General features: G+C 59.1%; 84 protein-coding genes, 2 tRNA genes and 1 pseudogene. 52 read left to right on the forward strand and 35 right to left on the reverse strand.

Going from position 1 to position 92,913, the window contains the following annotated elements:
- From HY2_RS01965 to HY2_RS02005, 10 genes are all read left to right on the forward strand, one after another.
- A partial coding sequence (locus tag HY2_RS01965) for a DUF2274 domain-containing protein (RefSeq protein WP_034824183.1) occupies window positions 1-106 on the forward strand: 106 nt, incomplete at its 5' end.
- A 5-nt stretch (window positions 107-111) separates the two neighbouring features.
- The gene (locus tag HY2_RS01970; RefSeq protein ID WP_034824185.1) at window positions 112-426 is read left to right on the forward strand and encodes a DUF736 domain-containing protein; all 315 of its coding nucleotides are present in this window, start codon (window positions 112-114) and stop codon (window positions 424-426) included.
- 19 nt (window positions 427-445) lie between these two features.
- Window positions 446-649, forward strand: coding sequence for a hypothetical protein (locus HY2_RS01975; RefSeq protein ID WP_034824187.1), 204 nt, complete (start codon window positions 446-448; stop codon window positions 647-649).
- A gap of 37 nt (window positions 650-686) precedes the next feature.
- Window positions 687-1,070: an antitoxin Xre/MbcA/ParS toxin-binding domain-containing protein gene (locus HY2_RS01980; RefSeq protein WP_034824189.1), complete on the forward strand. Its 384-nt coding sequence runs from the start codon at window positions 687-689 to the stop codon at window positions 1,068-1,070.
- Window positions 1,030-1,791, forward strand: a complete 762-nt coding sequence (locus HY2_RS01985; protein ID WP_034824191.1) for an RES family NAD+ phosphorylase — start codon at window positions 1,030-1,032, stop codon at window positions 1,789-1,791. Before HY2_RS01980 ends, HY2_RS01985 begins: the two co-directional genes overlap by 41 nt.
- Window positions 1,792-2,026: 235 nt before the next feature.
- Window positions 2,027-2,389 carry a helix-turn-helix domain-containing protein gene (locus HY2_RS17085; protein WP_081814870.1) on the forward strand — a complete coding sequence of 121 codons (363 nt, stop codon included), beginning with the start codon at window positions 2,027-2,029 and terminating at the stop codon, window positions 2,387-2,389.
- Complete coding sequence (locus HY2_RS01990; RefSeq protein ID WP_034824193.1) at window positions 2,386-3,336, forward strand: PD-(D/E)XK nuclease family protein; 951 nt, start codon at window positions 2,386-2,388, stop codon at window positions 3,334-3,336. Before HY2_RS17085 ends, HY2_RS01990 begins: the two co-directional genes overlap by 4 nt.
- Complete coding sequence (locus tag HY2_RS01995) at window positions 3,329-5,692, forward strand: argonaute/piwi family protein (protein WP_034824194.1); 2,364 nt, start codon at window positions 3,329-3,331, stop codon at window positions 5,690-5,692. The genes HY2_RS01990 and HY2_RS01995 overlap by 8 nt, the downstream gene beginning before the upstream one ends.
- A complete protein-coding gene (locus HY2_RS02000) occupies window positions 5,689-6,036 on the forward strand; it encodes a hypothetical protein (protein ID WP_034824195.1) in 348 nt (115 codons plus the stop codon). Before HY2_RS01995 ends, HY2_RS02000 begins: the two co-directional genes overlap by 4 nt.
- Window positions 6,033-7,175, forward strand: a complete 1,143-nt coding sequence (locus tag HY2_RS02005) for a hypothetical protein (protein ID WP_034824196.1) — start codon at window positions 6,033-6,035, stop codon at window positions 7,173-7,175. Before HY2_RS02000 ends, HY2_RS02005 begins: the two co-directional genes overlap by 4 nt.
- Here the strand turns inward: HY2_RS02005 and HY2_RS02010 are convergent.
- The 4 genes from HY2_RS02010 to HY2_RS02025 form a co-directional block, all read right to left on the reverse strand.
- Window positions 7,172-8,122, reverse strand: a complete 951-nt coding sequence (locus tag HY2_RS02010; RefSeq protein WP_034824197.1) for a CBASS cGAMP-activated phospholipase — start codon at window positions 8,120-8,122, stop codon at window positions 7,172-7,174. The two genes, HY2_RS02005 and HY2_RS02010, sit on opposite strands and share 4 nt — an antisense overlap.
- Before the next feature lie 2 nt (window positions 8,123-8,124).
- Complete coding sequence (locus tag HY2_RS02015; protein WP_034824198.1) at window positions 8,125-8,643, reverse strand: hypothetical protein; 519 nt, start codon at window positions 8,641-8,643, stop codon at window positions 8,125-8,127.
- A gap of 7 nt (window positions 8,644-8,650) precedes the next feature.
- Window positions 8,651-9,076 carry a hypothetical protein gene (locus HY2_RS02020; RefSeq protein ID WP_112063319.1) on the reverse strand — a complete coding sequence of 142 codons (426 nt, stop codon included), beginning with the start codon at window positions 9,074-9,076 and terminating at the stop codon, window positions 8,651-8,653.
- A 210-nt stretch (window positions 9,077-9,286) separates the two neighbouring features.
- On the reverse strand, window positions 9,287-10,363 hold the full coding sequence (locus HY2_RS02025; RefSeq protein WP_034824202.1) for a PIN domain-containing protein: 1,077 nt from the start codon (window positions 10,361-10,363) through the stop codon (window positions 9,287-9,289).
- Between the two features lie 116 nt (window positions 10,364-10,479).
- On the opposite strand from HY2_RS02025, the pseudogene HY2_RS17830 reads away from it, so the two are divergent.
- Window positions 10,480-10,605 (forward strand): annotated as a pseudogene (locus HY2_RS17830) (IS6 family transposase); the annotation flags it as partial.
- A gap of 84 nt (window positions 10,606-10,689) precedes the next feature.
- Here the strand turns inward: HY2_RS17830 and HY2_RS02030 are convergent.
- Window positions 10,690-12,108, reverse strand: a complete 1,419-nt coding sequence (locus tag HY2_RS02030) for a DUF6538 domain-containing protein (RefSeq protein WP_064773857.1) — start codon at window positions 12,106-12,108, stop codon at window positions 10,690-10,692.
- Between the two features lie 134 nt (window positions 12,109-12,242).
- Window positions 12,243-12,319: transfer RNA gene (locus HY2_RS02035), tRNA-Asp, on the reverse strand.
- Window positions 12,320-12,480: 161 nt separating this feature from the next.
- Here HY2_RS02035 and HY2_RS02040 point away from each other — a divergent pair.
- The gene (locus HY2_RS02040; protein WP_034824204.1) at window positions 12,481-15,000 is read left to right on the forward strand and encodes an AsmA family protein; all 2,520 of its coding nucleotides are present in this window, start codon (window positions 12,481-12,483) and stop codon (window positions 14,998-15,000) included.
- A gap of 69 nt (window positions 15,001-15,069) precedes the next feature.
- Here the strand turns inward: HY2_RS02040 and HY2_RS02045 are convergent, their stop codons facing one another.
- The 3 genes from HY2_RS02045 to HY2_RS16565 all read right to left on the reverse strand — a co-directional run bounded on the left by HY2_RS02045 (window position 15,070) and on the right by HY2_RS16565 (window position 18,838).
- The gene (locus HY2_RS02045; protein WP_233346782.1) at window positions 15,070-17,397 is read right to left on the reverse strand and encodes a putative bifunctional diguanylate cyclase/phosphodiesterase; all 2,328 of its coding nucleotides are present in this window, start codon (window positions 17,395-17,397) and stop codon (window positions 15,070-15,072) included.
- Between the two features lie 245 nt (window positions 17,398-17,642).
- Window positions 17,643-18,311 carry a DUF6134 family protein gene (locus tag HY2_RS02050; RefSeq protein WP_051594625.1) on the reverse strand — a complete coding sequence of 223 codons (669 nt, stop codon included), beginning with the start codon at window positions 18,309-18,311 and terminating at the stop codon, window positions 17,643-17,645.
- Window positions 18,308-18,838, reverse strand: a complete 531-nt coding sequence (locus HY2_RS16565; RefSeq protein ID WP_051594626.1) for a cupin domain-containing protein — start codon at window positions 18,836-18,838, stop codon at window positions 18,308-18,310. Before HY2_RS16565 ends, HY2_RS02050 begins: the two co-directional genes overlap by 4 nt.
- Before the next feature lie 191 nt (window positions 18,839-19,029).
- Between HY2_RS16565 and HY2_RS02060 the strand changes: the two genes are divergently transcribed.
- The 4 genes from HY2_RS02060 to HY2_RS02075 are packed head-to-tail and all read left to right on the forward strand — an operon-like array spanning window position 19,030 to window position 23,480.
- Window positions 19,030-20,034, forward strand: a complete 1,005-nt coding sequence (locus HY2_RS02060; protein WP_034824307.1) for a cysteine synthase A — start codon at window positions 19,030-19,032, stop codon at window positions 20,032-20,034.
- A gap of 3 nt (window positions 20,035-20,037) precedes the next feature.
- Entirely contained in the window at window positions 20,038-20,883 is an 846-nt protein-coding gene (locus HY2_RS02065; RefSeq protein WP_034824207.1) for a sulfurtransferase, read from the forward strand.
- Complete coding sequence (gene metC / locus HY2_RS02070; RefSeq protein ID WP_034824209.1) at window positions 20,880-22,037, forward strand: cystathionine beta-lyase; 1,158 nt, start codon at window positions 20,880-20,882, stop codon at window positions 22,035-22,037. Before HY2_RS02065 ends, metC begins: the two co-directional genes overlap by 4 nt.
- Window positions 22,038-23,480: an SLC13 family permease gene (locus HY2_RS02075; RefSeq protein ID WP_034824211.1), complete on the forward strand. Its 1,443-nt coding sequence runs from the start codon at window positions 22,038-22,040 to the stop codon at window positions 23,478-23,480.
- 119 nt (window positions 23,481-23,599) lie between these two features.
- On the opposite strand, the gene HY2_RS02080 is transcribed toward HY2_RS02075, so the two are convergent.
- Window positions 23,600-24,616, reverse strand: a complete 1,017-nt coding sequence (locus tag HY2_RS02080) for an NADP-dependent oxidoreductase (protein WP_206740979.1) — start codon at window positions 24,614-24,616, stop codon at window positions 23,600-23,602.
- Window positions 24,617-24,874: 258 nt separating this feature from the next.
- Here HY2_RS02080 and polA point away from each other — a divergent pair, with 258 nt between their 5' ends.
- The 4 genes from polA to HY2_RS02105 all read left to right on the forward strand — a co-directional run bounded on the left by polA (window position 24,875) and on the right by HY2_RS02105 (window position 31,951).
- Window positions 24,875-27,664 (forward strand): DNA polymerase I, encoded by a 2,790-nt coding sequence (polA, locus tag HY2_RS02090; protein WP_034824217.1) that lies wholly within the window; start codon window positions 24,875-24,877, stop codon window positions 27,662-27,664.
- A 239-nt stretch (window positions 27,665-27,903) separates the two neighbouring features.
- Window positions 27,904-28,929: a pyridoxal-phosphate dependent enzyme gene (locus tag HY2_RS02095; protein WP_034824219.1), complete on the forward strand. Its 1,026-nt coding sequence runs from the start codon at window positions 27,904-27,906 to the stop codon at window positions 28,927-28,929.
- 171 nt (window positions 28,930-29,100) lie between these two features.
- Window positions 29,101-30,936 (forward strand): dihydroxy-acid dehydratase, encoded by a 1,836-nt coding sequence (gene ilvD / locus HY2_RS02100; RefSeq protein WP_267895820.1) that lies wholly within the window; start codon window positions 29,101-29,103, stop codon window positions 30,934-30,936.
- Between the two features lie 76 nt (window positions 30,937-31,012).
- Entirely contained in the window at window positions 31,013-31,951 is a 939-nt protein-coding gene (locus HY2_RS02105; RefSeq protein ID WP_146617189.1) for a hypothetical protein, read from the forward strand.
- A gap of 72 nt (window positions 31,952-32,023) precedes the next feature.
- Here the strand turns inward: HY2_RS02105 and HY2_RS02110 are convergent, their stop codons facing one another.
- Window positions 32,024-32,488, reverse strand: a complete 465-nt coding sequence (locus tag HY2_RS02110; protein WP_034824225.1) for a hypothetical protein — start codon at window positions 32,486-32,488, stop codon at window positions 32,024-32,026.
- A 428-nt stretch (window positions 32,489-32,916) separates the two neighbouring features.
- Between HY2_RS02110 and HY2_RS02115 the strand changes: the two genes are divergently transcribed.
- Entirely contained in the window at window positions 32,917-33,609 is a 693-nt protein-coding gene (locus HY2_RS02115; protein ID WP_034824227.1) for a response regulator transcription factor, read from the forward strand.
- Window positions 33,581-34,213, forward strand: coding sequence for a hypothetical protein (locus HY2_RS02120; protein WP_034824229.1), 633 nt, complete (start codon window positions 33,581-33,583; stop codon window positions 34,211-34,213). The genes HY2_RS02115 and HY2_RS02120 overlap by 29 nt, the downstream gene beginning before the upstream one ends.
- Here the strand turns inward: HY2_RS02120 and HY2_RS02125 are convergent.
- The gene (locus tag HY2_RS02125; RefSeq protein WP_034824232.1) at window positions 34,155-34,637 is read right to left on the reverse strand and encodes a DUF3995 domain-containing protein; all 483 of its coding nucleotides are present in this window, start codon (window positions 34,635-34,637) and stop codon (window positions 34,155-34,157) included. The genes HY2_RS02120 and HY2_RS02125 overlap by 59 nt on opposite strands.
- Before the next feature lie 110 nt (window positions 34,638-34,747).
- Between HY2_RS02125 and HY2_RS02130 the strand changes: the two genes are divergently transcribed.
- Entirely contained in the window at window positions 34,748-35,212 is a 465-nt protein-coding gene (locus tag HY2_RS02130) for a peptidylprolyl isomerase (protein ID WP_034824234.1), read from the forward strand.
- Window positions 35,213-35,236: 24 nt separating this feature from the next.
- Complete coding sequence (locus tag HY2_RS02135; protein ID WP_034824236.1) at window positions 35,237-36,841, forward strand: stimulus-sensing domain-containing protein; 1,605 nt, start codon at window positions 35,237-35,239, stop codon at window positions 36,839-36,841.
- A gap of 191 nt (window positions 36,842-37,032) precedes the next feature.
- Here the strand turns inward: HY2_RS02135 and acs are convergent, their stop codons facing one another.
- Together acs and HY2_RS02145 are read right to left on the reverse strand one after the other, a co-directional pair.
- Window positions 37,033-39,006, reverse strand: a complete 1,974-nt coding sequence (acs, locus tag HY2_RS02140; protein WP_233346743.1) for an acetate--CoA ligase — start codon at window positions 39,004-39,006, stop codon at window positions 37,033-37,035.
- 15 nt (window positions 39,007-39,021) lie between these two features.
- The gene (locus HY2_RS02145; RefSeq protein ID WP_034824238.1) at window positions 39,022-40,314 is read right to left on the reverse strand and encodes a DcaP family trimeric outer membrane transporter; all 1,293 of its coding nucleotides are present in this window, start codon (window positions 40,312-40,314) and stop codon (window positions 39,022-39,024) included.
- A gap of 185 nt (window positions 40,315-40,499) precedes the next feature.
- On the opposite strand from HY2_RS02145, the gene HY2_RS02150 reads away from it, so the two are divergent.
- Window positions 40,500-41,135, forward strand: a complete 636-nt coding sequence (locus HY2_RS02150) for a response regulator (RefSeq protein WP_034824241.1) — start codon at window positions 40,500-40,502, stop codon at window positions 41,133-41,135.
- On the opposite strand, the gene HY2_RS02155 is transcribed toward HY2_RS02150, so the two are convergent.
- The 4 genes from HY2_RS02155 to HY2_RS02170 all read right to left on the reverse strand — a co-directional run bounded on the left by HY2_RS02155 (window position 41,132) and on the right by HY2_RS02170 (window position 47,135).
- Entirely contained in the window at window positions 41,132-44,599 is a 3,468-nt protein-coding gene (locus tag HY2_RS02155) for a PAS domain-containing hybrid sensor histidine kinase/response regulator (RefSeq protein WP_051594628.1), read from the reverse strand. The two genes, HY2_RS02150 and HY2_RS02155, sit on opposite strands and share 4 nt — an antisense overlap.
- Window positions 44,600-44,748: 149 nt before the next feature.
- On the reverse strand, window positions 44,749-46,524 hold the full coding sequence (locus HY2_RS02160) for a sodium:solute symporter family protein (protein WP_034824243.1): 1,776 nt from the start codon (window positions 46,522-46,524) through the stop codon (window positions 44,749-44,751).
- Between the two features lie 4 nt (window positions 46,525-46,528).
- Window positions 46,529-46,813, reverse strand: coding sequence for a DUF4212 domain-containing protein (locus HY2_RS02165; RefSeq protein ID WP_051594629.1), 285 nt, complete (start codon window positions 46,811-46,813; stop codon window positions 46,529-46,531).
- A 103-nt stretch (window positions 46,814-46,916) separates the two neighbouring features.
- A complete protein-coding gene (locus HY2_RS02170; RefSeq protein ID WP_146617173.1) occupies window positions 46,917-47,135 on the reverse strand; it encodes a hypothetical protein in 219 nt (72 codons plus the stop codon).
- Window positions 47,136-47,545: 410 nt separating this feature from the next.
- Between HY2_RS02170 and HY2_RS02175 the strand changes: the two genes are divergently transcribed.
- The gene (locus HY2_RS02175) at window positions 47,546-48,211 is read left to right on the forward strand and encodes a 50S ribosomal protein L25/general stress protein Ctc (RefSeq protein ID WP_034824246.1); all 666 of its coding nucleotides are present in this window, start codon (window positions 47,546-47,548) and stop codon (window positions 48,209-48,211) included.
- Window positions 48,212-48,297: 86 nt separating this feature from the next.
- Window positions 48,298-48,918: an aminoacyl-tRNA hydrolase gene (gene pth / locus HY2_RS02180; protein WP_034824311.1), complete on the forward strand. Its 621-nt coding sequence runs from the start codon at window positions 48,298-48,300 to the stop codon at window positions 48,916-48,918.
- Window positions 48,919-48,921: 3 nt separating this feature from the next.
- On the opposite strand, the gene HY2_RS02185 is transcribed toward pth, so the two are convergent.
- A complete protein-coding gene (locus HY2_RS02185) occupies window positions 48,922-49,845 on the reverse strand; it encodes a Gfo/Idh/MocA family protein (protein ID WP_034824247.1) in 924 nt (307 codons plus the stop codon).
- Between the two features lie 170 nt (window positions 49,846-50,015).
- On the opposite strand from HY2_RS02185, the gene HY2_RS02190 reads away from it, so the two are divergent.
- The 3 genes from HY2_RS02190 to HY2_RS02200 all read left to right on the forward strand — a co-directional run bounded on the left by HY2_RS02190 (window position 50,016) and on the right by HY2_RS02200 (window position 52,318).
- Window positions 50,016-51,038 carry an NADP-dependent oxidoreductase gene (locus tag HY2_RS02190; protein WP_081814873.1) on the forward strand — a complete coding sequence of 341 codons (1,023 nt, stop codon included), beginning with the start codon at window positions 50,016-50,018 and terminating at the stop codon, window positions 51,036-51,038.
- 2 nt (window positions 51,039-51,040) lie between these two features.
- Window positions 51,041-51,952 (forward strand): hypothetical protein, encoded by a 912-nt coding sequence (locus HY2_RS02195; protein WP_034824249.1) that lies wholly within the window; start codon window positions 51,041-51,043, stop codon window positions 51,950-51,952.
- Window positions 51,953-52,051: 99 nt separating this feature from the next.
- On the forward strand, window positions 52,052-52,318 hold the full coding sequence (locus HY2_RS02200; RefSeq protein WP_034799123.1) for an HU family DNA-binding protein: 267 nt from the start codon (window positions 52,052-52,054) through the stop codon (window positions 52,316-52,318).
- A 49-nt stretch (window positions 52,319-52,367) separates the two neighbouring features.
- Here the strand turns inward: HY2_RS02200 and HY2_RS02205 are convergent, their stop codons facing one another.
- Both HY2_RS02205 and HY2_RS02210 read right to left on the reverse strand, forming a co-directional pair.
- Window positions 52,368-53,777, reverse strand: coding sequence for an MATE family efflux transporter (locus tag HY2_RS02205; protein ID WP_034824313.1), 1,410 nt, complete (start codon window positions 53,775-53,777; stop codon window positions 52,368-52,370).
- A gap of 13 nt (window positions 53,778-53,790) precedes the next feature.
- Window positions 53,791-55,170, reverse strand: coding sequence for a class II 3-deoxy-7-phosphoheptulonate synthase (locus HY2_RS02210; protein ID WP_034824250.1), 1,380 nt, complete (start codon window positions 55,168-55,170; stop codon window positions 53,791-53,793).
- Between the two features lie 152 nt (window positions 55,171-55,322).
- Between HY2_RS02210 and HY2_RS02215 the strand changes: the two genes are divergently transcribed.
- Window positions 55,323-56,621 carry an AAA family ATPase gene (locus HY2_RS02215; protein WP_034824251.1) on the forward strand — a complete coding sequence of 433 codons (1,299 nt, stop codon included), beginning with the start codon at window positions 55,323-55,325 and terminating at the stop codon, window positions 56,619-56,621.
- On the opposite strand, the gene gor is transcribed toward HY2_RS02215, so the two are convergent.
- Genes gor through glmU form a run of 3 tightly spaced genes read right to left on the reverse strand, consistent with a single transcriptional unit; the run spans window position 56,618 to window position 60,133 of the window.
- The gene (gene gor / locus HY2_RS02220) at window positions 56,618-58,015 is read right to left on the reverse strand and encodes a glutathione-disulfide reductase (RefSeq protein WP_034824252.1); all 1,398 of its coding nucleotides are present in this window, start codon (window positions 58,013-58,015) and stop codon (window positions 56,618-56,620) included. The two genes, HY2_RS02215 and gor, sit on opposite strands and share 4 nt — an antisense overlap.
- Window positions 58,016-58,064: 49 nt before the next feature.
- Entirely contained in the window at window positions 58,065-58,766 is a 702-nt protein-coding gene (gene rpiA / locus HY2_RS02225; RefSeq protein ID WP_034824320.1) for a ribose-5-phosphate isomerase RpiA, read from the reverse strand.
- Window positions 58,767-58,771: 5 nt separating this feature from the next.
- Window positions 58,772-60,133, reverse strand: coding sequence for a bifunctional UDP-N-acetylglucosamine diphosphorylase/glucosamine-1-phosphate N-acetyltransferase GlmU (glmU, locus tag HY2_RS02230; protein ID WP_034824253.1), 1,362 nt, complete (start codon window positions 60,131-60,133; stop codon window positions 58,772-58,774).
- 96 nt (window positions 60,134-60,229) lie between these two features.
- Here glmU and gph point away from each other — a divergent pair, with 96 nt between their 5' ends.
- Window positions 60,230-60,910 (forward strand): phosphoglycolate phosphatase, encoded by a 681-nt coding sequence (gene gph / locus HY2_RS02235; protein WP_034824255.1) that lies wholly within the window; start codon window positions 60,230-60,232, stop codon window positions 60,908-60,910.
- On the opposite strand, the gene HY2_RS02240 is transcribed toward gph, so the two are convergent.
- On the reverse strand, window positions 60,907-61,155 hold the full coding sequence (locus HY2_RS02240) for a hypothetical protein (protein WP_034824257.1): 249 nt from the start codon (window positions 61,153-61,155) through the stop codon (window positions 60,907-60,909). The genes gph and HY2_RS02240 overlap by 4 nt on opposite strands.
- A 480-nt stretch (window positions 61,156-61,635) precedes the next feature.
- Here HY2_RS02240 and HY2_RS02245 point away from each other — a divergent pair.
- The 5 genes from HY2_RS02245 to HY2_RS02265 all read left to right on the forward strand — a co-directional run bounded on the left by HY2_RS02245 (window position 61,636) and on the right by HY2_RS02265 (window position 65,879).
- Window positions 61,636-61,710: transfer RNA gene (locus HY2_RS02245), tRNA-Val, on the forward strand.
- Between the two features lie 224 nt (window positions 61,711-61,934).
- Window positions 61,935-62,669 (forward strand): lysophospholipid acyltransferase family protein, encoded by a 735-nt coding sequence (locus HY2_RS02250; RefSeq protein ID WP_034824259.1) that lies wholly within the window; start codon window positions 61,935-61,937, stop codon window positions 62,667-62,669.
- Window positions 62,669-63,931 (forward strand): 3-deoxy-D-manno-octulosonic acid transferase, encoded by a 1,263-nt coding sequence (locus HY2_RS02255; RefSeq protein WP_034824261.1) that lies wholly within the window; start codon window positions 62,669-62,671, stop codon window positions 63,929-63,931. Before HY2_RS02250 ends, HY2_RS02255 begins: the two co-directional genes overlap by 1 nt.
- Window positions 63,928-64,917 (forward strand): tetraacyldisaccharide 4'-kinase, encoded by a 990-nt coding sequence (lpxK, locus tag HY2_RS02260; RefSeq protein WP_051594630.1) that lies wholly within the window; start codon window positions 63,928-63,930, stop codon window positions 64,915-64,917. The genes HY2_RS02255 and lpxK overlap by 4 nt, the downstream gene beginning before the upstream one ends.
- 2 nt (window positions 64,918-64,919) lie before the next feature.
- Window positions 64,920-65,879: a lysophospholipid acyltransferase family protein gene (locus tag HY2_RS02265; RefSeq protein ID WP_051594631.1), complete on the forward strand. Its 960-nt coding sequence runs from the start codon at window positions 64,920-64,922 to the stop codon at window positions 65,877-65,879.
- A gap of 21 nt (window positions 65,880-65,900) precedes the next feature.
- Here HY2_RS02265 and HY2_RS02270 read toward each other — a convergent pair whose 3' ends face one another.
- Window positions 65,901-67,163, reverse strand: coding sequence for a SulP family inorganic anion transporter (locus tag HY2_RS02270; RefSeq protein WP_034824263.1), 1,263 nt, complete (start codon window positions 67,161-67,163; stop codon window positions 65,901-65,903).
- A 134-nt stretch (window positions 67,164-67,297) separates the two neighbouring features.
- Window positions 67,298-67,747, reverse strand: a complete 450-nt coding sequence (locus HY2_RS02275) for an IclR family transcriptional regulator domain-containing protein (RefSeq protein WP_476702779.1) — start codon at window positions 67,745-67,747, stop codon at window positions 67,298-67,300.
- A 182-nt stretch (window positions 67,748-67,929) separates the two neighbouring features.
- Between HY2_RS02275 and HY2_RS02280 the strand changes: the two genes are divergently transcribed.
- From HY2_RS02280 to HY2_RS02310, 7 genes are all read left to right on the forward strand, one after another.
- Window positions 67,930-69,156 carry a sensor domain-containing phosphodiesterase gene (locus HY2_RS02280; RefSeq protein WP_081814874.1) on the forward strand — a complete coding sequence of 409 codons (1,227 nt, stop codon included), beginning with the start codon at window positions 67,930-67,932 and terminating at the stop codon, window positions 69,154-69,156.
- Window positions 69,157-69,219: 63 nt separating this feature from the next.
- Window positions 69,220-69,648, forward strand: a complete 429-nt coding sequence (locus HY2_RS02285) for a hypothetical protein (RefSeq protein WP_034824265.1) — start codon at window positions 69,220-69,222, stop codon at window positions 69,646-69,648.
- 15 nt (window positions 69,649-69,663) lie between these two features.
- Window positions 69,664-70,626, forward strand: coding sequence for a pseudouridine synthase (locus HY2_RS02290; protein WP_034824267.1), 963 nt, complete (start codon window positions 69,664-69,666; stop codon window positions 70,624-70,626).
- A 23-nt stretch (window positions 70,627-70,649) separates the two neighbouring features.
- The gene (locus HY2_RS02295) at window positions 70,650-71,984 is read left to right on the forward strand and encodes a cytochrome P450 (RefSeq protein ID WP_051594636.1); all 1,335 of its coding nucleotides are present in this window, start codon (window positions 70,650-70,652) and stop codon (window positions 71,982-71,984) included.
- Window positions 71,985-71,997: 13 nt separating this feature from the next.
- Window positions 71,998-73,329 (forward strand): cytochrome P450, encoded by a 1,332-nt coding sequence (locus tag HY2_RS02300; protein ID WP_034824268.1) that lies wholly within the window; start codon window positions 71,998-72,000, stop codon window positions 73,327-73,329.
- A complete protein-coding gene (locus HY2_RS02305) occupies window positions 73,326-74,084 on the forward strand; it encodes an enoyl-CoA hydratase/isomerase family protein (RefSeq protein ID WP_034824271.1) in 759 nt (252 codons plus the stop codon). The genes HY2_RS02300 and HY2_RS02305 overlap by 4 nt, the downstream gene beginning before the upstream one ends.
- Window positions 74,081-75,151, forward strand: coding sequence for a DUF2855 family protein (locus HY2_RS02310; protein WP_034824273.1), 1,071 nt, complete (start codon window positions 74,081-74,083; stop codon window positions 75,149-75,151). Before HY2_RS02305 ends, HY2_RS02310 begins: the two co-directional genes overlap by 4 nt.
- A 65-nt stretch (window positions 75,152-75,216) precedes the next feature.
- Here HY2_RS02310 and HY2_RS16570 read toward each other — a convergent pair whose 3' ends face one another.
- The 6 genes from HY2_RS16570 to HY2_RS02340 all read right to left on the reverse strand — a co-directional run bounded on the left by HY2_RS16570 (window position 75,217) and on the right by HY2_RS02340 (window position 81,888).
- Entirely contained in the window at window positions 75,217-76,116 is a 900-nt protein-coding gene (locus HY2_RS16570) for an OmpA family protein (protein ID WP_051594633.1), read from the reverse strand.
- 117 nt (window positions 76,117-76,233) lie between these two features.
- Window positions 76,234-77,538 (reverse strand): metal-dependent hydrolase family protein, encoded by a 1,305-nt coding sequence (locus tag HY2_RS02320; RefSeq protein WP_034824276.1) that lies wholly within the window; start codon window positions 77,536-77,538, stop codon window positions 76,234-76,236.
- Between the two features lie 14 nt (window positions 77,539-77,552).
- Window positions 77,553-78,590, reverse strand: coding sequence for an alcohol dehydrogenase family protein (locus tag HY2_RS02325; RefSeq protein ID WP_034824278.1), 1,038 nt, complete (start codon window positions 78,588-78,590; stop codon window positions 77,553-77,555).
- Window positions 78,591-78,600: 10 nt separating this feature from the next.
- Window positions 78,601-79,512, reverse strand: coding sequence for a hotdog family protein (locus HY2_RS02330; protein ID WP_051594634.1), 912 nt, complete (start codon window positions 79,510-79,512; stop codon window positions 78,601-78,603).
- A 55-nt stretch (window positions 79,513-79,567) separates the two neighbouring features.
- Window positions 79,568-80,803 carry an MFS transporter gene (locus HY2_RS02335; protein ID WP_206740977.1) on the reverse strand — a complete coding sequence of 412 codons (1,236 nt, stop codon included), beginning with the start codon at window positions 80,801-80,803 and terminating at the stop codon, window positions 79,568-79,570.
- A complete protein-coding gene (locus tag HY2_RS02340) occupies window positions 80,800-81,888 on the reverse strand; it encodes a phosphotransferase family protein (protein WP_034824283.1) in 1,089 nt (362 codons plus the stop codon). The genes HY2_RS02335 and HY2_RS02340 overlap by 4 nt, the downstream gene beginning before the upstream one ends.
- A gap of 436 nt (window positions 81,889-82,324) precedes the next feature.
- On the opposite strand from HY2_RS02340, the gene HY2_RS02350 reads away from it, so the two are divergent.
- The 5 genes from HY2_RS02350 (at window position 82,325) to sigJ (ending at window position 87,743) form a co-directional block, all read left to right on the forward strand.
- Entirely contained in the window at window positions 82,325-82,597 is a 273-nt protein-coding gene (locus tag HY2_RS02350) for a hypothetical protein (protein WP_034824287.1), read from the forward strand.
- A 96-nt stretch (window positions 82,598-82,693) separates the two neighbouring features.
- Complete coding sequence (locus tag HY2_RS02355; RefSeq protein ID WP_081814875.1) at window positions 82,694-84,205, forward strand: M61 family metallopeptidase; 1,512 nt, start codon at window positions 82,694-82,696, stop codon at window positions 84,203-84,205.
- A gap of 58 nt (window positions 84,206-84,263) precedes the next feature.
- Window positions 84,264-86,129: an ABC-F family ATP-binding cassette domain-containing protein gene (locus HY2_RS02360; protein WP_034824289.1), complete on the forward strand. Its 1,866-nt coding sequence runs from the start codon at window positions 84,264-84,266 to the stop codon at window positions 86,127-86,129.
- A 211-nt stretch (window positions 86,130-86,340) separates the two neighbouring features.
- On the forward strand, window positions 86,341-86,877 hold the full coding sequence (locus HY2_RS02365) for a hypothetical protein (RefSeq protein WP_034824291.1): 537 nt from the start codon (window positions 86,341-86,343) through the stop codon (window positions 86,875-86,877).
- Window positions 86,874-87,743, forward strand: coding sequence for an RNA polymerase sigma factor SigJ (gene sigJ / locus HY2_RS02370; RefSeq protein ID WP_034824294.1), 870 nt, complete (start codon window positions 86,874-86,876; stop codon window positions 87,741-87,743). The genes HY2_RS02365 and sigJ overlap by 4 nt, the downstream gene beginning before the upstream one ends.
- A gap of 6 nt (window positions 87,744-87,749) precedes the next feature.
- Here sigJ and HY2_RS02375 read toward each other — a convergent pair whose 3' ends face one another.
- Window positions 87,750-88,394: a TetR/AcrR family transcriptional regulator gene (locus HY2_RS02375; protein ID WP_034824296.1), complete on the reverse strand. Its 645-nt coding sequence runs from the start codon at window positions 88,392-88,394 to the stop codon at window positions 87,750-87,752.
- A 169-nt stretch (window positions 88,395-88,563) separates the two neighbouring features.
- On the opposite strand from HY2_RS02375, the gene HY2_RS02380 reads away from it, so the two are divergent.
- The 3 genes from HY2_RS02380 to HY2_RS02390 are packed head-to-tail and all read left to right on the forward strand — an operon-like array spanning window position 88,564 to window position 90,983.
- Window positions 88,564-89,106: a cupin domain-containing protein gene (locus tag HY2_RS02380; RefSeq protein WP_034824297.1), complete on the forward strand. Its 543-nt coding sequence runs from the start codon at window positions 88,564-88,566 to the stop codon at window positions 89,104-89,106.
- Between the two features lie 20 nt (window positions 89,107-89,126).
- A complete protein-coding gene (budC, locus tag HY2_RS02385) occupies window positions 89,127-89,912 on the forward strand; it encodes a meso-2,3-butanediol dehydrogenase (RefSeq protein ID WP_034824298.1) in 786 nt (261 codons plus the stop codon).
- Between the two features lie 6 nt (window positions 89,913-89,918).
- Complete coding sequence (locus HY2_RS02390) at window positions 89,919-90,983, forward strand: zinc-binding dehydrogenase (protein WP_034824299.1); 1,065 nt, start codon at window positions 89,919-89,921, stop codon at window positions 90,981-90,983.
- Window positions 90,984-90,988: 5 nt separating this feature from the next.
- Here HY2_RS02390 and HY2_RS17420 read toward each other — a convergent pair.
- Window positions 90,989-92,913: hypothetical protein (locus HY2_RS17420; protein ID WP_158534000.1), on the reverse strand; the 1,925-nt coding region annotated here is incomplete at its 5' end.

Genomic DNA, 92,913 nt, shown 5'->3' on the forward strand with positions numbered 1-92,913 from the left:
GGAAAAGCCCGAAGCGCTGATCCCGGCCATGCTGGAAAACTTCCTAGGCTCTGACGCCGGATTCAAACGGGCCAGAAAAGCCCTTCACGCCAACAAGGAAAGGTAATTCTCATGGCACAAATCGGCACCTTCACTGCGAAAGACGGCAAATACACTGGCACGATCCGCACCATGACGATCAATGTCAAAGCCCAGCTTGTTCCGAACACCGACAAGGCAAGCGACGGCGCACCCGACTTCCGGCTCTATGCAGGCGGCGCAGAACTCGGCGCGGCCTGGCGGCAGGAAAGCAAGGATGGCGAGACGCCATACCTCGCCGTCAAGCTGGATGACCCAAGCTTCGCCAGCCCGATGCGCGCAGCGTTCTTCGAGAATGAAGCCGACGGCACCGGCGTCATGGTCTGGAACCGCGCCAAAGCGAACTGAACAGCCAGGCAGCGATCCGATGAGTCTCTCCATTCAGGACCTTGAAGAAGGCCGCCGGATCGCGGCGCTGGTCGTGCGCTATTGCGGCGAGAAGTATTTCCCGCTGTTCGACCGCTTTGACCGGGAGGTGCAGAAACGCCGCTCCGCAAAAGACCGGATTGAAGCGGCGCTGAGCCGTCCAACCCCCGAAACTCCCAGCGAAAGGCCTCCTCTTGATTTCTGAAGAAAGAAATGATACTTATTCTTTCACAGGAAAGGATATGACCATGTCTCAGACACTCACAGCAGGCGATCCGGAACGGGCGCGGGTCATGACCATGGCCGTCATGCGCGCAGCTGAAAAGCTGGGGCTTTCCGGCAAGGACCTCGCCACGATTCTCGGCGTTTCGGAACCCACGGTCTCGCGGATGCGCAAAAACGAGTTCCGTCTGGAAGAAGGCTCCAAGGCTTTTGAGCTCGGTGCCTTGTTCGTCCGTCTTTTCCGCTCGCTTGATGCGATCACGGGCGGCGACAGCAAGGTCGCTCATGCCTGGCTGCGCAATGAAAACCGGGCGCTTGGCGGTCGTCCTCTCGATCAGATCAAGACGATTACAGGACTGACCCATGGCCTTGCCTATCTGGATTCCAGACGCGCTCCGCTCTGAGCAGAAACCCGTCGAACAAACCTTCTGGCGATGCGTGGAGGCGCAGCATGGCGTCTCCACGCTGCAGCTTGTCGACACGCTGGACGAACAACGCCTTCTGGAAGACATACTCGAAGAGACCAAGCCCCCGGTCCCGCCGGAATGCGAGGGTCTGCATTATCTCTATATGACGCCGTTCCGCTACGGGCTTTATCCGAACGGTTCACGTTTCCGCAAAGCGGGGCCAACGCCCGGCGTCTATTATGTCTCCGAAGCGCCATCGACCGCAATCATCGAGACCGCTTTCCACCTTCTGCTGTTCTACGCCGACTCTCCCGGCACCCCGTTTCCCTCCCAGCCCAGTGAGCACACGGCGTTCGATGTCCCCATCAAAACTCAAAGCGCTATCGACCTGACGAGAAAACCATTCAGCGACACCAGCGAAATCTGGATGCATCCATCCAACTATGACCCGTGCCAGCAACTTGAAGAAGCCGCCCGCGCCGAAGAGATCGAACTCATCCGCTACGCATCGGTCCGCGACCCTGACCACAAGCCGAACGCCGCCATCCTGACCTGCACCGCCTTTGACGCTCAAGCCCCAACCGAACACCAGACCTGGCGACTTTGGTTCAACAAGGCTGGCGTTCATGCAATCTGCGAATTTAGGGGAGAGAGATTCAGTGTTGCACCGGAGGAATGGAGCAATGACGAAAGGCTTCATCCTCTTACTTGGATTTAGACTGCAAGATCCCAAAAGCAGCCGAAACGAACTCGGCTCGAAATCCCTAAAAGGCAGACATCCCAAACCCGTTTTCACACAGCCACTCCCAGAAGCGGACATTAGAAACGCGTGCTCGCCGGGGCTGGGAGTCGCCAGCTCGGGCCGGATTATCTCGGAGGCCTTTCGCCGAAGATATGGCGCGCCAAACATCAATTGCTTGACATACTTAGCGCGCTTGATACAATTAGCAACAATGACTGATTCTTCGAACAAGCTAGGAAAATATCTGGCGCGAACGCGAACGGACGCAAAGCTCAGCTTGCGGGCTGTTGAAGCGGAGACTGGCGTTTCCAACGCCTATCTCAGTCAACTGGAAACCGGGAAAATCAAAACCCCGTCCCCGAGTGTTTTGCACACACTGGCTGAACGATATCAGATCTCATACGCCCACCTGATGGAACTCGCTGGATACCCGATTCCTGAAACTGGTCAGCCGCGTCTGAACACGCCATCAAGTCAATTTGCGGCCCGGCTTGGTGTAGTCACCCCAGACGAAGAAGACGCCCTTGTTGACTTTCTTGAGCTCATCCGCAAACGCGACAGAGGGCGCCAATGAGATGGTCGTATTCTTCTGCGCGCCTCTTTCGTCAATGCCAACGCAAATGGTATTTCGCGAAAATCATGGCCGGCCCCGGTAAGCTCACAGATGACGCCCGCTTGAGAGCTCGCCGGCTCAGCCATCTCTCAACCCTTTCTGCGTGGCGCGGTGATATCGTCGACACGGTCATTTCTGAGCGCATCATCCCAGCTCTGCAAATGGGGGATCGGATCAAATCTGGGGAAGTGAGAACGTATGCCAGGAAACTATTCGACCAACAGCGCGCTTTCGCGGAGAAAAACCGCAAAGAAGATCTAACGCTCGTAAAATCGCACCACCCGAGCGAGTTCGCGCTCTTTCATGAACACGTCTATGGACCAGAGCCGACGGAAGATGACTTCGACGCGGCATGGCATGACATCGTTACAGCATTCTCAACGCTTTACGCGCTTGATGATTTTCGTGCGCAATTGGTTGCGGGTATGAGTTACTATGCCCAACCGCCATTGCATTTCGATATTGTCGCGGACCTGAAAGGTAAAGCCGTACCCGATCTAATCGTCTATACCGACGATGCGCCCATTCAGATCATCGACTGGAAAGTACACACAGACGGCACAAATGACGCCCGCGGACAATTGGCGAGCTATGCGATCGCACTCAGCCGCATGATAAAACCCAATCGCAATTTTCCATTAGAAGGCTGGCAAGCCCCTGCAAAAGACATCGTTCTGAAGGAAGTCCAACTGCTCTTGGGCGACGTGCGCACCCATGAATTGACAGATGACGATATTGAGGACGCAGAAGCTTTTATGATGCACACGGCATTTAGCATGGAGCAGCTTCAAGACGGCAAGAAATTCGCTAATTGCGATATCGAAGAGTTCGAAGCCACCAGCGATCCAGAGCTTTGCGCGAGCTGCGCTTTTCAATCCATATGCTGGGAGACTGCAGGCCATGCGTGAAACAAACATCTATGAATTGTCCGGCCTTGAGACCGTCAGCACCTCATACCGCTTGTTCGAACTTCAGGGTGCTCCAGAATTTAGTCCGGAATACTACGCTGGTGTCTCTCGCCTCGTTCGCACACTGAGCCGTCGTCACCAGGCGCCCTTTACCTCAATCCAACGCGGCGAGACCATGCTCCTCGCGGCCCCTGAAGCGCTCTCCGGTGATCTCGCAGAACATCACAATTTGGCGCGCTGGGTAGCCACCTTAAAATCCCTCGGCGATTCCATTGAGATCGACTGCTCGGTCAGCGGCGACGAACTGGACCCCATTCGCCTGCGCTTCTTGAATTTCATGATCCAGTCGCCCCTGTTTAATCATGGCGAGCTTTGGCAGCCGCGCGCAGGCGATGCGTTTTACTATCGCAAGCCCGCCGATACATTTGACGGCATTGAACTGTTTGAAGGCATTGCCGTGAGGGCCGTGCCCTATCCTGGCGGCGGCTTTGGCGTCATGCTGGATGCGCGAACAAAACTGATTTCGCAGCGCGCGGTGGGGGCTTATGCCGACCCAAACTTTATCAGGCGCCTGAAAAACACGTCTTGTCTCTATCGCATGGGCGACATCTGGTACGAAATTAAGATTAGCGGCGCCAATCAGACCGTCAGCCACCCCATCCTGTTTAAGGACAATCAGCCTGTCTCTCTGAAAGCCTACCTGCATGAACAAGCGCGCCAGCCCATACCAAAAAGCCTGATAGACTTAAAAGGCGACGGCGTCGTGCTAACCTATCGCGGTTCGGACTCCGCTGAGGTTAAGGCCGCGCCCGCAGAGCTTTGTTTCCCAATTGTCGATACACACTCAAAGCGCGGCGCGCGCCATCAACGCCGCTCCATCCAAGCGCCGCATATCAGACGCAGCAAAGCCTATCGCTTCAAACAGCGTTTCTTACGGGACATCAAAATCGGAAATGCTGTGCTGAGCGTCGCTGATCAGCCCGCAGCGTTGAAAACGCGGCCGATCGATCTGCCGGAGCTACAGTTCGGTTCAAACCGCATCCTCTACGGGACCGACCGCGGCGGTGACCGGATCGATCTTCGCCAATACGCCAAAAATCGCCGCACGCTTCTGGAACGCGCCGATGTCGGCTTTTTTGAAACCTCGCCCTTAGAACCCCAATGCCTCGTGCTGCCGAAAAGCGTCATGAATGCCTGGGGCAATGAGTTCGTGCGCGATCTCACCGCGGAAGTGAAACGCCTCCATCCAACCGGAAACTATAAGCCAACCGTCATCGCCTTTGATGATGTCAGCGCAACCGTGGACGCGCGCTCTCAAGCCGAAGCCATTTTTAAACTCGCAGAAGATGGCGATCTTCCACCGGGAGACTGTGCGATCATGATCCATCGCACAAAAGGCAAAGCCCGTGCCCAAGAAGAACTCCCCGCTTTGCTGATCAATAAATTGCGCAAGTCCTACGGCGTGAACGCCGCCATTTTTCACGCCACGGTCCCCGGCAATGCCTATCGCCGAGAAAGCGCTTCAGACGGCGCCCGCTATGTGCGCAAGCGCGACGAAAAGGGACGCTTTTCCGGTTATCTCACAGGTGCGGCGCTGAACAAGATCCTCCTGCCAAACGCCAAATGGCCATTTGTCCTCAAAGACGAGCTTGTCGCCGATATTGTTGTCGGCATTGATGTCAAACATCACACTGCTGCGCTTGTGCTGATCGCAGAAGGCGGACGGATTATCCGCCACACGCTGAGGCTCTCGACCAAGAATGAAAAACTCCCCGCAGGGATCGTCGAGACCAAGCTGGTTGAACTGATTAGCAATGAAGCGCCACATCTGAGCCGCCTGACCAAAACCATCGCCATTCATCGCGACGGTCGCATTTGGCCGAGCGAACTCAAAGGCCTTCGCGCGGCCTGCCGGAAGCTGGCGGATGATGGTCACATCGATCCGGCTTTTGACCTGAACGTCTTCGAAGTCTCCAAATCGGCCCCGGCCCGTTTGCGTCTGTTTTCCGTTGACCGATCCGCTGGTCGCAAGCCCCGAATTGAAAACCCTGAACTCGGAGATTGGATGATGCTGACGGAGACTGACGGGTATGTCTGCACGACAGGCGCGCCGCTCTTGCGCGGCGGCGCCGCCCGCCCCCTGCATGTCAAACAAGTGGCTGGCGACATGTCCTTGCAAGACGCCCTCAGCGATGTCTTTCGCCTCTCCTGCCTGACCTGGACACGGCCCGAAAGCTGCTCGCGCCTGCCAATCTCGCTAAAGCTTTGCGACATGCTGCTCATGGATGAAGGCACCGCGCATGACGAGGATGAAATCCTCCACGCCAATGATGATACCCCGGCGGTCTCGGCATGAGCCAGTTATCGCTGATTAGCAATGCGGAATCGATAGCAATCAAGTTCCAATTACTGATCGACGAAGTCCTGCTCTTCGATCGAAATGCAGACAAATACACGGAACTCGCACGCCTCTTGCGCGCCGCGGCCGCCGGCGCTGACACTGACGCCAGTCATGAAGGATTATTGCTCGATAGCCTATTGCGTAGCGTAAATGGCAGTTCGCGCACCGATCTGGTTGATCTTGCCGAAGCGCTCGACGAGTCTGAACTTTCGACTGGTGTCCGCGCGGCGCTCAGCGACATCGCCGCGCAAATAGGCTCGGAGCGCGCTGCGCTCTCAAGCAGGCTCAGCCCTCGGTGATTTCGGCGACCTATCTGCGCGGGGCGATCGCCCACACCATTGCCCGCGCCCGCGCGCTGGTTGAAATCGCGCAGCAAAGCCCGGCACTGGAATTACGGGACTTGCAAAGGACCTGCACAACGCAATTGAATGAAGCGGTTTTCAACCTCGCAGAAGCGGCAAGACTGCTGGACGAAAAGCCCGAAGCGGCAGCATCGGTAGGTCGGATCTATCAAACGGTTACCGAAAGTATAGATCGAACTGAAACCCTCGGCGTCTTCGCCCTCAAAAACCAATCAGACGAAGACATTGACCTCAACCGGCTCCTGAACAGCATCTGCCAAGAGATCAGTTTTCCGCTAATCCCGCCCACCGTCAGTCACACATCACAATCCTATTTTGAGATCTCGCCCGCATTCAATTTGCTGCGCGTACCACTGATCGAAGGCAGGTTTCTGCTACAGCTCGCTGATCTTTATCATGAGCTCTGCCATCCGCTCTTATCGCCCATCGGGATCACTAACCCTAAGCTCGATCCGTTGGCGCAAGCCTTCTTGAGTTTGAAAACCGCGCGCGGTCGTGAACTCGATCAAGCTCGCCTTCGCGGCGATCGAAGACGCGCCGGTCCTGACCACACACACCGATATGCACTCTGGCGCCGCTGCTGGATCGAAACCTGGATGGAAGAATTCATCTGTGACGCTTTCGGGGCCTTTTGCGCAGGCCCCGCCTATGGTTGGACGCACCTCCATCTCTGTTACCGAAAAAGCAAACCGCGCTTCACCGTACCAATCGCCACGCTGCCATCCCATCCAGATGATGAGGCGCGTATGTCTGTGATATTGTATGTCTTGAAACGGCGTGGATTTGATCCGGAAGCCGACGCTATTGCCCGGGCCTGGACCACGTTCGGGTCAGCGCCCACCGCCCAACAACGCGCGGCCTTCGAGCTTTGCTATCCTCCAGACAGACTAGATGCGATCGCCGAGGCGGCCATAGACGCCTTTGGCGCGTGCGGGATTTCTGGCCTGCCCGAACAGGATCAGCCCTTAGTCGGCGCAGCGATACAAGACGCCTGGTCAATGTTCTGGAACCGCCCACATGAATACGATGTCTGGGAAACCAAGGCACGCGCAGAGCTTCAATCAAATCTGTCTTAACGCTTAAAGAAATCCCGCAGCGCCCGTGAGGATTTGTGCGCCTGCCAGGCTTGGCCCGCCAGCAATTGCAAAGTCGCGGTCGCTTTGTCAGACACGCGGTCCAGCGCTTTGATCGCCTTCACCTGATTTTGTGCAGGTTCAGCATCAATCCTCAAAAACCGTGCCTGTAACAGATCCCCGACCTGTTCGAGCGCGAGGTGTTCTTGAGCCGCCATAATCGTCTGCACCAATCCGCGCCGCGCCACCCAGGACACCGCGCCCGGCGCGCGGGCTTTGTCATGCACCGCAGCGCCCTGCCGACGCCCCGCTGTGCCGATTGACAGCTGATAGACATCGTCAAAACGGGCATTGCAGAACCGACGCGCATCCAAGAGTGCGATCATATCTGGCGCGTTCGCGACGAGGCCCCCATCGATAAACTCCGCCACTCCGATTTTGCGTGTCGGAAAGAAGGTTGGCGCCGCAGCGCTCGCCAATATCGCGTCTTCAAGCGCGATATTGCTGGCGGCTTTTCCAGCGAGGCCCTTCGAGCGCAAGACGGCGGTTTCTCCGGTCGAGTAGTTGACCGTCGTGATCGCGAGTGCGGGTTCAAAGGCGCTGAGCGGCGTTCGCGCGAGCGTCTCGCCAAGCACATCGCGAACCGCAACCTGTATCGGCTCAGCCGCATACGGCGCTGCCAGGAAGAATTGTTTCGCGCCGGTCAGCACATTGCGTTTGAAGATGTCTGGGCCATGCGCACGCATAGCATCGGCAAGGTCTTTTGCCGGAACCGATGCCGCGAGCCCCGCCGCCAGGAGCGCACCAATCGACGTGCCGGCAATCAAATTAAATCGTTCCGCGCACGCCGCTTCGAACTCGGCTTCACAGGAGGCCAGGAACTCGGCGCCGAAGAGGCCGCGATAGCCGCCGCCGCTCAGGGCGAGAATCTGAAACCGGTTGCTCGCCATCCCTATTTCGTCACGATGTCTTCTGGGTTTTCAACCGCGAGATTTGGAATGCTGGCATGGCCATCCTGATGATAGTCGACATAAACCAGCGGGAAATCGCCGCGCCCGATCAGCGCGGTTGCGATCTCAACTTTGGTGGCGCTTGGAACGTCATAGTCGCGCCCGTCCTGGTCTTGAAACGTGATCTTCATATCGAGCAAATCGCCCCATTTACTGGCGATCTTGTGATCCATCGGAATGATGCGGTCATGCCGAGCGAACTCTTCGAAAAACCGATTGGCCTGGTCGATGAATTCCTTGATCACCGGAACGGGATATTCTGTCGTCTCTGGATGCGCCCGCGCATAGGCCAGCGCCTGCTCCAATTGCCATTGAATGGTCATCGGCGTGACAGCGCTAATGCAAATATCATCGGCATAAAGGCCGCGCGCATCGGCAGCCTCAAGCCATAGCTCCGCATCCAGGTTGCGCCGCTTGATGATATCGAACACGCATTGAGAGCTGAGCAAGTAGCGAGACATGGCAGCTTTAGAACACCCGGCCCCGACCGCCCACAGTCTCTTCCTCAGAACGCGGCGACAGCCTCATATTTACTAGGCTTGGATCCATGGGCTTTAGCTGCGCGAGCAAGGCGCTGGCCGGTCGTCGCCGCGCAGCCGTGCGTTCAGTGTTTTCTCGAATGGACCCGATCAAGGCCAGGATCGTGTCAGACGACAAGACGAACGCCGCCTGTTCTAGACGATCCACCTTGCCCGCCCGCGCGATGACAAACGCATGGCCGGTCTTTAACGCCCCTTCACGCACCGATTTCATAGACTTATTGGCACGCTCTTCGGTTACAACTTCGACTTCAATCTCCGGGCATAATTTCAACGCCGTCTCAAACTCCCGTTTCCGACGGCCGTCAGGCATGTGATCGATGAACCCTTGTAAGGTTTTTGCAAATTCTGACACCGAAGCCTCCATGGCAGTGTTCGATTTATGGATGACATATAGCGCATTTTTCGGTCGATTTCAATGATTTTCGGCCGATTTTGGCGCTTTGGGTGCGGGTTCGCTCGATTTTAAACCATTTCGATCGATGGCAAACACCTGATCTTGCGACAGAAACCAGGTCTTCTTCGTTCGCACCATTCCCGCTTACAAAGCGCCGATATTCCGCTGCTAATAGTCTGCGTAAGCATCGATTTCCTGCGGCAAACTCAGATTATAGCCCGCCACAGCGCTATCTTCCTTCGAATAGACAATGGAGAGCACAAAAGCCGTTTCGACTGTCGTCCCGACCAGCATGACATGGTCATTCCAGTCGCCATCGATCACATTGACACTGAGCCCCTCTTCATCATCGAGATAAAAAGCGTGCTTCTCTACGAACCCAGTCACCTCGATCTCGACCGTACCTGAAACTTCTATGATCACATCATCCTCAAATTCAGAGAGCTGAGTGTCTTCAATCTGATGACCGCCATAGTGAACAATCGAAACCTCATTGCTAAAGGGCACGCCCTCAATCCCGTAAGCTGTACGCTGCGGCAACTCTTCGCCCAAATAGGCTGAAGTCAGTTCATCCAGTGTCTCCGCATTGAGATCAGGAATATCCGCCAGCGCTACGCCTTCGAGATTTGGCAGAAGTTCCGCGTCATAGAACGCCTTGAGCGATGTGTAGACTTTTGGTTTTAGCGCGTCGTCCGCGATCTGACTGGAGAGATCGTCATGCAAGATCACATTATCATTGTCGTCAGTATCGCAAAAATCGCGGGTATTGTTCGTTAGGAAAATATGAGGCGCCTGCGCATCGCCGTCCTCAATGTGATCTTTGATCGAACGCCAGACAATATAGTCTTTGTGCCCAATCCCTTTCTCATCGAATGGCTTTTTGCACTCATAAGCTTTTTCTACCAGCTCCTTTGCCCCGACATCCGGATAGGCAATGACCGTGACTTCATGCTTCTCCAGAAGCGCGTTTAACCCAGCCTCATACGCGTCAAACACACCCTCCTTTGAAAAAGCTGGCGCCTCCAGATCAGCGATCTTCGCAAGGTCTTTTCGCGCGGCTTCATATGCTCTTGCTTTAACGTTGAGCTTTTTGGGGTAGTTCCCCAAAGTCTCGTCAATAACAATGTCTGGAATCGCCACAGCGATGTTCAAAAGAGAACAAGCTTTCAGGATCGCTTGCGCATAAGCGGACCGTAAGAAACTTTCATTCATGATGATGCTGGTATCGAAATAGACGGTCGTCATGATGAAAACCCTTCCATGTACGGGAGAAATTGCTCCTCTCGTATAGCGCCAACGCGTCATAAACGTAACCGGAAACACTCAAGCTGGGATTGTCAGCGCAAACCATCCTGCACCGCCGGTTTGGTCCGACTTTCATCGACAAAATCCGATCAAAGTGCACTTCACTCATGCGCTAGTATACTCAATGGCAATGGCGCCTAGACGAAGTTTTCGTGAAGATTAACGGTATTCACTATAATCTCTGACACGCAGTCGATTACGAAGGTGAACTGTTGTGGAGGAGGTTATGCGGACGAGCCAATGTCTGCTCTTGCGCCCTTCTCAGCCTAAGCGCACCAACCCTGATTCTCCTGCTCGAATAACTTCATCACCCGCCGATCAAACGGATGGGCAATCTTCAACAGCTCGTCGCGCCGATACTCCAGCGATCCACCATCCCCATACACCGGCCTCGTCGTCTTATGCCCCATCAACAGGCAGCGCAGGCCGTAGTCGATGTTGGCTTCCTGCATTCGTTTCTCGAAGGCGTGGCGAAGTGAGTAGACCTTGTGCTCCGGTGTCTCCAACAGGCCCCGATTGCGGAGATTCTTCATCATGTTCGCAGAGACAAGCTCGTTCCGGTCGTAATAATGAGCGAACGCCCTTGGCGCCGCGCGTTTTGCTGCTTCGAGCGAGATACCGACGAGCGGGATGTCGCGTTCGGATGTATCGGTTTTGACTTCGCGGTCCGTACGCGCACGTATAGCTATGTATGGAACGGGCTCATCCATATGAAAGTCCTCGACTCTCAGGTTGATGATCTCGCTCGGTCGGCAACCGGTCTCGATCAACATCAGCAGGATCAGCTGCAATTCCGGGTTCCATCTGCGCGTTGCACCGGGCGCAAGGATCTTTGTGCGCACCCAATCTGTAGAGAATGGCGGGACTTCCTTTCTGGACTTCGCCTTGAAGTGCATGTTGCGGAACGGGTTTGGCCGCTCTTCTTCACCGATATGCTTGAAGTAATCTGTGTAAAGTGAACGGATGTTGCCGATATGGCGGTTCGCTGTGTTCGGCGCCATTGGCTTTGTCTTGGCGTCCTTCGGCTTAACCTGCTTCGCCCAGTGCTTCTGGTATTTGAGGGCCAGTTCCCGCGTGATCTCCTCCAAGGCAATATCGCCTGCAAAGTCGATAAAATACTGGATAGACGTCCGCTTGGTCTTCTCCCAGGACGCACGCTGGTTGGGCGATTTGTAGAGCTGCGCATTGTAAGCGATCTCTGAGAGGTAAATCTCGAATGATTCGGAGACGGTGACCGTCGGCTTCGTCGCGCCGCCGAGCAAAGCTTCGGCATCGCGTTCTTTCGGAATTTCGGCGGGTCCAGCCTGGTTTTGCACGGCCAGCAATCGGGCAAGCGCTTCTTCCAGCGGCGCTTCGGTCGCGAGATGATCGATGGGTTGATAGACGAAACCGCTCGCCAGAGCTTTCACGGTGGCCATCTTGTATCTGCGACAGACAGCTTCGGACACTTCGCGGTTTGTCGATGGTCCTGTTTCGTCCGCGATCCTGAGCGATGCCCAGTAATGATCGTCAGCTTCGGCCAGCAAGTCGCGTTTGTAACGCGCCTGCTCAAGCGAAGTCGTGCCGAGCGATTCCTTGATCCGTTTGCGGGTATCGAGGTGTGCGAACTTTCTCGGAACCCGGCGATTGTACCACCAGACCCGGCCTCTTTGTTCGAGGTAAGAATTGTCTACGACGCGCTTCATGACGCCGCCCATTGGTCCACAATTTGGTCCCAATTTGGTCCACAAATTCCGGCCAATTCAGACAAAGAAATCCAAACAGAACCGAAAATTCCGTTTGATTTCAAGAAGTTGCGCGATTGCCATTTCGAGAGAAATGGCGCGAGTGACGGGGCTCGAACCCGCGACCTCCGGCGTGACAGGCCGGCACTCTAACCGACTGAGCTACACCCGCGCATTTCTGGCACCGCTTGGCGGCGAGCGGTCTCTCTAATCAAGGCGGGATGCCCGGTCAAGCACGGAAGTTCACGCAAAATGTATTATACTGCATTTTCAGTCATTCCCTCGACACATTGTCGGCCATTATACCGTTGAAAAGCCTGAAAGACCCGATTCATGAAACGCATTCTTCTTATCTGTGGCGCTGTGCTGGTGATTGCTGCGCTGACAGTGCCGTTCTTTATCCCGAAATCGGCCTACAAGGCGCGAATTGAAAGCGCCGCGACCAGTGCCCTGAACCGGGATGTGGAACTGACAGGTGATGTCTCGATTTCGGTTTTCCCGCGTATTTCGGCCAGCATTGATGGTGTGACTGTTGCGAATCCAGAGGGATTTGCCCGCGACAGCATGATCATGGCAGGTGAATTGCGCGGATCTGTCAAATGGCTGCCCCTGCTGTCAGGCAAAGTGGATGTGCAGGAGATCACCTTTGTTGACGCGGATGTCTTCCTTCAGAAGCGTGCAGATGGCGAAACCAACTGGCAGTTTGGAGCTGGCAAGTCCCAGGAAGACACCCCCGATTCTGAAGGCAGCGGCAGTGTGAAGGCCAGTATCGGCAAGGCTCGTCTGCAGAACGCCTCCCTGACCTATCAGGACGATTCGACCGGCATGACCTATGAGCTAAAGGACTTCAATCTTGAGGCCAGCCTGCGCGACATGGACCAGCCCCTCTCCGCAGAAGCTGACGGCAAGTTCCAGAACCACGCCTTTGACCTCAGCCTCGAACTTGATTCGCCTGACTCGCTGCTGACGAACGCTCCAACGGAAGCCCTGCTAATGTTCGAGATGGCAGATATGGGAAATATCTCCTTCCAGGGCGCGCTGCAGCTGGGCGACGAGGGCAATATCGATGGGGGTCTGCGATTCTCTTCCGACAACTTGCCAGGGCTCATCGCCTTCACGGGAATCACGCCGCCTGTGAATGTCGAAGCGCTGGGCACGGCGAATATCGTGGCGAAAGTCTCCGGCCCGCTCTCCGCGCTGGTCATCGACTTTGAGCAGATGGGCGTCAAAAGTGATGTACTAATGGCCAACTACACTGGGAAAGTGACACTCGGTGACCCAATGAGCCTGGACGGCCAGCTTTCCGTGGACAGTCCGCAAGCCGGTGAACTGACGCGCCAGCTGGGCCTCGACATTCCCGCCAGCGCAGCACTGGAAAAAGTTAAAGTCACCAGCAAGGTCAAAGGCCCCATGGATGCGCTGGTCCTGTCAAACATCAGCGCCGACCATAGCGGGGAGCTGCTGAACGCCACTTATTATGGTGACGTCTCGCTGGCCGGAAATGGCCGTATTGATGGCAGCATTGATGCCAAGAGCAACAAGCTGCGCGACCTATTCAAAGCAGCTGAGATGGAGCTGCCGCCCGGCGAGACGCTGCAGCGTTTCAGCACCAAGGGCGATATCTCCGGCACGTTTCAGGCGCTGACCGTCAACAAGCTGAACTTCACGCTGGACGACATCACAGCAACTGGCACAGCGGGCGTAGACCTGTCCGGTGAGAAACCTCGCCTGACAGGCAATCTCGACATGGGTACGCTGGACCTGACGCCATTCCTTGGCAGTGAAGATACTGCCACAAAGGACAAGCCAGCCACCACGGGATGGAGCAAGGAGCCGCTGGACCTGGTCGGCCTGCAAAGCGTCAACGCGGATCTGAACATCCACGCAGACACGCTGACCATTGGCGATGTAAAACTGACCGATGCTGTCCTCGTCGCAAAGCTGCTGGATGGACAGCTCACCGCAGACCTGTCCAAATTCGGCGCCTTCGGTGGCAACTGGGCCGGTAAAATGACGCTTGATGCCCGCAAGGCCAAGCCAAGTGTCGCCTTCAACATGACCGGCAACAGCGTGCTGGTATCGGAAATGCTGGGCACACTGGCCAGCTTTGACCGGCTGACCGGCAAAGGGGAACTCTCTCTCGATGCCAGCGCGTCCGGCGCCTCAATCGACGAGATCATGAAAGCCCTCGACGGCAGGGTCTCGGCAAACCTTGAAGACGGCGCCCTAAAGGGAATCAATGTGGCCCAGTTGGTGCGCAGCACATCGTCTCTGAAAAGTGCGCTATCCAGCGGCGGCCTCGCCGGACTGGATCTCAGCTCCGCTGTCTCCTCCAGTGCCGAAACGGACTTCACCAATTTCGATACCATTCTGACCATCAACAAGGGTGTGGCCAATGTGGATGTCATGAAACTTCTGAACCCGGTTCTGGGCGTAGACGGGACGGGCACCATCAATCTTGGAGGGCAGGCCCTCGACCTGCGTCTGGCGACCAGCATCGACAAGAGCGGCAAGGGGGACGGCAGCGTGGTGCAGCTGAACGGCATTCCTGTCCCGATCCGCGTGTCCGGCAGCTGGACCAATGTGAAGATCTCTCCTGATTTGAGTGGTGTACAATCCGCGCTGGAAGCAGAGCTTGGCAATCGCCTGCGTGACGAACTGACAAAGCGCCTCGGAGGAGGAGATGAGTCTTCAGATCCATCTTCCAACACCACGGAAGATGTCCTCAGCGGCCTGCTCGGCATCCAGAACAAAGACAAGACCGACACGGAAGAGGCTGACCAGAAGAGCGACGAAGATAAGGCCATTGAGGCCATAGGCAGTCTGTTCGGGCGGAAGTCCAAGGAAGACTAGCTTTAGCCAGACACAAAAAAACAGGGGGGGCAGAATGGCCCCCTCTCCCACCTTCAAAGCCGATACGGATCAGCTAGCTTTTTCGGTCCTGTGCATTTCAGAGGCCCGACGTGACATGAAGTCCCTCTGGTCCTGGATCAGGGTGACTTTCTCCTGAACTTTCTTCAATTCGATCATGTGCTGCAGCTTCTCAAGAGGCTGTGCCCGGCTGATGAAAAAGCCTTGGAGTTCATCGCAACCGCAATCGCGCAGGAAGTCTGCCTGGTATCGCGTTTCCACACCCTCAGCCGTACAGCGCATACCAAGGGACTTGGCCAGTGACAGCGTCGCAACCGCAATGGACCGGCTGTCAGAGCGCGTTTCGATATCCCGCACAAAGCTCTTATCAATCTTGATGCGATCAAACGGAAAGCGGCGCAGATATGACAGCGATGAATAGCCTGTCCCGAAATCGTCGAGAGCGATGCGAATTCCAATTTCCTTCAACTGGTGAAGGCGCTGTAGCGTGAACTCGGTATCCGACATAAGCACATTCTCGGTGACCTCAAGTTCGAGACGGCTCGGGTCAATATTGTTGGCCGCGATGGCGTGTACGATGGTCGGGATCAAATTCGCCGAATGGATCTGGACCGGAGAGATATTCACAGAGATGCGAATATGTTCTGGTAGTTTGCGAGCTTCCGACAGGGCAGCCCGCAGAACCCAATCTCCGATCCGCGTGATAAGGCCATTGTCTTCGGCATGCTCGATGAACTCACCCGGATAGACTAGGCCGCGCGTCGGGTGCTGCCAGCGCACCAGTGTCTCGCATCCGACAATTTGATGCGTATGCGCATTAACTTGCGGCTGGAAGTAAACCTTGAACTCATTTTCGTTTACGGCGTGATGCAAGTCGGACTCGACCTGAAGCCGCGCCCGGGCACGGTCGTCCAGCTCCTGCGTGAACATGCACCAATTGGCCTTACCTACTTTCTTGGCCTGATAAAGCGCTAAGTCAGCATGCTTCAGAATGACCCTGGAATCCGTCATCTCACTATCGAACAAACGCACGCCGACAGAGGCCGAACAATTCGCCGTTGAGCCCCACAAGTCATAGGGCTCGCTCAAATAGTCTGTCAGTCTGTCTAGAAAGGTTTCCAACTGACCATCTGACGGGCGTTCCACAATCAGAGCAAACTCGTCGCCGCTAATGCGGGCCACAACGTCACGCTCATCGCAGACTTCCTGAAGGCGGGCCCCAACATGTTGCAGCAACTCGTCGCCTGCCGGGTGACCAAGCGTGTCATTCACCCATTTGAAATTGTCGAGGTCCAGCCAGACAAGCGCGCGACTCATCTGCGGGATCAAGGGCTTGCGCATGGCCTTTTCAAGCTGCTCTTGCATGCTCACCCTGTTGGGCAGCCCCGTCAGGCCATCATAGTGGGCCATATAGGCAATACGGTCCTCGATCTCCTTGGACTGCGTGACATCCTTGGCCACGCCGCGGAAGCCTTTGAAAACACCATCCTCATAGATGGGCTTTCCAGTGAGAGACCACCAGCGGTCATCTCCCACATTCTGCACCTTCATAACCAGATCCCTGAAACTCTCTTTGCGCATCAGGCTGGTCTCCAGAACCCAGGAAGACTCATCACGCTGAAATAGCGAGACCAGCGTGTTGCCGATCATGACATTGTCATTCTCGTGCTCGACACCTTCCACGGCCAGCGGAATTTCCATAAGGACTCCGTCCGTATCGGTTTGCCAGAGCCAGTCGGACGTACTTTCCTCAAAATCCCGAAGCAGCAGGGAAATGACTTGTGACTGCTCCTTCACGGCGGCGGCGTTCAATTGCTGCTCGATGAATTGCTCATGCGACCAGCGCACAGCCAGAAGCAGCACAGCCAGATAAACAAGGGACAGAACCGCAACAAACTGATCTTGCGGATTTCCGGTAAAAATCATCGATCCCGCTACGCCCAGGCTGATCGGAAACATGAAGGCGTAAGCGGCAAGAGGGATACGTGATTGCAGGAATGACCCTGCAAACATGATCCCTGCCAGCTGTATGCCCAAAATCATATGGCCCTGATTGTCTGCCGTGTGCATGACGAGGAAAGGCACGGCCCCCCAGATCAGGCCATGGGACAACGCCAATCTGACATAGAAATTCAGCGCCCTCTCAACCGACACTTTAGAACGGTCGAGATGATACTTCCGGGCTACGCTGACAATGTTGAGAACCACCACTGCAGCGGTCCAGATCAGCAAACTATTAAAAACAAGCGTATCGCGAAAACAGAAGAGGACAACCACAACGTTCAGGATGCTTGTCAGCACCATGATCGTGGTCAGTTGGCGCACGAAAGAGAGCTGCTTGAGTTTCAGCTCGTGCGCATGCTTGTCTGACATTTTCATATCACCCACCAAGTCTCTCATAGACCTGCGATGGGCGCTTCCCCAGCCCACAAATTTCATGATCCACCCTGCTCCGTCACATTAAGTCACGATTGCGAATGGACAGCAGCTATCAGCAGGTCATGAACATGAGAGTAGCCAAAGCCTTGGAATTGATCAGACCGAATTAATCACATCCCTCCCGAGAGAAACAAAAATCCCAAAAAAGTTTCATATTTACAATATACTATATCAATCCGAGATGCTTAATAAGAATTCGTCAGAACATACTCGATATTCTGCCCGCGTGCAGTAAAGGCCAGTTTCATCCAGCGCCCTGCATCATCGTACCAGAGCGTGACATCAATATCTGAATCCATCAGATACCTGGTTGTCTGAACAGGCTGTCCTGCTGCTTCAATGGTCTCGGTGCCCTGATCGGAAACGGAGACTTTCAGGATTTCGCCATCCTCGGTCGAGAGCAATTCGCTCGCCTGAGTCTGGGCAAAATTCCAGTGGCTGGAGGGCAGGATTTTGCCGTCGACCTCGCCCTGAAACTCAGTGCCGTTGACCTCCAGCAGAGCCCCTTCGCGCTCGGCTTCGACCTGACCCTTTTCACCATCATCATCCACGCGTCCGTCCAGGGAGACAAGCTCACCATCCTGCCAGACTTCCGTCGCATCCAGATTGTAGCGAAACACCGTAATCGGCCCGAGCCCTGCTTTCAGTTCGACCTGAGAGCGCGCAATCAGCCGCCCCTCAGCATCGCGGTCAAAGCTCACCGTGTGAGTGCCAAAGGGCTTGCCCTTCCTCAGAACATCAAACTGGATCACATCTCCAGCCTGCGGACTCCATCTCGGGGTTTCTGTCTTGGCCTTCGCCGTGCTGGCCAGCATGGCCACACTCAGCAAACCTGCTCCGATGCGAGTAATCATATAAAATTCCTCCAGAAACCGCCCGGTTTTTGAGCGACAAGGCAGACACAGGCCTCATCACCTACCGCCTGTGGCTTGTGACGCATGCCCGGCTCTCCCAGAACCAGATCACCACGTTTGTAAGTGCCGTGCCCGTCAGAGAAACGCCCCTGGATGACAACGGTTGCTTCCAGATCGGCATGGCCGTGCTTGGGCACACTCTGGCCGGGCTCCAGCTTCATCAGCCGCGCCCCTGTCGTTCCGGTCGCCGCATAGCGCACGCCGGTAAGTCCACGGCGCCAACGCGGTCCCTTGTCTATTTGGCGGATCAGCCCATCAACGCTCGCCTGCGGCTTGTGCCGCACCTCAGCCGCGCTAAGCGTGGAGACCTTGTGCACCGGTGCCGCAAGGGGGCCTTCTTCCAGCAAGGCCCCGCCAATCGCCGCCCACCAAGCGGCCGCTTCGGTGCCTTCGGAACTCAACATCACGTGCAGATCCCCAGCCAGTTCAAAGGCGGCAGAATGATTTCCCGCGACATGATCCATCATGAAGGCTGTATAAGTATCCGGACTGGTCAAGACTAAGACCTCTTTGCATTCGTAATCAGCTATCTTTTATTACGCAGCGCAGGCTCAGCTGGATCACATCAAGTGCATGCGCTCCTGTGGCGGTTGTACTCTGCCGTCAGGCGCTCTAGCTTTTGCGGGAACAGAATGATCAGAATCGGACCGGAAAACAGATGAAGCTTCATCGCTCAGTCATTGACCTCATCGGCAATACGCCCCTGCTCAGGCTCAACAAGGTTTCTGAGGAGACTGGCTGCGAGATCCTCGGCAAGTGCGAGTTCCTGAATCCCGGCCAGTCTGTGAAAGACCGTCCGGCTCTCGGCATCGTTCGGGATGCCGAGGCCTCCGGCGCGCTGAAGCCCGGCGGCACGATCGTTGAGGGCACCGCCGGGAATACCGGCATTGGCCTCGCGCTTGTGGGCGCAGCGCTTGGCTATCGCGTCGTGATCGTCATGCCGCGGACGCAGAGCCAGGAGAAGAAAGACGCCATCCGCCTGCTCGGCGCAGAGCTGATTGAGGTGGACGCGGTCCCCTATGCCAATCCGAACAATTACCAGCACTTCTCCCGCCGCCTGGCGGAAGATATGGCGAAGTCAGAACCGAATGGCGCGATCTGGGCCAACCAGTTCGACAATACCGCCAACCGCAAATCTCATTACGAAACCACCGGTCAGGAAATCTGGACACAGACAGACGGCAAGCTGGATGCCTTCATCTGCGCCGTTGGATCGGGTGGCACGCTGGGCGGTGTCTCCATGGCCCTGAAGGAAAAGAGCAAGGCCGTTCAGATCGGCATCGCAGATCCCGGCGGCGCAGCCCTCTATGAATATTACAAAAATGGGGAACTAAAGTCCGAAGGCACCTCCATCACGGAAGGCATCGGTCAGGGCCGCATCACGGCAAATTTGGAAGGCATCGAAGTGGACCGCGCCTATCGCTGTACCGATGCCGAAGCACTCAATATCCTGTTTGACTTGGTGGAGCATGAAGGCCTGTGCCTTGGCGGCTCAGCGGGCGTCAACATTGCCGGCGCTGTGCAGATGGCGAGGGACCTCGGCCCCGGCCACACCATCGTGACCGTGCTGTGTGACTATGGGAACCGCTACCAGACCAAGCTTTACAATCCGGACTTCCTGAAATCAAAAGACCTGCCCGTACCAGCCTGGATGGAGACATAAGACATGGAATCCGGTGACCCGCTCGTAACCGCCCAATGGCTGAAGGAAAACATCTCGGCCCCGGATGTCCGGGTGGTGGATGCCACATGGATTCCACCTTTCCTGAACCGGGATGAAACCGGACGGCAACTCTGGTCAAACTGCCATATTCCAGGCGCGGTGCATTTCGACATTGATGCCATCAAAGCTGGCGGCACAGACCTGCCCCATATGCTGCCGGACCCTGTCATGTTCTCCTCCCGCGTGCGTAAGCTTGGCATTGGCGATGGCAACCGCATTGTTGTCTATGACCAGTTCAATATGTTCGGCGCTGCCAGGGTGTGGTGGATGCTGCGCGTCATGGGCCATCAGGATGTGAAAGTTCTGGATGGCGGCCTGCAAGCCTGGATCGATGTGGGCGGTGAGACCGAAGACATGCCCCCTGTTCCCATGGAGCGCCATTTCACAGCCCGTGTTCGCTCGGACTTGGTCAAGGATGTCACCCAGATGGTGGCGGCCTCCGAAGGCAAGACACACACGATCATTGATGCCCGCTCCAAGGATCGCTTTACCGGCGAGGCACCCGAGCCACGCGAAGGCCTGCCGTCCGGACATATCCCCGGCAGCATATCTGTCCCATCCAGCATGCTGAGCGATGAAAGCGGAAAGATGAAATCGGCTGACGCACTGAAACCCCTGTTCCCGGACACTAGCAGGCCTCTCATCACCACCTGCGGGTCCGGCGTCTCTGCCGCAGTCACCGCGCTTGCCCTGGCCCGCCTAGGCAATTGGGATGTTGCCGTCTATGATGGTTCGTGGACAGAATGGGCCTCGGATTCAAGCCGCCCGATTGCGACGGGCGAAGCATGAGCAAGCAATTAGAAACACGCATCATCCACACCCGCAAAGACAGACTGCCAAGCAAGACAGTCAATCCGCCGGTGGAACGTGCATCGACCCTTCTGTTCGATACAGCAGACCGCCTATATGGCGCAAAGCCCGGCTATGGACGGATGGGACTGACGGTGCACCGCGAACTGGAAGCAGCCTTGTGCGAACTGGAAAATGCCCGGCACGTACGCCTCACCTCCAATGGCCTGCAAGCCTGCACGCTGGCCATCGCCAGTCAGGTGAAAGCGGGCGATCATGTCCTGTATTCGGACTCCACCTATGGCCCGACATCACGGTTCTGCGAACGGCGTCTTGAGCGCATGGGCGTCGAGTCGAGCCGGTTTGATCCTCGCATTGGTGAAGGCATTCAAGCCCTGGTTCGCCCGAACACAAAACTGATCTATCTCGAAGCCCCCGGGTCACTGACATTCGAGATCAGCGATACGCCCGCCATCGTAGAGATCGCAAGGAAACACGGCATCCGCACCGCGCTGGACAATACCTGGGGCGCGGGCCTGTATCACAAGCCGCTGGATTTGGGTGTCGACATCTCCATTCAGGCACTGACAAAATATGTCGTTGGCCATTCTGATGTCTTCGCCGGCGCTGTGATGACCCGTGACACGCGCATCGCTCAGGAGGTGGCCGACACGTCCGAGGATTGGGGCATCAGTCTCTCCCCGGATGATGCCTATACATCGCTGCGTGGCCTGCGCTCTCTGGCAACACGTCTCAAGGCACATGAGGCGGCTGGTCTGGAAGTGGCAAACTGGCTGACCCACCGTCCGGAAGTGGCACAGGTTATCCACCCGGCCCTGCCGACACACCCTGACCATGCTATATGGAAGCGTGACTTTACGGGCGCATGCGGGCTGTTCTCCTTCATTCTGAAAGACACCCCGCCAGAAGCCGTGGACAAGTTCATTGGTGCTCTCAGCCTGTTCAGCATGGGCTTCTCCTGGGGCGGCTTTGAAAGCTTGATCATCCCGTGCGACCAGCAACTGACTCGTATGCAAGACAGCTGGACGCAAACCCGCGCAGGCCCGTTGATGCGCATTCACATTGGCCTTGAAGCGACTTCGGATCTGCTTGCGGATCTTGAGGCCGGTTTCGTCGCCATGGCAGACGTCTAGGTGCAGTGGACAGCGCGCAGAATTGGCCTGGTCCTTGGCCCAGCCCTGGCAGGGCTGATGTGGCTGGTTGGAGCCCCCGCAGGCCTGAATGACGCGGCATGGGGCACGGCCTGCCTGATGGCGCTGATGGCGGTCTGGTGGGCAACTGAGGCCATTCCCATTCCCGCCACATCCCTGTTGCCTCTGTTTGTGCTTCCGCTGATCGGGGCTGGCAGACCCAAAGTCGTTGGCGCAGACTATGCCAGCCATATTGTGTTGCTCCTGCTCGGCGGCTTCATCATCGCGATGGGCATTGAGCGCTGGAATCTGCACAAGCGCATCGCCCTGAACGTGGTCAGCCGCGTTGGTGCACACCCCTATGCGCTAATCTTCGGCTTCATGCTGGCGACAGCGCTGCTGTCCATGTGGATTTCGAATACGGCCTCAACACTGATGATGGTGCCTATCGCGCTGTCTGCCGCAACAGTTCTTGGCGCATGTTCCAAGAAGTTCACCGTCGCGTTATTGCTGGGCATTTGTTACGCGGCCTCGATTGGAGGCGTTGCAACACCGATTGGCACGCCGACAAATTTGATCGCGATCAACTGGCTGCAAAACGAGGTCGACGCCAATATCGGCTTTCCACAATGGATGGCCTTTGGCATCCCGACAGTCGCGCTTCTTTTGCCTTGCGCCTGGTGGAGCGTGACGCGTGGTGTGCCTCATATGGACGATGGGGATGAAATCATCGCAAATGTTCGCCGGCAACGCCGCGAAATGGGGAAGATCACACCGCAGGAATCCCGCGCAGCAATTGTGTTTGGTCTGACCGCCGCCCTATGGGTGCTGCGTCTGCCTATCGAGATTGCCCTGCGCGCGGTGGACATCTCCCTGCTCGAAGGCTTTGGCGGGGCGGAAATCGACATGATGATCGCCATGTTCGGCGCCGTGCTGATGTTCCTGATACCGGCGGGCGGCGGCGAAGATCGCGCTATTCTGAACTGGGAAGAGGCAGAGCGCCTGCCCTGGGGTGTGCTGGTGCTGTTTGGTGGTGGTATAGCCCTCGGCAATGCGGTCTCCCGCACAGGCCTCTCGGCCTGGATCGGGGAAAATCTCGAAGTTCTGAACAGCCTGCCTCCGCTCTTTTTCATTGTCAGTGTTGTGGCGCTGGTGATCTTTCTGACTGAGCTGACCTCCAATGTCGCGACCATGACGACGTTGGCTCCGATCCTGGGCGCACTCGGCATTGCGGTGGGTGTGGCCCCGGCCACCTTGCTGGCCCCGGCGGCCGTAGCTGCGTCATGTGCGTTTATGCTGCCCGTTGCGACCGCGCCGAACGCCATTGTCTACGCAACGAACGAAGTGCCCATGCAGCAGATGATCCGCCGAGGGCTCTACGTCAATCTGCTCGGAATTGTGATCATCGCCGCTGTCGGCTACTGGATCGCGCCGCTCGTGCTCTAGGGGAACTCAGCGCATCAGCGCGAAACTCCCCCAGAAACACTCAGCGCAGTCCCCGACCCAGACTTTGCTGCGTCTCTTATCAAGGGGACAAGCTGAACGCGGCCTGAACCTGTGCTGTCTTAATTGGCAGGCGGCTCGCTGACCTCGACGATCAGCTTGCCGAGGTTCTTACCCTCGAACAGACGGGAAAGACTGACCGGAGCATTCTCCAGCCCTTTCACAATATCTGTTTCGAATTTGAGCTTGCCCTCCATCAGCCAGCCAGCCATTTGCTGCATGCCTTCCGGGAATCGCGGGAAATAGTCGATCACGATGAAGCCCTTTACTAGGGTTCGCCGCATCAGCAAGTTTGAGAAATTGTAAGGTCCGGGCACCGGCTCGGTAGCGTTGTAGGTGCTGATCAGGCCGCAGAGCGGCATTCGGGAGAAATCATTCAGCCGGGCGATCACCTGGTCCATGATCTTGCCGCCGACATTCTCGAAATTCACGTCGATGCCATTCGGGCAGTGCTTGTCCAGCGCCGCGCCGACATCTTCAGACTTGTAATTAATCGCCGCATCGAAGCCGGCCGTCTCGGTCAACCATTTGCACTTCTCATCACTGCCTGCGATGCCGACAACCCGGCAACCCTGAATCTTCGCAATCTGGCCGACCATCGAGCCCACAGCTCCCGCCGCCGCTGAGACGACGACCGTCTCGCCTGCCTTCGGCTTGCCGATATCCATCAGGCCGAAATAGGCCGTCATGCCCGTCGCCCCGAGCGGCCCCATAAAGGCGGTCAGCGGTACGCCAGGCAGTTTTGGCAGCGCGGTCAGCGTTTGCCCCGAATGTGTGGAATATAGAGACCAGGAGCCGAGCCCCGTATTCACAATGTCGCCCGGCGACAGCCCGTCAAACTGGCTTTCGGTCACGACCGCCAGACCGCCCCCGCGCATCGGATCGCCAATCCCGACCGGCGGTAGATAGGCGTCCACATCGCTCATCCAAATACGATTGGTCGGGTCCAGCGATAGATAGATAAGGCGCGTGCGCACTTCGCCTTCTTTCAGGGGCTCCAGCGGGCTTTCAACCAGTTCGAGATCGCCTTCCTTTACCTCGCCCTCAGGCCGCTTGCGCAAAATCCAGGTCTTGTTCATCTCGGTCATGATTGATCCTCCCTATGTCTGGCAGAGAGGCTAGACCGAAACCGCTTCAGCGCAAGACACCTCGCCGCGTCAGCCAGAGTGAATACACGAACAGCAGGATCGCAATCAGCATGATGGCGGCCGTGAAGGCCGGGCTATGAACAATCTTGTGCAGGGCTTCTCTCGGACTGGCTGAGGTCCGGGGCCGAGGGTGGGTGACGCCGCACGCAACAGCGGCTACACCTGCCAGCAACAGAGGATTCTTGACCCATGGCCACTGCCCCCGTCGACAAGGACAGTCATCTCTATCTAGTGGATGCCAGCGCGTATATTTTCCGCGCCTTCCATGCCCTGCCACCCCTGACGCGGCAGAGTGACGGCCTGCCGATTGGTGCGGTCAGCGGCTTCTGCAACATGTTGTTCAAGCTGCTGGAAGATTTGAAAGGCGATGACCGCCCGACGCATTTTGCTTGCATCTTCGACAAATCCTCCATCACCTTCCGCAATGAATTGTACGACCAGTACAAGGCCAACCGCCCCGAGCCGCCGGAGGAGCTGCGCCCGCAATTCCCGCTGGTGCGCCGCGCTGCCGAGGCCTTTGCCGCCCATGCCATCGAGATGGAAGGCTTCGAAGCCGACGATTTGATCGCGACCTATGCCCGCCAGGCCGAGGCGAAGGGCGCGCGCGTGACCATCGTGTCTTCGGACAAGGATCTGATGCAGCTCGTCTCTGACAAGGTGGTGATGCTGGACACGATGAAGAACCGCACGCTGGGCCGTGAGGAAGTGTTCGAGAAGTTTGGCGTCGGCCCGGAAAAGGTGGTCGACATCCAGTCTCTGGCTGGCGACAGCGTGGACAATGTGCCCGGCGCCCCCGGCATTGGCGTGAAGACCGCCGCGCAATTGCTGGATGAGTATGGCGATCTCGAAACGCTGCTGGAACGCGCCGGGGAGATCAAACAGCCAAAGCGTCGCCAGACGCTGATCGAGAATGAGGACCTGATCCGCATCTCCAAACAGCTCGTCACCCTGAAGGATGACGTGCCGCTGGAACTGCCGCTGGAAGACCTGGCCGTTCAGGATCCTGACCCGGACACACTGATCAGCTTCCTGGAGGAAATGGAATTCCGCACTATCACCCGCCGCGTGCGCGAAATGATGGAACTGGAAGGTGCGATCGAAAGCGCTCAGCCTGCGGAAGACCCGATCGACCGCAGCAAATATGTCTGCGTGCGCGAGTTTGAGGTTCTGGAAGACTGGGTCGCCCGCGCCACAAAGCAGGGCTATGTGGCTGTCGATACTGAGACGGACAGCCTCGACTCGATTGCGGCAAATCTTGTCGGCGTCTCCCTGGCGCTATCCCCAAACGAAGCGTGCTACATACCGCTCGCTCATGTCGATCCGGACGGGGCGGGTGATGGCGACATGTTCGGTGCAGACCCTCCGCGCCAGATCCGCATGAAGGATGCCCTGCGCGCCTTGAAGCCGATGCTGGAAGATCCGTCTGTCCTGAAGATTGGCCAGAACATCAAATATGATCTCTCCATCTTTTCGACACACAAGATTGATGTCGCACCCATAGATGACACGATGCTGCTGTCCTATGTTCTGAATGCGGGCAAGCACAATCACGGCATGGACACGCTGTCTGAACGCTACCTTCAGCACAATACCATTCCGTTCAAGGAGATTGCGGGCACCGGAAAATCTCAAGTCACATTCGATAAGATCGCGCTGGACAAGGCGACGGAATACGCCGCCGAAGATGCCGACGTCACGCTGCGCCTGTGGCACATTTTCAAGCCTCAACTGCGCCCGGAAAAGGTCACGACAGTCTACGAGACGCTGGAACGTCCGCTGGTGCCTGTGCTAGCAAGGATGGAGCAGGAAGGTATCAAGGTGGACCGCGACCGCCTCTCTCGCCTGTCGTCTGACTTTTCCCAGCGCATGGCCGCGCTGGAGGCCGAAGCCTATGAGCAGGCAGGCCGAGAGTTCAACATTGGCAGCCCTAAACAGCTGGGCGAAATTCTGTTCGACGAGATGGGCCTGGAAGGCGGCAAGCGGACGAAATCCGGCGCATGGCAAACCGATGCCGATGTGCTGGAAGGTCTGGCCGCGGCGGGCCATGGTCTGCCGCGCACGATTGTGGACTGGCGCACCCTGTCCAAGCTGCGCTCCACTTATACTGAGGCCCTGCAAGCCGCGATCAACAAGAACACGGGCCGTGTTCACACCAGCTTCTCCATGGCGGTTGCGCAGACAGGGCGGCTTTCCTCAACCGATCCGAACCTGCAGAACATCCCGGTGCGGACGGAAGAAGGCCGCAAGATCCGAGAGGCCTTCATCGCCGAGAAGGGCAATGTGCTCGTCAGCGCCGACTATAGCCAGATCGAGCTGCGCATATTGGCCCATATTGCCGACATTGATGCGCTGAAAAGCGCCTTCAAGGAAGGCCTCGACATTCACGCCATGACCGCCAGCGAGATGTTCGGTGTGCCGATTGAGGGCATGGACCCAATGGTGCGCCGTCAGGCCAAGGCCATCAATTTCGGCATCATCTACGGCATTTCCGGCTTCGGCCTCGCCCGCCAGCTGGGCATTCCACAGTCTGAGGCCAGCGACTACATCAAGACCTATTTCAAACGCTTTCCTGGCATCCGCGCTTATATGGACGAGACCAAGGCCTTCGCCAAAGAGCATGGCTATGTCACGACCGCGTTTGGACGGAAGATCAATCTGTCCGGCATCCAGTCCAAAGGCCCGCAAAAGGCTTTTGCGGAGCGTCAGGCCATCAACGCGCCAATCCAGGGCTCAGCCGCAGACATCATCAAACGCGCCATGATCCGTATGCCGGACGCGCTAGCCGATGCGGGGCTAAAGGCAAGGATGCTGTTGCAGGTGCATGACGAACTCGTCTTCGAATGCCCCGAGAAAGAAGCCGACAAGCTGATCGAGGTGGCGCAGGCAACCATGCAGGGCGCCGCTGGACCGGCCTTGCAGCTGTCCGTGCCGCTGGAAGTAGAGGCGCGCGCCGCCAAGAACTGGGCCGAAGCGCACTAGGCGGGACAGGAGAGGGCCTTCCTGCCCTAGCCCCCCGCCTGACACCTTCCGTGCCTCGTCATATGACTGCAAATTGGGAAATCTTCCCAATTCCAGCTCACCTATGCCGCGAAGATCACTTGCCTGTGCAGCAAGTGATCGTATCTTTCAGGAAATTTTCTGAATCGCAGTTGTCACATGTTCGTAAGGCGCTCAGGCTGCTAGCTATGCAGAGTCGCAATAGAGACCGAGGCAGACTCATGCCATTTAATTCCGCTCCGAATGAGTGTCCCTTCAAAATTGGCCACACGCCCCTCACCCGGTTCAGCATCCAGATTGGCGATCATCAGCATGAATTGCTGATCAAGGAAGAGCGCCTCAATGAATTCGGATCAATCAAGGACCGTGTGGCCTGGTATATCCTGTCGCGCACGATAGAAGCGCAAGGCCCCGTCACGGCGGTCGTGGACGCCTCATCCGGCAATTATGGCAACGCCCTCGCCTGCATCTGCGAGCGCCAGGGCATTGAAGCGACAATTGTCTCCTCCCCCTCGATCAGCGCCTATAATGCCGAGGGCATCCGCAAGGCGGGTGCCCGGCTGGTGATCGCTGAGGCGCAGCCCGGCGAATCCTCCAATGCCGCCCGGATGCGCGTGGCTGGTGAGATCGCCAAGGCCGAGGGCATGGTGTTTCTGGACCAGTACGCCAACTTCCTGAACCCGGCCTCCCACCAGAACTGGACCGCGCCGGAAGTGTTCGCGCAAGGCCCGTTTGATGCCTGTTTCGCCACGTCTTCTTCTGGCGGCACAGCGCGCGGCTTCACAGATTATTTGCGGGCGCATCAGGACAAGACGCCGCTCTTCCTGGTCGAGCCGCAAGGCTCCTGCGCCTTTGTCGCGCCGGATGATAGCGATGGCGAAAAGCTGAAGATCCCCGGCTATGGCAGCCAGCGCCGGTCCACCTTCGCTGAGATTACCCCGCCGCCAGCCATGCTGCGCGTGCAGGAACCCGCCGTTCTGGCCGCGTTCGCGCTGTTGCATGAGCACAAGCTGGCCGAGGTCGGCCTGTCCAGTGTGGGCGTGATGCTGGGTGCCATGCAATGGTTGTCCGAACAGGATGGCCCGCGCAGCGCCGTATGCATCTGCGCCGATGGTGATGAGCGTTACGTGGATGAGTTCGAGGGCCGCTATCTGCCGTCCGTCGATCGCGCGGACTATGATGCCGCCTATGCGGAATTGAGTCCGATTATCGCCTCCATGAAGCAGGTGATGCGGGCCAACGCCTAGCAAATACTGACCTTCGCAAACCCAAGGCCTGCGCCTGCCCCTACCGCGCAGGCAAGCGCGCTGCGCGACAATCACCGTTGATAAACCCCGGACTGGGGTCTATTTGCACCGCAAGGGCATTTGACCGATCAAATGCCGACACGTCGAGTAAAGAGGCACAAAGTGGCAGTTCTGTATCGTTCCCGCACATCGACCCATGGACGCAACATGGCAGGCGCACGCGGCCTGTGGCGCGCCACTGGCATGAAGGATGGTGATTTCGGGAAGCCGATTATTGCGGTCGTGAACTCTTTCACCCAGTTCGTGCCGGGCCATGTTCACCTGAAAGACCTTGGCCAGCTGGTCGCTCGTGAGATCGAGGCGGCAGGCGGTGTGGCCAAGGAATTCAACACGATTGCCGTCGATGACGGCATCGCGATGGGTCATGACGGCATGCTGTACTCGCTGCCGAGCCGCGAAGTGATCGCCGACAGCGTCGAGTATATGGTCAATGCCCACTGCGCCGATGCGATGGTGTGCATCTCCAATTGCGACAAGATCACGCCCGGCATGATGATGGCGGCGCTGCGCCTGGATATTCCGGTCGTGTTCGTCTCCGGCGGGCCGATGGAGGCTGGCAAGGTCGATATTGATGGCGAGCTGCGCTCGGTCGACCTGATCGACGCGATGATCGAAGCGGCCAATCCGGACCGGACCGATGCCGAGGTTGAAGCCTTCGAGCAGGGTGCCTGCCCGACCTGCGGCTCCTGCTCCGGCATGTTCACGGCGAACTCCATGAACTGCCTTGCTGAGGCGCTGGGCCTCGCCCTGCCCGGCAATGGCTCGACGCTTGCGACCCATGCTGACCGGGAAAAACTGTTCCGCCGCGCGGGCCGCCGCATCGTGGAGCTGACCAAGGATTATTACGACAATGGGAACACGGCCGTGTCGTCCCGCGGCATTGCCACCAAGGCCGCATTCGAGAACGCCATGACGCTGGACATCGCCATGGGCGGCTCGACCAATACGATCCTGCACCTGCTGGCCATTGCCCGCGAAGGCGAGGTGGACTTCACGCTGGACGATATCGACCGCCTGAGCCGTCAGACGCCTTGCCTGTGCAAGGTCGCGCCCGCGGTTGCCAATGTGCACATGGAAGACGTGCACCGCGCTGGCGGCATCTTCGGCATTTTGGGAGAGCTGAACCGCGCGGGCAAGCTGGACACGTCCGTTGCGACGATCCATTCCGCGACGCTGGAAGAAGCGATCCAGACCTGGGACATCACCACCTCCAATGATCCGGACGTGCAGGAACTGTTCCTGGCCGCGCCGGGCGGCGTGCGCACGACGCAGGCCTTCAGCCAGTCGCGCCGCTACAAGGAACTGGACCAGGACCGCGCAGGCGGCGTCATCCGCTCCGCCGATCATGCCTTCTCTCAGGATGGCGGCCTGGCCGTTCTGTTCGGCAACATCGCCGAGCAAGGCTGTGTCGTGAAAACGGCGGGCGTCGATGATTCCATCCTGAAATTCTCCGGCCCGGCGATTGTCTGCGAAAGCCAGGAAGAGGCCTGCAAGCGCATCCTGAGCAAGGAAGTCAAAGCCGGCGATGTGGTCATCATCCGCTATGAAGGCCCGCGCGGCGGACCGGGCATGCAGGAAATGCTGTACCCGACTTCATACCTGAAATCGATGAAGCTGGGCAAAGCCTGCGCGCTGATCACCGATGGCCGCTTCTCCGGCGGCACGTCCGGTCTTTCGATTGGCCATGTCAGCCCGGAAGCGGCGGAAGGCGGCCTGATCGGCCTTGTCGAAGAAGGCGACATCATCGAGATCGACATCCCGAACCGCACCATCCATGCGAAGATCGACGATGCTGAAATCGCGCGCCGCCGTGCCGCGATGGAAGCCAAAGGCGACAAGGCTTGGAAACCGGTCGAAGAGCGCCCCCGCAAAGTGAGCCGTGCCCTGAAGGTCTACGCGGCTCATGTGGGCAATGCCTCGCAGGGCGCTGTGCGGCTGGATCCGTAAGCAGCCTGAACAGCACTGCGCAAAGCCAAAAAGTCGCACAATCGAAAGTTGACAAACATGCCCCTGGCCAGCTGGAGTGGTTGGCTATTTGGAGGGGTATTTCTTGCTCAAGAAAACGATGATTTTCGCCTTGCTGGCGAATGTGACCGCCTGCGCCACAACCTACACAGTACCCAGTGAAGAGGCGCCACCAGAATGGCGCGAGGATGGAAAGCCGATGGGCTTTGGACCTGTCGAAGGATCGGCCAAATCCTTTCCGGGAACCCTGAAAGAAAATGACGCCATGATGGAGTTCCTAGTCGAGAACGAACGGACCGCCATCATCACCGATGCATTGGAATGGACTGACCCGTATGGCGGAACGAACATCATTCCGGCAGGGTCCCCCGCTTACGCCCGCCAGTTCAGCTTGCAGATATCATCGACATACAGCTTCAGAAAAAACTTGAACGAACACAACAATCCGATTGAGTGGTGTGTGCCAAGGTTCGACAAAAAGGATGCTGTATGCATCTTCTGGGAAGGTTCCGAACAGGCTCGTTACATCGAGACATCCGGAGGTACGCCACAAAACGCAAAACCTCTGTCACCATCGGGTATGGTTGGCCCGATGCCACATATCGAGGAACAGGCCGTCGATTTCGAGCATCCGATGAAAATCCAGGTTGTTGTCGACATGTTCCGGTCTGACTGGATAACCGTCGCTACCCGAGTCTCTGAAGGTGATGACTGGTCTTCTCTTGGAAGAAGCAAAGTGAAGTTTGATGAGGACGGCACCGCCACAATCTCGCGCTTTCAGGGCGAATTCAAACTGACCGCTGATCGCCGCAAAAATGGAAAAATTACAGGTGTAAAGGTCGAGGTCTTCAAGGAGCCCAAGGCGGTTCGGATGGCCACATTCGAAGATGTCGTAAAAATGCTTATGCTTCTAAAAGCCGCTGAAGCGGAGACCAACAAGGCCCCAGAAGAAGGCAGCGCCAACGTTGATTCCGAGACTACCCCGGTCGAAGAATGATGCAAGCGAAGCACCTGCGACGCCTGTGAGGGCGCTTGGGGGGTGGTTTGTTTTCCGGGCTGAGGTTCGCGGTCAGGTTTCCGGCAGGGGCAAGTCCCTTCTTCCAAGGGAGAAGGGGTTGGGGATGAGGGGGCGTAGAGCCGCCGAAAGTGCACCAAGTATGGCACATGCGTTGCCCCTCACCCCTGCCCTTGCTCGGGCGGACGCAGTGCGTCCGCCTTTCCTCACAAGCCCGAGGGAGAGGGAGTTCAGGTCCGTATACGCCGGGATAAAGGCGCGGCCGTCGCAGGCGGCGGCGAGGCGGTCACTGGCCGGGCGCGCGTGTGGCAGATCGTGCTGCGCTGTCTTCTGCCCCGGAATATAGTCAATTGATGACAGGTAGACGCGGCCGTTCGGCGTGACGCTCCAGTGATACTGAACACCCCTCCCATAGGTCATGCGGATCGCTGCGCGCAGCAGAACAAGCTGCGCCCAGATCAGCGGCCACATGATCTCCAGATGTGGCGGAAAGCCCTTGGGAGGATGAAAGAACGACATGGGCCCAGTATACATCCGGATACGGAGGTGTCGGAAAACTATATTTTCGCGCCAATGTTTGCAGCAGGATGGGGCAGCTCAGGGGGTGGATAAGGGGATGATCCGGGGGCTTGTCCCTCTGTGGCTTCATCCTTCGACTTCGCTCAGGATGAGTCCGGAAGGGGGGCAGGATGACTCTGTACTAGAGAAGCGCTCATGCTGAGCGAAGTCAAAGCGCGAGTGCGGGCAACCGCAGCAGAACAAGGCAAATGCGCCCCATTCTTCCTTAAATTGCCGTAATGTGAGCAAGCGCTCGCCCTAGTCGGCTGTTTTCATTGGAAATGCAGTTAAGGAGGGCTTTTGCCGTGGCGCGAACCGTGTTTGAACACCATATGGCCAAACGGCCCCACCCTGCCTATGGGTATAGTCTGGCTGAGAGGGATCGAGCGATGACAACTTTGGCACTCGTGGATGATGACGAAAACATCGTTGCGTCCTTGAAGATGTTCTTTGAAGCGGAAGGCTATAATGTCCGCACCTATCATGATGGTGAGGCTGCCCTGCCTGCGCTGACAGAGACGCCACCGGACATTGCGATCCTGGACGTGAAGATGCCCAAGATGGACGGCATGGAATTGCTGCGCCGTCTGCGCCAGACTTCTGAACTGCCGGTCATCTTCCTGACCTCCAAGGATGAGGAAATCGACGAAGTGATCGGCTTCAATATCGGCGCCGATGATTTTGTTCGCAAACCCTGCTCCAACCGTCTGCTGGCCGAACGCGTCAAAGCCGTTCTGCGCCGGGCGCGTGGTGCGGGCGCTGCGCCGGAAGAAGGCGACCAGAAGCCGATCGTTCGCGGCAAGCTGACGCTGGACCCGAACCGCCATGCCTGCACCTGGGACGGCCACCCGGTACGTCTGACGGTGACGGAATTCCTGATCCTTCAAGCGCTGGCCCAGCGCCCTGGCTATGTCAAAAGCCGCGACCAGCTGATGGACGCCGCCTATGACGACCAGATTTATGTCGACGACCGCACCATCGACAGCCATATCAAGCGCCTTCGCAAGAAGTTCCGCGAAGTGACCGACGAGTTCGACGCGATCGAGACGCTCTATGGCGTGGGCTACCGCTATACAGAATAGCGCCGTCACGGAAATCTATATTGGCGGGGCGGCCGACACACGGACACGCCTCGTCGCTGCCTTTGCCGAGGCACGAGCCGCAAAGCTGGCGCACTCTCACCGCGAGGCGCATTATTTCCCGCATTATGCTCCGCGCCGGGCGCGTCATCTGGCGCAGCGGCATATTGAGTCTGGACGTGAAATTGTGCTGATCGGGCATAGCTGGGGCGGAGATACGGCGCTGCGCGTGCTGAAAGGCCTGTCTCCCGAGACGATCCCGCTGCTGGTCTGTGTTGATCCTGTGCCAAAGTCCCGCCTGAACCCGCCGCCCCGGCCGCTGAATGCGGAGCACATCCTGTTCATTGATGCGCGACCTACACGCCCCAACCAGTCAGACAAGGTGAAGGATTTCGGCCAGCTGTTCTGCGGCACGCTGCACCGGCGGCTGGAGTGCGCGCACACCGCCATCACGGCTGACCTGAACCATTTCGCGTTTTCGCAGATGATGCTGACGCGTGCCGAAGACGGGCTGTCAGCATTGGACCGCATCAATCAGGTCGGCCAGATCAGCCAGCGAAGCCCAACCGCCAGCCCCAGTTCGGCAGCACAAGGACCAAGAGGATGAAGCCGACACCGACCAGAAAGCTGAGCGGGGAATATATCCGCCGATTGAGCTTCAGGAAGGGCAATTCCGGCAGGGCCCGCTCAAAGGCTGGCAAAATACCGATAATGCCGCGCCCCATGAACACCATACCGGCTGCGAACCCACCCAAGGCGAGCAGCCACTTTGCCAGTCGCTCATGCACAGGCAGGCTCACATACCCGCCCAGTGCCGCTGCCCAGAAGGCCGCAGCAAACAGCCACAAGGCCACGAACACGCATGAGGCCGCAGACGGCATGCGCGTAATGCCCCGCCGCCCGACGACAGCGCGCGCCAGCGCCTGCTCATTCGCGCAAGGAAAATGGCTGCCCATGGCCCACAACAGGTGCAGCAGGGCAAGACCGGTCAAAACCAGGACCAATACAGGTGATACGATCTGTGGCACCATTCGCTATTCCTCACAGGCCCGGCAGATTGCACAAAATGCGCAGCACACTTGCCGTGCGCACAATCATTCAATAGCCAGACACAAGATTAACACAAGCAACAGGATTTCTCATGGCCGACCCTGAAAACACACTTCTCCTCGAAACCTCCAAGGGTTCCGTCACCATCGAGCTCCGCCCGGACCTTGCCCCCGGCCATGTCGAGCGCATCAAGGAACTGGCCCGCGAAGGCTTTTATGACGGCATCATCTTCCACCGCGTTATTGACGGATTCATGGCGCAAGTCGGTTGCCCGAAAGGCACTGGCACGGGCGGCTCAGACAAGCCGGACCTGAAAGCCGAGTTCAATAATGAGCCACATGTGCGCGGCACCTGCTCCATGGCGCGCACCTCTGCGCCGCATTCTGCCAACAGCCAGTTCTTCATCTGCTTTGATGATGCCCGCTTCCTGGACAAGCAATACACAGTCTGGGGCCAGGTAACGGACGGCATGGACGTGATCGACCAGTTGGCCAAGGGCGAGCCGCCACGCAACCCTGACCGCATTGTCAGCATGAAAGTGGCTGCGGACGCCTGATCCCAGCCCCACGGACACGAAGAGATGGCGCGCGGCAAAATCAAACGCAGGGCATTGGCCCGGCACGGGTCCAAATATTTTGGATCACGTATCGCTCGTCTGATCTTCGCGTCCAATCTGGCGGGGCTGGCCATCCTCATCATCGGCGCCATGGTGCTGAACGAGATGCGGGCCGGCTTCGTCGTCTCCAAGAAACAGGATCTGGTCGCCCAAGCGCAGATCTTTACCAGCCTGCTGGGCGATGATGCCACGACGCCTGCCCCGTCTCTGGACGTTGAGGCCGCGCGGCAGACCATCGTCCGTCTGAACCTGCCGGAGCGTGTCCGCGCGCGGATCTATACGCCGGATGGCGAACTGATCGGTGACAGTTTCTATCTGTCCGAACGCGTGGATGTCGACGCGCTTCGCCCGCTGCAGGAGCCGAGCAGCTTCGCCAAGATGGGCGCGGAACTGTCTGAATGGGCGGGCAAGACCTTTGGCCCGATCATGCCGCGCCGCAGCTCCGAAGCGCTGCGCGCACAGAGCTTCGAGCAGGAATTCGAAATAGCGGTCAAGGGCAAGGAGGCCGCCAGCCAGCGCTTCTCTGACCGGGGCCAGCGGGTGATTTCCGTCTCCATGCCCATTCAGCGCGTGTCAGCCGTTGTTGGCGTGCTGACCCTTGAATCAAATGACATTGACGAGATCATCCGCGCCGAGCGCGCCGCGCTGGTCCCATTCATCGGTGTCGCGGTGCTGGTGGCGTTTATTACGTCCTTCCTCCTGACACTGGGCATTGCGCGGCCTTTGCGGCGGCTGTCGCTGGCGGCAGACCGCATCCGCGCAGGCTCATCTGATGGGATCGATATCCCCTCTCTCACTACGCGCAAGGACGAGATCGGCAACCTCGCTGCTTCCATGCAGAGCATGACCGAGGCGCTGCTTGAGCGTATCGAGGCCAATGAGCAATTTGCCGCCGATGTGGCGCATGAGTTGAAAAACCCGCTGACCTCCATCCGCTCCGCTATCGAGACGCTGGAAAGCGTGAAAGAGAACCCAGAGCTGACCGAGAAGCTGCGCGGCGTGATTGCGCTGGACGTCAAACGCCTCGACCGCCTGATCACGGATATTTCCAACGCTTCACGACTGGAAGCGGAAATGACCCGCGTGCCGAATGAGCAGATGGACATTGCTGGTTTCGTGCAGGATGTCGTGCGCACCTATGACGCCTTTGCGGATGAGGAAGACGCAGTCACCGTGCAATTCCGCGATGACACGATGGGCGCGCGCCTACTGGTGCGCGGACGCGAAGGCCCGCTGGGACAGGTCGTCCGCAATCTGATAGATAATGCGCGGTCCTTCTCCCCCGATGGCGGTGTGGTAATGGTGCGCTTGGACCAGTCCAATGACGGGCCGCAGACCATTGCCCGCATTTGCGTGGAAGACAATGGCCCCGGCATTCCGGAAGACAAGCTGGAAACCATTTTCAGCCGTTTCTATACGGATCGCCCAAAGGGTACGGCGTTCGGCAACAATTCGGGCCTTGGCCTGTCCATTGTGAAGCAGATCATCGCCACGCACCGCGGCAAAGTATGGGCCGAAAACCGCGCCGAAGGCGGTGCCCGATTTATCGTGGATTTGCCTGCGATCTGATATTTACACCCCGCGCTTCATCCTTCGACTTCGCTCAGGATGAGCGCTCCACAACGGCCCCTGGAGCCCACTCATCCTGAGCGAAGTCGAGACTGGCTTGGCCCCAGATGCGTAACTTCAGGCCCGTACTGGGCCCCGGATATCTGCGATACAAATTCCGGAGTGACACCAAGAGGGGGAAATTCCCCCTGCTAGCTTTTCTTGTTTTGGCGGTTGTTGATCAGATCGTTGACGACTTCCGGCTCAGCCAGGGTGGAGGTGTCGCCGAGGTTGGAATATTCGTCCTCGGCGATCTTGCGCAGGATGCGGCGCATGATCTTGCCCGAGCGGGTCTTGGGCAAGCCCGGCGCGATCTGGATCAGGTCGGGTGATGCAATCGGGCCAATCTCTGCCCTCACATGCTGGACGAGGTTTTTCAGGAGCGCATCATCCGGCTCAACGCCTGCGACGAGCGTGACATAGGCATAGATGCCCTGCCCCTTCACATCGTGCGGATAGCCGACCACGGCGGCCTCAGCGACAGCGTCATGGCTGACCAGTGCGCTTTCGACTTCTGCCGTGCCCATTCGGTGGCCGGAGACGTTGATCACGTCATCCACGCGGCCTGTAATCCAATAGAAGCCATCCTCATCGCGGCGGCAGCCGTCACCAGTGAAATAATTGCCCGGATAGGCCATGAAATAAGTATCGACGAAGCGCTGATGGTCGCCATAGACCGTGCGCATCTGGCCCGGCCAGCTATCAGTGATCAGCAAATTTCCTTCCGTCGCGCCTTCCAGCGTGTTGCCCTCGGCATCCACCAGCGCCGGCTGAACGCCAAAGAAGGGATGACTGCCCGCGCCGGGCTTCATGTCTGTCGCGCCCGGCAACGGCACAATCATCGCACCGCCTGTTTCGGTCTGCCACCAAGTGTCAACGATGGGGCAGCGCTCCTCGCCCACGACATGGAAATACCATTCCCAGGCTTCGGGGTTGATCGGCTCGCCCACCGTGCCCAGCAAGCGCAGCGAGCTGCGGGAGGTTGAGCGCACAGGCTCCTCGCCTTCGCGCATCAGGGCTCGGATCGCGGTCGGCGCCGTATAGAACAGGCTGACCTTATGATCGTCGCAGACTTTCCAAAACCGGCTGGCATCCGGATAGGTCGGCACGCCTTCAAACATCAGGCTGGTCGCGCCATTCGCGAGCGGGCCGTAAACAATATAGGTATGCCCGGTGACCCAGCCCACATCGGCCGTGCACCAGTACACATCGTCTTCCTTAAGGTCGAAGACATAATCATGCGTCATCGACGCCCAGACCAGATAACCGCCAGTTGTGTGCAGCACGCCTTTCGGTTTGCCGGTGGAGCCGGATGTGTAGAGTATGAAAAGCGGGTCTTCGGCGTTCATCGGCTCTGGCGGGCAATCGGCTGAAATGCCTTCGGCGGCCTCGTGGAGCCAATGGTCCCGGCCCTCCTGCATGGCCACATCACCGCCCGTGCGCTTCACGACCAGGATGTTCTTGACCATGCCACCCGCAATGTCAGCGGCCTTGTCGGCATTCACCTTGAGCGGCACCTTGCGGCCGCCGCGCACGCCTTCATCGGCGGTAATCAGAAAGCTGGATTCACAATCGGTGATACGGCCGGCCAGCGCTTCCGGGCTGAAGCCGCCGAACACGACCGAGTGCACCGCGCCTATGCGGGCACAAGCCAGCATCGCATAGGCCGCTTCCAGGATCATCGGCATGTAGATGGTGACGCGGTCGCCCTTCTTGACGCCCAGCTTCTTCAGAACATTGGCAAACTTGCAGACGGCCGCGTGCACCTGTCGATAAGTCAGCGTGTGGGTTTCGCCAGGCTCATCGCCTTCCCAGATCAGGGCGGGCTTGTCTCCACGGGTTTCCAAATGGCGGTCCAGACAATTGGCAGACACGTTGAGCACACCGTCGGAATACCATTTCACGTGAAGGTCTCCGGTCTCCCAGGAAACATCCTTCACAGTGGTATAGGGTTTGATCCAGTCAATGCGCTTGCCATGCTCGCCCCAAAACGCTTCCGGGTTCTCAATGGATGCAGCATACATCTCGCGATACTTTTCCGGGGTCAGGTTCGCCTGCGCGGCGAATGCTTCCGGTACCGGGTAGATTTTCGCTGTCTCGGTCATAACTGCCTCTCCGTCTGCCATGTTTCCATCCTCTTATCAGAATGCATACTTTGTTGAGAAGGTGAACCGTGTGATCGATCCATCTGCACCGCTTTCCTCTTCGCGCAGGCCGTACATCAGCTCTGTGCCCAGGGTGACGTTCGGGGCGACATCCCACAGGATTGCGCCAAAGACAGACTGCACAGAGGAGGTAACGGTCGCGGGCAAGTAAGACGGATTGTCGATGAACAGGCCGGAATACCCGCCGCTGAAACGCGCCGTCTTGCCAAACGGGTGGCGCCAGGCGATCAGCCCGCCATAGCTGGGGATGGCTTCCAGATCGCCATTCGGGTCCAGCGCAGTCGAGCGGCTGGCGGCCAAGCCGACATAGCGGCCAATGCCTTCCCCGCCGACCAGATTAAACCGGATGTCATCCTTCTCGCCGACCATCATCTTGCCGGACACGCTGAGGCTATAGCCAAAGACTTCCTCCTCGCTGGTGCCGAAATCGGCGCGCAGCTGACGGGCAATACCGGCGAAGGAAATATTACCGAAATCGCCGCTCAGATTGTAGCGGGCGACGACATCCGGGATCAGGTTTTCATCGCGCGCCCCGGCATTCAGCGTGGTCGTGTTGGGGTTCTCCACCGCGAACATCCAGTTTCCGCTTGTGTAGCGGATCTGGGGCTGGCGCACGAAGATCATGCCGTCAGGCAGGATCAGGAAGCTCGCGCTTTCCGGAATGGCGGAAGTGTTCTGGAAGGTGGACCATTCCTGGCCGACCAACCAGTTGCCATATGTCATGAAGGCCCGGCGCAGGCGCGGGGAATAGGAATTGGAGACCAGTTCATTGCCCTGCCCTGAGCCGAGGAAATCCATCTCAATATGCGCGCTGAGCGTCTTGTCGCCCACGGGGCGGCTGGCGGCCAGGAAGAAACGGGACGGCTCGGCGGTAAAGTCCGTAAACGTTGTTTCACTTCCACCAATAGGGGTTGAGCCCGGAATGTAGAAATCCCGCGCGATGGAGCTACCCGTGATTGCACCATCGCTGAGGGAGGTCACGTGTACATCCGCGTCGATGAAGCCGCCGAATTTCAACGTTGTGTCGCCGACGAGGAAACCGTCCACCTTGGGGCTGGGAGCCTCAACCTGTTCAGCATTGGCTGTACGTTCAATGCGGACGACATCATCCTTACGGGCACGCTCTTCTGCCAATTCGGTTTTCAGCTCGGAGACCATGGCCTCCAGTGCAGCTATGCGGTCCTCCAGAGAGGCCTCTTCCGCCTGCGCGCCGAAGGCCAATCCGGCAGCAATTGAAGATAGCAGAATACCCTTGAAAGTATGTGACATGAGTTCCTCCCTTACTTTATTTTTATGAGCGGAGTATCCGGGCGAAGGCCCCTGTGCGCCATTAGCCATTGGTGCTAAGACAAAAGTCTAAGGGCGCAGAACGGCAATTCGTGCTTGGATTGCCGGAATGCGATCATTCATCGTAGAGACTGCTTAAGCAGCAAGAATAACAGGGGGAAGACACCGTGGCAGAGGCACCGCGCGTCCTGATCGTGGACGATCACCCATTGTTTCGCGACGCGCTGGAGACAGCGCTGGAATGCGCCTATCCTGCAGGCGCAGAAGCAGCGCACGCAAGTAGTCTGTCCGGGGCGCTCGACAGTCTGAAGACCCGATTGGTGGATCTTATCCTGCTGGACCTGAATCTTGGCGATACGGTGGATTTTGAAGGCCTGACCAGTTTGCTGGCGGCCTCACCGGACTGCCCCATTGTCGTTGTCTCGGCCACGGAAACACCGCAGGCCTTTGAGCGCGCCAGGGCACTGGGCGCGGCAGGCTATCTGCCGAAGAGCATGTCTCTGGATGATCTCTCCGCCGCGCTGGCGACCACCCTGGATGGCGGCAACTGGTTTCCCGAAAACATGGAAGAAAACCTTCCCCCGAACCAGGCGGCAGAGCGCATTGCCAGTCTGACACCTGCCCAGAGACGTGTGCTGGCAGGCCTGTCAGCCGGGCTTCTCAACAAGCAGATTGCCTATGAGATGGATATCTCGGTCGCCACCGTGAAAGCGCACATGACGGCCATCTTCCGCAAGCTGGGCGCGAACAATCGCACACAGGCCCTGCTGATTTATCAGGAAGCGACTTCGCTCAGTGACTAGTCAGCCGCCTGATGAAGGTGTGATACCTGACAGGTCTTCAGGAACTGGCGGATGTCTGCCGGATCGCTTGGCTTGTGCAGCACGGCGATCCCTGCACCCTTTGCCGCGGCCAGTTCCGGTGCATTGGTAGATGCCGTCAGCAAGAGTACATTTGCCGGGCTGCGCAGCCGCGCCCTGTGGCGCTGGATAAGGTCCAGTCCATTGCTCTCATCACTGAGATCAAGGTCTGCGATCAAAGCGTCAAAGCATGTATCCTTCATATGCAGCGCGGCCTCGACCTCCGTTCGCACACAGACGGCCTGACAGCCCCAGCTTTCCAGCAGGCGCTGCATGCTGTCCACAATCGCAGGCTCGTCATCCACGAACAGCACACTCATACCATCCAGATCTTCCTCATCCTGCCTGACCGGCAAGGCGGGTTTTGCACGCCGCATGCCCGGCATGTCTGCCAACGGAACCGTGACGGAGAACACGCTACCCCTGCCCGGCACGGAGCGCACATAAATCGGCGCATCCATGAGGCTGGCCAGACGGCGCACAACGGAGAGGCCAAGGCCCGCCCCACGAATGCCGGCATTGTCAGCATCCTCATAACGGCGGAACTCTTCGAAAATCAGCTCCATCCGGTCGGCCGGAATACCGGGGCCGGTGTCGTAGACCTCAATCCGCACATACTTTCCGCGCCGCCGCGCACCGACCAGCACGCCGCCAGAACTCGTATAGCGCCGGGCATTTGAGATAAAATTGCGCAGAATGCTCTTCAGATAGTCAGGGTCTGCGAACACGGCGAGCCGGGTGGGCGCGACGCGGATTTCGAGACCCGCCTTCTCCGCCATGGGTGAGGCTTCATCTGCCAGATCTTCCAGTAGTGGCCCGAGCGGCAATTTTACCGGCACGGCCTTGACCTGACTGTGATCCAGGCGGGAGATGTCCAACAGCCCTTTCAGCAATTCATCTGCAGACTGAATGGCCTTGTCTGCCCGCGCTGCCAGATCGGCATGTGCGCCGCTTGACATCATGGAGCCCAGATAGAGACGCGCCGCGTTGAGGGGTTGCAAGAGGTCATGGCTCGCCGCCGCCAGAAAGCGCGTCTTTGAGGCGTTCGCCCCTTCCGCCTCCTGCCGGGCAAGGTTCAAATCTTCGGTCAGCTGTTCCAGTTCGCGTGTGCGTTCCTTGACGCGGCTTTCCAGCATTTCGTTTGCTTCGACCAAAGCCTGCTCGCGCTGCTTGTCATCCGTAATATCGGAGAATGTGGTGACATAACCGCCACCTGGCATGGGATTGCCGCTGATTCGCAGATAGCGCCCATCCGGATTGCAGCGCTCATAGCTGTGCGCGCTGCCAGAGCGCATATGCTCCACCCGGCGGCGGGCCTCCTCGACCGGGTCTCCATCAATCCAGCCTGTGCGGATATTATGCTCGATCAGCTCTGCCACCGGAACGCCTACTGAAATCTTCTCCGGAGGATAATCGAACAATTCCACATAGGCGGTATTCCACGCAACGAGGCGTTGGTCGGAATCCACCACGCTGATACCCTGCTGGATATTCTCCAGCATGGATTGCAGCATGTGCCGTTCGAACCGGGCGGCTTGCGTCTTCTGGTCCAGCATGGACAGGACATCCGGCAAGGCTACGTCGCTGCCGCCAATCGCGGAGGACAGCACCACGCGCGCAGAGGAGGCGCCGAGTGCGCTGGCAAGCAGTTTTTCCGTACGCTGCACAAGCCTCCAGTCCGCCGGGACATCGCCGCTGGACGGGATACCTGTTTCCTCTTCCAGCTTTCGGAAGGCGTGATCCACCGCTTCCGGCGTCAGAAAGCGTGAAGCCAGTGTCTTCAACCCATTAGGCGAAACCTGCGTGGCATGTGCCTGCATCGCCCCTTCCGCAATCGCCGCAATCTCGTCCCCGCCAACAAAGGCTGCCGCCTGCACACGGTCGCGCAATCTCTCGCGCGAGCGCAAGGAGATGATGATGAAAAGCGCAAGATTGACGCCGAGACTGACCACAACGCCGTGGGTCAAGCTGTCTTCGATGCGCATGCCGAACATCGCGTAGGGATGAAGGAAGCTCGGCACATATGCCGCAATCGCATCCGGCTCCAGAATGGCTGGCAGGAAAAGTGTGTAGGCCCACAGCGTCATGCCGACGATCAAGCCGGCGAGCACGCCGGAGCGCCGTCCGCCGCGCCATGTCACTGCGCCGATCAGACCGGGCGCGAACTGCGCTGCCGCAGCAAAGGACAAAAGCCCAATCTGCGCAAGCGCCTCACCTGTGCCAGCCTCCCGATAATAGGCATAGGCGAGCAACAACAGCACAACGATGACAATACGCCGTGCCGTGACAATGCGGGAGCCAGCATCGCCACTCAGACTGGCGAAGCGGCCTGACTGCATGATCGCCGGAACAACCAGATCATTTGTAACCATGGTAGACAGCGCGACCGTGGAAATGATCACCATGCCGGTGGCCGCCGAAAAGCCGCCCAGAAATACGATCGTCGCGAGCAGGCCGCGCCCCTGCTCCAGCGGCAGATCAAGCACAAACAGGTCCGGCTGCGCACCCGGCCCTAACACGGAGAGACCTGCCAGCGTGATCGGCACGACCACAAGACAGGTAAGGAAAATATATAGTGGGAAAACCCAGCGGGCCATTTTCAGATCATTCATGCTCTGACGCTCGATCATGGCAACATGGAATTGACGGGGCAGACAGATGATCGCGGCCATGGACAGCAGGGTCATCGTCACGAAGCGCTCGGAAAAGCTGAAGGTCTTGAAAGGCTGCATGGCGGCGCTGCCCTCCGTAATGCCGCCTTTCATCAGCAGCATGACAGACAGGATCGCCACCGCGACCAGCGCTGTAAGCTTCAATATGGCCTCCAGCGCCAGCACACGCATCAGACCGGAATTGTGCCGCGTCGCGTCTGACTGTCGCGTGCCAAAGAGGATGGCAAAGATGGCGAGCGCGACAGCGGTAAGCAGTACAGTCTCGCTGGCGGGGGTGTTGGTGTCGCCACTTGCCCCATAGGCCAGCGCCTGAAAGCTCATACCGACGGATTTCAGCTGCAGCGCAATGTAAGGCAGACTGCCCGCGACGGCGGCAAGGGTCGCAGCGGCGGCGATCGCGCGGCTCTTGCCATACCGGGCCGATAGAAAATCTGACAGCGAGGAGATACCCTCGCGCTGTGTGACATCGCCGATCCGCTGGATGATGCCGGAAAAGGCCAGGAACATCAGCGTCGGGCCAAGATAGATCGCCAGATAGTCCCAGCCGCTCGCCGCCGCCGTGCCGACCGCGCCGAAATAGGTCCAGGAGGTGCAATACACTGCCAGCGCCAGAGAATAGACGAGTGGATGCTGGGTAAAGCCCGGCCGCATGGCCAGCCTGTCCCCACGCCACGCGATCAGGAACAGGCCAAGCATATACAGCGTCGTTGCGCCAAGGATCAGCCAGACGGGCATCTGCACCTCACATTACGGCTCATCGCCGAAGATACACACCCTACCGCACAGGCAAATCCGCCCTTTGTCCATAGCCTGCCCGGTAGAACGCAAAAACGGACGGCCCGGAGAGGGAGGGCCGCCCGAAAGTTAAAGCCTGGGAGGGCTGGTTATTCTGCTGGCATGGGCGCCATCCCTTCGTCCGCAATGCCATGCGAGGTCCGCGTTCCGGGGACACGGATGTCCTCAACCAGATCCTGCACATCCTGCGGTGGCGGAGCGGTGACGAGGGCCACAATCACACCCACAGCCAGAGACAGGAACATGAACAGGAAGCCAATGCCTTCAGGCGACACGCCAAACCACCAGTTTGCCGGGTCGGTATCCACGAATTTGAAGTAGTAGATATAGCTGAAGGTAGAGACGAGACCAGTCAGCATGGAGGCAATCGCCCCTTCCCGGTTCATCCGTTTCCAGAAGATGCCGAGCACGATGACCGGGAACAGGGACGCTGCGGCGAGGCCAAAGGCAAAGGCAACCACTTGGGCCACGAAGCCGAGCTTGGCCGTATTCATCCCCATGATACCTGCCAGGATCACCGCGCCTGCGGCAGAGGCCCGGGCAACTCGCAATTCATCCTTGTCCGACATATCCTTGAAGAAGGTCCGCCGGCACAGATCATGCGAGATGGACGACGAGATCACCATCAGCAGGCCTGCCGCCGTGGACAGAGCCGCCGCAAGGCCGCCTGCCACCACAAGGCCGATGACCCAGGCAGGCAGTTTGGCAATGGAGGGGTTCGCCATCACGAAGATGTCGCGGTCCAGCTTGGTGACTTCATTTTCAGCCCCGGCGCGATACTGGATGACGCCGTCGCCATTCTTGTCCTCAACGCCGAGAAGGCCGGTCTTCTCCCAATCCTTGAACCATTTCGGGGTGGGCTTGCCACCAGCGGCCATAATCGCGGCGGCCTCGGTGTCATAGTCTGCATCATCGGCGATGTAGGTGGACTCGTTCACCGTATCGATGAAATTCAGTCGGGCGAAGGACGCAACTGCTGGCGCCGTCGTGTACAGCAAGGCGATGAAAACCAGCGCCCAGCCTGCGGAAACCCGCGCAGCCCCGGCGCTCGACACCGTGAAGAAGCGGATGATGACGTGCGGCAGGCCCGCCGTGCCGAACATCAACGCGCCGGTAATGGCGAATACGTCCAGCATGGTCTTGTCGGTCTTGGTGTATTCCAGGAAGCCGAGATCGCTGACCACCGTGTTCAGCTTCTCCAGCATGGAGATGTCCTCGCCCTTCACATTGGAGATGAAGCCGAGCTGCGGAATCGGATTGCCGGTAATGATCAGTGAAATGAAGATCGCCGGAACGGTGTAGGCAAAGATCAGCACGCAATACTGCGCCACCTGGGTATAGGTGATGCCCTTCATGCCACCGAGCACCGCATAGACGAACACGATGCCCATGCCGACAATTATGCCGGTGTTGAACTCCACTCCCAGGAAGCCGGAGAACGCGACACCGACGCCCTTCATCTGCCCGGCAATATAGGTGAAGGAGACAAACAATGCGCAGACCACGGCGATCAGACGCGCGGCGGTCGAGTAATACCTGTCGCCAACAAAGTCCGGCACGGTGAACTTGCCGAATTCGCGCAGGAAAGGCGCCAGCAGCAGGGCCAGCAGCACATAGCCACCCGTCCAGCCCATCAGGTAGACAGAGCCGCCATAGCCCAGGAAGGCGATCAGGCCCGCCATGGACAGGAATGAGGCCGCAGACATCCAGTCCGCCGCCGTCGCCATGCCGTTCACCATCGGGTGAACATCATGCCCCGCCACATAGAAATCATCGGTAGAAGAGGCCCGCGCCCACAAGGCAATCGCGATGTAGGTGCCGAAGGTGCCAACGACCCAGAAATAGGTCCAGAAATCCTGTCCCATCGTCTCAGGCCTCCACGCCGTATTTCTTTTCGAGGCGGTTCATGGCGCGGCAATAGTAGAAGATCAGACCCACAAAGACGTAGATCGATCCGTTCTGGGCAAACCAGAAGCCGAGCGGCGCGCCGCCAATCGAGACATTATCCAGCCAGTCCCGGAACAGAATGCCTGCCCCATAAGACACCGCGAACCAGATGACGAGCAGGACAAGGGTCAGCCTGACGACTTCGCGCCAATACCCTTTCCCATCAATTTCCTTGCTTGGTTCCGACACGTTTTCCTCCCATGACATTTTTGTCTTTTTGCGGGTGTTCCGCAGCTTGCAGGCTGCCGGAAGGGGCCAGGATGGGAAAGGTGTACTTTGGTCTAAGAAAGGGTCTGAAGCGGCCCGCGGATCAGTCTTTCGCGGCAGGCGCATCGGATTTGGCGAGACTGCGCGCATGACGCCACTCGGCCAGGCCGCCAATGATCAGCCAGCCTGACAGGACCAGCCCGCCCAGCAGATAAATCTCCCGAAAGCCGAATCCGGGCTCCAGAATTGCGACCGCGGCCCGGAACGCAAAGACCAGGCCCATGAGAATGCCAAGTGCGATCATGATATGATGTTTCAGCACGCTTCCTCCCACATTCATTTTACCAGTCTACGCGGTTTCCGCCTACCACCACCCCCGACCTTGGTCTGAGAGGGAAATGGAGACTAATGGGAGGGAAAGAAGGTACAAGCTGCACACAAAACCGCTGGGTATAAGCAGAACCTGGTACTTGCTGATAACGGTGTCAAACCTGCAAAACATGCACATTGAGGCGCCCGGGCCCATCCACTGAGCATAAGCCCGGCGCTTGCGCCTGCCTCAGGAAATTGCGGTGCGATTTCAGGTTTCTCGCCTGCCCTAATGCCTTGCCAGCTCCCTGAACATGGCCTATAGGCGCGCCTTCAGAAACGACGGCGCAAGGCCGTACGTGTCAGCTTCTTACCTCTTCAGAGATAATAGCAGAGGCGGAGTCGAGGGCGAAAGGAAAAAACATGTCCAAACCAACCATTACGTTCAATGTCGAGCTGCGCGAGCGCGTAGGCACCGGCGGTTCCCGTGCAGCACGCCGCGAAGGGCTCGTCCCCGGCGTTCTTTATGGTGGCGGCGACAAGCCGGTTGCCATCAGCCTGAAGCGCAACGAAGTGCTGAAAGCCATCGAAACCGGCCACTTCCTGTCCTCCACGGCCACGCTGGTCCACGAAGGCAAGAAACAGCTTGTCATCCCGCAGGCCATCCAGATGCACCCGGTCTCTGACCAGCCGATGCACGTCGACCTGTTCCGCGTCAGCGCCAACCAGCAGATCAAGGTTGAAGTTCCGGTTCACTTCCACGGTGAAGAAGTGTCTCCGGGCCTGAAAAAAGGCGGCACGCTCAACGTGGTGCGCCACGCTGTCGAACTGCTCGTCCCGGCCGGCAACATTCCGGAATCCCTGGATGCAGACGTGTCCAAGCTGGAAATCGGCGACAATGTGAAAATCTCCGACATCAAGCTGCCGGACGATGCCGAGCCAACCATCACAGACCGTGACTTCACCATCGCGACCATCGCTGGCCGTACGGCTCAAACCGAGACGACAGATGAGGATGGCGAAGAAGAAACCGTCACCGCATCCAAAGCCGCTGACGAAAATGACGGCGAAGACGAAGCGGAAGATTGATCCGCTCATTCTGGTCCCGCGTGTCCAGCCTGTTAGGGCTGGGCACGCAGCCAGCCCCTGCTATACCGGATGAGGGAGGCAAAGCCGTGCTCATTCTTTCAGGTCAGGGAAACCCCGGTGAGAAGTATGCAAAGAACCGGCATAATGCCGGTTTTCTTGTTTTGGACTTCATCCATCGCGAATACGGGTTTCAGCCTTGGCGTTCCAAATTCGAGAGCGAAATTGCCGAAGGCGTGATCAATACCGCCAATGGCCGCAAGAAGGTTTTGCTCGTCAAACCCCAGACCTATTACAATGAAACAGGTCGCGCCCTGTCCAAAGCCGCCCAATTCTACAAACTGAGCGCTGAAGACATTGTCGTTCTGCATGACGAGATCGATCTCGCGCCAGGCCGTCTCCGCATGAAGCAGGGCGGCGGGCATTCTGGCAATAATGGCATCCGCTCCATGATCGCGCATCTGGGCGAGAATTTCCGCCGCGTGCGCATCGGCGTCGGGCATCCGGGCGACAAGTCAAAAGTCATGCCCTATGTGCTGGCAGACTTTTCCAAAGCCGACATTGAATGGTTCGAGCCGATGGCGAAGGCCATTGCCTCTGCCCTGCCCTTTCTGGTCGAGGGCAATGACGAGCGCTTTCAGACCGAGGTCATGCGGCTCGCCCCTGCACCGAAACACGATCCGAAAAAGACCGCACGCTCAGGCAACTAGGCCTCAGGCATCCAGTTTTGCGAGAATGGCCTTTTCGGCCGCTTCCGCCATGGCGACGGCACCCACTGTGCCGTGCGCCGGGACAGGGCTGCGCGCAAGGCCCAGACATGCTGCATAGAAACCTCGGTCTGCCGCGCCCAGAGGGTCCGGCAACTCAGCGGCAATATCCACGCGCACATCATAGGGCGTCGTATTCTTCAACTGACGCGTCAGGAAGTCGATGGAGATTTCCCCCGACGGATAGACCACATGCATGGTACGCTCGCGCGCCTCTGCAGCACGGCTGGCCCTCAGGCGCGCAACGCCGCCGCTGGCATAGGTGAACTGGGCGCTGGCCTCGTCAATATGAGCGGAATGCACGCGTTTGCCGCTGGCCATCACGCCGGTGAATTCATTGCCCATCATCATGGCAGCAAGGTCCAGATCATGGATCATGAGATCCCAGATCACGGAGACATCCCCCGCGCGATTATCAGGTGCCGGGGGCCCTGCGCGAACGGATTCAATCAGTAGCGGCGTTTCTTCGATCGCCAGCACGCCCATGGCGCGCGCCACAAAACGCTCCTGATGGCCCACCTGAAGGATACGGCCACGAGCGGCAGCCTCATCGGCCAGATCCCTCGCGGCCTTGCCATTCAGGGCCAGCGGCTTTTCCACCAGCACATGGCAATGGGCTTCAATGGCCTGACGGGCGAGCTTTTCATGCCATGTCGCCGGAACAGCGACAACGATGGCATCGCATGCCGCTAGAAACGCTTCATAGCTGTCAAATCCCCTGGCGCCGAATTGAGCGGCCACGCGGTCCGCGCGCTCAAAGTCCAGATCATAGATGCCGACAAGCTCGGTCTGGGCAGAGGCGGCAGCCTTCTGCGCATGATAGTTGCCGAACACACCAGCGCCCGCGACGCCTACCTTCAAAATCGTCATTTCAGGTTTGCCCTCATGTCCACCTTAAGACACTGCATCGCCCAGTACCGCAAGCCCTGCGGGTATGGCGAACTGAGAAAGACTGCCCCTTTTCCTGACACAAGCCCCTTCACTTCAGGGCGGGTCAAGTCCACTTAGAGGGCAAGAAAATCAGCAGGAAGGAAACTCTCATGGCCAATATGACTTCAACAGAATGGGCGCTCGCCGAACGTCCCGTCGGCACTCCCAAACTCTCCGACTTCCAGAAGAAGACCGTTGATGTAGCCGCCCCCGGGGATGGCGAGATACAGGTGAAGAATGACTGGATCTCGGTTGATCCCTACATGCGCGGTCGCATGTATGACCGTGAAAGCTATGTGCCGCCCTTCCAGATTGGCGAAACTATGCAAGGCGGCGCCGTTGGCCGTGTTACGGTCTCTAACCACCCCGATTACAAAGAAGGCGATCTCGTCTCCTCCATGGCGGGCTGGCGCACAGCCTGGACGGCAAAACCGGAAGCCGTCATGGCGCAGAAGCTGCCGGATGTCGGTCTGCCGGAAAGCGCCTTCTTGGGCATTGCAGGCATGCCGGGGCTAACCGCCTATGCAGGCATCCTGCGCGTAGCAGAGCTGAAAGAAGGCGACACTGTATTTGTGTCCGGCGCAGCAGGCGCTGTCGGCTCGACGGTCGTGCAGATCGCCAAGATCAAGAATTGCACCGTTATCGGCTCGGCCGGCGGCCCGGAAAAATGCGACTTCGTCAAATCCCTCGGTGCAGACGATGTGATCGACTATAAGGCCGCCGATGGCTTACAGGGCCTCGTGAAGGCGCTGAAAGCAGCCGCGCCCAAGGGCATTGATGTCTATTTCGACAATGTCGGTGGAGACCACCTCACCGCCGCCATCGAGTGCGCTCGCCCGATGGCCCGCTTTGCCGAATGCGGCATGATCGCCCAGTATAATGAAACCGGCCAGCCGACGGGCCCGCACAACATCATTCAGGTGGTGGGCAAGCAGCTGAAAATTCAGGGCTTTATCGTCTCCACCCATGCCGACATGCAGCCCGCTTTCTTCAAGGATATGGCCGAATGGATTTCATCAGGTCAGGTGAAATACGAGGAGACTGTCATGGAAGGAATTGATAAGGCACCCGACGCGTTCCTTGGTCTCTTCAGCGGGGCCAACACGGGCAAAATGCTAGTTAAACTGGGGTAGTCATGTCGCGTCTGTTTGATGCCTATATAATGGTAGACTGGAGTGCTGCATCGAAACCGGTGACCGGCAAGAATTCCATATGGATCGGAATTCTGGCACGGGATGCCCGGCTGAGATTTCAGTATCAGTCTGCCAATATCGAAACCCGCCTGAAGGCGCGGGCCTTTCTGGATGGCATCATCGCCAAGCTGACAGGGCGAGGTGACCGCGTCCTGCTCGGCTTTGACTTCGCGCTGGGCTATCCAGCCGGAACAGCCGACGCTCTGGGGCTGGATCTTTCCGACAGGGTGCCGTGGCAAGCAATGCATGCACATTTGGCCTCCAAGCTGAAGGACAAGGCGGACAATTCCAATGCCCGCTATGCGATTGCTGCTGGAATGAATTATGCCATCTCAAAGGGGCCATTCCCCTTCTGGGGTGCGCCGGCCCGCGATGTCGTTTCCACCCTCTCCGACAAGAAGCCGGAATTCGAGAGTCAAAGCCTGCCGGAATTCCGGGAAATCGAGACCTATCTGCGCGCTAACAAGCTGGGCCAGCCGAAATCAGTCTGGCAGCTCGCATATACCGGGAGTGTCGGCAGCCAGTCGCTGACAGGCATTCCGCATGTACATGGCCTGCGTGAGGCATTCCCGAACTCCCGCGTCTGGCCGTTCGAATTTCCGGATGGCGAACTGAGTGATGAAACGCTTGACGGGATCAAGGTCGTGATGACCGAGGTTTACCCCTCTCTGATCAAGGCAAAACCTGAAAAAGGCGAGACACCGGACGCAGCCCAAGTCCGCGAGATTGCCCGTCATTACTCAGAACTTGACGAAAAAGGGCAACTTGGAGCCCCTATTTCCACAAATAATTCGCTTGACGAGGGAAAAATCTCGAAAATTCAGTCAGAAGAGGGCTGGATTCTCGGCGCATAGCCCGTCTTTATTGGGAATCCGGCATATTCATGTGTTACGAATCGTGGGTATGTCGCACCAACGGCGTGGGATCGCCGTTTAACTTAGAGGAGAACCCCTATGAACAAGGGTGAACTTACCAAGGCTGTTGCAGCGGAATCCGGCCTGTCGCAAAGCGACGCTGGCAAAGCTGTTGACGCCGTATTTGAAGCCATTGCCGGCGCCGTGAAAAGCCGCCAGCAAGTGGCTATCGCTGGCTTCGGCACATTCTCGGCCAAAACCCGGAATGCCCGCACCGGCCGCAACCCGGCCACGGGTGAAGAAATCAAGATCCCGGAAAAGACCTCGGCCGCTTTCAAGCCGGCCTCGGCTCTGAAAGACCTCTAGGATTTCCTGCAGGGCAGCCAGCCTTGTTCAGAGGAATTCAAACGGCGCGCTAGCTTGGCTGGCGCGCCGTTTTCCATTCCAGCAGCATCGTCTGGAGTGATCCGGCCGTAAACACACCCAGCATCACGCCCAGCATCATGCCCGTTGCGCCGCCTTCCTGCACAATGCCGATCCAGTAGCAGGCCGGGATCATGACCAGGAAGAATGAGCCGATATGGATCATGCTGGGCACCCACACCACTTCCTGTGCGCGTAGCGCAAAGGATGCCGTCGCCTGAAGGCCGTCAAATAGCGTGGCAACGGCGGCAAAGGCCAGCAGGCCTGCAATGGCTGGGGCCAGCTGTACGCCATTCATCATCGCTGTATCCCGCACCAGAAGCCCCGCCAGCGTGTCATTGAACAGAACAACCAATACGCCGAGGATTACGCCCATCAGCACAGTGGCCGCCACTCCAAGGCGGCCTGCGTCGCGGATCTCCGCCAGATTGCCCCGGCCATAGGCCTCTGCCACACGCACACTCGTTGCAGAGGCAATGCCCAGATAGAACATGAAGCAAAGGCCCATCATCTGGATGGCGTAGCCATACACCGTATTGGCCGCCAGGCTAATCCAGGTCGCGATGATATAGGTCAGGTTGAATCCGCCCCACTCCGCAATGTTGCTGATGGCTGTGCCCGTGCCGACCGATAGCTGCTTGCGAGCCTCATTCGGCACGCCCTTTTGCGAAGACCGGGTCAGCGCCGGGGTCAGGATCAGGACCAGCACCAGCATGACCAGGGTCAGGGCCCAGCGCGAACCTGTTGTGGCCCAGGCCACGCCTTCTGCGCCCATCGGCTCAAAGCCCCAGAAGCCCCCCACAAGCGCCAGGTCGATGCCCAGATTAAGGAACACTCCAAAATACATCACGGCCGTCACCAGCAGCGGCCGGCGCAGCGCTTCAAGATAATAGCTGCATACGGTCGAGATCATGAAGCCGACAAGGCCAAAGGACAGGATGCGCGTCACATGTGCAACAGATGAGGCGACAAGTTCAGGATCAGCCTGATCCACTGCGCTGGTTTTTGGCGCGATGTCCACAAACAGCCAATGGAACAAGGCCCCGGACGAGAAATAGACGACCGCCATCAGGAGCACGCCCAGCACCAGGCTGGTCACAAAACCCCTACGAAAAATGCGCCCGCTTTCGCCTTCCCGGCCAATGCCAAGAAGTTCAGACGTCAGGACCTGCACCCCCAGAAGAATGCCGATTCCAAGCCCCAGCGAGACCCCCATGGGCAGCCAAGAGTTCAGGATGTAGGGCAACTCGCCCGGCGCAAACTGTCCGAGCACGATTGCATCCGTCACGCCCATCAGCATCTGAGACATGCGCGTGAAGGCAATCGGCACCGAAAGCCGAAGCAAATCTCCAATGTCAGCTGGCCTCGCCCAGGCAGGCCAGCCCAGGCGAAACATACGCATGGAACTGTCTTTCTTATCCTGCCTTGCGGGCTTCAGAAGCGCCCGCCACATTCACAGCCTGCAGCTTCTCTGCGATCATGAACGCCAGTTCAAGGGCCTGCTCACCGTTCAGACGAGGATCACAGTGAGTGTGGTATCGCGATGACAGGTCTTCTTCAGAGATCGCCTGGGCGCCGCCGATACATTCGGTGACATTCTGGCCGGTCATTTCGAAGTGGACGCCGCCCGGATAGCATCCCTCAGCGGACAGAACATCCACGAACTGACGCACCTCGGACAGGATACGATCGACCGGACGGGTCTTGAAGCCGCTGTCGGTTTTCAGCGTGTTGCCGTGCATCGGGTCACAGGACCAGACCACTGTGCGGCCGCTTTCCTTCACGGCGCGCGCCAGCGGTGGCAGACCTTCAGCCACTCCTTCACTACCAAAGCGGGAGATCAGCGTGATACGGCCCGCCTCATCCTTCGGGTTCAGCGTATCGATCAGGCGTAGAAGCTCATCTGTGCCCATGCCCGGGCCGCACTTGATGCCGATCGGGTTGCGGACGCCTTTGCAGAAATTGACGTGCGCATGATCCACCTGGCGCGTGCGGTGACCAATCCACAGCATGTGCGCAGATGTGTCGTACCATTCACCGGACGTGGAATCGATCCGCGTCATAGCTTCTTCGTACCCCAGCAGCAGCGCTTCATGGCTGGTGTAGAACTCAACCTGCGACATTTGCGGGATCGTGTCCGCGTTCAGGCCAACGGCCTGCATGAAGTCCAGAGACTTGGAAATCTGGTCAGCCAGCTTCTCATAACGCTCACCCTGCGGGCTGCGGTCCACGAAGCCCAGCGTCCATTTGTGAACATTGGCAAGGCTCGCATAACCACCATTGCTGAAAGCGCGCAGCAGGTTCAGCGTCGCCGCAGACTGGGAATAGCCCTGAATAAGGCGCTCAGGGTCCGGCACCCGGCTCTGCTCGTTGAAGTCCATGCCATTGATGTTGTCACCGCGATAGGACGGCAATGTCACACCATCAATCGTCTCGGTCGGGGACGAACGCGGCTTGCCGAACTGGCCCGCGATACGGCCGACTTTGACCACCGGCTTTGAGGCTGCAAAGGTCAGCACGACCGCCATCTGCAGGATCACGCGGAATGTGTCGCGGATATTGTCCGGATGGAATTCCTTGAAGCTCTCGGCGCAATCCCCGCCCTGAAGCAGGAATGCCTTGCCGGCGGCCACATCGGCCAGACGGGTCTTCAAACGACGTGCCTCGCCCGCAAAGACGAGCGGCGGAAAGCTCTTGAGCTTCGCCTCAACTGCAGCAAGCGCGGCACTATCCGGGTAATCCTCCGGAATGTGCTTTGCCGGCAGATTTCGCCAGTCTGACGGGGTCCAGGTCATATCTTTTACTCCAATTGTGGGCCGCATTAATCACATGGCAGGCACACACTCAAGTTTCACCATAATTTCACAGCAGAAAGCTGGCGGAATCATATCCAGCCCCTTTAGAAACGGGGTAGAGCTGACGTTACGAAAGAAAGCCACACGCCGCCATGTCGCACGTCTTCATCAGCCACTCCGCCAAGGACTTTGACGCTCTGCTTGAGCTGCACGAAGCCCTGCGTGCGGAATCCATTCCGGACTGGTACGTCCCGAATGATGGCGGCTCGCGGGATCTGGCCGATCAGTCGATTGATGATGCCTTTGCCATGATCATTCTGGTGTCGGCGTCTTCGGTGCGGTCAAAGTCCGTTCGCAAGGATGTCGAACGTGCCAAGGCCCGCGGCCTGAAGCTGATCCCTTACCAGATCGACAAGGCGCGCCTGAACGGCTTCTTCAAGCATGAGGTTCAGCCGCACCTTCGCTATTCCTCCACCATGCCGGACGGAATGGACAAGCTCGTGGCGGAGACGAAGGCTGCCTACAAGCGCAAATGCCCGGTCATGGCGGTCATGAATTTGAAGGGCGGCGTCGGCAAGACGACCGTCTCCAGCCAGGTATTCGGGGCCTGGCAAGGCTCGCTCGGCGGACGCATCCTGCTGATCGACCTCGACCCGCAATACAATCTCACACAGACCTTCTTCGAGATGGACATTGCCGATGCCAGTGCAGCGGCCGACAAATCCGTCATCTCTCTGTTCGAACGCTCCCGCATTCATGCACGCGATGCCTCCAGCCCGGCAGAATCCTGGCTAACGCTTTCGATTGAGCCGTTTGCCCCCGCCCCGCGCGATACGTTGATGCATGATCTGATGGGCGAAGGCAGCCCCGGCGGGCGGCTGGATCTGATCTCAGGCCAGTTCGAAATTTCGAAATACGCCTTTGCCACGGACGGCGGGGCACTCGCACGCATCAAGCAGCACTTCCTGCAAACGGTCGAACGCTATCGCAGCGAGTATGACCTGATCGTCTTTGACACAAACCCGAACGCCACCTTCCTGACGCGCTGCGCCCTGGAGGCAGCAGACCGCGTGCTCGCCCCGATGCATGCTGATGTCTATTCCCTGCGCGGTGTGCGCTTGCTGAACCAGGTGATCAACGAGCAGATCGAGCCGGAAAAGCGACCGGACCTGTCCATTCTGTTCAACGCGGTCAGCCGGTCCGAACAGTCGAGCTTTGAGGCAGAGGCACGCAATGGCACCTATGATGGCAAGGCAGGCTTCGCGCTTTCCAAGGTCCTGCTTAAGGCCGCGCTACCGCGCTCGGGCCACTTGCAGGTAAAAGCCCCTCAGGAAGACCAGCCAGCCTGGAAGCAGTTGGTCATCCATTCCGGTCGCGGCGGCGGCCTGAAGCCCATTCGGGAGAGCCTCAAAGCCATCGCCCTTGAACTGAAAACCTTGGTAGAAGCCTAGCTTGCTACATCGGGCACATACTTCTGGCGCAGGGTGACGATTTCCTCGCCAGAAGAGGGATGCAAGGCGCAGGTGCGGTCAAAGTCCGGCTTGGTGGCCCCCATCTTCACGGCAATGCCGACCATCTGGATCATCTCGGCGGCATCATCGCCAACAATGTGAACGCCCAGAATGCGTTCATCTGACTGACGCACGACCAGCTTCATCATGGTCCGGGTCGGATCGCCATTCAGCGCATTCTTCATCGGCTTGAAGCGCGTCTTGTAAATGTCGATCTCGCCATATTCCTTGCGCGCCTCGGCTTCGGTCATGCCGACCGTGCCGACTTCCGGCTGCGTGAACACAGCGGTTGGAATATCGGTATGATCGAAATGCCAAGGCTTGTCGTAGAATTCGGTCTCGGCAAAGGCATGCCCCTCCCGGATGGCAACCGGCGTCAGCGCCACGCGGTCTGTCACATCCCCCACGGCCCAGACGCTATCAACATTAGTCTTGGACCATTCGTCCACGATCACCGCGCCATTTTCATCCAACTTGACACCCGCCGCATCGCATCCGAGGCTTTCCGTATTCGGACGACGCCCAACAGCCATCATAACGACATCCGCGTCAACATGCTGGCCATTGCTGAGAGAGATATGCAGTGGCAAATCCTCGCCTTCGCGCTTTTCAATCTTTTCGAAGACCGCCTTGGTTATGACGTGCACACCAGCCTCTTTCAGGCCTTCATGCACTTCAGTGCGGACATCCTCGTCAAAGCCCCGCAGCACTTCATCACCTCGATAGACAAGGCATGTCTTCACGCCCAGCCCAGCAAAGACATGCGCGAACTCCACGGCGATATAGCCGCCGCCGGCAATCACAAGGTGCTTGGGCAACTCTTCCAGCTGGAAGATACCATCGGAGGTGATCGTGTTCTCAACGCCCGGCAACTCTTCCGGTGAGGGTCGCCAGGGCGTTCCGCCCACCGCGATGAGGATCTTCTTCGCGGTCACTGTCTTGCCACTATCCTTCAGGCGCAACGTGTTCTTGTCGACAAACTCCGCGCGTTCTTCAAACAGTTCCACACCTGCATTCTTCAGATTGCGGGAATAGATGCCGGACAGCCGGTCCACTTCGGCATGCATTGCCGCCGCGAATTTGCCATGATCATAGCTGACCTCACCGACAGACCAGCCATAGCCATCAGCCTTGCGGATATCCTTGCCGTACTTGCTGGCATAGACCATAAATTTCTTCGGGACACAGCCGCGCACCACACAGGTGCCGCCCATGCGGTATTCTTCCGCGAGGCCGACCTTCGCGCCGCTGAGAGCCGCCAGACGAGCCGCACGGACACCGCCCGACCCTCCGCCAATTACGAAAAGATCGAAATCATGGGTCGTGTCGGTCATGGAGATGTCCTTGAATGCCTTGGGGTACGTCACCCCATATGTGGGGCGATCAGGAGAATTCAAACACTGTTGCGCCATTCTCATTGCCAATGATCACCGTGCGGGCCAGGCCGATGAACAGGCCATGTTCCACCACGCCGGGGATATTGGACAATCTGGCCGCCAGCGCTTCAGCATCCGGAATGCGCTCGCAATGGCAATCGAGGATGTAGTTTCCGCCATCAGTGACTAGCAATTCCTGACCCTGCGTGCGACGCAGGGAAACGCGCGGCTTGTCAATGCCGGAGGCGACCAGAACATCGTAAACGATCTTCGCCGTGATCGTGTAGCCAAACGGCGTCACCTCAACCGGCAGAGGGAATACGCCGAGCCGCTCCACCTGTTTTGAGGGGTCTGCAATCACGACCATATGGTCACTTGCATTCGCGATAATCTTCTCGCGCAGCAGCGCCGCGCCGCCGCCCTTGATCAACTGGCCCTGCTCATCGACCTCATCCGCGCCATCGACCGTCAGGTGAATGCGCTCCACCTGCTCGAACGGGATAAGCGGCACGCCCAGGCTCTCGGCCAGGCGGCGGGTCTGCTCGCTGGTCTCGATGCAGCGCACGACCAGCCCGTCGGCAACCTCATCAGCCAGCAGTTCGACGAAATATTTCGCCGTCGAACCTGTGCCGAGCCCGATGGTCATGCCATCCTCGACATATTCCATCGCCGCAATCGCCGCGTTCTCTTTTTCCAACTCGTTGGCCATGCCCATCAACCCTTCTTTTTCGCAGCCTTCTCAGCCGCTTTCCGTTCACGGAAATTCGCGGCCCAACCCTCATATTCCGTCTGCCTTGTCCGGGCCACGGCCAAGGCGTCTGACGGCACGTTCTTCGTGACGACCGTGCCAGAGCCTACAATCGCCCCATCGCCAATCTCGATCGGCGCCACGAGCGAGGAATTGGAACCGATAAACGCCCCATCCCCGATTGTTGTCTGGTATTTAAGGAAGCCATCATAATTACAGAAAATCGTGCCCGCGCCGATATTCACATTCGCCCCGACCTGCCCATCGCCCAGATAGGACAGATGGCTCGCCTTCGCGCCTTCGCCCAGATGCGTGTTCTTCACTTCCACGAAGTTGCCAATGAAAACGCCTTTGGACAGTTCCGCACCAGGCCGCAAGCGAGCATACGGTCCGACAGAACTGACCGGCCCCACTTTCGCCCCTTCAAGATGGCTGAACGCGCGGATGACCGCACCAGACTGAACATGTACGCCGGGCCCGAACACGACATTCGGCTCAACAAGTACATCCGGTTCCAGCACCGTGTCATGGGAAAACCATACCGTGTCCGGAGCGACCAGCGTGACGCCTTCCGCCATCATGGCCTTCCGGCATCGGACCTGGAATATCGCCTCGGCTTCGGCCAGGTCTGCCTTGGAGTCACAGCCGATCAGGTCTTCCTCGTCGCAGCGAACAGCCTTGCAGGTCAGCCCCTCGCCGCGCGCCAGCGCTACCAGGTCGGTCAGGTAATATTCTCCTTTGGCGTTCTCATTGGTTACATTCTGCAGCAGACGGAACATTGTCTCTGCGCCGCCCGCCATGACACCGGAATTGCACAGGCGCACGGCCAGTTGCTCCGGATTGGCCTCCCGCGCCTCGACAATCGCCTCCAGGTCTCCACCGCCAGAGGTGATCAGCCGCCCGTATAGGCCCGGCTCCTCGGCATCAAAGCCCAGCACACCAATCGCCGCGCCGCCTTTCAGGCTGTCGAAAAGGTCTTCAATCGCCTCCGCCGGAACCAGCGGGCTATCACCGTAGAGAACGACCAGATCCCCCTCAAAGCCTGTGAGTGCCTCTTCGGCGCAGCGCACGGCATGCCCGGTGCCCATGGGCGGATCCTGATAGGCGAGACAATCTATCCCTAGCGTGGTCGTCACATGATTGATCAGAATATCCTGCGAAGGATGCGCAATCACCACTATGCGTGAGCAGCCCACACGCTGGGCCAGATCAATTGACCAATCCACCATCGGGCGGCCCGCTACCTTGTGCATCACCTTTGGAAGATCGGATTTCATCCGGGTTCCCTTGCCGGCAGCAAGGATGATCGCAGCGCGGTTTCTGGCCATATCGTTCACGTGTGTCGCCCTCTCGCTTTCCTGTCCCCTTTCGCCTAGACCAAAGGTCGATTCAAGGCGAGTGGCGAAAAGGGATTAATGACAGGAATGACCGCACAATTTGAGGGATACACCATCGTCTTTGATCTGGATGGAACATTGGTGAATACAGCGCCAGATCTGCTTGAAGCCCTCAATCATGTCCTGACCCGTGCGGGTCTTTCGCCCGTCTCCCTCGACACGATTGCCACCATGATAGGTCATGGTGCACGCGCGATGATCTCAAAGGGCATGAAAAGCCAGGACCACCCCCTCTCCGAGGAAGATTTGGACCAGTATTTTACAGAGTTTCTGGAATATTATGCCGCCCACATCTCCGCACATTCACATCCGTTCGAAGGGGCGGAGGCAGCCCTTGATATGCTAGCCGAGCAGGGCGCGCTTCTGGCGGTCTGCACGAACAAAAAACAGAATCTTTCAGATCAGTTGCTGGCCGCACTGGGTATGGCGGAGCGCTTTGATGCAATTGTCGGGGCGGACAGCGTACCGAACCGCAAACCAGATGGCGATCACATACTGCGAACCGTGAAGGCTGCAGGGGGCACTGCAGATCGCGCGATCATGGTGGGAGACTCCCGAACAGACGAAAGGGCAGCCCGGAATGCCGGACTGCCCTTTGTTTTCGTACCATTTGGTTACGAGGAGGAAACGCCAGATCAGATCGGACCTGATGTGGTGGTGGACCACTATTCAGATTTGGTGTCCGCCTTGTCTGACCTTATTGGCTAAGCCGTCACTTCACGTGCTTCGCGGGGACGGTAGCTCGGACGTGCAGCGCCCGTTTCATTTGCAATGCGGCGACGGGGCATCCCGTTTACCATGTTGCTACGAACATCGGTGCGTGCTGAGCGCATGGCCGGAACGAAGCCCGCGTCGACCAGATCGACATCTACTTCATAGCCACGCTCTGCCCAGTAGGCACTAATTTTCTCACGCAGGCGCTTTGCGCCTTCTTCGTCACACCAGTCTTTCATTTTTCTCTCTCTCCAGGCTCTACTGTTATTGAGGCCTTAAGCCTCCGCCTGTCCTTCTTATGTTTAATAACGCGACCCTTTTTGCCGAGCCGTCGCTGTATGACCGATACATGACGACCTTTTGTGGATTTCTCAAGACCAAATTCGGATGAAACTCGCGTAAGGTTTCAATATGAACAACCGTTCATTATGAATGGTTGTTCATATTATTGGTAGCGCAAACACGCCTGCACCCAAATACGTATGAAATAGGCAAAAATCTGCCAATCCATTGTAACTAAATCATGGGACAGGGGCTGAATTTCTTGCAGAGGCCGTGAAAAGCCATTCCCAGCAATACGGGCAAATTCGCATAGGTGCGACAACAAGTCATGCGTTCTGATTTTGTGCAACGCACCAATCCTGTGGGAATCAGCGGCCTCAGACATCGGTGCTTGACGTAAACGCTAGGGCAGATTACGGCACCTGCTTCACTGATTGGGGCGATTAGCTCAGTGGTAGAGCACTGCCTTCACACGGCAGGGGTCAGTGGTTCGAACCCACTATCGCCCACCATTAATTTCAATTCCCCGCTCACATTCGGGGCCTGACCGCCGCATCCGCCCGCTCCTGCTCAGCGAGCTCTGAAGGATACGGCATTCTATCGCCTTCGCGCCGTAGCCTCGCGGCCCTGAAGGACACTTACCCCGCGTTGCATCCAGAACATACTTTGGCCGCTTAACCACATCCCTGACACTGCCCCATAGCCCCCGGGCCGAAGCACAGTATAAGGCGATGCGATGAAAAGCCTGTTTCGTTCCAAGCCCGTCACCACCCTCTTGGGCGCTCTTATCTGGGCGTGGATGGTGCTTGTTGCACGTACTGTGCGCTGGAAGGTCGAAGGTATTGAGCAAGCGCGTCAGACCTGGAGCGAGAATCAGGGCGTTGTAGTCGCGTCCTGGCATTCCCGCATCATGATGCTGCCCAGCGGCTGGATCCGCCATATGAAGCATTGGCCGGGGCCTATCCGGCAGGGTGCCATGTTGATCTCCCTGTCACCGGACGGAGAGGCCGTCACCCGCGCCATCGCGCATCTGGGCATCCACGCCATTCGCGGGTCAACCGCAAACAAGAAGAAAGCCCAAAAAGACAAGGGCGGCATCAAGGCCGTGGCTGAAGCCGTGCGTCTCTTGCGAAGCGGCGCGGGCGTGTGCATCACGCCTGATGGCCCGCGCGGTCCCGCTGAAATCGTGAGTTTGGGTGCGATCATGATCGCCCAGCGCGCCGGAGCCCCCATCCTGCCGTACGCCCTGTCTGTCAAACCGGCCAAGCGTCTTGGCACTTGGGACAGATTCATTATTCCTTTCCCGTTTGCGCGTGGCGCCATAGTCTATGGGGAACCGCTAGCGACTACGCGCGACGCTGATCCGAGAGAGCTGCAAGCCGACTTGCAGAAACGTCTTGATGCTGCAACTCAAAGGGCCGACATGCTAGCGGGCTATTCAACAGACAAAACGCCGGTGACCTCCGCCTGATGACCCTTGGACTACACCTCTATCGTGTCGCGACAAGTGCCTTGGCGCCTTTCCTGCCGGGTATTCTGAAGCGGCGTGCCCGGGCCGGAAAGGAAGACATTGGCCGCCTGAATGAACGCCTTGCGCGCAACATGCCGCGCCGCATGGCTGGCGGGCCGCTGGTCTGGCTGCACGGTGCCAGTGTAGGAGAAAGCCAGTTGCTGCTGGAACTGGGTCATCGCCTGTTGGCGAAACGGCCTGATCTGATGCTGCTGTTCACCAGCCAGACCCTCACCTCAGCGCGCCTGATTGGCCCGGCCTTGCCGGACCGCGGCATTCACATGATGGCCCCGCTGGATACGCCTGCTATTGCCCGACGCTTCATCCGCCATTGGCAGCCAGACCTCTGCATTTTCGGCGAAGGCGAAGTTTGGCCTAACCTTATTCTAGAGGCTGAAAAGGCAGGTGCCAGGCGCGCGCTGGTCAATGGCCGAATGACGGACGAATCTTCAGAGGGGTGGCAGAAGTTCCGCGGTGCCTTCCAAGATCTGGTCGGCAAGTTCGATGTTGTGCTGACAGCGGACACGGACACGGCCCGTCGCCTGGAAGTGCTGCTGGGCAAGCCGGTTCAGTCGACCGGCAACATGAAGTCTGCATTGCCCCCACCAACCGCCAGCGACATCGAGATTCGCCGCCTGCGCGAAAACTTTCTTACCGCACGCCAGTGCATTCTCGCCGCCTCGACCCATGAAGGCGAAGAGGCGATCTTTCTGGATGCGATCAAGGAGGCTGGCGATGCTGCCCTGATCATCGCCCCACGCCATCCGGATCGCGGTGACGAAGTGGAAGCGCTGCTGAAAGATCGCGGCCTCACCTATGCCCGCCGCTCTCGCGGTGAAATCCCTACACCGCGCACGCGTGTGCTGCTGGCAGACACGATGGGCGAAATGGGCATCTGGTACCGCTTGGCGGACTCCGTTTTTCTCGGCGGCGGCCATGCTCCAGACGTTGGCGGTCATAATCCGCTGGAGCCTATTCGCCTCGGCCGCCCCGTCGTCACCGGCCCGGATGTGTTCAACTTTGCCGCCATGATAGATGATCTTGAGAAGCGCGGCCTGATCCGCCGTCTCAAAACGCCGAAGGCCATCGGCAAGGCACTGCGCACGATGGAGCCGCCCTCCGATGAGGCCCTTGCAGCCCTGACGCGTGAGGCCGATGCCCCGATGACACTCACCCTTCAGGCGCTGATCCCACTCCTGCCGGAGCCGGGGCTGCTGCAATGAAGGCCCCACACTTCTGGTCAGCCGGGCTGGACCCGAAATCCCGCGAAGCCGCACCGCTGACCCGAGCCCTGCTGACACCGCTTGCCATGCTCTATATTTGGGGCATCCGCCGCAAGTTGGCGCGAGCCACGCCCGAGACGCCTGTAATCCCGGTCATTTGTATCGGCAATCTGACAACAGGCGGCGTAGGCAAGACGCCTGTGGTGGAAGCCATCCGGCACCGCTTGCTGCAGAAGGGAATCCGCGCCGCCAGCCTGTCTCGCGGCTATGGTGGATCGGAACGCGGCCCACTGAAGGTTGACCCTGTCCGTCATACAGCCGCCATGTGCGGCGACGAACCGCTCCAACTCTCCCAGTCTGGCGAAAGCTGGATCGGCACGGATCGCCCAGCGGCCATTCAGGCCATGGCTATGGATCATGTCGCAGCGGTCGTCATGGATGATGGTCACCAGAACCCCAGCATAAAGAAGACTCTGTCCTTCGTCGTGATTGATGCCGCGGCCCCGTTTGGCAATGGCCATGTCCTGCCCAAGGGTCCGCTGCGCGAGCCGGTATCCGATGGCCTCGCCCGCGCTGAGGCAGTGATCCTGATGGGAGATGGAGACATGCCTCCACAAGTCACCGCCGCCGGTCTACCGGTACTGCGTGCGAAACTTGTGCCATCAGCCCCTCCCCCCTCCGGCCCGCTGGTGGCGTTTGCGGGCATTGGGCGCCCCGCAAAATTCTTCGATAGTCTGAAGCAGCATGGCTGCGATGTCCGCGACGCCGTTGGCTATCCCGACCACCACACCTACAGCGCCAGTGACCTGACCTATCTGCGCCGCCTGGCAGCGGACCATCAGGCCCAGCTGATCACCACGACGAAAGACCATGCGCGCCTGCCCGCAGCACAGCGCGACGGCATCCTCGACTTCCCCGTCAAAGCTCAGTTTGACCAGCCTGAATGCCTTGACGAACTTCTATCACCGGTTCTCAACTCTCTCTGATCATGCCTGACTCGTCTTCCAGCTATGTCCGCCCGAAGGATATCGATAACCGCGCCAGTTTCTGGCAGCGTGTCCAATGGCGGCTGGAAACCATTGCGTGGGACCTGATCTATTGGGGCCCAATGAAAATGCTAGGGCCGGACAAAGCCTCCGATTTCGGCGGCTGGCTGCTGAAGAAGATCGGCCCGCGCCTGTCCCAGCACAAGACGACGCTTCGCAATCTGAAACTGGCTTTTCCGGACTGGTCTAAAGAGCAAATTCACGACACCGCGATGGCCTGCTGGGAAAGCGCCGGGCGCACTGCGGGCGAGTTGCCCCACCTGCCCTCCATAGATCCGTACACATCCGGCCGCGTAGAAATTGTCGGCCTGGACATCCTTGACCGTATCCGCGACAGCGACAAGGGCGCAGTCTTCATTTCCGGCCATTTCGCGAACTGGGAGATCATGCCCGCCACAATCACCCAGCGCATTCCCGATGCCGTGATGACCTACCGCGCCCTGAACAATCCACATATTGACCGCCGCATTGCCGAGCTGCGTCATGATTATGGCACCACGGTCAATGCGCCCAAGGGCATTGGTACACGGGAATTGATGCGCGCCCTGTCGCGCGGCGCGCCCGTTGCCCTGATGAATGACCAGAAATTCAATGAGGGCATTTCGGTGCCGCTATTCGGTCACGAGGCGATGACTGCCCCCGGCCCGACGCGCCTCGCCTTGAAATATGGCGTGCCGATTGTTCCCGTCTCTACGGAACGTGTTGGCCCTGCCCGCTTCCGCGTGGAATTCCATGAGCCCTTTGTGCCGGAAGACACCGGAAATCCTGATGCGGATATTCGCAACAGCGTGCTGCGCATCAATGCGTTCATTGAAGATCATGTCCGCAAGGCTCCAGGCCAATGGTTCTGGCAGCATCGCCGCTGGCCCAAAGATGCCTGGAAGAATGCCGGCATCATCTGATCCTGCTAGGACTTGCCCGCGCTAACGCTGCGGCTCTTCCCAATCGGCAGGCGGCACATGACGCCGCTGCAAACGTATCGCCAAGCCAAGCGACACACCCACGCCGATGGCAATCGTCAGGTCCGCCACCACGGTCAGCACCAGGGTGATCAGCATCAGCGCCAGATCTGCCTTACGCATGGAAAGATAGCTGCGCCATTTGTGGGGCTCACTCATATTCCAGGCGGTCAGCAGCAATAGCCCGGCCAATGCCGGCATGGCCAGATAACCCGCGAGCGGCGCCGCCAGCATCATCGCCAGCAGGATCGTCACGGCATGCACAATACCCGCCACCGGGGTTTTGCCCCCGGCATTCACATTGGTTGCCGTGCGCGCGATGGCACCCGTGGCAGGCATGCCACCAAACAGGGAGGAGCCGATATTGGCAAAGCCCTGCGCCAGAACCTCCGCATTGCGACGATAATGCCCGCCCGTCATCCGGTCCGCCACCATGGCGGAAAGAAGAGATTCCACACCTGCCAGAAAGGCGATCACAAACGCGGAAGGCAACAGCTCGACCACGCGGTCCACGCTGAAACTCGGTAAATGCGGCATAGGCAACTGGCTGGGCAATGCCCCGAACCGGCTACCAATCGTGTCGACAGGCAGATTCAGCAGGGCAGCTGCTGCCGATGTCACCCCTACCGCCACGATCAGTCCCGGAAATTTCGGCGCTATCCGGCGCAGCAGCACGATCAGCACCATGGTCGCCAGCCCTATCGCAAAAGCATAAGGCGTGAATGTCTCACGCGCGCCCCACAAGGCGCTCAGCTTGGAAAAAAATTCAGCAGGTAGATTCTGTACCGTCAGCCCGAACAGATCGCTCAACTGACTTGTCGCAATGATGATGGCTATACCTATCGTGAACCCGTTCACGACCGCTTCCGGAACAAAACTGATCAGATTGCCCGCTCGCATCAGGCCTGCCGCAATCAGGATCAGCCCGGCCATGAAGGTTGCCAGCACCAATCCATCATAGCCATGCGCGGCCACGGCTCCGAACACCACGACAATGAACGCACCGGTTGGTCCACCAATTTGCACACGGCTGCCGCCGAGCAACGAAACCAGAAAGCCGGCCACGATGGCCGTGATAAGACCCTTGCCAGGGTCGGCCCCCGATGCAATCGCGATGGCCAGACTCAGCGGTATTGCCACCAGCGCGACGGTCATGCCGGCAAAAGTGTCGGACATGAAAGCCGGCCAGCTATAGGTCTTCAGCGTCGTGAGTATTTTTGGTTTCATGGGCCCCTGCGCCTTTCGCGCGCAGCATATGCCTCTCACCGAAACATGGAAACCATCCAGAACCGCATCCTTATGTCGCGCGATGGCGCGCCGAAAGGCCTAGCCCGCCGCCCCCGTCAAAAAGGAACGATTGATCAGGAGTGCGGCATCCAGCAGTTTAAGTACCAACTGGCTGCGCATTTCATCCACGTAAACCGGACAGATGGACAGCAGACATTCAGCGCCGCAGTCACACGATTATTCACGTCGCGGATCGGGACGGAAAGAGACTGCACACCGGCTTCAAGCTCTTCATCCACCAGGGAACTACCGAGCTGTCGCGTCTCAAGAATGGTCTCACGTAATTTGACAGTCGTACTCACCGTATTGGGCCGATGCTGTTTCAGCTGAACGCAGGCAAAATACTGCTCTAGCACCTCGTCAGGCTCATAGGCCAGCAGAACAGGCCCGGTCGACACGGCATAGGCTGGCAAGCGATTGCACATATTATAACTGACAGACATGACCCGATCGGGTGTGGACCTCACCAGATAGGTGACATCATCCCCGGTCAAAACAGCCCGGTTGGCATTCTGCGGATATATTCTCCTATCCCGGAATGCCTGCCGGACTTATTTTTCCCAGGCACATAGAGTTTATGCTTAGCAACTCGTAAACGCATGCCAAAATCTCCTGCACACTTGCTGAACCAAGCCTTAAGCGCGTGCTCATAGAGTGCGAAATGCAAAGTCTGTTTTGGGCTTGCTGGCCTGGCTGGGAGACTGGAATGTCCAGTATGGAATTCGCGACAACCATGCTGCACCAGCAGAGCGCTTCCTCGCGCCAGACCATCATGTCCTCGCTATCCGCCATTCGCAAGCATCTCGGCATGTCTGCCGCCTATGTCTCTGAATTTGTGAATGGCCGTACGGTCTTCCGCCATGTAGATGCCCCGGGACTGGAACACCTCATCAAGGATGGTGATGTTTATGACGCAGACGAACTTTACTGCCTAAACATTCTCGATGGAAAACTACCGGAACTGATTCCCAACACGTCACTGTTTCAGGCGGCCAGTTCCATGCCGATCACGCAGACGCTGCGCATCGGTGCGCATATGAGCATCCCTATCTATCTGCATGATGGCGAGGCCTATGGCATGTTCTGCTGCTTTGGACCGCATCCAAACCATAGCCTGAACCATCGCGACCTGGAGACAATGCGCCTGTTCGCCAATCTGGCAGCCCAGCAGATCCAGGTAGACATGAAGCAGAGCATGCAAATGCGCGAAAAGCGCACGCGCATCATGGAAACGCTGGAGAACAGCGCTTTTGCCATCGCCTATCAGCCGATTGTGGATCTCGGCGGCATGTACCCGTGTGGCTATGAAGCGCTTTGCCGTTTCTCGGCTGAGCCCTACCGCACACCAGATGTCTGGTTCAACGAGGCCGCCTCCGTCGGGCTAGCTGTTGAGCTGGAACTCGCCGCCATTCGTGAGGCCGTCTCCGCCATCGACATGCTGGACTCAGAGCAATATGTCTCCGTCAATGTCTCGCCCGCGACTATGCTTAGCGCTCACTTCGTCGACACGTTTTCGCGTCTGCCACTCTCAAGGATCGTTCTGGAACTGACAGAACATGCGGTGATTGATGACTATGAGCAGTTCACGAAAATCCTGTCTCCTTTGCGTCGGCGCGGACTGCGGCTGGCAGTGGACGATGCCGGGGCGGGCCATTCCTCCCTGCGCCATATCGTTCAGCTCAGTCCGGACTATGTGAAAGTCGACATGAGCCTCACACGCAATGTTGATTCAGATCTCGCCCGCCGCGCCTTGATTGGCGCGCTGCTGTTCTACACCCGTGAAACCAGCGCCCAGATCATTGCTGAGGGCATTGAGACCCAGGCAGAGCTGCAAACCCTGAAGATGCTCGGCGTACGCCGTGGCCAAGGATACCTGCTTGGGCGGCCTGCCCAGACGATCACCAAGGAAATCAACATCCTCCGCGCCAGCTAGTCCAGCCCTGTTCATCCCGGCAGGATGCTCTAGATTAGAGACCAGCAACTAGAGGGCCCCCTGATGCATCTTGGCGAAATCATATCTGTCATCGCGTTGTTCTGCGGCACGGTCATGGGGATCGGGGCTTTGTTCTCCCCAGCCTGGGCCAGCAAGGTCGTCCGCCTTGTCGAAGACCCCGACCCCCTGCGCCCCGGCGGATATTCGGAATTTCGCGCCACTTATGGCGGCGTCTTCCTGTTCGCTCACCTGATTACGGCGCTTCTGGTCCTCTATCTTTGGGATGGGGAGCATAGGCTGACTACTGCGCTCGTCGTACTGCCGCTTGCGGCAGGCTGGATCGGCGCAGCCGTCGGGCGTACAATGGCCCTCATCCTGGATACCCGCAAGAATCGGGAGCCCGGCATGATCCCGATCTGGATTCCCACAGAACTCATCCTCGGCCTTGCTATTGGGGCCCCCTTCCTGCAATTCGTCCTTCAGACAAACTAAACGAAAGAAAATCCCATGACGGAGCGTCGAGAGACGGGCCGCCCGCGCCGGAAACCTGCCGGCCCGCGCAAGCAAAGCCCCAGATCAAAACCCGCCCACAAGCCGAATACGTTGTCCGACGAAAAGGACTGGAGCGAAGGCGAACGCATTGCGAAATACCTCGCCCGGGCTGGAGTCGCCTCACGCCGAGAAGTCGAACGCATGATCGAGGAGGGCAAGGTCAGCGTGGATGGCCAGCGCCTCACCTCACCTGCTTTCAAAGTGACCGGTAAGGAGCTGATCCGCGTTGGCCGCAAAACCATTCAGGCCCCGGATGCAACCCGCCTGTGGCGATATCACAAGCCCTCCGGCCTGATCACCACAACGAATGACCCCGAAGGCCGCCGCACCGTCTTTGAGGAACTACCCAAATCCCTGCCCCGCGTCGTCACCGTCGGCCGACTGGATCTGACCACCGAGGGCCTCTTGCTGCTGACCAATGACGGCACCCTCGCCCGCGCGCTGGAACTGCCTAAGAACGAGCTGGAGCGCACATACCGCGTCCGCGCGCATGGCACAGTCACGCCGGAGAAAATCCAGGAACTGGCCAAAGGCATCACCGTGGACGGTGTGGACTACAAGCCGATCAAGGCTGTTCTGGATCGGGAAACCGGGGCCAATAACTGGCTGACTGTCACCCTGTCAGAAGGCAAGAAACGGGAAGTGCGCCGCGCCCTGGAATCGCTGGACCTCCAGGTGAATCGCCTGATCCGCGTTCAGTACGGGCCGTTCGTGCTTGAGGATCTGCGCCCCGGCTCTGTGGAGGAAGTGCCGACAGAACTGCTGGAAGCGGCCATCGGCCACCTTCTGGAAACTCCCATTACAAAAAAATCACCCCAAAACGCCCCTTCCGACGGGAAAGGTGCCGTTAAGTCACGCCTTGGCAGGCGCAAGCCATCGACTAGACTTGATCCGAGGAAACGAAAACCAAAAAAATAATACTACTCTGAATGGAGAGCATCATGGCCGACACTGCCCTTGCCACCCCGCCCGAGACCAAGAAGGATCCGGGCCGGACGATGAGCGCAGCGGCGGCTGCGACCTGCGAGGATATCGTCTCTCCGGAAGTGTACTCACACCCGGAACAGCTGGATGCAGCCTTCACGCGCCTGCGCGCGGAAGACCCGCTGGCCTGGTGCGAGCCTGAAAGCTTCCGACCGTTCTGGGCCGTCACCAAGCATGCTGACATCATGGAAATCAGCCGCCAGAACAAGCTGTTCACCAGTGGTGAACGGGAAATGCTGTCCTATGCCGAAGCCGAAGCAGGTGTCTACGCCCAGACCGGCGGACCGCACCTGTTGAAGACACTCGTGCAGCTGGACGACCCGATGCACTACAAGCTGCGCCACCTGACCCAGGAATGGTTCATGCCGCAGAATGTGAAGAAACGCGAAGACGCCATCCGCAGCATTGCCAAGCAATATGTCGACCGGATGGAAGACCTTGGCGGTGAGTGTGACTTCCAACGCGACATCGCCCTCTACTATCCGCTGCGCGTCATCATGCAGATCCTCGGAGTTCCGGAAAGCGACGAGCCGATGATGCTGAAGCTGACCCAGGAAATCTTCGGCGCGCAGGATGAAGACCTGATGCGCGACAAGACGCTCGCCCAAGAGAAGGATGCAGAAAAGGGCCTCGCCTCGATCAATGCCACGCTCGCCGAATTCTTCATGTACTTCACCAACATCACGGCAGACCGCCGCGCCAATCCGCGAGATGATGTCTCTACCGTCATCGCCAATGGCACAGTGGACGACGAGCCGATCGGCCAGCTGGAAGCCATGAGCTATTATGTCATCGTCGCCGCGGCAGGCCATGACACGACCAGCGCCTCCACAGGCGGCGGCATTCTCGGCATGCTGCAGAATCCGGATCAGCTGAAAAAGATGATGGACGATCCGCAAGGCGTCTCCCGTACCGCCGTGGATGAGGCGATCCGCTGGACGACGCCGGTGAAGCATTTCATGCGTACAGCTCAGGACGATTATGAAATGCGCGGGCACAAGATCCTGAAAGGGGAGAGCCTGCTGCTCTGCTACCCGTCAGGCAATCGCGACGAAGAGATTTTCGACAATCCCTTCACTTTTGACATAACCCGCAGCCCCAACAAGCTGATCTCGTTCGGCCATGGCGGCCATATGTGTCTCGGCATGCATCTGGCGCGTCTTGAAATGCAGGCGATCTATGAGGAATTGTTCTCGCGTCTGAAATCCATCGAATTGGCCGGAGAGCCAACGCACATCAAGGCAAACTTCGTGGGCGGACCAAAATCCATACCTGTGAGGTATAAATTCTAGGGAGGAAATACCAATGAGCCTGCAGAACGTCACAGACACCTACCAGCAGGAAGTTCCACCCGCCCCGCCGAAACGAAAACCGGTTCATGACCTCCCCCCGCCGGTCAATCTGACCGATCCGGAGGTCTTCTCGCGCCATGGCGGCTACACGCATGAAGCCTTCGCGCAGATGCGCCAGCAGGCTCCGGTCATGTGGCACCCGGAAGAAGTGGCGGCCGGTTTCTGGGCGGTCACATCCTATGATCTGGTCAAGCAGGTGGAGCTGGACCCGGCCACCTATTCGTCACAGCGCGGCGGCATCCTGATGACATACGGCCTGCCGGAGCAGCCCAAGCACCCGCTGCTGCATTCTTCCAGCCTGAACAGCCTGATCAATCTGGACCGCCCCTATCACACACCGCTGCGCATGGAGCATATGCACTTCTTCCGTCCCGGCTTCGTCGCGGAATTGCGCAAGCGCGTGGAGGTCTATGTCACCGAACTGCTTGACGCGATGGAGAAGCAGGGCCCGGTCGTGGACATGGTGGAAAAGTTCTCCGCCGAACTGCCCCTGTTCACGCTGTGTGAAATCCTGGGCGTCCCGGCGGAAGACCGGCCAAAGCTGGTCCACTGGATGCACTTCCTGGAAACCTCACAATACCAGGCCCAGCAGGAAGGCCTCGGCAATGTCAGCCAGGAACAGATCATGACCTTCATGACAGAGATCCAGGCCATGTTCGAATATGGCCGCCACATGCTGGCCAAGCGCCGAGAGAACCCACAGGAAGACCTGCTGTCGGCCATCGCCAATGTCGAGATTGACGGCAAGCCGCTCAGCCCGGAATTTCTTGATGGTTCCTGGCTGCTGATCGTGTTCGCCGGGAATGACACGACGCGCAATTCCCTCTCCGGCACGATGCGTCTGCTGACGGAATTCCCTGACCAAAAGGAAAAGCTGCTCGCCAATCCGGATCTCTTCCCGAACTTCGTGCATGAGTCGATCCGCATGGTCAGCCCAGTCACCTATATGCGCCGCACGGCCACGACCGATACACAACTGGGAGACCAGCCCATTGCGGAAGGCGACAAGGTGGTCATGTATTACGCCGCCGCCAATCGCGACCCGGCCAAATTCGCTGATCCCCACCGCTATGACATCACCCGCGAGAATGCGAAGGAACACCTCGCCTTCGGTCACGGGCCGCATGTCTGCCTTGGCCAGCGCGTGGCCAACATGCAGCTGGAAACGGCCTATCGCCAGATCCTGTCGCGCTTCCCGAACATCAGATGGACGGGCGAGCAGAGCCTTGCGCCGAACAATTTTGTCCATGCCATTTCCAGCCTGATGGTGGATCTCGGCTCATGAGTGACACCTTCGTACTTCGTCAGGACAAGGACGGCCTTGCCACCCTGACCCTGAACCGCCCGGACAAGCTCAATGCCCTCACTGTCGGCGTGTTTCGGCAACTGCGCCAACATGTGCTGGATATACAGAAGGATGACAGCGTTCATTGCGTCGTCCTGCGCGGAGCGGGCAAATGCTTCTCCGCCGGGCATGATCTGGCTGACATTGCCGAGGGAGAGAAAGTTCCCTCGCCCGGCTGGCATTCGGAAACGCTGCGCCTGATGGAGCGGCTGCCCAAGCCAGTCATCGCCGCCGTGCATGGCCATTGCTATACCGGCGCGCTGGAAGTGGCGCTGGCGGCTGACTTCATCATCGCTGCCGAGAGCGCGCGCTTTGGGGACACGCACGCCAAATGGGCGCTCACCCCGGTCTGGGGGATGAGCCAGCGTCTGCCCCGCCGCGTGGGCCAAGCCACTGCCAAGCGGCTGATGTTCACAGCGGAGATGTTCGGCGCCGCCGAAGCTCACCGCATCGGCCTGGTAGAACAGGTCCACCCCGACAGCGAGTTTGACGAAGCCGTCCATAAACTCGCCCGGCAAATCCTCTTCAACTCGCCCTTCTCTCATGCGGCCAACAAGCGCCTGCTGGAGGCTACAGACGGACGAGACCTTGACGGCGGCCTGCAATGGGAGATTCTCAATTGCGAAGGCGTGGGACCTGACATGCAGGAGAGAATCGCGGCCTTTACCGGCAAGGCAAAGAAAGCAGACACATGAGTGATTTTTTGATCCGGCGCAGCGACCTGCGCGACACCAGCTGGACCCCCTCCCACCTGCCCGATCTGGCAGATGGTCATGCACGCCTGAAGGTCGACACATTCGCGCTCACCGCCAATAATGTCACCTACGCGACATTTGGCGATGCGATGCAATACTGGAACTTCTATCCGGCCAGCGATCCGGCCATGGGCCGCGTCCCGGTCTGGGGCTTTGCCACGGTTACGGCGTCAAAAGTGGAAGGCGTCACGCCCGGCCAGCGCGTCTATGGCTATCTGCCAATTTCGACCGAGTTCGACATCCAGCCTGTCAAGGTCAGCCCCGCCGGCTTCATGGATGGGGCAGTCCACCGCAAGGCCCTTGCGCCGATCTACAACACCTATATCGATACCGCCGCGGATGCGTCTTATGACGCAGCCTTTGAAGACCAGCAGATGCTCTTCCGCCCGCTCTTCACGACCGGCTGGATGATTGATGACTGCCTGATGGAAACGGCGGCAGACATTCCGGAAACCGTTGTCATCTCGTCCGGTTCTTCCAAGACAGCGCTGGCTCTTGCCCATTGCCTTAAGCTCCGTGGCGGCGTCGATACGGTCGCCCTGACATCAGAGCGCAACAAGGCCTTTGTTGAATCCACCGGCCTGTACGGACGGGTGCGGACTTATGCTGACGCAGATCGCCTGCACGCGCGTGGCCTGACCGCCTTTGTGGATTTCCTGGGTCGCCCATCCCTGACCGCAGATATCCACAACGCGCTGAAAGACCGGCTGGTGCGCAGCCTGGTCATCGGCGTGACGGACTGGGAAGGCAATCGCGCCCCCATCCAGCTGCCAGACCCGCAACCGGAATTCTTCTTTGTACCGACTTATGCCGCGGGCCGCGCGAAGGAACTTGGCGCAGAGACCCTGAACAAGCGCCTCACAGACGCGCTTGTCTCCTTCTACAAGGTTTCAAAGGATTTCATCACGCCGGTGCATACCAGCGGCGAAGATGCCATTGCAGAGGCCTGGGCCAAAACGCTCGACGCAGAAGTCAGCCCGTCAGAAGGCCTGATCCTCTCACTCTGATCTCCAGACAACAAAAGCCCCTGATGCCAGAAGGCAGCAGGGGCAGTTTGCACAGAACAGCGCTCTTAGCGGCGCCCTGAAACCTTGAATTCCATCCGGCGGTTTTTCGCCCAGGCTTCATAATTCTCGGCCGGGTCCAGTGGGCGGGATTCGCCATAGCCCTTCGCCGTCAGCGCGTCAGCATCAACGCCTTTCCCGATCATATACTCCCGCACGGCATCGGCACGCTGCTGAGAAATGATCTCATTATAGTCATTGGAGCCACGCGAGTCCGTATGCCCCCCGATCTCAATGGCATGATCATCGCAGAGAAGGGCAACGCCCGTCAATGCGTCCAGCAAACTTTGGCTGGTCGGAGAAACGATTGCCAGATTGCTCTGGAACAGAATCGTGCGCCCTTCCATCGTTTCGTTGAAAGCAGTCTGGCATGTCTGCCGTGACGCGCCCTTCTGGATCAGCGTGGCCAACGCCGCGCCAGGGCCGTTCTGGGCTGGCTGCTCCGCCGTCTCCAGGCTGATGCCATCCACAATCAGCGTCACGCCAGACGCCGCCGCATTTTGCTGCACTGCTGCTTCGCCAGCGGAAAACCCCGTCTGCCTGGCGTCCGCATCTGGCGCAATTCCGGTCAGCACCGCAACAGGCTCGCGCGCATGCAGGCCCATCCAGGGAAAACCAAGATCCGGAAAGTTCCGCTCCAGCTCCGCCGCCCAGCCGGATTCTGCAGGAACGGACGCTGCGGTAGAGCGCGGCTTGGTGTCGGCCTTGCCTGGCAGGGCCGGGCCAGAGACAACAAAACTGCTGCCATCCCAGTAATATTCGCCAGGGGCTAGCTGAACACATTCCGTGCCACCCGCAGAATTCGCGGAGGCCGCCTTGGCGGCCTCACCGTCTTCCCCGCCACAGGCCACCAAGCTGAGTATCGCCATGCCTGAAACCGCGCCTGTCAGAAGACCGCTGAACTTCATTCTGCTATCCCTTTCCTGCGTGCCTTCTGCACGTTGTCAGCCTGCAACTCTGCTCAGACTTTCCGGCCTTTATGAGGCATTGTCAAAAAGCTTCGCGGCTAGGGGGAAGTCCCCGCCCTAGTTGCCACCTTTATAGACAGTGCCGCCCTTCATCACAAAATCCACGTCCAGCATCTCGTCAATGTCCTTCAGCGGGTCACCGTCCACAGCGATGATGTCGGCATATTTCCCGGCCTCAATCGTGCCAATCTGGTTTTCCATTTCAACATGCTCGGATGCGATCACGGTTGCAGAGCGTAAAGCCTCTTCCGGGGTGAATCCGGCATCCACCATCAGGCCCAGCTCCTGCGCATTGTCGCCATGACGGGACACGCCCGTATCCGTGCCGAAGGCGACGTTCACGCCACCCTCATGCGCCATGCGCAGCATCTCGATCATGTGAGGGCCGACAATGGCAGCTTTCTCACGGCTTGCCGCCGGCAGCCAGGGCTCGTTCACCCACCCGGTCACCGTCGCGCCCGCCAGAACGGTCGGCACCAGCGTTGCGTTATGCTCCTTGAACAGCGCAATCGTTTCCTTATCCGTATAGGAACCATGCTCGATAGAGTCGACGCCTGCACGCAGGGCCGAGTCGATACCGCCCTTGCCATGCGCGTGCGCCGTCACCTGGCGGCCCATGGAGTGCGCCGCCTCAACGATCGCAGTCAGTTCATCATTCGTGAATTGCTGCTCAAGCCCCGCGCGCGTATTGGACAGCACGCCGCCCGTCGCGGTGATCTTGATCACGTCTGCGCCGTCCTTGATCTGCTGGCGTACAGCCCGGCGGCAATCATCAGCGCCATTGCAGATATTGCTGCCGGTAAACATCGCCATCACGACCGGGGAATAGCCATTGATGTCACCATGACCGCCCGTCACCGCGACAGCGCGGCCTGCTGCACGCATACGCGGCCCTGGCACCTTGCCGGATGCAATGGCATCGCGCAGTCCGAAGACTGCTTCATTGGAGCCGCCAACATCCTGCACGGTCGTGAAGCCGGCCAGCAGCGTCTTGTAGGCAAAGCCTGCGCCCTTGAACGCGCTATCGACATCCGTGTCCTCGAACATCTCGATGCGGGCCGTCGGGCTAGTCTCGCTGGTGATATGGACATGGCTGTCGATCATGCCCGGCAGCACGTAGGCATCGCGCAGATTGATGACTTCCACGCCTCGAGGCACATTTTTATAGCCTGGTTCAACAGAGACAATCTTGCCGTCTTTCACGGTAATTGTCTGCTTGGTCTTGTATCCTTCGCCCGGAGTCGCCAGCAGGTGGCCTGCATGAATCACTGCGTCCTGAGCCAGTGCCGTCCCCCCCGCGTTCAGCGCCATGCCAGCCACCAGGGCTGCGCCCGCAGCCGCTTTCATCAGTTTGCCTTGCATACTTGGTTCTCCCCTCAAGGTTTCAGGATCATCTTCATGGCACCGTTCTCACGGGCATCAAACATTCGATAGGCTTCCGCCCCCTCTGACAAGGGCATGTGGTGCGAGATCGTTCGCTCCGGCCGCAGTTTGCCCGCCTGCAGCAAGGGCACCAGTTCCGGCCAGTGTTCCGGCACCGCGCATGTGCCTGTTCGGAAGGTCAGATTCTTGATGAAGGCCAGCGCCATGGGGAATTTGAAATCCATACTCTGGTTCACGCCGATACAGGAGACCGTGCCCGCAGACTTCACCAGCTTCAGCGCCAGTTGGATCGCCGGATCCGCGCCGACACACTCCACCACACTATCACACATGCGGCCTTTGGTCTGTTCAGCCACCAGCGACTTGGCCTCGGCCGCATCCAGCGCAATCGCGCCCAGCCCCTCGGCCAGGGCCCGGCGCTCTGCCACCAGATCGACCGCGAAGACACGCGCCGCGCCCATCAGGAAAGCACCCTCCACGGCCATCAGGCCGATCGGGCCGCAGCCGACCACGGCCACCGTATCGCCAGGCTCTATGTCTGCGCCATGCAGACCATGCCAAGCGGTCGGCAAATTGTCTGTCAACAGAACGGCCTGATCTTCGGTCACACCGTCCGGAATCTTTGCCATGCCGAAATCGGCGACCGGCACCATGCAGTATTCCGCCTGCACGCCTTGCAGACTGGGCCCCAGCCCGTAACAGCGCCCGCCGCCTGTTTCGCATTCATTGATGTGGCCTGCCATGCAGGGCGGACACGCCCCGCATCCGACCGCGGCAGAGATCATTACCCTGTCGCCTGTCTTGAAGCGGGATACGCCACTACCGGTCTCCACCACTTCGCCAACGGCCTCGTGGCCGACACAATAGCCGGTCTCCTCGCTGAAGCCGTGGCCCTCATAGATATGCAGGTCAGATCCGCATATCCCGCAGGCCGTCACCTTCACGATGGCACTCCGTGTGTCTTCCGGTTTCAGCTCCGGCGCATCGCCGTAGGCGATGTCCCGTGTGCCCTGATACAGCAGGCCCTTCATCTTTCGTCTCCTATGCCGGCAACAGCTCTTTCGGATAGTCCGGATAGCTCGCCTTCAGCACACCATGGTTCAGCAGCATGTCCGCCACCAGCTTCTCGCCAGAGGCATCATAGAATTTCGTGCTGACCCAGTAATTCTCCACGCGACGGCTTTGTGCCAACGCGACGATCTCGCGGCGCAGAATATAGGTCTCGCCCACCAGCAGCGGGCCATCGATCATGCGCACCTGCAGGTCAGCGAACAGGCCGATGGCCGGTTGCTTGATCGGAAACTTCGCCTTGCGGGCAGTGTAATTGCCCAGCACACTGACCATTTCCAGCGGCACGACCGGCTTGCCCCAAGGGCTGGCAGACGCGTCATGGTACAAATCCATCGGCTCGGTAATCACTTTCAGCTTGTCGGCCAGGGAGAATGGGTAAAGGTCGCCCATGTGCTGATCCGGGCCCATGGTGACGATCTCGTCCTCGGCACCCGTCATGCCGACTTTCATGTCAGACAGGATCACCAGATCGCCCGCCGGGCGCAGCTTCGCCATCCGCGCTTCCAGCAGCGGTTCGCCATGGTCCGGGCCGATGGAGGCACTGGCTTCCAGAACCGGCGTGCCATCTTCCTTGAAGGCGCGGCACAGCGTACGCGTCTCGCCGGGGGCCGGACGGTCCACCTCGACGCGCACTTTCTCCCCCTCGAACACCATGTTCAGGAAGTGGCTGGAAAAGCATCCTCGCTCAAACCAGTCATTGCCCCAGATCTCGACCAGGTAAGGCACGAACTGGCTGAAATGTGTCGGGCCTTCAATCGGGCCGGCCTTGATGCCCAGCCGCTCGGCTTCGGAATCATCATGCAGGCTCTTGTGACCATCATAGGATTGCTCCTGCAGCATCTGTGCGGGCGCCCGCAACGGGCCTTTCAGTGTCTCGGTCATGTTCGCTCCTTCAGGAATGGTGTTAAATGTTTCTAAGTCTCGTCCGGGGCCGCGCTCACGCCTTGGCAGGCCGCTCCGATGTCAGCCGCATGCTGACGAATGATAAGGTGACCAGCAGGCCTGACAGGCAGAGGCACATCCACGTGATGCCATGCCAGCCCCAATGCTCATACACGCTCGTGCCCGCCCAGCTGGCGATACCGCCGCCGATGAACATCAGCACGATATACGCCGTCATCAGGCGCGTGCGGATGCCCTGGGGCTGGCTCAGGAAGGTCATCCGCCCCGTCACATCCACCAGCGGCCCGACAATGTTCATCAGCACGATGGGAATGATCAGCAGATACAGCGAATGCCCGAACACGCCGAGCAGCGCGACGCCGGAGAAATGTACCAGCGCCCCGTAAAAGCGCGTGCGCCGCGGGCCCAGCCGGTCTGCCCAGCCGCCAAAGAACGGCGTCGTGATCAGGTTCAGCATCGAAATCGCTGCCAGATAGCCAACCGTGTCGGCGCCATAGCCCATTTGCGGGCTCGTTAGGTACAGACCCAGGCCCAGCCAGACGCACAGGAATATCCCGAAGCCCAGCCCCTGGATTACGCCGGACAGCAACACCTCCGGATACCGGCGCACCACCGGAAACACGGACAGGACAAGAGAGATATAGCTCTGCTTCGGCGTGTCATCCTCAGATGTCTGGCGCTCATCCATGATGCGCGGCAACAGGAAGGCGACAACGCCCATGATGCCAAAGGCGATATAATACACCACGCGCCAGCCCAGATGCTCGCCCACCCAGCCGCCGCCGACGCGCGCCACCAGAATGCCGCTCACCACGCCCGTCGCCAACATCGCCGTCACCCGGCCCAGCCGCGCGGCAGGCGCGCGTTTCGAGGCATAGGCCGGCAGCAGGTACGGTGTAATCGTCGCAAAGCCCAAAAAGGTTGATCCGGCCAGGAACAGCCAGAACTCACTGGCAAACGCCATCACGCCCAAGCCCAGAAACTGCCCCGCCGCAAAGATCGTCGCCAGCCGCCTGTTCGAAATCCGATCGCCCAGCGGCAGCAGCAGGAAGATGCCCAGTGCCAGCGCGATCTGGTTGAAGGCAGGCACCATGCCGATTTTGGAGGCGCTGACCCCAAAATCATCTGCCACCAGAGCAATGATCGGGTGAATGTAATAGGCGTTCGCCGTCACCGCCGCGCAGGCCAGCGTCAGCAGGAACAGATCCCGCTGACTGAGCTGCTGATATTCAGGCCCGCCCCCGGAGGGCCCGTCCGGATCTGGCGTCACCCCGGCATCCCGGCTCTGCGGGCATATTCGGCGGCGAACTTGGCCAGCGGCACAACGCGCGCGGCATTGCTTTCCGCATTCGCACTATTGGCCGTACCGTCCCTCACTCGGCCAATGATACCCTGCAGAATGCCCGCCAGGCGGAAACCATTATAGGCAAAGTAATAGTCCAGCTCCGGCAGGCCATCACGACCCGTATGCTTGCAATAGAGGTCGACATATTCTTCCATTGTGGGAATGCCCCACGCCTCAAGATCGTCGATTGCCATGATGGAACCGCGCGTGGAGTCACCAGGCGGCATCACCCAGTTCATCAGGTGATAGGAAAAGTCCGCCAGCGGATCGCCCAGCGTGCACAGCTCCCAGTCCAGTACGGCGATCACTTTCGGCTCTGTCGGATGCAGCACCATATTGTCCAGGCGATAGTCCCCATGCACGATGGTGGTCCTGTCGCCCGGCGGAATGTTCTTCGGCAGCCATTCGATCAACTGCTCCATCTCCGGGATATGGATCGTTTCGGAGGCCTTGTACTGTTTCGTCCAGCGATGGATCTGGCGGGCCACATAGTCGCCCTCCTTGCCAAAGCCTTCCAGGCCCGCGGCGCGCCAGTCGACATTGTGCAGGTCCGCAAAGGTCTTCACCTTTGCCTCATAGATCTTGCGGCGCATTGCCGGCTCATAATCGGGCAGCGTGCCATCCCACAGGATGCGGCCTTCCACCATGTCCATGACATAGAACATCGTGCCGATGACATCCTCGTCCTCACACAGGCCATAGGGGCGCGCGACCGGATAGCCGAGCGGGTAGAGCGCGCTGATGACGCGAAATTCGCGGTCTACGGCATGGGCGCTCGGCAACAACTTGCCCGGCGGCTTGCGGCGCATGACATATTTCTTGGTTGGCGTGACCAGCTGATAGGTCGGATTGGACTGCCCGCCCTTGAACTGGCGCACTTCCAGAGGGCCCTGATAGCCCTCGACATTGGCTTCCATCCAGGCCGCCAGCTTGGACTCATCGAATTTATGCGACTCCGCGACAGGCTTGGTGCCTGTAAACAATTCCGCGGCGGTTTCTCCCTCGGCCATTTTCTGCCCTCTTTTTTCCAACTTTACCTGCCACACCATACCTACGGCTTACGCCACGCCAAGGCCTTCCCCTGCGTCCGTATGACCGCCATCAGGAAAGGCGCGCACCATGCGCAAGATCGAAACCCTTGTGACAGTTCTGACATTTATAACCGCCGTAACTATTACACTCACCGCTTTATTGGCCATCATTTTCTGTCGGCAGGTCATATGGGCTGTTCAATCCACGCACATTGTCCGCGCCACGAAGACAAAATCTGCGCCCATGCGCCTTTTGTCCGCCGTCAGGGAACAGGACACATCCAGCCTCATGACCCAGCCGATGCCCCATGCTGCATCAACAGATTCGCCCGCGCTGCCTCAACTCTCCCATTGACGCGCGGGGCGGCGCGCTTTTGTCTGCGGGCCTGAACTGCGCACATAATGAGGCACGCACATGGTCCTGAACCGCGTCAAAGGTATCTTCCGCAAGCGCCCGGCAGACGCCCCGCCGTCGCCTCCACCCCCGCCGGACGTCACCATCATCCAGAGCGATGATTTCCGCATGCCGGGCCGCGCGCTGGACAGCCTCAATCGCTGGCTAAGCCTTGTCGTGAATGTCGCCATTCTGATCGCCCTGATCGTGCTGATCTTTGAGTTGCGCAAGCCTTTCGCCACCACGGAAGGCAGCCTGCAGCCCCCTGCTGCCACAGACAGCGCACCCGAATAATTGCCTCCAAAATTAAACTCAGCGTTTGAGATCACACGGAAAGCCGTCTAGGTTTCCTGCCAAGGGGCGTATCCACTTCGATACGAGGCTAAATATATGCACTTACGAGTTTCCGTGGCCGCGGCGGCGCTACTGTCAGCGTGCTCCACCGGCATGCCCATGTCTGCGCCCGCGCTGCTGCCCTCTGACACGCTCAGCTTTTCCCCCGCCAGCCCAGACAGTCTCGAAACCGTGCGGATAGAGCTGACCGTGCAGGCAGACACAGACGGAGAGACGGTTTTCCTCTTCCCTGAAGCCTGGGGACCGGACGAAAATCTCGGCCAGCTCGTCTGGAACCGCGCTGTATTTGACGCCGCCACCGGGGCCGCCCTGCCAGCTGAGATAGATGAGAACCGTGTCATCGTCAGCGCCGTGCCGGACCAGATTCTCAAACTCAGCTATGACATCCGCCAGGATTATCAGGGCCTGCCGCAATGGGGCGTCCAGCGAACGCCCGGCATGCGCCCGGTGTTGCAGCCCACCTATGCCTCGCTGATCGGGCACACCATCCTGCCCTCGGTCGAAGGCCGCGATCCGGAACTTCGCGTCACCTTCACCGGCTTCCCCCTCGGCGCAGCCTTCAGCCAGCCCACGCCGAGTGGCACCTCCGCCCCCATCGCGCTCTCCACAGCACAGGACAGCCTCTACGCCTTCGGCGCCTACCGCTTCGGGGAAACCGATACCGGCGTGCGCACCGCGATCCTGGGGGAGTGGACCCTGCCGGATGCCGACATCGCCTTCACCACGTCCAGCGTGTTGAGCCTCGCTGGAGAGGCCTTTGAAGACGCCGCCTTTGACCAGTACTTCCTGGCCGTCACACCTCTGCCAGACCTGCCGGAAGGCTCCTCAGTCATCGGCACCGGCCTTACCGAATCCTTCCTCCTGCTCGCCACCCGTAATGCAGACCCGGAAAATCTGACCCACACAATCACGCACGAAATCCTCCATGAATGGATCACACGCCGCATGGGCCAGACCGATGAGGCAACAGACCCGGCCCGCATGTGGTTCACGGAAGGCTTCACCGAATACTACACCCAACTCACCCTGCTCGGCTCTGGCGAGACCAGCCTTGAGGAATTCCTGCAGAACATGAATGCTCTCTGGGCGGAGTATGAAGCCTCCCCCGTCAACACAATGCCTGCAGGCGATCTGATCGACCACATCTGGGACAGCCGCGAAACCGAACGCCTGCCCTATCAGCGCGGCGCTATGCTCGCCTTGCACTGGGATACGCTCGCCCGCGCCGAGGGCCGCAGTCTGGATGATGCCATCGCCGCGCTGCTGGACCGGGCAGAAACCATCCGCGAGACGGGCGAAGCACCGCTGCTGCCAGATGACGCTATCCATGCCGCGGTCGAAACCGTCATCGGTCCGCGCTTTGAGGCCGATCTCGCCACCTATATCCAGGGCGGCGCGAAAATCCCCCTCACGGCCCTTACCTTGCCAGATTGCCTGAGCGTGGAGTCTCGGCCAGAAGCCCCGTCCCGGCTCGTCCTTGTGCCCGGCGCAGACAGGGCCGTCTGCCGCGCCACCCTTGCCGGGCCGTTCGCCCGTCAGGCCCGCTGACCGGGGTCTCAACACACCCGCTCTTGCATTCGCGCGGCGCTCTAGTAGACCGCCGCGCATGCTTACGATTTCTAACCTCGATTTTCAGGTCGAAGCCCGGCCCCTGTTCGAATCTGCCTCGGCGCAGATCTCGGCCGGTTGGAAAGTGGGCCTTGTCGGCCGCAATGGCACCGGCAAGTCCACCCTGCTGCGCCTGATCCGCGAGGATGTGGAGCGCCCGACCGCCGACAGCGCCATTCGCCTCAACGCGGGCGCACGTCTCGGCTGGGTCGCGCAGGAAGTGCCCGCCACGGATGACACGATCCTGGATGTCGTGCTGGCTGCCGATGCAGAGCGCCACGCCCTGATGCAGGAAGCCGAAACGGCGACCGATCCGCACCGCATCGGCGAAATCCATGAGCGTCTCCTGGACATTGACGCCTGGACGGCAGAGGCCCGCGCCGCCGAAGTGCTGAACGGCCTTGGCTTCACGACGGAAGACCTGTCACGCGCCACAAAGGAATTCTCCGGCGGCTGGCGGATGCGCGCGGCGATTGCCGGCGTCCTCTTCTCCCAGCCGGATTTCCTTCTGCTGGACGAGCCGACCAACTATCTGGACCTGGAAGGCGCCGCCTGGCTGGAAGGCTATATCAAGCGCTATCCGTATACGGTGCTGATCGTCAGCCACGACCGGGAATTGCTGAACCGCTGCGTCACGCACACCATGGCGCTGGAACACCGCAAGCTGTCCATCTCGCCCGGCGGCTATGATGACTGGCTGAAGCTGCGCGCGGCAAAGCTCGCCCAGCTGGAATCCCAGCAGGTCAAACAGGCCAAGGAACGCGCGCACCTTCAAAGCTTTGTGGACCGTTTCCGCGCCAAGGCGTCGAAGGCCCGCCAGGCCCAATCCCGTATCAAGATGCTGGAAAAGATGCAGGACATCTCCATCCCGGTGGCAGACCGCACAACGCCGTTCAAATTTCCCGCGCCGGAAGACAAGCTCGCCCCGCCGATGCTGGAAATCAAGGATGCCGATCTCGGCTATGGTGAGGATGCCATCATCCTGAAGAAGGTGAACCTTCGTCTGGACCCGGATGACCGCATCGCCATTGTCGGCGCGAACGGCCAGGGCAAGACCACCCTCGTCAAATCCATCGCCGAACGTCTGCCCCTGATGGGCGGCCAGCGCATCGCCCCGCGCGCCGTGCGCATCGGCTATTTCTCGCAGGACCAGCTGGACGAACTGTCAGAGGGCGACAGCGTGCTGATGCATATCCAGCGCATCATGCCCAAGGGCACGCCCCCGGCCAAGGTACGCGCCGCGGCCGCCGCCATGGGTTTCCCGCATGAGAAGGTGGAAACCAATGTCGAGAAATTGTCCGGCGGAGAGAAAGTCCGCCTGCTGCTGGGCCTGATGTCGGCCGAAGCGCCGCACATCCTGATCCTCGACGAGCCGACTTCCCACCTCGATATCGACAGCCGCGAGGCCCTGATCTACGCGCTGAACGATTTCCCCGGCGCCGTCCTTCTGATCACGCACGATGTCTACCTGGCCGAAGCAACCGCTGACCGGCTCTGGCTGGTCAAGGATGGCCGCGCGTCGCCTTATGACGGAGACCTCGAAGACTATCGCGCCCTCGTCATGAAGGCCGACCGGGAAGAGGCCAAGGCCGCCAAGCCGCAAAAGTCTGCTGCCCCCAAGGCGGAAGACCCGGAAGCGAAGAAACGCCTAAGCGCCCTCAAGAAAAGGGCCCGCGAGGCCGAAGAGCGTATGGAAAAGGCAAACGCCGCCATCGCAAAGATCGACGCCAAGCTCGCCGAAGGCACTCCGCCTCCGGAAGAACTTGAGAAACTGCTGAAGACCCGCGCCGACCACGCCGCCACATCCGAAGCCGCCGAAACCGAATGGCTCGAAGCCGCCGAGGCTCTGGAAGCAGACAGCTAAACGCCCTCACCTCCCGAAGGGAGAGGGATCATTCTTTCTCAAGTGCACCATTCTTGTGAAGGCGCCGGGTCCACCCCTCTCCCTTTGGGAGAGGCGGGACCCTTTGCGCAGCAATGGGAGGTGAGGGTCTCCCCCCACCAATCTCCTCCCCCTGTCACAAAACCCGCCCCTGTCTCGTCTTGTCATTGAAACCGGCAAGGAGACCCGATCAATGACCCCCCAAACACTACGCGCCCAGGCCCGCACCATGGGCCAGCAATTCAACTATGACACCACCTACATGGAAGAGATCATCGACATCTCTCCCACTGCCGCCGAAGGGCTGATGAGCTTTGTCGGCATCTACAAATATCGCGGGCCGGCGGCTGGCAAGGCGGCGTGGCATGGCGCCCTGTTCGCCTCCACGCTGGAGGGCGATTGCGGCCCCTGCGTCCAACTCGTCCTCGACATGGCGATTGCTGACGGTGCAGACGCAGACGCGCTGAAAGCCTGCGCCGAAGGCGAGGCGCAAAGTGCCGGCACGACCGGTCTCGGCTTCCGCTTTGCGATGGCTGCGATCACCGCAGACCTGGCAACAGATGATCTGCGCCGCCAGATCGAGGCAGAGTTTGGGAACAAGACCGCCCTGTCCTGCGCCTTCGCGGCGGCGGCGGGCCGGTTCTATCCTGTCCTGAAGCGCGGCACTGGCCATGGCCAACCATGCCGGGTGCTGGACATTGCCGGCCAGCGCATCACAGTGGCTGCATGAGCGCCGACACCACCCTCTTCGAATCCGAACGCCCGGCCCTGACCGCCCTCTGCTACCGCATGCTGGGCGAGCGGGCCGGGGCCGAGGATGCCGTGCAGGACACCTGGCTGCGCTGGGAACGGGCCAACCGGGACACCATCGAAAACCCGCGCGCCTGGCTGCGCCGCACTGCCACGCGCATCGCCATTGATGCCCTGCGCTCGGCCCGGTCGCGCCGCGAAACCTATCCCGGCCCCTGGTTACCGGAGCCACTGGTAGAGAATGGACATCTCAGCCTCGAAGACCGCTTCGTCATCGCGCAGGAATGCGAACTCGCCCTGTTATGGGCCATGGAACGCCTGTCGGAAACGGAGCGCGCCGCCTTCATCCTGCGTGAGGCCTTCGATGCCGGTTATGACGAGATCGCCGCCGCCACGGGAAAGTCAGAGGCTGCCTGCCGCCAATTGGTCAGCCGCGCCCACAAACGCCTGCAGGAAACTGGCCCGCGCTTTGACGCCAGCCCCAGCGAAGTCGCTGACCTGCTGCAACGCTTTCTCTCCGCCGCCGCGGCCCAGGATCATGACACCGTCCTCTCCCTGTTTGCGCCGCAGGCCACCGCCTATAGCGACGGCGGCAAGAAGGCTCGCGCAGCGCTTCGCCCCCTGATGGGTCCGGAAGAAATTGCACAGGTCCTGATGGCCATCATGCAAAAAGCCGCGAAGGAACAGGCTCACTGGACCATCGAGCCCGCCAGCGCCAACAATGCCCCGGCCATCGTCCGCCGCCTGAATGGCAAGATAGATCTGGTCCTCACCCTCGCCCCGGATGGCTCCGGCCGCATCGCCTGGCTCTACGCCATGCGCAATCCGGACAAACTGCCTGTGTGAAAACGCCTAGCCCAGCACCCGGTCACAGAACGCGGCATGCATCGCGCGCAATTCGGCCAGCGCGCTGTGGATTACGTCCCGCTTCGGGTCGAACATCAGTTCCAGCGTGATACCGCGCAGCGACAGGATCAGCATCCGCGCATGCACGATGCACGCCTCGACATCCTTCACGCCCGCCGCCAGCGCAATGCGCTGAACGTCCGCGTCGATCTCCACCTCGATCTCGACCGCGATGTGGCGCAGCCGCTCGGCGAGGTCTGCATCCCAGCGCGCCGCCAGCAAGACTTCCGTCACTGCCGCACCTTCGGGAATATTCTGCGTCTGCCAGAACATATCGCACAGTCTGCGCATCTTCTGCGCAGGATCGTCGACGCCCTCAAACCGCGCGCGCGTGTCGGCAATCATCGCGCGCATCGCCGCTTCGCTGGCCGCGCTCATCAGGTCCAGCCGCGTCGGGAACTGGTTCAGCACAGAGCCCCGGCTGACGCCAGCCTTCGCCATCACCGATTCCACTGATGTGGCCGCATAGCCCTGCTCTGTCAGGCATTGCACGGCAGACCTCACCAGCAGGCGCCGCGTTTCCTCGCCCTTGCGGGTCCGCCGCCTGCGCCCGGCCTGGCTGCTTGCCCTGTTGTCATCTGTTTTTGTCATCAAGGCCTACCTTACCGTCAAACATGCCGGTTCCGTCAAGCTGTCGCAAAGTTTAAATTAGTCATGATTGACTAATTTTGTGCGTCCTCTAGCCTGTCCTCAATCGGAAGCAGGCAAACCTGCTCCGCATGAATAGATACCGGCAGAGACCGGCACGGAGGAAACAGGCATGAACACGACAGCCCAGCGACAAGACACCCCCACCACATCCGGCGAAGGCTATCAGGTTTTCAGAACCCGCAACGCCCCGTCTCTTGACGAGACCGCCCATATGGAACTGGCAGACGTGACGCCAGACCTGGAAACCGGCATCGGCACCGCGCTGGAGGCCGGCTTCGCAGACGGCAATGTCGTGAAAACCCTTTTCTCCCGTCCGGGCTTCAGCCTCACCTATGCCTGGTTCAAATCCGGCTTCCCGCTTCCTCTTCATACGCACAATGTCGACTGCCTCTATTATGTTGTGGCCGGCAGCCTGCAGCTTGGCACAGATACGCTGGGGCCGGGGGACGGCTTCTTTGTTGGCGCGGGCAAGGCCTATCGCTACACGCCCGGCCCGGAGGGCGTCGAGGTGCTGGAATTCCGCAGCGAGGAAGATTTCAATATCAATTTTCTGGCGAAGACCGTTCCCGCATGGGAAAAGATTTCAAAGGTCATCGCCGACCGCCGCCCCGCTTGGGCCAATGAAACTCCCCCCAGCAATGCGCTGGCCTGAGACAGGGGCGGCGGATTCCCATGACACAGAGATTTAACGGCAAGGTCGCCCTCATCACCGGCGCGGCCAGTGGCATCGGCGCCGCCACGGCCCGCCTGTTCGCCAGCGAAGGCGCGCTCTGCGTGCTGGCAGACATCAGCGAAGACGGCGCAAAGGCCCTTGCGGCAGAACTCGGCGACAGCGCCATGGCCATCGCCTGTGATGTCTCGAAACAATCCGATGTCGACGCAATGGTTCAGGCGGCGGTAGACCGCCATGGTCGCATCGACATCCTGTTCAACAATGCCGGCATCGGCAGCTTCGGCACGTCAGTTGAGCTGACAGCAGAGGCCTGGGAGACTGTCATCGCGGTAGACCTGCACAGCGTCTTCTATGCCTGCCACGCCGCCATACCGCACATGCCGCGTGGCAGCGCGATTGTGAACACGGCCTCCATTTCCGGCCTTGGCGGAGACTATCGCTTTGCCGCCTACAACGCCGCCAAGGGCGCGGTCGTGAACTATACCCGTGCGCTCGCGGTGGATCACGCCCGCGATGGCATCCGCGTCAACGCGCTCTGCCCCGGCCTGGTCGATACGCCCATCACGGCAGGCTTTCATGACATTCCCGGCCTGAAGGAAGACTGGACCCGCCGCATCCCCATGGGCCGCGCGGCCCAGCCGGAAGAGATGGCGCACGTCGCCGCCTTCCTCGCTTCGGAGGCGGCCTCCTATGTCACCGGCTCCATCATCGTGGCCGATGGCGGCGCGACCGCCCATACCGGCCAGCCCGAAATCGCTCAGTTTGCTGACAGCCCCACAGAGTAGGCCCACATGCGCGCAGCTATCCTTCAGGGCACCTCCCTCAGCATTCGCACACTTGCAGACCCTGTGCCTGCCGCCGGGCAACTCCTCGTCCGGCCCCTCTTCACCGGCATTTGCGGCAGTGATCTCAGCCAGCGCAAGCAGATGGCCCTGCTGGCAGAGCAAACCCCGCCCGCAGACCAGCACATCCTGCCCGCCATCATTCCCGGCCATGAATTCAGCGCGGAAGTTGTCGATATTCCATCCGGTACAAACACGCCGCTGAAGCGCGGAGACCTGATCAGCGCTCTGCCCTTCACGCATGATCATGACGGTACACCCGCTGCGATCGGCCTGTCACGGGATCATGGCGGCGGCCTCGCCGAACTGGCCTGTGTGGACGCTGTGCGCAGCTTTCGCATTCCGGACGGGATCGCGCCGGATCTGGCCGCCCTGACAGAGCCGCTCAGCGTCGGGCTGCATGCGGCCAATCTGGCCAGCCGCAACCAAGGGCCAAATATCATTATCGGCTGCGGCCCGGTCGGGCTCTCCGTCATTCTGGCCCTGCGCGCCCAAGGCCGTGGTCCCATTCTGGCGGCGGATTTCTCGGCAGAGCGCCGCAAGGCTGCCGCGGACCTTGGCGCAGACATTGTACTCGATCCGGCGACCGACAGCCCCTATGAGCGCTGGAGCGATCTCGGCTTCACGCCGCACGCCATGTCACCCCTGCTGGCGCGGGACTTTCTGGGCCTGCCCTCCGGTCTCAACATATTTGAGTGTACCGGCGCGCCCGGCGTGATTGACCAAATCACGAAAACCGCGCCCCCGCACACGCATGTCATCGTGGTGGGCGTCTGCCCGCATGAAGATACGCTGACGCCCTATGAGGGCATCGTCCGGGAACTGACGCTTGAGTTCAGCTTCGCCTACCGCCCCCATGAATTCGGCGAGGCGCTCGGCCTGCTGCAAAGCCATTCAGAACTGGCCGCGCGCCTCATCACCAGCCGCCAGCCCCTTACCAGCACCGAGGCCGCCTTTGACAGCCTCGCCGCCAATCCCCACGAAATCAAAATCCTGATAGACCCGCACGCCTGACGTCCCTAATCATAGAAACACTTTTCCGTGCCATCGCCCTGATTGTAACAGCGCGGTTCGGAGACAGGCTTGTTATAGGCAGGGGCCCTGCGCTGGGTGCGTGCCACATCCCGCGCATAGGCATCGGCGGCCTTCTGCGCCTGCGCGCGCTGGCCGTCGAATATGTTCTGCGCCCAGGGCCAGACCAGATTGCACTCATAGCTGCTATTGCCGAACCGGGAGCAGATATCATACGCGTCGCTAGAGCGCGGCAGGGCCTTCCAGCGCCGCCAATAGGCGCTCAGATACTTGCCGCCCAGCGTGCGGGCCGCGGCGTAGAAATCCCCGCCATAGGGCACGTCATTGCTGTCCATCGCCAATATCGCATCCGCGCTGATCTTGAGGGAGTCCCGCGCCTCGGCCTCATACCGTGCCTGCAGCACCTCCCAGGGCGTTTCCAGATATTCGCGGTAATTCTTGTTGTTCTGCCACCATTCGCGGGCCGTCTTCAGGATCAGCGGACGCTCCATCGCCAGCGGATTGTCCGGATGCGTCGCTTTTCTGTCCCGCGCCTCATAGGCGGCCCACAGCTCTTCCCGGCCAATATCCATCCCGGCATCATACCAGTCCGTCACCCCTTCCGAGCGGTTCATCGGATTCTTGAAATATCGCACCGCCAGCCGCAGGGGCGGCTCCGGTATGTCGCGCTTGTCTGCGCCCGCGAACAGGCCGTAATATTCATCCTTGTCCAGCGTACCCAGCCAGACATCGGCAAAGGGCGGATAGCCCTCGCGCCCCAGGATCAGCTCCATGATGGATTCGGGCATCAACTCGTCCCGCTTGCCGCTCAGCAGATCCCCTTTCGGGGCGTTTGCCACCAGACGATACCACCGCCCGTCCGCCGCCTCATACACGACCAGCCAGCCGCGCACGCCTTTGATCTCCGGCAGGAACAGCGGCACAATGCCCAATATGTTGGGATGGTCAAAGGTCAACACCTCGCCATCCGCTTTGCGGATAGGCAGGTAAATCTGCTCTCCGGACAATATGCCGTGTCCGGATGTCATGGTCGCAACGCGCTGTACCGGCGCCTGCTGGTAATCGTTGAAATTATTGTCGTCCCACTCATAGGCCAGCGCATAGCCGACCGGCAGGGTCTGGAAATACGGGCCAACTTCTTCCAGCTCCAGCGTCAGAGCGTTGACGACCACGGACAGGCCCGTGCCATCCTCGCCCTTCACCGGAAAGGCGATCTTGCCATTGCCATAATAGTGGAAATCATAATCCCCGCTGCCTTCGTTCAGCACACCGGAAATGCGGTGGGCCTCCTTGCCCTGATTGTCCATCACGGCCAGCGTCTTGCGCGGCCCGTCCGCAGCATCCGAGTCTTCGAATATCAGCGTGAAGGGCCTTTCCGGCACCTTACCGTAAATCTGATAAAACCTGAAATGCTTGTATGGCAGGGTGCTCAGATGCGGCTTCACCGGGTCCAGCGTGGCGTAATAATATCTATAATCCAGCCCCTTCACGAGGGCCATCTTGTCACTGATCGGCAGCACCTGAATGAATTCCGCCGGCAACAGGGTTGTGCCGTCTTCCGCCTTCAGGCCCTGCAGCACCACCTGTTTCGAAATCCAGGAATAACCATTGCCTTTGCTCTGGCCGCCATACTTGTGCGCATATTCCGTGTATTGCTCACGCGAAATGCCGTAGCGGTCCAGCACCGCGCCCATCCGCTCCGGGCCCAGTTGCGACACGGACCATAGCCGCACCGGCATGGTGCCGGTATCAGTCCGCACATACCGCATCTCTTTCGTAATGCAGCTGAAGTCCTGCGGAGATTCCTCCAGACACATGTCCCGGCTGCGATCACCCAGGATGCTTCCCGCATCGCTATATGCCTTCCACGCATGCGCCTGTAGCGCGCCCAGGGCCACCAGCATGGCCAGCA

Source organism: Hyphomonas pacifica (assembly GCF_000682675.1).
GTDB lineage: Bacteria > Pseudomonadota > Alphaproteobacteria > Caulobacterales > Hyphomonadaceae > Hyphomonas > Hyphomonas pacifica.

Coding starts and splice junctions, on each gene's coding strand:
- HY2_RS01970 (WP_034824185.1), top strand. CDS start 112: ATGGCACAAATCGGCACCTTCACTGCGAAAGACGGCAAATACACTGGC.
- HY2_RS01975 (WP_034824187.1), top strand. CDS start 446: ATGAGTCTCTCCATTCAGGACCTTGAAGAAGGCCGCCGGATCGCGGCG.
- HY2_RS01980 (WP_034824189.1), top strand. CDS start 687: ATGACCATGTCTCAGACACTCACAGCAGGCGATCCGGAACGGGCGCGG.
- HY2_RS01985 (WP_034824191.1), top strand. CDS start 1,030: ATGGCCTTGCCTATCTGGATTCCAGACGCGCTCCGCTCTGAGCAGAAA.
- HY2_RS17085 (WP_081814870.1), top strand. CDS start 2,027: ATGACTGATTCTTCGAACAAGCTAGGAAAATATCTGGCGCGAACGCGA.
- HY2_RS01990 (WP_034824193.1), top strand. CDS start 2,386: ATGAGATGGTCGTATTCTTCTGCGCGCCTCTTTCGTCAATGCCAACGC.
- HY2_RS01995 (WP_034824194.1), top strand. CDS start 3,329: ATGCGTGAAACAAACATCTATGAATTGTCCGGCCTTGAGACCGTCAGC.
- HY2_RS02000 (WP_034824195.1), top strand. CDS start 5,689: ATGAGCCAGTTATCGCTGATTAGCAATGCGGAATCGATAGCAATCAAG.
- HY2_RS02010 (WP_034824197.1), bottom strand. CDS start 8,122: ATGGCGAGCAACCGGTTTCAGATTCTCGCCCTGAGCGGCGGCGGCTAT.
- HY2_RS02015 (WP_034824198.1), bottom strand. CDS start 8,643: ATGTCTCGCTACTTGCTCAGCTCTCAATGCGTGTTCGATATCATCAAG.
- HY2_RS02025 (WP_034824202.1), bottom strand. CDS start 10,363: ATGACGACCGTCTATTTCGATACCAGCATCATCATGAATGAAAGTTTC.
- HY2_RS02030 (WP_064773857.1), bottom strand. CDS start 12,108: ATGAAGCGCGTCGTAGACAATTCTTACCTCGAACAAAGAGGCCGGGTC.
- HY2_RS02040 (WP_034824204.1), top strand. CDS start 12,481: ATGAAACGCATTCTTCTTATCTGTGGCGCTGTGCTGGTGATTGCTGCG.
- HY2_RS02045 (WP_233346782.1), bottom strand. CDS start 17,397: ATGAAAATGTCAGACAAGCATGCGCACGAGCTGAAACTCAAGCAGCTC.
- HY2_RS02050 (WP_051594625.1), bottom strand. CDS start 18,311: ATGATTACTCGCATCGGAGCAGGTTTGCTGAGTGTGGCCATGCTGGCC.
- HY2_RS16565 (WP_051594626.1), bottom strand. CDS start 18,838: ATGATGGATCATGTCGCGGGAAATCATTCTGCCGCCTTTGAACTGGCT.
- HY2_RS02060 (WP_034824307.1), top strand. CDS start 19,030: ATGAAGCTTCATCGCTCAGTCATTGACCTCATCGGCAATACGCCCCTG.
- HY2_RS02065 (WP_034824207.1), top strand. CDS start 20,038: ATGGAATCCGGTGACCCGCTCGTAACCGCCCAATGGCTGAAGGAAAAC.
- metC (WP_034824209.1), top strand. CDS start 20,880: ATGAGCAAGCAATTAGAAACACGCATCATCCACACCCGCAAAGACAGA.
- HY2_RS02080 (WP_206740979.1), bottom strand. CDS start 24,616: ATGAACAAGACCTGGATTTTGCGCAAGCGGCCTGAGGGCGAGGTAAAG.
- polA (WP_034824217.1), top strand. CDS start 24,875: ATGGCCACTGCCCCCGTCGACAAGGACAGTCATCTCTATCTAGTGGAT.
- HY2_RS02095 (WP_034824219.1), top strand. CDS start 27,904: ATGCCATTTAATTCCGCTCCGAATGAGTGTCCCTTCAAAATTGGCCAC.
- HY2_RS02110 (WP_034824225.1), bottom strand. CDS start 32,488: ATGTCGTTCTTTCATCCTCCCAAGGGCTTTCCGCCACATCTGGAGATC.
- HY2_RS02115 (WP_034824227.1), top strand. CDS start 32,917: ATGACAACTTTGGCACTCGTGGATGATGACGAAAACATCGTTGCGTCC.
- HY2_RS02120 (WP_034824229.1), top strand. CDS start 33,581: ATGGCGTGGGCTACCGCTATACAGAATAGCGCCGTCACGGAAATCTAT.
- HY2_RS02125 (WP_034824232.1), bottom strand. CDS start 34,637: ATGGTGCCACAGATCGTATCACCTGTATTGGTCCTGGTTTTGACCGGT.
- HY2_RS02130 (WP_034824234.1), top strand. CDS start 34,748: ATGGCCGACCCTGAAAACACACTTCTCCTCGAAACCTCCAAGGGTTCC.
- HY2_RS02135 (WP_034824236.1), top strand. CDS start 35,237: ATGGCGCGCGGCAAAATCAAACGCAGGGCATTGGCCCGGCACGGGTCC.
- acs (WP_233346743.1), bottom strand. CDS start 39,006: ATGGCAGACGGAGAGGCAGTTATGACCGAGACAGCGAAAATCTACCCG.
- HY2_RS02145 (WP_034824238.1), bottom strand. CDS start 40,314: ATGTCACATACTTTCAAGGGTATTCTGCTATCTTCAATTGCTGCCGGA.
- HY2_RS02155 (WP_051594628.1), bottom strand. CDS start 44,599: ATGCCCGTCTGGCTGATCCTTGGCGCAACGACGCTGTATATGCTTGGC.
- HY2_RS02160 (WP_034824243.1), bottom strand. CDS start 46,524: ATGGGACAGGATTTCTGGACCTATTTCTGGGTCGTTGGCACCTTCGGC.
- HY2_RS02165 (WP_051594629.1), bottom strand. CDS start 46,813: ATGTCATGGGAGGAAAACGTGTCGGAACCAAGCAAGGAAATTGATGGG.
- HY2_RS02175 (WP_034824246.1), top strand. CDS start 47,546: ATGTCCAAACCAACCATTACGTTCAATGTCGAGCTGCGCGAGCGCGTA.
- HY2_RS02185 (WP_034824247.1), bottom strand. CDS start 49,845: ATGACGATTTTGAAGGTAGGCGTCGCGGGCGCTGGTGTGTTCGGCAAC.
- HY2_RS02190 (WP_081814873.1), top strand. CDS start 50,016: ATGGCCAATATGACTTCAACAGAATGGGCGCTCGCCGAACGTCCCGTC.
- HY2_RS02195 (WP_034824249.1), top strand. CDS start 51,041: ATGTCGCGTCTGTTTGATGCCTATATAATGGTAGACTGGAGTGCTGCA.
- HY2_RS02200 (WP_034799123.1), top strand. CDS start 52,052: ATGAACAAGGGTGAACTTACCAAGGCTGTTGCAGCGGAATCCGGCCTG.
- HY2_RS02205 (WP_034824313.1), bottom strand. CDS start 53,777: ATGCGTATGTTTCGCCTGGGCTGGCCTGCCTGGGCGAGGCCAGCTGAC.
- HY2_RS02210 (WP_034824250.1), bottom strand. CDS start 55,170: ATGACCTGGACCCCGTCAGACTGGCGAAATCTGCCGGCAAAGCACATT.
- HY2_RS02215 (WP_034824251.1), top strand. CDS start 55,323: ATGTCGCACGTCTTCATCAGCCACTCCGCCAAGGACTTTGACGCTCTG.
- gor (WP_034824252.1), bottom strand. CDS start 58,015: ATGACCGACACGACCCATGATTTCGATCTTTTCGTAATTGGCGGAGGG.
- rpiA (WP_034824320.1), bottom strand. CDS start 58,766: ATGGCCAACGAGTTGGAAAAAGAGAACGCGGCGATTGCGGCGATGGAA.
- glmU (WP_034824253.1), bottom strand. CDS start 60,133: ATGGCCAGAAACCGCGCTGCGATCATCCTTGCTGCCGGCAAGGGAACC.
- gph (WP_034824255.1), top strand. CDS start 60,230: ATGACCGCACAATTTGAGGGATACACCATCGTCTTTGATCTGGATGGA.
- HY2_RS02240 (WP_034824257.1), bottom strand. CDS start 61,155: ATGAAAGACTGGTGTGACGAAGAAGGCGCAAAGCGCCTGCGTGAGAAA.
- HY2_RS02250 (WP_034824259.1), top strand. CDS start 61,935: ATGAAAAGCCTGTTTCGTTCCAAGCCCGTCACCACCCTCTTGGGCGCT.
- HY2_RS02255 (WP_034824261.1), top strand. CDS start 62,669: ATGACCCTTGGACTACACCTCTATCGTGTCGCGACAAGTGCCTTGGCG.
- lpxK (WP_051594630.1), top strand. CDS start 63,928: ATGAAGGCCCCACACTTCTGGTCAGCCGGGCTGGACCCGAAATCCCGC.
- HY2_RS02265 (WP_051594631.1), top strand. CDS start 64,920: ATGCCTGACTCGTCTTCCAGCTATGTCCGCCCGAAGGATATCGATAAC.
- HY2_RS02270 (WP_034824263.1), bottom strand. CDS start 67,163: ATGAAACCAAAAATACTCACGACGCTGAAGACCTATAGCTGGCCGGCT.
- HY2_RS02280 (WP_081814874.1), top strand. CDS start 67,930: ATGTCCAGTATGGAATTCGCGACAACCATGCTGCACCAGCAGAGCGCT.
- HY2_RS02285 (WP_034824265.1), top strand. CDS start 69,220: ATGCATCTTGGCGAAATCATATCTGTCATCGCGTTGTTCTGCGGCACG.
- HY2_RS02290 (WP_034824267.1), top strand. CDS start 69,664: ATGACGGAGCGTCGAGAGACGGGCCGCCCGCGCCGGAAACCTGCCGGC.
- HY2_RS02295 (WP_051594636.1), top strand. CDS start 70,650: ATGGCCGACACTGCCCTTGCCACCCCGCCCGAGACCAAGAAGGATCCG.
- HY2_RS02300 (WP_034824268.1), top strand. CDS start 71,998: ATGAGCCTGCAGAACGTCACAGACACCTACCAGCAGGAAGTTCCACCC.
- HY2_RS02305 (WP_034824271.1), top strand. CDS start 73,326: ATGAGTGACACCTTCGTACTTCGTCAGGACAAGGACGGCCTTGCCACC.
- HY2_RS02310 (WP_034824273.1), top strand. CDS start 74,081: ATGAGTGATTTTTTGATCCGGCGCAGCGACCTGCGCGACACCAGCTGG.
- HY2_RS16570 (WP_051594633.1), bottom strand. CDS start 76,116: ATGAAGTTCAGCGGTCTTCTGACAGGCGCGGTTTCAGGCATGGCGATA.
- HY2_RS02320 (WP_034824276.1), bottom strand. CDS start 77,538: ATGCAAGGCAAACTGATGAAAGCGGCTGCGGGCGCAGCCCTGGTGGCT.
- HY2_RS02325 (WP_034824278.1), bottom strand. CDS start 78,590: ATGAAGGGCCTGCTGTATCAGGGCACACGGGACATCGCCTACGGCGAT.
- HY2_RS02330 (WP_051594634.1), bottom strand. CDS start 79,512: ATGACCGAGACACTGAAAGGCCCGTTGCGGGCGCCCGCACAGATGCTG.
- HY2_RS02340 (WP_034824283.1), bottom strand. CDS start 81,888: ATGGCCGAGGGAGAAACCGCCGCGGAATTGTTTACAGGCACCAAGCCT.
- HY2_RS02350 (WP_034824287.1), top strand. CDS start 82,325: ATGGTCCTGAACCGCGTCAAAGGTATCTTCCGCAAGCGCCCGGCAGAC.
- HY2_RS02355 (WP_081814875.1), top strand. CDS start 82,694: ATGCACTTACGAGTTTCCGTGGCCGCGGCGGCGCTACTGTCAGCGTGC.
- HY2_RS02360 (WP_034824289.1), top strand. CDS start 84,264: ATGCTTACGATTTCTAACCTCGATTTTCAGGTCGAAGCCCGGCCCCTG.
- HY2_RS02365 (WP_034824291.1), top strand. CDS start 86,341: ATGACCCCCCAAACACTACGCGCCCAGGCCCGCACCATGGGCCAGCAA.
- sigJ (WP_034824294.1), top strand. CDS start 86,874: ATGAGCGCCGACACCACCCTCTTCGAATCCGAACGCCCGGCCCTGACC.
- HY2_RS02375 (WP_034824296.1), bottom strand. CDS start 88,394: ATGACAAAAACAGATGACAACAGGGCAAGCAGCCAGGCCGGGCGCAGG.
- HY2_RS02380 (WP_034824297.1), top strand. CDS start 88,564: ATGAACACGACAGCCCAGCGACAAGACACCCCCACCACATCCGGCGAA.
- budC (WP_034824298.1), top strand. CDS start 89,127: ATGACACAGAGATTTAACGGCAAGGTCGCCCTCATCACCGGCGCGGCC.
- HY2_RS02390 (WP_034824299.1), top strand. CDS start 89,919: ATGCGCGCAGCTATCCTTCAGGGCACCTCCCTCAGCATTCGCACACTT.